This window comes from Thermus tengchongensis (assembly GCF_021462405.1).
Classification (GTDB): Bacteria; Deinococcota; Deinococci; order Deinococcales; family Thermaceae; genus Thermus; species Thermus tengchongensis.
Window position 1 is genome coordinate 1 of the sequence record NZ_JAKEDU010000001.1, and the last position, 108,591, is coordinate 108,591.

Genomic DNA, 108,591 nt, shown 5'->3' on the forward strand with positions numbered 1-108,591 from the left:
CCCGCCGCCACACCGTCTCCACCGACACGTACCGCGTTCGCCCCCATCGGTACCCCAGGGCCAGGAGCCTCCGCCGCACCGTCCCCGGATGGAAGCGGGTGAAGAACCGCCCCTCCAAGGCTTCCGCCAGCAGGGGCGCGGTCCAGGCCCTGTCCCCAGAGAGGAGTTCCTGCAGGTACGCGGTCATGGCCTCCGTCCACCGGGGCTTGGCCCCGGGGGCCTTGCCGTCGGCCAGGCCGTCGAGGCCCTGGCGCAGCCACCGCCTGAGGTCCCGCCGGGCTGTGGCCCGGTCCAGGCCCAGGTGGCGGGCGATGCGGGGGGCGGTCCATCCTTGGGCCGCCAGGCGGACGGCCTGGGCGCGGCGGCGCACCTTGTGAGGCACCACGGGGTTGGTCTCCAGTTCCCGCAGCTGGGCGTTTTCCTCAGGACTCAGGTGGATGCGCAGAGGGGCTGGCATGGGGCAACTGTAACGGAGGGGCACTTAGCCACCTGAGCTCCTACTGCCCCAGGTGGAGCAGGTACCGGAAGCTAAGGGGGGGCACGCTGACCTCCTTCCGGTACGTCCGGCCTTCTATGGGATCCCGCCACCCACCCGGCGGTAAGGGTAAGGAGGCGGCCTCGAGGCCGCTGTTGAACGCCGCCAGCACCTCCCCTTCTCCCGGTTCCCCCCGGAAAAAGGCCAGAAGGTAGCCCTCACCGTAGTAGGTCCGGAACACGGCGCTTCGAAGGGCCGGAAGCTCCCGCCGCCACCTTGCCAGCTCCCGGTAGAAGGCCAGGGTTTCCCCCTGGCACCTCCCCCACTGGAAGGGGTACCGGTTGAGCTCCAGTGGGGGATCCGCCGGCCTTTCCCCGGTGAAGCCGCACTCATCCCCCTGGAAGGTTACGGGGAGGCCTGGAAGGGCATAGAGCATGGCCGCCGCCAAGCGTTGCCGGGCACGGGCCTCCGGGCTGGGGATGTCCTTCAAGCCGTCACCCCCCAGCTCCGTGAGCAGGCGGGCGGTGTCGTGGGAGGTGATCAAGTTGAAACCCATGCCCGCCACAGCTTCGGGGTAGAGGGCATAGACCCGGGCGAGATCAGCCAAGGCCCGGCGGGCGTTATAGAGGGCCAGGTTCCCTCCCCTGGCAAAGCGGAGCAGGATATCCCTGCCGATGGCGTAGTTCATCAGCGAGTCAAACTCGTCCCCTTGAAGCCAGCTCGGATCCCTCTGCCAGATCTCCGCCACCAGGTAGACATCTGGCCTGATGGCCTTCAGCGCGGCCCGCATCTCCTTGAAAAAGGCATGGGGGTTCAGCACATCCCCGGGCACGTCCACCCGCACCCCGTCAAAGCCAAAGCGTACCCAATATTTGGCCACCTCAATCAGATAGCGCTTCACCCCGGGGTTTGCGGTGTTCAGCTTGGGCAGGCTCCCTAACCCCCACCATCCCTCGTAGGCCGATCCGTCACCCGGCACAAAGGGCCACCGCTTGATGAAGTACCAGTTCCAGTAAGGGGAACGGGGACCCCTTTTCACCACATCCTGGAAAGCCCAGAAGCCCAAACCGGTGTGGTTGGGAACGAAGTCGAAAACCACCCGCATGCCCCGGCGGTGGGCCTCGTCCAAAACCCTGCGCAAAAGGGCTTTGTCGCCGAACTTGGGCGAGACCTTGAGGTAGTCATGGGTGTCGTAGCCATGGGCTGAGCCGGAATCAAAGATCGGGTTCAAGTAGATCACGGTCACCCCCAGGGCTTCCAGATAGGGAAGCTTCGCTAGCACGCCGGCAAGATCCCCACCGAAGTATTGGTGGCAACAGTGCAAGGGCGAAGGGGGATCGCCCCAGCGGGAAAGATGGGGCCTGGCCCCAGAGGAGCGCTGCCACACCTGGTTAAAGCGGTACTCGTCGGTTTCCAGGGCCAGGGCGTCGTTGCTGGAATCCCCGTTGTAGAAGCGCTCGGGGAAGACCTGGTACCCCACCCCCTCCCCCACCCAGGCCACCTCGGCAAAGGGGTTGCTGGGAGGGGTAAAGGGGCCGAAGGCCTCCTCTTTCCCGTCCTGAGCGCGCACCCAGATGCGGTAAGCCCCTACGTCCTTAGGCAGGGTGCCACGCCAAACCTCGGTTCCCGGAAAATTCAGCTGAAGGTGCATGGGGAGCCTCTTTCCTTCCACCTCCACCCAGGCGGCCGCCACCGCCCCCTCCCCCGCCCGGAAGCGCACGGAAAGCTGGTTGTCGGCATAGGACACATACTGGGCGTCCAAGGGATCATGGGCGAAGCCCAGGGCCACGGGCTCCACGGGAGGGGTGGGGGCTACCGGGGCCTGGACCACGATGACGGCATTTCGCCCCCCGAAGCCATCGTCCACACACCCTGCCGCCTTCGGGTCCACCATGGGCGTGCCGAAGGTGGGATCGTGGCACATGTCCCTGGGCCACTGGCCGTTGATGAAGAACTTGTACTGGTGCTCCCCTGGATCCAGGTCCACGGTGACCGCCCAGGATCCGTCCTCCTTCTGCATGGGGGTTTCCCCCCAGCCGTTGAAGGAACCCCTTAGGCTTACCGAGTGCACCTCGAGGCCCGAAGGAGGGGTGTAGCGGAAGGCTACCGGGACCGCCAAGGGCAGGCTAAGCCATACCCACACCGCCAGGATCCTCCCCATGCTCCCTCCTTTTCTCACCCCATAGAAGCGCTTCCATCACACTCCCATTACCCTTTTGCGCAACCCCAGAGGGAGCCGGGCCGCAAATCCCTCACCCACCTACGGATTCCGTCCCCCTGAGGAATGCCTCGGCCCTTGGTAAGGATAACGAAGGTACCATGGACGTATGCGCCTTATCGGCGTTGCCACTCAGTATCGCCAGAACGAGGGCCTCATGAACCAGAGGTTCTGGGGCCTCCTGGAGTTCTACCTGGAGGCCCTTGCCTCCCAGGGCCTGGCCCATGTCCTCCTGCCGCCGCAGGCACCGGAGGCTTTGGAGCGCATCCTGCCGCATCTGGACGGGCTTCTCCTCCCCGGAGGCGGGGACGTGGACCCGGCCCGCTACGGGGAGGAGCCTCACCCCCGCCTGGGGGAGGTGAGCCCGGAGAGGGACGCCCACGAGCTCTTCCTGGCCCGCTACGCCGCGGAGAAGGGCCTCCCGGCCCTGGGCGTATGCCGGGGCATCCAGGTGATGAACGTGGCCTTGGGGGGAACGCTCTACCAGGACCTCGAGGCCCAGGGCTTTACCGAGGTGCAGCACCACCAGAAAAGCCCCGCGCCCGCCCTGGGCCACCTCGTCCGCCAGGTGGCGTCAGGCCCGCTCTCCCGGCTCTTCCCCGAAACTTTCCGCGTGAACTCCTACCACCACCAGGGCCTGAAGGCTCTGGGAAGAGGGCTGAAGCCCCTGGCGGTGGCCCCGGACGGGCTGGTGGAAGCCGTGGCCCTGGAGGGGCATCCCCTCTTCCTGGGGGTGCAGTGGCACCCCGAGCTCCTCCAGGAGCACTGGGGCCTTTTTGGCCTCCTGAAGGGGTAGTCGTTCACCACACGTTCACACGGGAGGCCTTCTCCCTTCACCTCCTCCCCCCTACCCTAGGGGCGACCCTGGGAAGGGTCAGAAAGGAGAAGGCCATGAAAGGCAACGCTTGGTTGGTTCTGGCAGGACTGGTGGCGGCGGGGCTGGCGGTGGCGTATGGACCTCGGGCTGGCTTCGGCGTGGGCACGCCCCAAGCAGGGGTGGTAGCGGGCCTGGCGGGCACCCTCCACGACGAAGCGGCTTCCCTCCTGGGCCTCACCCCGGAGGAGCTGGTGGCCCTGCACCAGCAGGGCAAGACCCTGGCGCAGATCGCCCAGGAGCTGGGGATGGACCCCGCCAAGCTGGAGGCAGAGCTGGTGGAAGCCCGCAACTCCGCCATTGACCAGGCGGTGCAGGCGGGCGCCCTGCCTCCTCACCCTGGCGGAAAGCGGGGGCCTGCGGCTTACGCCTGAGCCCCTGGACCCCCAGGATCTGGTGCGCGGGGTCCTGGAGGGCTACGCCGGCCAGGCGGCAGCCAAGGGGGTGGCCCTCCAGGTCCTGGGAAGCGCCCCTCCCCTCCTTGCGGACCGGGAGGCCCTAAAGCGCGTCCTGCACAACCTCCTGGACAACGCCCTCCGCTATACCCCTCCCGGGGGGCGGGTGGAGGTGTCCTTGGAGACGCAGGGAGGCGAGGTACGCCTGGCGGTGCGGGACACGGGGCCCGGCCTGAAACCAGGAGAGGAAGAGCGGGTCTTCCAACGCTTCTACCGGGGCGACCCCGCCCGCAGCCGTGGGGGTAGCGGGCTGGGTCTAGCCATCGCCAAGAGCCTGGTGGAGGCCATGGGCGGCCGCGTGCGGGCGGGCAACCACCCCGAGGGAAGAGCCTGGTTCGCCCTCTGGCTCCCCCAGGCCGGGGGCGTTTACGCTCCGTTTACCACTGAAGCCTAGCCTCGTGGATGGAGGTGGAGGATGAGTAGAAAGCCCGCCATCTTCTGGAGCGGTTTGGTCCTCCTGGCCGCCTGCCAGCTGGCGCCGCAAAGCGGAGAGGGGTTCCAGGCCTTGGGGGTGTTGGGGGGCACGCCGGAGCGGCCAACCCTGATGGGCAAGGTTCTGGACACCGCTGGGGCTAACCTCACTTGGGCTACCTTGACCACCACCCCCAGCACCCAGTTTGAGGCCCGCGACCAGCACCTGACCCGGGAAGACTTCTTTACCCTCCTGCGGGAGGGCGACCGGGTGGAGGTCAAGGGCACCCTCTCCGGAACCACCATCCAGGCCAGCAAGGTGGAGCTGAAAGGGCGCTAGAGGAAACCTTTCGGGGGCGGGGCTACTGGCCCCGCCCTTCGCTTACGGAAGATTTACGGAGACGCTCTAGCCTAAAGGCGAGGAGGTGGATGAAGATGCGCTGGATGACGCTTCTTCTCACACTGGGATGGGCCTTGGCCACCGGGTACCAGGTGCAAGGGGAAGCCGTGTACGAAGCTCGGGCGCCCCTGGGGGCTTTCCAGGGGGTCAACCCTACCCTGAAGGGGCAGGTGGTCTTTGACCTCACCAAGGGCCAGCTCCAAGGAAGGGTGTGCCTGGATCTCGCCGCCTGGGACTCCAAGGAACCCCTTAGGGACCGCCATACCCGCGACATGTTCCAGGTGGACCGCTATCCCCAAGCCTGCCTCACCGTGGCCGGCTACGACGCGCAAAAGGGTCTGGTGCAGGGCACGCTCAGCCTGCACGGGGTAGAGAAAAAGGTGGCCTGGCCCCTTCGCTACACCCTCGCGGAGGGGGGCAAGCGGGTCAGCTTTGAAGGGGAGTTCGAGCTCCTTCTGAGCGACTACGGGCTGAAGGCCCCCACCTTCATGGGGATGCGGGTGCAAGACCGGGTCATGGTGCGGGTCAAGGGGCAGGGGGTGGCCCAGTGAGGCGCCTCGGATGGCTTCTTCTGGTGGGGCTGGCCCTGGCCGGCGAAGGCGAGCGCTACCTCTACGTGCGCTGGGATGCGGAGAAGGGCCAAGCCCTCCTTTCCAACGGCGCGCCGCTGCCGCCAGGGGTGCCCCTCATCCCGGGACAGTACGTGGAGCTGGAAAAGGGGCGGCTTAAACCCAAGCGGCAATGGCAACCCCCGCAGGACCTGGTGCGGGTGTATACCCCCCGGGAGGTCAGCCGGGTGGTCTTTAGCCACGAGCGCCATTTCGCCGCTCTAGGGGCAAAGGGAAGTACTTGCGAGAGCTGCCATACCGCCTTGGACGCAAACAAAGCGTGGAAGAGCCTAGCCCCTACCCCGGCCCTCGAGTCCCACGGGGCCACCTCCCTAGGCCGCTTCTGCGCCACCTGCCACGACGGTAAGACCCGGCCCACCTCCGTGCCAGGAAACCAGAGCCCCCTCAGCACCCCCATCTTCACCGCCTTCGGCCGCAAGGGGGAAGCCTCCTGCGCCCACTGCCATGCCCCCAAAGATCACGGGCAGGACTTCACCTCTGGTCACGGAGAGCTAGCAGAAGACGGGGGATCGAGGCAGTGCGCCACCTGCCACCGGGGAGCTTCGGGCCTCACCGCTCAGGAGCGTACCCTGGTCCAAGCCTTCCAAAGGGCGCAACTGGCCCTGATCCACAACCCCGAGGACGAAAAGGCCTTTAATGCGGTCCTCCCTGCCAACTTCTGCGCCTACTGCCACGGGCTGGACAGGGAGGCCTGGGGCGGGAAAGACTAAAGGCGAAGCCATGGGAGAACTCTTGGAAAAGCGCTTCCCCGACCTGGTGGCCCTCCTGGTAGCCCTGGGCTTCATGACCCTTTTGGCCGAGCTCCTCCCCACCGGGCACACGGAAGGGCTGCAGGTGCTGGCCCCCGTAGCCGCAGGAGTGGGGGCAGGCCTCACGGCCCTAGGGCTTCTGGTACCGCGGCTCCACCTACCCTCCCTAGCCGCCCTCCTTCTCGTGGGCGCCAGCGGCCTGGTAGGCCTGGTGGTGCACCTGGAGGAGTCCTTGGAAGGAGCAGGCATGGGCTGGGTGCAGACGGTGGACGAGGAGGGCTACGCGTACCCCGGGTACCCGCAAGAGGCGGAGGGTGGGCAGGCCGGGGAGGAACCTGAGGGGAACCCTCCGCCCCTGGCCCCCCTCAGCCTCTCGGGCCTGGGGCTCCTTGGGGCTTTGGCCCTGTATGTGAAGCGGCCATGAGGGTCTTGGTGGTGGAGGACGAGGCCGGGATCCGCGAGCCGGTGGTTGCCCTTCTGCGGCGGGAGCGCTACGAGGCCTTGGGCGTCGAAAGCCTGGAGGAAGCTATCCATCTCCTGGCCGAGGGAGAGCCCGACGTCATCGTTTTGGACGTCATGCTTCCCGAAGGAGAGGACGCCGGCTTCCGCTTCGCCGAGGATCTCCGGCAGTCGGGCTACCGGGGGGCCATCCTCTTCCTCACTGCCCGGGATGCCTTGGAAGACCGGGTGCAGGGCTTGGAGCTGGGCGGGGACGACTACTTGGTCAAGCCCTTCCACCTGGAGGAGCTCCTGGCCCGGGTGCGGGCCCTGGCCCGCCGCAGCGCCGACTTCAAGGGGCGCAGGCTGGAGCGGGGCCCCCTGGCCGTGGACCTGGCCGCCCGGCAGGTCTACTGGGAGGGCCGGGAAGTGGCCCTTTCCCCTAAGGCCTTTGCCCTCCTGGAACTCCTGGCTCTGAACCCAGAAAAAAGTCTTTAGCCGGGAAGAGCTCTTGGAAAGGCTTTTTCCTGGGGCAGAGAGCGAGGCAGTGTTGCGGGTGTACGTGTAAAAGCTTCGGCAAAAACTCGCCCCCTGGGTGGTGGAGCGGGTGCCCGGGGGTTACCGCCTGGGGAAGCCATGAGCCTACGCATCCGCCTGGCCTACACCTTCTTCCTCCTCACCTTCGCCAGCGGGCTCCTTTCCCTGGCGGGGGGCTACTTGGTCTTTCGCAACCTGGTGGAGCGGGACATCGCCCAGGACCTGGCGGAGCTTTCCGGGCGTGTGGCCCGCACCCTCGTCCTCACCCAGGAAGGGCCGCGCCTGGCCGAGGGGGACATCTTCCTCGGCACCCATTATGTCTTCGGGTTCCGGCTCCTGCAGGGGGAGAGGCCCGTGCTGGAGGGGGGATTTGCCCCCGAGGCAAGCGGGACCTGGCGGACCCTGTCCACCTCTTGGCAGGGCTACAACCTAGAGGTGAGCCTGCGGGTGGAGGAGTACCAGCGGGCCCTGAGCGCTTTTCTGCGGGCCGGCCTAAGCCTCCTCTTGCCCCTTTTGTTCCTCGCGGCCCTTTTGGGCTACGCCACGGCCGGGTTCATTACCCGGCCCCTGGAGAGGCTTTCGCAAGCGGTGGAGAGCCTCTCGGCCCTACGTTTTCCCGAGCCCCTCCCCTTGGAGCGTGACCGGGAGCTTGCCCGCCTCACCCGGGGTTTCAACCGCCTGGTGGAAGCGGTGCGCAGTGCCCTGGAACGGGAGCGGCTCTTTACCCGCTACGCCTCCCACGAGCTCCGGAGCCCCCTGGCGGTCTTCCGCGCCCAGCTGGATGCAGCCAGGCAGGGCCTGATCCCTTGGGAGGAAGCCCTGCCCCACATGGAGGGGGCTTTGCGCAGGATGGAAGCGGTGCTCCAAGGCCTCCTAGCCCTGGCCCGACCCGAGGAGGGCAACCTGGCCCCCATGGAGCTGGCGGAGTACCTGGAGGCGTCCTTGAAAGATAAGGGGGTCCGCCTGCTTCTGCAGGGCCCGGCCTGGGTTCTGGCCCACCCTTTGCTGGTGGACCGACTCGTGGACAACCTTCTGGCCAACGCCTTCCGCCACGGCGCCCCGCCGGTGGAGGTCCGCCTCTTCCCCAACGGGGACAGTGTGGTGCTGGAGGTGCGGGACCACGGCAAAGGGGTCCGCGAGGAGGACAAGGAGCGCCTCACCCGCCCCTTCTTCCGCGGCCCGGGCGGCCCCGAGGGGCTGGGCCTGGGCCTGGCCCTGGTGGAGCAGGTGGTCCGAAGGCTCGGCGGCACCTTGGAGTTCGCCAACGCCCACCCGGGCCTGCGGGTCCGGGTACGGCTTCCGCGGAGGGAAGATGCGGCGGCGTGAGGTCTTGGGGCTCCTCCTCTCCCTCCTTTCCGGCGCGGCTCTAGCCGACTCCCAGGAAGGAAAGGAGGGGAAGAAGCGGGAAGAAGGGGAGAAGAAACGCAAGGGGGAGGAGAAGACCTCACCAGGGGCTTCCGAGGGGAAGGAGGACCCGGTGTTCTACGGCCAGGTGGAAGCGGTGCAGGGCACCACCCTTTGGGTGGCCGGCCGCGCCCTTAGGGTGGAATCACCGCTTCTGCCCTACCTGGTCCCGGGCATGGTGGTTCAGGTTAAGGGACCGAGCGTGACCGTGGTGAGCCCTGGGAACTGGGCCTACTACCAAGGCCCAGGGGAGGCCCTGGGCCTGGGGCGGGGCCCCGTGAGGGCCTGGTGGAAGGAGGGAGTCCTGTGGCGGGTCTGGCCGGGCGACGGCCAGGAAACCCTGGTGGTGGCCCGCTTTGAGCACGGGGTTTGGCTTGGCGTTCCCAAGGGCCTCCCCCTCGGGAAGCCGCCGATAGAAGGCTGGTGGCTGGTCCGGCTGACGGGTAGCAAGGTGAAGGGCCTTGAGCGCCTGGGCGACTGACCAGAGAGAAACTACTCCCCCTCCCAAAGCCCTTCCAGGGGCTCCCTTTCCCTCAAGACCTCCCACCCCTCCCCCGTCCAGAGGAGCTCCAGGGGCCTCGGGGTGTCCAGGTAGGTGAGGGCCATGCTGGCCCCGTACGCCCCGGCCTCCAGGAAGGCCAAGGCCTCCCCCTCCTCCGGCATGGGCAGGGGCACGTCCCGGGCCAGGACGTCCCCCGCCTCGCAAGCCGGGCCCGCCAGGTCAAACACCCCCGCCTCACGGCCCTCCTGGGGATAAAGGGGCAGGACCGGGTGCCGGGCCCCGTAAAGGGCAGGCCGCAGGAGGCTCGTCATCCCCCCGTCCAGAAGGAGGTAGCGCCGCCTGGTGGCCTTCACCCCCACCACCCGCACCACCAGGACCCCGGCCTCCGCCACCAGGTAGCGCCCGGGCTCCAGCCAGACCTCGGCCCCGTAGAGGCGGGCCAGCGCCTCCATGGGCCCGGCCAAAGCCTTCAGGTCCAGGCGGAGGCCGAACCCACCCCCCAGGTCCAGAACCGCCACCGGCCCCACCTGCGGGTAAAGGGCCTCCAGCACCCGGTAGCCCTGGAGGAAGTCCTCCACCCCCTCGAGGGCCGAGCCCAAGTGGAGGTGGAGGCCGAGAAACCGAAGGCCCTTCTCCCGGGCCAGGCGCACCAGGCGGGGCACCGCCTCGGGAAGCACCCCGAACTGGCTCTCCCCCCTGCCCGTGGCCAGGTGCCCGTGGGTGCGCACGGGCAGGTCCGGGTTCACCCGGAGGAGGACCCTGGCCCCTGGGAGGTGGCGGGCGACCCGCTTTAGATCCCCTTCCGAGTCCAGGACCACCACAGGGGCCTGTTCCCGCACGGCGGCAAGGGCCGCTTCCGTCTTCACCGGGCCGTTCCAGACCACCGTCTCTGGGGAAAACCCCGCCCGGTAGGCCCTGAGCACCTCCCCCAGGGAAACCACCTCCGCCCCCAGGCCCAGGGCCCGAAGCCGTCGGAGAAGCCCCAAGCGGGGGTTGGCCTTGAGGGCGTAGAAGAGCCGGGCGAAGGGGAAGGCTTCCCGCAAGCGGGCCACCTGGACCGCCACCCGGCCCCAATCGTAGGCGTAGAAGGGGGTGGGGTAGCGCCCTAGGGCCTCCTGGAGAGCTTGGCGGAAGAGGGCATCCAGCACGGCCTACCCCTTCAGGCTCCCCAGGGTGAGGCCCTGGATGAAGTAGCGCTGGGCCAGGAGGAAGACCAGGATGGGCGGGATGGTGCCCAGGGTAAGCCCAGCCATGAGCACCGTCCACTCCGTGGAAAACTGCCCCTGGAAGACCGCCAGGCCCACGGTGAGGGTGCGCATCTCCAAGGAGTTGGTGACGATGAGGGGCCAGAGGAAGCTGTTCCAGCCCGCCAAGAAGGTGAAGGTGCCCAAGGTGGCCAGGGCGGGGGCCGCTAGGGGCAGGGCCACCTTCCAGTACACCTGCCAAGGGCTTGCCCCGTCCACGATGGCCGCCTCCTCCAGCTCCTTGGGCAGGTGCAGGAAGTGCTGGCGCATGAGGAAGATGGCGAAGGCGTCGAAGAGCCCGGGCAGGATCAGGGCGTAGTAGGTGTCCACCCAGCCCAGGTTCCGCATGAGGATGAAGAGGGGGATGATGAGGACGTGTACCGGAATCATGAGGGTGGCCAGGAAGAGGAGGAAAAGCGCCCCCTGCCCCCGGAAGCGGAAGCGGGCGAAGGCGTACCCCCCCATGGCCCCGCTGGTCAGGTTCAAGAAGGTGAGGCCCAAGGCCACCACCAGGGAGTTCAGATACCAGCGGCCAAAGGGCACGCTGGTGAGCACCTTTTGGTAGTTCTCCAGGTGGAGCTCCTTGGGCCAGACCTCCACCGGCAGGTCAAAGACCGCCCCCGGGGCCTTGAGGCTGGTGGACACCATCCAGAAGAAGGGGACCAGCATGGTGAGGCCCCCCGCGAGGAGGAGCAGGTAGACCAAAGTGTCCCAGAGCTTACCCAAAAGCTTCATGCTTCCTCCACCACCCAGCGCCGCCTCAGGGTCCACTGCAGGTAGGTGAGGGCAAAGAGGACCAGGAAGAGCACCCAGGCGATGGCCGAGGCGTAGCCCATCTCAAAGGGGAAGGTGCCGAAGGCCTTGCGGTACAGGTAGAGCATGAGGACGTTGGTGGCGTCCACCGGGCCGCCCCCGGTCATGGTGTAGACCAGGCCGAAGACCTGGAAGCCCCCGATCATAGCGAGAAGGGTGTTGAGGAAGACCGTGGGGGTGAGGAGGGGCAGGACCACGTAGAAAAAGCGCTGGAAGGTGTTGGCCCCGTCCAGGCTGGCGGCCTCCAGGTACTCCTTGTTGATGTTCTGAAGCCCCGCGAGGAAGATGAGCATGCGGAGGCCCACCCCCGCCCAGACGGAGGCCAGGATCACCCCCCACATGGCCCAGGCGGGGTCGGAAAGCCACCCCGGCCCCTCCTGGGCCAGCCACACCGCCCAGCCGGGGGCCTCGAGGCCCAAGAGGGTGAAAAGACCAACCAGCCTCTCCCCTACCCAGCGCAGGAAGAGGTTCACCGGCCCCACGGTGGGGTTCAAGACCCAGCGCCAGAGGAGGCCCACCGCCACCACGCTGGTCACCGTGGGCAGGAGGTAGAGGGTGCGCAGGAGGCGCACCCCCGGCCAGGGCCGGTTCAGCCCCAAGGCCAGGAGGAGGGCCAGGACGATCTCCAGGGGCACCGCCACCGCCACGTAGAAGAGGGTGTTGAAGAAGGCCTTGTGGAAGACGGGATCTTCCAGGAGGCGGCGGTAGTTCTCCAGACCCACCCAGTTCTCCTGAAAGGTACGCCAGGTGAGGGGGCGGAGGCCGTCGTACTGGATGAAGGAGAGGAAAAGGCTGGCCAGAATGGGCCCCAGGTTGAAGGCCAGGAAGCCCGCCAATGAGGGCAGGAGGAAGAGGAGGGGAAAGCGGTAGTAGGCGCGCACGGGGGCCTCCTGGCCTTTTGGGCTAGCGCCGCTTCCTTTCCGCCTGGACCTCGTCCAGGATCTTCTGCACCTGGGGCGCCACCCCGTCCAGGGCGGCCTTCAGGTCAGCCTTGCCCTGCCAGACGGGCTCCAACGCCTTGTTGATCAGCTGCAGGGCCTCGTTCCAGCGCTCAAAGGTCTCCGTGGGACGGGCGGTGCGGTTCACCGTGAGGAAGTACTGCTGGTTCTTGGGCGGGGGCGGTACGAAGAAGTCCTTGAGGTTTTGGATGCTCTTTTCCACGTTCTTCACGTCCACGCCCCGGGCCGGGATGATGAGGCCGGTCCTGGTGAAGATGCGGCTGGCCTCCGGGCCCGCCAGGAAGGAGAGGAGCTTCCAAGCGGCCTCGGGGTTCCTGGTGCCCGCGGCCATGACCCAGCCGGAGCCGTCAATATCCACGATGCTCCCCGCCTTGCCCCGGGGGAAGGGCACCACGTCGAAGTCGAACTTGGCCCGGGCCTTCAGGGTGGGCACCCGCCAGCGCCCGTCCACGATCATCCCCGTCTGCCCGTTCAGGAACATGGTGAAGGCCCCCCGGTCCTGGGCCTCCTCCGGGGTGGGGGCCACCCGGTGCCTGTAGCGGAGGTCCAGGTAGAACTGGAGGCCCTCCAGGGAAGCCGGGCTATTCAGGAGGAAGCGGGTGTGGTCGGGGCTGTAGAAGCGGCCGCCCGCGGACCAGACCCAGGGCTGCCAAAAGAGATAGAAGGTCTGGAAGGAAACCCCCCACTGCACCCGCTTGCCGTCCCTCTCCACGGTGAGGGCCTTGGCGTAGCGGAGGAAGTCCTCCCAGGTCCAGTCGGGCTTGGGGTCGGGGAGGCCCGCCTTCTTGAGAAGGTCGCGGTTGTAGAACACCACCAGGTTGGACACGTCCCGGGGCAGGCCGTACTGCTTCCCCTCCCACTGGAAGGCCTTGAGGATGCCGGGGAAGATGTCGGCGGTGGGGTACTTATCCCGCTGGATGAAGGCGTCCAGGGGGGCGAGGACACCCCTCGAGGCCATCCCCGGGAAGTCGATGTTGTTGAGGAAGAAGACGTCCGGGGGCGTGCCCGCGGCCATCATGGCGGTGATCTTGGCCAGGTACTCGGCGGAGGGGATGTTGATGTACTCCACCTGGATGCCGGGGTTTTTCTCCTGGAAGACCTTCAGGACCTCCTGGTAGGCCTTGATCTCCTCCTGGCTCCCCCAGCTGGCCAAGACCAGCTTCTGAGCGGAGGCCAGGCCCAAAAGGAGCGCCAAAACACCAACCAGCCACCTTCTCATGGTTCACCTCCAAAAACCCATTGCCCCGAGGGGGCGTACACCCCCGCGAGGGCCTCCAACGCGGCCCGCACCTGGACCGCGCGGTAGCCGTGGGTGGCGAGGTACCCGGTGGGCCTGGGCAGGAAGCGCAGGTCGTCGGGGTTGCCCAGGGCCACCACGTACAGGGGCTTGCCCAAGGCGAAAAGGGCCTGCACCAAGGCCTTCTGCCCCTCCTTGAGGGGGCCCAGCCAGCGGTGGGTGGAGACCACCACCCGCTCCGCCTTCTTGGCCTCCTCCACCGCCTTGGCCACCTCCTGAGGGGAGGGGTCCTCGGAGAGGTTCAGGCCAAAGCTTCCCGGAAGGTACCGGGGCGCCAGGTCGGCCAGGCTGGGCTCGGCCCCGTAGCGCTCGGAGAGCCTCAGGCCCAGGACCAAGGTGCCCCGGCCGGGGATGGGAAGGGGGCCGAAGCGGTGAACCACCCCCCGGCGGGCGGCCTCGAGGGCCAAAGCCTCCTCCTCCTTGGGGGTGAAGGGGCACTCCCCCTTCCCCGCCCGCAGGAGGGCGGCCCGCCGCCTCGCCTCCTCCACCCGGGCGAGGGGGATCTCCTTCCCCAGGGCCTTCTGCAGGCGGGCGTGGACCTCGCGGATGGTCCCCTCCTCCGGCTCCAGGAGGAGGAGGTCAGCCCCCGCCCGCACCGCCTGCACCGCCGCCTCCCCCGCCCCAAAGTGGCGCTTGATGGCCCCCATGGCCATGTCGTCGGTGAGGAGGGCCCCCTGGAAACCCATCTCCTTCCGGAGGAGGCCGGTGAGGATGGCCGGGGAGAGGGTGGCCGGGTACCTGGGGTCCAGGGCGGAGAACACGATGTGGGCGGTCATGAGGGCGGGCATCCCCGCGGCCACGTAGCGGCGGAAGGGCAGGAGCTCCACCCGCTCCAGGGCTTCTTTAGGCTTGTCCACCCGGGGCAGGTCCAGGTGGGAGTCCACCCCCGTGTCCCCGTGCCCCGGGAAGTGCTTGCCCACAGGTCTAGCCCCCGAGCGCAAGACCCCCTTGGCAAAGGCCAGGCCCATGCGGGCCACCCGCTCGGGGTCGGCGCCGAAGGAGCGCAGGCCGATGATGGGGTTGTCCGGGTTGACGTTCACGTCCAGGACCGGGGCCAGGTTCACGTCCGCCCCCAGGCGGCGCACCTGGCACCCCAGGGCCCAGCCCACCCGCTCCACCAGGCCCTCGTCCCCGCTGGCGGAAAGGGCCATGGCCGAGGGGAAGCGCACCACCCCTTCCCGGTAGGAGGTGAAGGGCCCCCCCTCCTGGTCCACCAGGAGGAGGAGATTTGGGTCCAGGGCCCGAAGCCGCCGCACCACCCCTTGGGGGTCGCGGCGCAGGTTGGAGGGGTAGAGGATGACCCCCGCAGGCCGCACCTCGCGCAGGAGCCTTTCCGGCACCTCCTCCCCCCTAAAGCTCACCACCATGAAGGCCCCCGCCTGGGCCGCCGCCATGCCCATCCCCGCAAGCAGCGCCAAGAGCCTCACCTCCCCACCTCCGCCAAGGCCCCCCGCACGCCCTTCGCCTCCAGGAGGGCCAAGGCCTCCCCTGGTTCCAGGCCCAGGGCCACCAGGGCGGCCAAGGCGGGCTCGGGGTAGACCTCGAGGAGCGCCAAGGCCTCCTCCTGGCTGACCCCCGAAAGCTCCCGCACCAGGGCCGCCCCCCGGGCCCTAAGCTTGGCGTTTTGCGCCCGCATGCGGGCCATGCGGTTGCCGTAGACCCGGCCCAAAAGGACCATCACCAGGGTGGAGAAGAGGTTCAGGGCCACCTTCTGGGCGGTGCCCGCCCCCAGGCGGGTGCTCCCGGCGATGGGCTCGGGGCCCGTGAGGAGGAGGACCGGGTGGTGGGCCTCCGCCAGCAGGGGGGCCCCAGGGTTGTTGGCCAGGGCCACGGTGAGGGCCCCCCGCGCCTTGGCCCCCCTCAAGACCCCCAGGGTGAAGGGGGTGGCGCCGCTGGCCGCCACCGCCAAGAGCACGTCCTTCTCCCCCAGGGTCTGGCCTAAGGCTAAGCCCCCTTCCAGGTCGTCCTCGGCCCCCTCCGCCGCCTCCACCAGGGCCTTTTCCCCGCCGGCCAGGAGGTAGCGCACCCGGCTGAAGCCAAAGGTGGGCCAAAGCTCCACCCCGTCCAGCACCGCCAGCCGGCCGCTGGTGCCCGCCCCGGCGTAGACCAAGTACCCCCCTTGCCGCAGGCGGCTGGCGGCCTCCACCGCCGCCTTCTTCAAGGCCGGCAGGGCAGGCCAGAGGGCGGCCACGGCCCGGAGCTGGGCCTCGAGGAGGGCCATGAGCACCTCCTCCGGGGGCCAAAGGTCCAGGTCCCGGTAGCGCTGGGCCACGTCTTCCGTCATGCCACCTCCGCGGCCAGGGCGTTCCCCACCGCCCGGCGCAAGGGCGCCAGGGAGGGCCGGTGGCGGGTGGGGTGCACGGCGTTGGTGAGAAGGGCCCAGGCGTAGCCCCGCTCGGGGTCCACCCACACCCCCACCCCGGTGAAGCCGGTATGGCCAAAGGCCCTCTCGGAAACCAGACTTCCCCCATGCCACCCCGGGCGCTTCCGCTCCCAGGCAAGGAGCCTTTCCCCGTGGGGCCTTTGCATCTCCTCCAAGGCCGCCCGGGAAAGCCAGGTGCCCTGGAGGATGGCCCCAAGCTCCCCCAAGACCCCTTCCAAGGTGCCGAAGAGCCCCGCGTGCCCCGCCGCTCCCCCCAGGGCAAAGGCGTTCTCGTCGTGGACCTCCCCCCGGAGCACCCGCCCCCGCCAGGGGCAGCGCTCCGTGGCCACGCTCCGCTCCTGGGGAGGGGCGAAGGTTAACCCCGCGGGCAAGGGGAAGTCCCTTAAGGGCCGCCCCCGCACCCGCTCCAGGAGGAGGCCCAGGAGCATGTACCCGATATCCGAGTAAGCGGGCTCGCCCAAAGGCCAGGGGTGCTGCAGGAGGCGGGCCTTGAGGGCCTCCCCCTGCCCCCAGGTGTAGAGGGCCTCCCAGGGGGGCAGGCCCGCGGTGTGGGCCAAAAGGGCGCGCACGCTCACCCCCTTCAGGGGGTGGTCCTTAAGCCAGAGCATCTCCGGAAGGTGCTGGGCCAGCGGGTCGTCCAGGTCCAGAAGCCCTTCCTCCACCGCCTTCAGCACCTCCTTCAGGGTGAACAGGGGCTTGGTGAGGCTCGCCAGGTCAAAGTAGAAGCCCGCCTCGAGGGGCACGGGCTCGGGTTCCCGCTGGGCCAGGCCCAGGTGGAAGGCCTCCCGGCGGCCGTCAGCGAAGACCACGCCGAAGGCCACCCCCGGGACCACGCCCTTCTCCACCGCCTCCTCCAAGAGGGCCTTAACCCGCATGGCCCAGAGTCTACAACGGCCGGGGATTGGCAGGCAAGTGGTATGCTAAGCCCCGTGGTGCGCCCGGCGACCCTAAAGGACCTCCCCTGGATGGTGGCTGTCTTGGACCAACCCTACTTCCGCGCCTACTGCCTCACCCCGGAAAGCGCAAGGCGCCTTCTGGAAAGGGCCCTGAGGGAAGGCGAGGTCTACGGGGCGGGCGAGCCCCTCAAGGCCCTGGCCTGGTACTGCCCCAAGGGGGGCTTTGGCCAGGGCTACCTGCGGCTTCTGGCCGTGGCCGAAGGGGCGCAGGGGCAGGGCTTGGGCACAGCCCTGATGGGTTTCCTCCTCCCGCGGGGCCTGCGCTTTGTCCTGGCGGAAAAGGAAAACACCAAGGCCCTAGCCTTCTACGGGCGCTTCGGCTTCCAAGTGGCGGGGGAGCTTCCCGGCTTCGTCCGCCCGGAAAGGACGGAGGTGATCCTGTGGCGGCCTTAGGTCCCAAGTACCTGGAGGTGGCGAGGAAGCTGAGGGAGGCCATCTTTCACGGGGTGTACGGGGAGGCCCTGCCCCCAGAGCGGGCCTTGGCGGAAACCTTGGGCGTTTCCCGGGACAGCCTGCGCAAGGCCTTGGACCTCCTGGAGGAGGAGGGCTTGGTGGTCCGCAGACAGGGAAGCGGCACCTTCGTGGCCAAGCGGGCCACCTTCCGCACCCGGCTTCTCGGCTTCAGCGAGGAGATGCGGGCCCTGGGGCTCCAGCCGGAAACCCGGGTGTTGCTAGTGGAAAAAGGCCCCCCCACCCCCGAGGAGGCCATGGCCCTGGCGCTTTCCCCAGGGGAGGGCGTCTTGCGCCTCCTCCGCCTCCGGCTGGCGGACGGGGAGCCCATGGCCCTGGAGCGGGCGGCCCTGCCCCTTTGGGCGTTGGCTGAGGCGCCGCAAGGCTCCTTGTACCAGGCCCTCGAGGCCAAGGGCCTCCGCCCGGTGCGGGCCCTGCAGCGCCTCCGGGCTGTGGCCGCCCGGGAGGAGGCCAGGCCCTTAGGGGTGGAGCCCGGAAGCCCCCTCCTCCACCTGGAACGGGTGAGCTATCTCCCTGACGGGAGGCCGGTGGAGTTCGTGAAGAGCTGGTACCGGGCCGACCGGTACGAGCTTCTGGTGGAGCTGGCATGAGGGTCCTGGGCCTCATGTCCGGCACCAGCGCCGACGGGGTGGACCTGGTGCTGGCGGAGTTTAGGGGAAGGCCGCCACGGGTGGTCCACCGGGTGCTGGAGCACCTCGAGGTCCCCTACCCGGAGGGATTGCGGAAACGGGTCCTGGCCGCCATGCGCGGGGCGGACACCCGCGAGATCGCCCTCTTGCACCATGACCTGGGGCGCTTCTACCTGGAAGCCGCCCTGCCCTTCCGGGGCAAGGCGGAGCTGGTGGCCCTTTCCGGGCAGACCGTGTGGCACGAGCCTCCCCGGGCCACCTTCCAGCTGGGGGAGCCCAGCCACCTGGCCCTGGGCCTGGGCGTTCCCGTGGTCCATGGCTTCCGGGCGGTGGACCTGGCGGCCGGGGGCCAGGGGGCTCCTTTGGTGGCTTACCCCGACCTCCTCCTCTTCGGGGAGGCGGGCAAGCGGGTGGCGGTGCACAACCTGGGAGGCATCTCCAACCTCACCTTCTTCCAGGACCAGGACCCCCAAACCCTCCTGGCCTTCGACACCGGCCCTGGGGTCTGCCTCTTTGACGAGGCGGTGGAGGCCCTAGGCCTTTCCCTGGAGGAAGCCGTGGCCCTGGCGGAAGGCGCACTGCCCGAGGAGGAGGCCCTTCGCCTCTGGCTTGCCCACCCCTATTTCCACCTCCCCCCGCCCAAGACCACGGGCCGGGAGATCTGGCGCCTTACCGCCCTTAAGCCCCTCCCCCAGGACCCCGCCACCCTGCTCCGCACCCTCTTGGAGCTCACCGCCAGGAGCGTCCTCCTAGCCTACCGGCGCTTCGTGGGAGACGTGGACCGGGTCCTGCTGGCCGGGGGCGGGGCCCGGAACCGGGTTTTGGTGGGGCTTTTGGCCCAGCACCTGCCCGTGGCGGTCATGGAAAACCCCAAGGTGCGCGAGCCCTTGGCCTTTGCCCTTTTGGGCTACCTCCACCGCATCGGCGAGGTCAACGTCCTGGGCCGGGCCACGGGGGGCCGGGACCTCCGCGCGGGGCAGGTGGTGGAACCTTAGGAGGCGCAGATGCTGGAAGGCACCATCCTTACCCCAAGCGGTTTCGTCCGGGGCAGGCTCCACTTCTCCGAGCAGATTGAGGCCATAGAGGAAGCCCCCGTGGAGGGCCCCTACATCCTCCCCGGCTTCCTGGACCTCCACGTCCACGGCGGCGGCGGCCTGGAAGTGATGGGAGGGAGGGAGGGGGTGGAAGCCACCCTCCGCTTCCACCTCCAGCACGGCACCACCGGCCTTTTGGCCACCACCGTCACCGCCCCACTTCCCCAGCTGGAACGGGCCCTCCTGGGCATCCAGGAGGCCATGGCAGGACCTTTGGGGGAAGCCCTCCTCGGCGTCCACCTGGAGGGCCCCTTCATCAGCCCAAACCGCCTCGGGGCCCAGCCCCCCTTCCCCCTCCTCCCCGACCTGGAAACCGCCCAATGGCTCCTCTCCTTGGCCCCGGTGAAGGTCCTCACCCTGGCCCCCGAGCTCCCCGGGGCCCTGGACTTCCTCCGCTTCCTGGCCGAGCGCAGGGTGCGCGTCCAACTGGGCCACACCGCCGCCTCCTATGCCGAGGCGGAAGCCGCGCTGGAGGCCGGTGCCTCCGGCTTCACCCACCTCTACAACGCCATGACCGGCCTCCACCACCGCGAACCCGGCGTGGTGGGCCTGGCCCTGGAACGGGGCACGTGGGCGGAAATCATCCCCGACGGGCTCCACGTGCACCCCGCCGCCCTCAAGCTGGCCCTGAAGAGCATCCCCGGCCTCTACTTCGTCACCGACGCGGTGGCGGCGGCGGGGATGCCGGACGGGGAGTACCCCTTGGGCGCCCACCGGGTGGAAAAGCGGGGCAACGGGGTCTGGCACAGGGGCTCTTTGGCGGGAAGCACCCTCACCATGGACCAGGCCCTCCGGAACCTGGTGGCCTGGGGCATGCCCCTGGAGGAGGCCGCGAGGCGGCTTTCCACCCTTCCTGCCCGATACCTTGGCCTAGGGGACCGGGGGGAGATCGCCCCAGGCAAGCGGGCCGACCTGGTGGTCCTGGACGGGGAGCTCAGGGTCCAGGCGGTGTTCCTGGGAGGGAAGCGGGTCTAGCGGCCCCTAGGGTCCAGCACGTCCCGGAGCCCATCCCCCAGGAGGTTAAAGGCCAACACCGTGAGCAGGATGCCCACCGCCGGCGCCGTGGCCGCCCAGGGGGCCTCGGCCATGTAGTTGCGGGTCTCCGCCACCATGGCCCCCCACTCCGGGGTGGGGGGCTGAGCGCCAAAGCCGATAAAGGAAAGCCCCGCGGCGGTGAGGATGGCCGCCCCCACCTCGTAGCTGGCCTGCACCAGAACCGGGGTGAGGGCGTTGGGCAGGAGATGGCGGAGGAGGATCCTTCCCTGCCCCGCCCCCAAGGCCCTGGCCGCCTCCACAAACTCCCGCTCCCTCAGGGCCAGCACCTGGGCCCGCACCAACCTGGCGTAGACCGGCCAGGTGACCAGGGCCACCGCCAGCACGGTGTTGGTCAGGTTGGGCCCCAAGGCGGCGGCGATGGCCATGGCCAGGATGAGGGAGGGAAAGGCGAAAAAGACGTCGGTGAGGCGCATGAGGAGGTTGTCCCACGCCCCGCCCAGCCCTCCCGCCAAGAGGCCCACAGCCGTACCCAGGAAGCTGGCCAGGAAAACCACCCCGAAGCCCACCGCAAGGCTGATCCGGGCCCCATGGACCACCCGCGACCAGACGTCCCGCCCCAGCTGGTCCGTGCCCAGGGGGTGCTCAGGGGAAGGAGGCTGCAAGCGCTGGAGCAGGTCTTGTTCCAAAGGGTCCTTGGCAAAAAGCGGTCCCAACAGGGCAAGAAGCCCGAGGGCAAAGAGCAGGACGAGGCCCAGCACGGCCCCGGGGTTGCGCAGGAAACGCCGCACGAGCTTAGGCATAGCGGATCCTCGGGTCCAGAAGGGCATAGAGGAGGTCCACCAAGAGGTTGAGGAGGGAGTACACCAAACCCACCAGCAGGGTAACCCCCATGACCGCAGGGAAGTCCAGGCTGGTGGCGGACTGGGTCACGTAGCGGCCAAGCCCCGGCCAAGAAAAGATGGTTTCCGTCAGCACGGCTCCGGACAAGAGCCCCCCCATCAGGCTCCCCAGAAGGGTGAGGACGGGGAGGGCGGCGTTCTTCAGGGCGTGGCGCAGGACCACCTGGCGCTCGGAAAGCCCCTTGGCCCAGGCGGTGCGCACGTAGTCCTGGGAGAGCACCTCCAGCATGGCCGCCCGGGTCATGCGGGCCAGAAGGGCGGCGGAGGCAGAGCCCAGGACGAAGGCGGGGAGGAGGAGGTGGGCAAGCGCGTCCTGGAAAGCCCCCCAGTCCCGGGCCAGAAGGGCATCTAAGGTGGTGAGGCCGGTGACAGGAGGCGGGGGGATGAGGAAAGGGTCCAGCCGCCCGGGGCCCGGCAGAAGCCCCAAACGACGGTGGAGGAGGTCCAGAAGCAGGATGGCCAGGAAGAAGACGGGGGTGGAGCCCAGGAGGAGGGCCATCAGCCGTACCAGGAGGTCGGGGAGGCGGTTGTGCCTTAGGGCCGCCCACACCCCCGCGGGCAAGCCCAGGAGCACCGCCACGGCAAAGGCGGCCAGGGCCAGCTCGAGGGTGGCGGGGAAAAACTCCTTCAGGTCCTCCGCCACCGGCCTCCCCGTGCGCAGGGAGCGCCCTAAGTCCAGCTGCAAGAGCCTTTGCAGGTAGAGGGCGTACTGCACCAGGATGGGTTTATCCAGACCGTAGCGCTGCCGGAACTCCTGGATCTGCTCCTCCCGGGCGTTTTCCCCGAGGGCGGCCGCCGCCGGGTCTATGGGAATGACCTGGGCGATGAGGAAGGTGATGAAGGTAATCCCCACCCCCACAAAGAGCACCATGAAGAGCCTTCTCAGGATATAGGCGCCCATAAGGGAAACCCGCGGCCTGGGGCCGCGGGCCTCACTATACCCTAAGGGCTAGGGTTGCTTGCTCACCTGCCAAAGGGGCACGGACATCATGGGGTTCTTCAGGAAGCCCTCCACCTTGGCCGAGAGGCCGATGGGCTGGGCGGGCTGGTAGAGGACCACGTAGGGGCCTTCCCGCAGCACCTTCTCCGTGAGGACCTTGTAGAGGGCCTTGCGCTTTTCCGGGTCGGCCTCGAGGGCCGCCTGCCGGGCCAGCTTGGCCGCCACCTCGTCGTTGTAGCTGTTGCGCCAGGCCAAGGAGCGGGCGGCGTAGTCCGCCCAGGGGGTGGCGTTGCCGTCGGGGTCGGGGAAGTCCGGGCTCCAGCCCGCCAGGACCATCTGGTGGTTCTGGGCCCGGTAGGTGGCGAGCACCTCGGCGTTGGCGATGGCCCGGATCTTGGCCTTCAGGCCTGCCCTGGCCATGTCGGCCTGAAGCTTGGCGGCCACATCGGGGCAGGGCACGCCCCCACCGCAGATGCCGGTGCTGGTGAGAAGCTCAAACTCCAGGCCCTGCGGGTATCCGGCCTCGGCCAGGAGCTTTTTGGCCCGGGCGGGGTCGTACTTGTAGGGAGTAGCGGGGTTGTACCCCAAAAGGCCCTTGGGGATAAAGGTCTGGATCTTGGCCGCGTTCCCCTGGAGCAGACCTTGGATGAGCTCGTCCTGGTTCACCGCAAAGCGCACCGCCTCCCGCACCTTGGGGTTGGAGAAGGGGCTTCCCGGCTTCATGTTCATGCCCAGGTACTGCAGGCGCAGGGTTTCCGCCCGCACCACCTTGAACCGGGGGTTGGCGGCGATGGCCCGAAGGCCCTCAGGGGTAAGGCCCTCGGCGATGTCGATCTCCCCAGACTCCAAGGCGGTGCGCAACACCGCGGGCTCCTGGATGTAGCGGAGCACCACCCGCGGCACCTTGGGCTTCACCCGGGCGTAGGGGTTGGCCTCGAGGATCACCTGGTTCCCCCGGTCCCAGCGCACCAGGCGGTAGGGCCCGGACCCGGCGGAGTTGTTGGTGAGGAAGTCCTTGCCGAAGTCGCCCCCCTTGGCGTTCTTCTGGACTTCCTCCGAGTCCACCACCCCGCCGAGGGTAAAGGTGAGGATGGAAAGGAAGGACTGGGGGGAAGCGGTCTTGGGGATGCGCACCTCCACCGTGTAGGGGTCCAGGGCCTTGGTGGCCCCGGGCCTGAGCTGGGCGATCTCGGTGAAGAGAAAGGAGCCGGGGCCCTTCAGGGCCAGGGCCCGCTCAAAGCTAAAGACCACGTCCTTGGCCGTAACCTCCCGTCCGGTGGAAAACCGGCTCCCCTTGCGGAGCTTGAAGGTGAGGATCCAGTCGGTGGTGCCCCTTTCCACCTTCCAGCTCTCCGCCAGCCCCGGGCGCAGGGTGGAGAGGTCGTTGCCCTCAAAGCGCACCAGGGTTTCGTAGAGGTTGTCCGCGATCATCACCCCCGTGAACTCGTAGACCACCTGCGGGTCCAAGGTGATGAGGTCCGTCCAGTCCCCGCCGTAAACCAGGACCTGGGTCCGGTCCTGGGCCCAGGCCAAGCCCAAAAGCATAGCCAATGCCAACAACCCTCGCCTCATAGCGCCTCCTCCGGGCTATAGACCCTTAGGGTCAATCCTAGCGAGCCCCCACCAGCGGGTCAAGCCCCGCCTTAAAGGGGCGGGACGAACCGTCCGTCCACCGCCGTCCAGCCCCCATCCACCAGGAAAAGGGTGCCGGTCACGTAGCTGGAGGCGGGGGAGGCCAGAAAGACCACGGCCATCGCCACCTCCTCGGGCCGACCCCAACGGCCCAGGGCGGTCTTCTCCGCGTAGGCCCGGTACCAGTCCGGATGGGCCTTAATAGGGGCGGTAAGGGGGGTTTCGATGGGCCCGGGGGCGATGGCGTTGGCCCGCACGCCGAAAGGGCCGAGCTCCGCGGCCAGTGTGCGCATGATCTGCAGGATCCCCGCCTTGGTGGCCGCATAGACCCCCTGCCCCGGCTCCACCACCAGGGCGCGAATGGAGGCAAAGGCGATGAGGCTTCCCCCCCTCTGCTCCCGCATCACCCGTCCTCCGGCCCGGAGGAGGCGGAGGGTGCCCTTCAGGTTCAGGTCCACCACCCGGTCCACCTCCTCGTCGGTGTAGTCCAGAAGGGGCTTGCGCAGGTTGATGGCCGGGGTAGAGACCAGGGTGTCCAGCCGGCCATGGTCCTGGTGCACCCTCTCCACCAACGCCTCGGCCTCTCCCCGTGCCGCCAGGTCCAAGGGGTAGGCCTCGGCCTCCCCTCCTTGGGCGCGGACGGCCGCCAAGGCCGCCTCGAGGCCCTCTTGGTCCCGGTCTGCCAGCACCACCTTGGCCCCGAAGGCCGCCAGGGCCTCGGCGGAGGCCCGGCCAATCCCCGAGGCCGCCCCCACCACCAAGGCCACCTGTCCTTCCAGATCCAAAAGCCGCCGGTAGTCCACCGCCCACCTCCTCCCTTATGGGCCAGGATACCGCGGTATAATCGCCCCGGGAATCCCTATGGAAAAGGCCCTCCTGGCGGCGGAAGCGGTGGACGAGAAGGAGGTGGTGGACCTCCTCAAGGCTCTGGTGCGCCTCCCCAGCCACTACCCAGGGCCGGGGGAGGCAGGGGTGGTAGCCTTCCTGGAGGGCTACCTGCGGGAGCGGGGCCTAAGCCCCTTCCGCCAGGAGGCAGCCCCCGGGCGGCCCAACCTGGTGGCGGACCTGGGGGAGGGGGAAGGGGGGCTGATCCTCGAGGGCCACACCGATGTGGTGACCCCAGGGGAGGAGGCTCTCTGGACCCACCCCCCCTACGGGGCCGTGGTGGAGGGGGGACGCCTCTACGGCCGGGGGGCCTGCGACATGAAGGGAGGGCTGGCCGCCCTGATAGGAGCCCTCCTGGCGGTGAAACGGGCTTTCGGTGGGCTCAAGCGCCCCCTGCGCCTTGCCGCTTTGGCGGACGAGGAGGGGATGATGCTGGGGGTGAAGGCCTTTGTGAGGGCGGGCTTAGCCGGGGGCTTCCGGGGCGCCCTGGTGGCCGAGCCCGAGGGGATGGAGGTCTGCCTCTGGCAGAAGGGAGCCCTGAGGCTCCGCCTCCGCTTCCCGGGACGGATGGCCCACGGGGCCATGCCGTACGCGGGGGACAACCCCATCCCCAAAGCGGCCCGGTTCGTGCTGGGGCTCCAGGAGCTGGAGAGGAGGCTACAGGAAGCCTATAACCACCCCTACCTGGGCCTGCCCCACCTCACCCCCACCCGTGTCCTGGCCAGCGCCGGGGAGGACCAGCTGAACGTCATCCCCGCCCAGGCGGAGGTAGCCCTGGACGTGCGCACCGTGCCGGGGGTGGACCACGGGGCCTTGGTGGCCGAGGTCCAGGCCCTGGCCGGGGCAGAGGTGGAGGTCCTCGAGGACCGCCCCCCTGTGGAGACCCCCGGGGACGACCCCCTGGTGCAGGCGGCGGAGGAGGCCCTGAAGCTTTTAGGCCTTCCGGTGCGCCACGGCGGGGTACCGGGGGCCACGGACGGCACCTTCCTCCGGGCCTGGGCCGGGCTCCCCGTGGTGGTCCTGGGCCCTGGGCAGAAGACCCTGCCCCACCAGGTGGACGAGTGGGTGGACCTGGGGGAGGTGGTCCTGGCAGCTCGGGTCTACGCCGCGTTGGCGGTGCTCTTCCTGGAATGAGGTCTACCCGCAAGGGTTGACGACGTTTTGGTATGGTGAAGATCAGGAGGTTCCCATGGGTAAGCGGTGGATTCTAACCCTCCTCTTGGCCTTTGCCCCTGCCCTGGCCCAGACCCGGGGCGGGGAGCTCAGGGTGGCCGTCCTGGCCGAGCCCCCGGTCCTGGACCCCAGCGCCTCCACCAGCCAGGAGATCCCCCGCATGCTCTACGACAACGTCCTCCAGGGGTTGGTGAAGTTCAACGAAAAGGGGGAGATCGTCCCCGCCCTGGCGGAGCGCTGGCAGGGAAGCCCTTCCAGCCTCACCTGGACCTTTTACCTGCGCCGGGGGGTGCGCTTCCACAACGGTGCCCCTTTCACCGCCGAGGACGTGGTCTTTAAGTTCAACCGGGCCCGGGATCCCAAGTCCGGCCACACCCACCCCGAGTACTACCAGGACATCCAAAGCGTGGAGGCCAAGGACCCCTACACCGTGGTCTTCCGCCTGCGCCAGCCCAACCAGGACTTCCTCTTCAACCTGGCCCGCCCCGACTCGGTGATCGGCCCCAAGGGCCGGGTAGAGGAGCAAAAGACCCAACCCATCGGCACCGGGCCCTTCCGCTTCGTGGCCTGGGAACGGGGGGTGGGGGTGCGGCTGGAGCGTTTTGAGGGCTACTACGAGCCCGGCCTCCCCTACCTGGACCGGGTCTTCTTCCGCTTCCTGCCGGATGCAAACGCCCAGCTGGCCGCCTTGCGGGCGGGGGACATCCAGGTGATCGGCCTGGGGGTGAGCCCGGAAAACGCCCTGGTCTTGCAGCGCGACCCCAACTTCAAGGTGGTGACGGGCTTCACCACCACGGAGATCACCGTGGGCATGAACAACAGCCGCCCCCCCTTCAACGACCTCCGGGTGCGGCGGGCCATCCAGCATGCCGTGGACAAAAAGGCCCTGGTGGAAGGGGTGATGCTGGGCTTCGGCACCCCTATCGGCAGCCACCGCTCCCCAGGGGAAAGTTGCTACGAGGATCTCTCCGGCTACTACCCCTACGACCCTGCCCGGGCCCGGGCCCTTTTGCAAGAGGCCGGCTACGGACCCAATAACCCCTTGCGCTTCACCTTCACCCTGGCCGCCCCCTACCCCTACGAGAGGCGGCTTGGCGAGGCCATCGCCGCCCAGCTCGCCCAGATCGGGGTCCAAGCCCGGCTGGAGGTGGTGGAGTGGGCCACCTGGCTCTCTAGGGTCTTCCGGGGGGCGGACTACCAGATGACCATCATCGGCCACTCCGAGCCCAACGACATCGGCATCTACGCCAACCCGGGCTACTACTTCCGCTACGACTCCCCCCGTTTCCGGGCCCTTTACGCCCAGTACCTCCGTACCCCGGACCCCAAGCGGGCCTGCGAGCTCATGAAGGAGATGCAACGCCTCCTGGCCCAGGAGGCGGTGAACGTCTGGGTGATGAACGCCCCCTACATCGCCGCCATGCGCAGGGAGGTCATGGGCTGGTGGCCCAACCAGCCCACCCCCAGCCTCAACGTGACCCGGGTGTACCTGGGCCGCTAGATGCGAGGGTTTCTCCTCAGGCGGCTCTTCCTGGCCCTGGCCACCCTGTGGCTGGCCTCTAGCTTGGTCTTCGCCGCCCTCCTCCTCCTCCCCGGGGACCCGGTGCAGGCCATCCTGGGCCTCGAGGCCTCGCCCGCTGCCCGAGAGGCCCTGGAGCGCGCCCTCGGCCTGGACAAGCCCCCCTGGGAACGCTACGTGGACTGGCTCACCCGCATCCTTCGCTTCGACCTGGGAGAGTCCATCCGCTACGGCAAGCCCGTGGGCGAACTCCTGGGCGAAAGGCTTCCCCTCACCCTAGGCCTCGTCCTCCTGGGGCTCGGCGGCGCCCTTCTTCTCGCCCTACCCTTGGCCCTTCTAGCCCTTAGGTTCCCCCTGTGGGACCTGGCCCTGAGCGGCCTTATGGCCTTCTTGCAATCCGTGCCCACCTTCTTCCTGGGGGTGGTCCTCCTCTACGCCTTGGCGGTGCACCTGCCCCTTCTTCCCGCCAGCGGCTTCCCAGGGTTTGGGGAACCACGGGAGGCCCTCCGCCACCTCCTCCTCCCCGCCCTCACCCTGGCCCTTTCCCGGGCGGCCATCCTCTTCCGCATGGCCCGGGGAAGCCTCCTGGAGGTGATGGGCCAGGACTACATCCGCACCGCCCGGGCCAAGGGGGTCCCCGAGGCTTGGGTGCTGGTCAAGCACGCCCTCAAGCCCGCAAGCCTTCCCCTGATCACCGTGTTGGGCTTGGAGGGAGGGTTCCTCCTCACCGGGGCGGTGGTGGTGGAGGTGGTCTTCGCCCTGCCGGGCATGGGAAGCCTGGCCCTCACGGCCCTCGAGGCCCGCGACTACCCTCTTCTCCAGGGCCTGGTGCTGGTGATGGCCGCCCTCATCGTCCTCTTCAACCTCCTGGTGGACCTCCTCTACGGCCTCCTGGACCCGCGGGTGGCGTATGCGTAGCCCAAGCCTCCTCCTGGGAAGCCTCTTGGTGGGCCTCTTCCTCCTCCTGGCCCTGGCCTCCTTCCTCTATCCCGTGGACCCCAACGCCCCCGACTTCCTCCGCCGCCTCGCCCCCCCTTCCCCCGCCCATCCCTTGGGCACCGATCCCTTGGGCCGGGACCTCCTGGCCCGGCTCCTCCACGGGGCCAGAAACGCCCTTTCGGTAGGGAGCATCGCCGTAGGGGTGGGCTTCTCCCTGGGCGTAACCCTGGGCCTCGTGGCCGGCTACCTGGGGCGGTACTGGGACGGGGCCCTAAGCCTCCTCATGGAAGCCCTCTACGCCCTTCCCGGCCTCCTCCTAGCCCTCCTCTTCGCCGCCCTCATGGGGCCTGGGGTCCTGAGCAGCATGCTGGCCGTGGGGCTTTCCATGGTCCCCGCCTTCTTCCGGGTGGCCCGGGCCGGGGCCATGGCCCTGAAGGCCACCCCCTTTGTGGAAGCGGCCCTGGCCCTGGGGGCCACCCCGGGGTGGGTCATCCGCCGCCACCTCTTCCCTAACCTCCTGGGGCCCCTCCTGGTCCAGGCCAGCCTGGCCTTCGCCGCCGCCCTCCTGGCCGAGGCCGCCCTCTCCTACCTGGGCCTTGGGGTCCAACCCCCGGCGCCCAGCCTCGGCCGGATGCTCCGCGAGGCGCAGAGCTTCCTGCCCCTTTCCCCCTACCCCGCCCTGGTGCCGGGTGCGGCCCTCTCCCTGGCTGTACTGGGCTTCAACCTCCTGGGGGACGGCCTCCGGGACCGCCTGGACCCCCGGCGCTAGGGTCTTGCATACCTTTGCAGGCTCGTGATAACGTGCCCCTACAAGAGGAGGAAACCATGTGCGCCCCTCTGGTGATGGAGGCAGTGGCCAAGCAGATCTCCCGCAGGGCCTTGTTGGGGGCAGGCCTCGGGCTTCTTGCAGGCCGGGCTATGGCCCAGGCCCAGGTGCCGGGCAAGGCCTTCAGCCGGGCGGTGGACCTCACCCACGAGCTCTCCCCCGAGGTCCCCCTCTTCCCCGGGGCGGAGCCCATGCGCATCACCACCCTGGTCACGGTGCGGCAAAACGGCTACTACGGCAACCGCCTGGACCTCTGGGAGCACTCGGGGACCCACATGGACGCCCCCGCCCACTTCGCGGAAGGGGGGCTCACCGCGGAAAAGCTCCCCGTGGAAACCCTCATCGCCCCCTTGGCGGTGATCCACATCCACGAGAAGGCGGCCCGCAACCCCGATGCCCAGGTGACCGTGGATGACCTCCTGGCCTACGAACGTCAGCACGGCCGCCTGCCCAAGGGAGCCCTCGTGGCCATGCACTCCGGCTGGGAGGCCCGCTGGAAGGACCCGAAGGCCTTCTTGAACCAGGACGCCTCGGGTACCCTGCACTTCCCCGGCTTCTCCCCGGAGGCGGCGGAGTTTTTGGTGCGGGAGCGGGAGATCGTGGGAGTGGGGGTGGACACCCTCTCCCTGGACTTTGGCCCCTCCAAGGACTTCAAGGCCCACCTCATCCTGCTGGGGGCGGGCAAGTACGGGCTGGAAAACCTGGCCAACCTGGCCCAGGTGCCTCCTGCTGGGGCCCTCATCTTCGTGGGAGCCCCCAAACACCGGGGGGCCTCCGGGGGGCCTGTGCGGGCGGTGGCGGTATGGTGATCTCCTGGCTGAAGGTGCCTGAGGAAGAGGCGCTCCCCGAAGGGGTGCGGGAGCTTTTCGCCCGCTTCCGGGAGAAAACAGGGTTCGTGCCCAACGTGGCCCGGGCCTTCGCCCTGAGCCCCCGCTTCCTCCTCTGGTTCCGCTACTACGACGCCCTCATGCGGGGGGAGGGCCTCCTCAGCCGGGAGGAGCGGGAGGCCATGGCCGTGGCCATCAGCGGGGAAAACCGCTGCGAGTACTGCGTGGCCAGCCACAAGCGCTACCTTAAGGACCTCACCGGGGATGGGGTGCTTCCAGAGGTTTTGGCCGCCAACCCCCGCCGGGCGGAGATGCCCCAAAGGATGCGGGCCCTGGTGGAGTTTGCCCTCAAGGTCACGCACCAGCACCACGCCATGACCGAGGAGGACCTCGTCCCCCTTAGGGAAGCGGGTCTTTCCGACGAGGCCATCCTCGAGGCGGCGGAGGTGGCAGCCATGTTCAACTTCACCAACCGCCTGCTCAACGCCCTGGGCATCAAGCCCAACCCCGAGTACTACGCATGAGCTTCCTGGAGTTTAAGCAGGTCTCCGTGGCCTTCGGCGCCTACGTGGCCGTGGAGGGGGTAAGCCTCCGCCTGGCCCCAGGGGAGTTCGTGAGCCTGGTGGGCCCCACGGGCTGCGGCAAGAGCACCCTTTTGAACGTGGCAGCGGGCCTCCTTGCACCTAGCCAAGGGGAGGTGCTCCTGGAAGGGCGACCCCTCAAGGGGCTCAACCCCGTGGCGGGCTACCTCTTCCAGCAGGACGCCATCCTGCCCTGGAAGACCGCCTTGGACAACGTGGCCTTGCCCCTGGTCTTCCGCGGCACCCCCTGGAAGGAGGCGCGGGAAAGGGCGCAGGCCTGGCTGGAGAAGGTGGGGCTGGGGCGGTTTCCCCGCCACTATCCCCACCAGCTTTCCGGCGGGATGCGCAAGCGGGTGGGCCTGGCCCAGGTGCTCATCGCCAACCCCAGGCTCCTCCTCATGGACGAACCCTTTTCCGCCCTGGACGTGCAGACGCGGCAGCTCATGGAAAACGAGCTCCTCAGGCTCTGGCAGGAGGACCGGAAAACCGTACTCTTCGTGACCCACGACCTGGAGGAGGCCATCGCCCTGGCCGACCGGGTGGTGGTGATGTCCGCCGGGCCCCAGTCCCGGGTCATCGGGGACTTCCCCATCCCCCTGCCGAGGCCCCGGGATGTGGCTGAGATCCGGCTCACCCCGGAGTTCTTGCGGCTTCACCGGGAAATTTGGGAGCTCTTGCGAGGGGAGGTGATGCGGGCCCATGCGGGGGCTTAGGCTACGGCTTTGGCAACTGGGCCTCCTCCTCTCCTTCCTCGCCTGGTGGGAGTGGGCCTCAAGCACAGGCCGCATCGACCCCTTCTTCTTCTCCAAGCCCTCGGACATCGGCCAGAGGATCTGGCGGTGGTTCAGCACCGGCGAGGTTTACCCCCACCTCTATGTGACCACGCTGGAGATGCTATTGGCCTTCCTCTTCGGCACCCTTCTTGGGGTGGTCCTGGGGCTTTGGCTGGCCCTGGCCCCTACGGTGGCGGCGGTCCTGGACCCCTACATCAAGGCCCTAAACGCCATCCCCCGGGTGGTCCTGGCCCCCATCTTCACCCTTTGGTTCGGCCTCGGTATCCTTTCCAAGGTGGCCCTGGGCATCACCCTGGTCTTCTTCGTGGCCTTCTTCAACACCTACCAGGGGGTGAAGGAGGTGAGCCCCGTGGTGTTGCAAAACGCCAGGCTCCTTGGGGCAAGGCAGGGGCATCTCCTCCGCCACGTCTACCTGCCCGCCGCCGCCAGCTGGATCTTCAGCTCCTTGCGCACCTCCATCGGCTTCGCCGTCATCGGGGCGGTGGTGGGGGAGTACCTGGGGAGCGCCGCGGGCCTGGGCTACCTCATCGCCCAAGCGGAAGGGGTCTTCGACACCACCGGGGTTTTCGCCGGGATGGTGGTCCTCATGGTCTTCGTGCTGGTCTTGGACGCCCTGGTGGGCCAGGTGGAGAGGCGGCTTCTCGTCTGGCGCCCCCGGGCGGAGGGAGGTGAGGCATGAAGCGCATCGGCGTGTGGCTTTTGGTTCTGCTTGTGGCCTTCGGCCTGGCGCAAAAGCGCGTGGTCCTGGGGGTGGGGGGTAAGACCGCGGTGGTCTACCTGCCCCTCACCGTGGTGGAGCGCCTGGGGTACTTCAAGGACGAGGGGCTGGACGTGGTCATCCAGGACCTCCAGGCGGGCTCGAGGGCCCTCCAGGCCCTGGTGGGGGGGAGCGTGGAGGTGGTCATGGGCTTCTACGACCACACCATCCAGATGCAGGCCCAAGGCCGGGACATCGTGGCCTTCGTCCAGGTGGGCCGCTACCCCGCCATCGTCCTGGGGGTACGCTCCGATCTGGCGGACCAGGTGAGGAGCGTGGCGGACCTTAAAGGGCGGAGGGTGGGGGTTACCGCCCCAGGCAGCTCCACCCACTTCTTCCTCAACTACCTGCTGGTGAAAAACGGCCTCAGGCCCACGGATGTCTCCGTGATCGGGGTGTCCGTGGGGGCCCAGGCGGTGGCCGCGGTGCAGAACCGGCAGGTGGACGTCCTTTCCAACGTGGAGCCCGCCATCACCCTCCTGGAGGAAAGGGGCCTCATCAAGGTGCTGGCGGACACCCGCTCCACCAAGGGCACCCGGGAGGTCCTGGGCGGGGAGTACCCGGCGGCGGTCCTCTACACCACCCGGGCCTGGCTGGAGCGGAACCCAGACACCGCCCAGCGCCTGGTGAACGCCATGGTACGCGGCCTCCGCTGGATGCAGGGCAAAAGCCCAGAGGAAATCGCCGCCGTCTTGCCCGAGGAATACTTCCTGGGGGATAGGGCTCTTTACCTGAAAGTCCTCCGCAACTCCCTGGAGTCCTTCTCCCCCACGGGCCGCTTCAGCGACACCGCGCCCTTAAGGCCCCTCACCGTCCTCTCCGCCTTTGACCCCAACGTGGCCAAGGCCCGGATCGACCTGAAGCGCACCTACACCAACGAGTTCGTGGACCGGGTGCCCAAGCGGTAAGATGATGCAGGGAGGTGAATGCTCATGCGGCAAAGCCTTTTAGGGTTCCTCCTTCTCCTATCCGTAGCCCAGGCCCAGACCTGGAACATGGCCACTCCCTACCCGCCGGCCAACTTCCACACGCAAAACATCCTGCAGTTCGCCAAGGAGGTGGAGGAGGCCACAGGGGGCCGGCTCAAGATCACCGTCCACCCCGGGGGCTCCCTCTTCCCCCACCCCCAGATCCTGCCCGCGGTGAGGAACGGCCAGGTCCAAATGGGGGAGGTCCTCATGTCCCTCCTGGCCAACGAGAACCCCCTCTTCAACCTGGACTCCATCCCCTTCGTGGCCACAAGCTATGAGGAGGCCAGGAGGCTCTATCAGGCCCAGCGCCCGGAAGTGGAGAAGTGGCTGGCCCAAAGGGGCGTGGTCTTCCTTTACGCCGTGCCCTGGCCGCCCCAGGGGCTTTACACCAAACGGCCGGTGAACACCGCCCAGGACCTCAAGGGAATGCGCTTTAGGGCCTACAACCCCGCCACCGCCCGCCTGGCGGAACTCCTCGGCATGCAACCCGTGCAGGTGGAGGCGGCGGACATCCCCCAGGCCTTCGCCACCGGCATCGTGGAGGCCATGATCACCTCCCCGGTCACCGGGGTGGACAGCCAAGCCTGGGACTTCGCCCGCTACTTCTACGACCTCAAGGCCTGGATCCCCAAGAACATGGTGGTGATCGGACGCCGGGCCTTTGAAAGCCTCTCGCCCCAGGACCGGGAGGCCCTTCTGCAGGCTGCCCGGCGGGCGGAGGAGCGGGGCTGGCGCCTGAGCCAGGAGCAGGAGGAAAAGGCCATCCAGACCCTCGCTGCTAGGGGCATGCAGGTGGTCAAGCCCTCCTCTGCCCTCATGGCCGACCTGAAGAAGGTGGGCCAGACCATGATCCTGGAGTGGCAGCGGCAGGTGGGGGCCACGGGGGTCAAGGTCTACCGCCAGTACCTGGGGCGATGAGCCTGCTGGAAAGGGTTCTGGGGGCGGCCTTCCGCCTGGCGGAGTTCCTGGCCGCCCTCATGGGCCTCTTCATCCTCCTCGTCATCCTGGCCCAGGTGGTGGGGCGGTACCTGGGCCTCGTGGTGCCCTCCGCCTTGGAGGTGGCGGGGTTTGCCACCGCCGGGCTCATCTTCTTAGGCCTCGCCCCCACCCTGCGGGCCGGGGGGCACATCCGGGTAGGGCTTCTTCTGAAGCGGCTTCCCCCGAAGGCTAGACGCCTGGCCGAAGCCCTTAGCCTGGGCCTAGGCCTCCTGGGGGCCCTCTACGCCTCCTTGCAGATGTGGCTCCGGGTGGGGGAAAGCTACCGCTACGGCGACCTGGCCCCTGGGCTCCTGCCCCTTCCCCTTTGGCTGCCCCAAAGCTTCCTGGCCCTGGGCCTCAGCTTCTTCGCCTTAGCCCTGTTGGAGGCTTGGGTCCGGCTTCTCAAGGGGGTGGAGGGATGAGCCTTCTGGAGGTGGGGCTTTTTCTCGTCCTCTTGCTCTTCTTGCTGTTGGGCCTTGGGGTTTACGTGGGCCTGGCCCTCCTCCTGGTGGGGCTTTTCGCCCTGGCCTTCTTCACCTCCGCCCCCCCTGGCCCCAACCTGGCCAGCGCCCTTTGGACCAGCACCTCGGGCTGGAGCCTGGCGGCCTTGCCCCTCTTCATCTGGATGGGGGAGGTCCTCTACCGCTCCCGGCTCGCCCAGGGGCTTTTCCAGGGGCTTAGCCCCCTCCTCGCCCGGCTTCCTGGGGGGCTTCTCCACGTGAACGTGGTGGCCAGCGCCCTCTTCGCTGCGGTCATCGGCTCCTCCGCCGCCACCACCGCCACCGTGGGCCGCTTCACCCTGCCCGAGCTCCTAAGGCGGGGTTACCCTAAGCCCCTAGCCCTGGGATCCTTGGCGGGGGCGGGTACCCTGGGCTTCCTCATCCCCCCCAGCGTGGTCATGATCGTCTACGGGGTCATGGCCGAGGTTTCGGTGGCCCGGCTCTTCATGGCGGGCGTGGTGCCGGGAGTGGTCCTCACCCTCCTCTTCATGCTCCTCCTGGGCCTTCTGGCCCTGGCGCGGCGAAGGGAACTCCCCCAGGAACCCAAGCGGCCCTTGGGGGAAATCCTGAAGGGGCTTTTCGGCGTCCTGCCCGTTCTCCTTCTCATCCTTTTGGTCCTGGGCTCCATCTACCTGGGGGTGGCCACCCCCACAGAGGCCGCAGCGGTCGGGGTAGTGGGGGCTTTGCTCCTCGCCGCTTTGAACCGGGAGCTTTCCTTCCCCATGTTCCAGGAAAGCCTCCTGGGGGCGGTGCGCACGACCAGCATGATCGGCCTCATCCTGGCGGGGGCGGGGGTGCTCACCCTGGCCATGGGCTTCACCGGCATCCCCCGGGCCCTGGCCGCTTGGGCCGTGGAGGCGGGGATCACCCCGGTGCTCCTCATCGTCTTCTTGAGCCTGGTCTACATCGTGCTGGGCTGGTTTTTGGATGGCATCTCCATCGTGGTCCTCACCATCAGCGTCATCCTGCCGGTGGTGAAGGCCATCGGGGTGGACCCCTTGTGGTTCGGGGTCTACCTGGTGATCATGGTGGAGCTGGCCCAGATCACGCCGCCCGTGGGCTTCAACCTCTTCGTCATCCAGTCCCTCACCGGGGAGGACCTCTTCCAGATCGCCCGCTACACCCTGCCCTTCATGGGAGTGCTCCTCTTTATGGTGGTCCTCCTCCTGGCCTTCCCGGAGCTGGCCACCTGGCTTCCCCGGACCATGACGGGGGGATAAGGTGCGCATCCTTCCCGTCTGGAGCGGGTTCCCCGGGCGAAGCCACCGGGGCTACCTGGGGCTTTCCAGTGCCTACCTCGTCCTGGCTTCCAAAACGATCCTTTACGACACGCTGGGCTTTGGCGAACGGGAGGGGCTAGGGCAACGCCTTTCCGCCTTGGGCGTCCCCCTCGAGGCCGTGGAGGTGGTGGTCTTGAGCCACCTGCACTTCGACCACGCGGCCAACGTGGACCTTTTCCCCCAGGCGGAGGTGGTGGTCCATGAACGGGAGTTGGACCACGCGGAAAGAGTGGCGCAAAACCCCCGCCGTGACCCCGCTTGCCTCTACGTCCTCCTACCCCTTCTGGAACGCCTGCGGCTCAGGGCGGTGCGGGAGGAGGGGGAGCTTCTCCCGGGCCTACGGCTCCTCCACCTTCCAGGGCACACGCCAGGGCTTTTGGGCCTCGAGGTCCAGGGTGCCGGTGCCCTGGTAAGCGATGCGGTCAAAAGCCGCTTCGACCTCGAGGGGCCACCAGCCCTCCCTTGCGTGGACCCCGAGGAAGCCCTGAGGAGCCGCCTGCGGGTCCTAAAGCATCCCCGCATCTTCCCGGGCCACGACGTGCCCCTGGTGCGCATCGGAAACCGCTTTGTTCCCGAGGGCATGGCCGAACTCCACCTGTTCTACGGGGAGCAGGAGGCAAGGTTTATCCTGTGAACCAGGAGGTGCTCCATGCGAATAGACCTCAACGCCGATGCCGGAGAGTCCTACGGGGTCTTTACCTACGGCCATGACCGGGAGATCTTTCCCCTGGTGACCTCGGTCAACCTGGCCTCTGGCTTCCACGGGGGAAGCCCAGGCCGGATGCGGGAGGCGGTGGCCCTGGCCAAGGCCTACGGGGTGGCGGTGGGAGCCCACCCGGGCTTTCCCGACCTGGTGGGCTTTGGCCGCCGGGAGATGGCCCTTGCCCCTGAGGAGGTGTACGCGGACGTGCTTTACCAGATCGGGGCCCTCCACGCCTTCCTCAAGGCGGAGGGCCTAAGGCTCCACCACGTGAAGCCCCACGGGGCGCTTTACCTCAAGGCCTGCCGCGACCGGGAAACGGCGCGGGCCATCGCCGAGGCGGTGAAGGCCTTTGACCCCGAGGTGCCCCTGGTGGTCCTCCCCGGCACGGTGTACGAGGAGGAGGCCAGACGGGCGGGCCTGAGGGTGGTCCTCGAGGCCTTCCCCGAAAGGGCCTACCTGCGAAGCGGCCAGCTCGCCCCCCGCTCCCTGCCAGGAAGCTGGATCACCGATCCCCAAGAGGCCGCCCGCAGGGCCCTGAGGATGGTCCTGGAAGGCCGGGTGGAGGCCCTGGACGGAGGGGAAGTGGAGGTCCGGGCAGAAACCCTCTGCATCCACGGGGATAACCCCCGGGGGCCCGAGGTGGCCCAGGCGGTAAGGAAGGCCCTGGAGGAAGCCGGGGTGGAGATCCGGGCCTTTTAGCGCCACACTCCCCGCTCCCGGAAGTAACGGACCGCCCCCTCGTGGTAGGGCACCTTGCCCCCGCGGGAGCGCACCGCATTTTCCAAGGTGGTGTCCCGGGCCGGGGCCACGGCGGCATACAAGCCCTGCAAGTTTTCAAAGACCGCCTTGACCATGGCGTAGGCCACCTCCTCCGGAAGGCTCGCCGGGCAAACGAAGGCGTTCCAGAAGGTGAGGGTGGGGGTGTCGTACCGGGTGTTGTAGACGCCCTTGGGGATAACCCCGGTGTCCACCACGCCGGGAAAACGCCGCATAAGCACCTGCACCGGGGTGCTCTCCTTCGGCAAGGGCACAAGGAAAAGCCGCTTTCCCTTGCGGGCCAGGCTACCTGCGAGCTCCAGGATGCTCCCCGTGGGCAAACCCCCGGACCAGAAGAAAGCATCCAGATTGCCCTCGGAAAGCATCTGGGCGCTCTCGGCTACCCGTACCCGCTCCCACTTGGCAAAGTGAAGCCTGGGGTCAAACCCGGGGATGGCCGCGGCCATCAGGGTCCGGGCCTCATACTCGATGATGCCCCCCGCCACCTCCGTGGACACCCGTTTGCCCCGCAGGTCCTGAAGGACCCGGATGCCGCTGTCCTCCGTGGTCACCACGTGAAAGTAGTTGGGGTACATGGTAAAGAGGATGCGCAGGGGAGCGGGCCTGCCCTGGAAGCGCTCTTCCCCCTGGTAGGCCATGAGGGCCGCGTCCGGGAGCACGGTGCCGCAGTAGTACACCCCCCTTGCCGGGTCCGTGCGGTCCCGCAGGAGCATGAGGTTCTCGATGGAGCCCCCGGACTGCATGGCCTGGGCCTGGACTACCCCCGCTTTGTTGAGGATCTCCGCCACCGCGGTGCCGTAATAGAAGTAAACGCCGCCTACGCCGCCGGTACCGATGAGCACCTGGGGCTTTTGCGCCAGGGCCATCCCCAGTCCAACGACCACGACCAGCCAACGCATGGTTCACCTCCGGAGTACGCCTAGAGGCTACACGCTGGCAGGTCGCGGCGCAACCCCTCCCCTGGGGCTCGGGGCCCTAGCCCGGAACCGTCCTCGAGGCCCGCATCCCCGCCTGGGCCGCGGCCAGGCGGGCGGTAAGCACCCGGAAGGGGCTTGCCGAGGTGTAGTCCAGGAGGTCGGCCACGAACTGCACGCTCCTGGCCTCCCCTCCATGCTCCCCGCAAAGGCCGAGCTTCAGCCTGGGGTTGGCCCGCCTGCCCTCCTCCACCGCCAGCCGAAGCAGCCTCCCCACCCCCTTTTCGTCCAGACGCTCCGTGGGGTCAAAGGGGAAAAGGCCCTCCTCCACGTAGCGGGGGAGGAACTTCCCGGCGTCGTCCCGGGACAGGCCAAAGGCCATCTGGGTGAGGTCGTTGGTGCCGAAGCTGAAGAAGTCCACCAGGGGGGCGATCTCCGCCGCCAGAAGCGCCGCCCGCGGGGTTTCGATCATGGTGCCGAAGGGGATGGGGCCGTACTCCTGGAAGAGTTCCTCGGCCAGGGCCTTGGCCCGTTCCACCTCCTTGGGGTCGGCCACCAGGGGCACCATCACCTCGGGGCGGGGGTCAAAGCCCTCCTCCTTAAGCTCCTTGGCCGCCTCCAGAAGCGCCCTTAGCTGCATGCGGAAGATGGCCGGGCGCAGGAGGAGGAGCCGCACACCGCGGAAGCCCAGCATGGGGTTCTGCTCGTGGAGGGCTTTGGCCCTCTCCAAAAGGGCTTGGGCCTCCTCGTCCCCGGCGCGGGCCTTCCCCTCGAGGTCCGGCAAGGGGGGCAGGAACTCGTGCAGGGGCGGGTCCAAAAGGCGCACGGTGACGGGCAGGCCGTCCATGGCCTTGAGGATCTCCTTGAAGTCTTGCTTCTGGAAAGCGAAGAGCCTCTCCAAGGCCTCCGCCTCCTCCTCGGGCGTGCGGGCCAGGATCAGGCGGCGCACCCAGGGGATGCGCTCCTCATGGAAGAACATGTGTTCGGTGCGGCAAAGCCCGATGCCCTCCGCGCCGAAGCCCCGGGCCCTCTGGGCGTCCTCGGGGGTGTCGGCGTTGGCCCTCACCCCCAGGCGGCGGTGCGGCTCGGCCCAAGCCAGGAGCTCCTGCAAAAGGGCCTCGCCTGCGGACTCCACCAAGGCCACCGCCCCCAGGTACACCTCCCCGGTGCTGCCGTCGATGGTGAGGACCTCCCCCTCCTTGAACTCCAAGCCCCCCACCTGGGCCCTCCCCTCCTCGGGGTACACCCTAAGGGCCTCGGCCCCCACCACCGCGGGCACCCCCAGGCCCCGGGCCACCACGGCCGCGTGGGAGGTGAGGCCGCCCCTGGCAGTCAGAATGCCCCGGGACAGGTACATGCCGGTGATGTCCTCGGGGGTGGTCTCGGGGCGGACCAGGATGGTGGGCAGGCCTTGGGCGTTGAAGCGCTCCGCGGCCTCGTTGCTGAAGACCGCATGGCCCACGGCGGCCCCCGGGCTGGCGGGAAGCCCCTTAAGGATGGGCTCAGGGGCCCGGTCCCGGTCCACCGCGGGCCGGAGGAGGCCGGGGAGGGCGTTGGCCTCTACCCGCAAGACGGCTTCCTCCCGGGTGATGAGCCCCTCCTTGGCCATCTCCACCGCGATTTTCACCGCCGCCTGGGCGGTGCGCTTGCCCGAGCGGGTTTGGAGCAGGTAAAGCTTCCCCCGCTCCACGGTGAACTCGAAATCCTGCATGTCCCGGAAGTGGCGCTCCAGAAGGGCGGCCACTTCCTGCAGCTCCCGGTAGAGTTCGGGAGCATAGTCCAGAAGGCGCTCCAGGGGCTCTGGGGTGCGGATGCCCGCCACCACGTCCTCCCCTTGGGCGTTCCTCAGGTACTCCCCGTAAAGCCCCCTTTCCCCCGTGGCCGGGTTGCGGGTAAAGCCCACCCCTGTGCCGGAGTCCTCCCCCAGGTTGCCGAAGACCATGGCCTGGACCACCACCGCCGTCCCCAGGTCCTCGGGGATGCCGTAAATGCGGCGGTAGGTCCTGGCCCTGGGGTTTTGCCAGCTGCGGAAGACCGCCAGGATGGCCCCTTGGAGCTGGTCCCAGGGATCCATGGGAAAGGGGGTGCCCCGGGCCTCGAGGTGGCGCAGGTACTGGAAGCTGAGTTCTTCCAGGTCCTCGGGGGAAAGCTCGGCATCGGAGGCCACCCCCCGGCGCTCCTTGAGGGCGGAAAGCTTCTCCTCAAAGACCTCCGCCTTCTCCCCCAAGACCACCTCCCCGTACATGGCGAGGAGGCGGCGGAAGGCGTCCCAGGCAAAGCGGGGGTTGCCCGTGGCCCGGGCGAGGGCCTGGACCCCCTCGAGGTTCAGGCCCAAGTTCAGGATGGTGTCCATCATGCCGGGCATGGACACCGGGGCCCCGCTGCGCACGGAAACAAGGAGGGGAGGGGTAGCCCCCTCCCCGTGGCCGAAGCGCTTGCCCGTTAGGCCCTCGAGGGCCGAAAGCTTGGCCCTGACCTCCTCCCACAGCCCCGGCACCGCCCCCTCCCTGAGGAAGCGGCGGCAGGCTTCCGTGGTGATGATGAGGGCCGGGGGAACAGGGAGCCCGGCTTGGGCCATCTCCGCAAGCCCGTACCCTTTACCGCCCAAAAGGTCCCGGGAAAGCCCCCGGGCCTCCGAGAGAAGGTACACACGCGTGTTCACCCTCTGAGTTTTTCCCAGAGCATGGAAGCATGGAAAGGTGTAGTCTTCCGAAGGCTACACCGCTTTTCTCCCTACACCGCCCGCGGGGTAGGCTGTCCCCGTGGACCCCCGCCTGCTGGCCCTCCTTTCCGGCGTGCTTTTGGGCACGGTGAGCGAAAGCAGCCTGGCCCCTGCCCTCCCCCTCCTGGCCCGCGTCCACCACGTGGGGCCAGAAGCGGCCCAGGGAGCGGTGTCCCTGGGCCTTCTGGGCGCGGCCTTGGCGTACCTGCCCGTGGCCGGGTTGGCGAGCCGCATAGGAGCCCAGCGCCTGTTCCGGCTGGGTTTGGTGCTGCACGGGGCTTTGGCCCTTACGGAAGAAAGACGCTGCTAGGGGTAGCGCATAGCCAAGGAGACAAAGATGCTCGTGATTAGAGGCGCAAGCCAGCGAGCCCCCCTCTTGCTTGGGGAGTTAAGGGATATGTAAGGACGCCCCGGTAGCCTCAAAGATGGGGTAGATACCCCAAAGGAGGTTGGTCATGCAAAGGATGGTGAGGCTTGCGATTTTGGCCGCGCTTCTCGCTGCGTGCAGCATCCCCTTCAACTACACCATCAACGTGGTGCAGTACTTGGAGGCGGAAGGTACCTTCCAGGTGGGCGCGGGTGGCATCAGCCCCAACCCCAAGACGGTGGGCCCAGTGCAGGTAACCTGGGACCCGGACCCACGGGTGACCGTTGCTGGGGCTACCCTGAACTTCAAAGTGTGCTTCACCTCGCTGACACCGGGGGCATCCTTCAGCGGGGATCTTTCCTACGCTGCCTATCTCGGAGGGAATGATGCAACTCTTTTCCAGGAATCCAACAAAGTAGCCCAGGGCACCAGAGACATCGCTGGCCTTAGCAATGGGCAGGTGTGCACTGAAGGACAAGCTTCATTGACGGAAAGCCAGTTGGCGGCCATACGCAGCGGAACCTTTTTCGTCGGGGCCAGAATCTCTGGGACTGCCATAAGCAACCAGGAGGCCACCATTCGCTACCGGGCAGAGGTTTTCGATCTTCGGATTTCTGGTTCGGTGCGGCCCTAAGTGCCCATGCCCGAAGGCTGCCCCATCGGCCCTTGCCGATGGGGCTTGCCCGTGGTCTTTGCCTGGGCCCATCGGGGGCCGAGGGATTTCCGATGGGAGCCGGGGCTGTAGCTTGAGGTAGTGGCCCCTCCTTATGCCGAAGGCTTCCCCGGGTGGGGGGTCAAGATCCAGACTGCGCCCGTGACGAAACCGTCGCCGGAGCAGTAGAGGGTAGAGCAATCGTCTTCCTGGTTAGAGGGGAGATAGAGCCTGAGGAAGGACTCTGAGCAGATCCCCTCCGCCAGCGAGGTATGCCCGTACCTGAGCACCCCGTCGTGGCTTGCGCCACGACGGGGGCCCCAAAGAGGCCATGAGCACGCCGCTTTGGCCTTGGCCAGTGGGGCAACCTTTGCGTGCGGGTACTTAACCCGTCGCTTCTACACGGTACCACCCCTCCCCTGGACCTAGCGGAGTCTAGCCAGGAAGCCTTTCCCATCTAGCTGTCCGCCCACATACAGCTCGTTTCCATGACGCAGGATAAACTCTACATCATCCGCCGAGGTCCCGGTCTGGCCCAGGACCACGGTTCTCCGCCTGCTAAGCCCGTCCTGCCCCCACGACTGCGGGGGGCTTTCCTCAGGAGCGCCCACTTGGAGAAGTAGCCTGCCCCCCTCATTTCGCCAGTCGGCGTTCACCACCCCTCCGTCCACAAAGGCCGCAAAAAAGTAAGTGTTCAGGTTGTTCAAGTGCGCCGAGTTTGGCGGGGGTGCGAGCGGCTGGCCCGTTTCCGTATTCAGGAAGGGGACGGACCACCAATACCACGACTTAAATGCCAGCCGCTGCGCCCCCTCATCCACATCAAAGGCCCTGGCTGCGTAGGCTAGAGCGCGGCAGGGGGTGGTCAAACGGCAGGAGGAGGGACTACCCCAATAGAAATACCAACCGGATGGCGTGTGATCGCCCTTCCAAAACCAGGCGAGGCCCAGGTCAGAACCCCGCAGGCGGAGCACGGTTGCCGCTCCGCTCACGTGGAAAACTTCCGTCGGGCGACCGTCTCTGATCTCGGTCTCAAACCACGCTTTTTGCTGCCTGGAAAGGAGCACGTAGAGGCGGTCTCCCACGAGGCGCATCCCCGCGGGGGCGGAGTTCAGGGCCACATTAGCATCTGAATCCTGGCAAGCGCTGTCCTCCCCTGCTTGCTCGGCGGTGGCCTGGTAGGAAGCCTGGAGGCTCCCCCTCATGTCGTACCGGTCCACGAAGGCCCTAAACCCCTCTTTGCTACCGCCGCAAAGGTCTGTTCGGTAGAGGCCGCCCCCCACGTAGAGGTTCTGGCCGTCCGCGGCCAGGGCCGTGACCAACCCGCGGGCTTGGAGGGAGAATCCCGTGGGGGCCCCGTCCCGGTAGGCCTTAACCTGAGAGGGACCGTAACCCCCTGGGGTGGCTGCCAAGTAGAGGTTCCCTGCGGGGTCTAGGGTGGAAGCGATAAAGCCCCACGCCGCCGTACCCGATTCCCGCACCCACCACAAGGGAGTTCCGTCCTTTCGCAGGCACCAGGCCAGGGGATCGCGATCGGCCCCGTAAGTCCCCCCCACGGCGCACACCATCCCCTGGTTGGCCGCCCCCTCCCAGAAAACGCTGGGCTCGGGGAAGACTTGGAGCCACAAGGGATCCACGCGCCTTATGCTGTAGGGATTGCTATTACCCAAAACGTTCGCCCCCACCCGCGCCCGGAACGTCACATACGCCCTCTGGGAAAGCACGGCAAAGTCCAAACCCCTGGGCCAGAGCCCCGCCACCTCAGCAGAGGCCTGGTACCCGCCTTGGTCCGGGGTCAGCGCAAACGCGCCACCATCCTGCCAGTCCGTGGAGGGCACGAGCCGATTTCCATCCCAGGTGGAAAAGCGATACTCAAGCCGGACCTCCCCGGGGGGAGGACCACCTTCCACCCGGAGGAAGCCGCGAATGGGAACGGCATTGGGCAACGCTGCAAACGCCTGGCTGTTGGCGTTGTTGTCAAAGGCAAAGGTGTACATGGGAGCCCGTAGGTTGGCCTGCAGGGAAACCTCAAGCTCAGGGGAGGAAGTTGCTCCGCCGCACCTCACTCCCACCTTGAGGCTCACGGTCCCTAAGGGAGCATCGGGTGCCACCGATAGGGTAACGACCTTTTCTACGCGACCCCTTGGCGGTATTTGAAGGGTTGTCCTTGTCGGACTCAAGCGCAGCCAGGAGGGAGGCTGCTGTCCCTGGAGCACACTCAACTCCACCTCCCCCTGGAACCCCCTCTCGGAAACCAAAGCCAGGGTAAGAAGGAGCGTTTGGCCCTGGTAAAGATCCGGGTTGCTGGGCTCTACCCCTGCGAGCCGAAGGTCACCGCAAGCCCCAGCGTTCCCTCCACCAGAACCCCCCGAGCCTCCGCATGCCGAAAGGAGGAGGGAAAGGAGAAGGCCTAAGGTCCAAATAGCCCTAAGCATGCCGCAGATCACCTCCCACCTCTCACAGTAGCCCTCCCCCCTTACAAGGGCCTTACAGACCAAACCGGCACCTCTCCCCCAGCCTTGGGAGGTATCCCATTGCAACGACCTCCACGGCCCCTATTGGGATGCGGAAAAACCCTTTGCGACCCCACCCCGAGGCACCGCCCATCCTTGAAGGGCAACGCCCCGCAGGCCCTACTCCCCGGCCCTCCAGCGCTCCCTAAGCCGGGCGAAGATCTCCGCCACCTTGGCCTTGGGCAGGATCACCTGCTCCGTGCGCCCCCGGCCGATCAGGTCCCCCAGCTCGTTGTAGGCCACCATGCTGGCGTGCACCCGGTTTCCCTCGGTGCCCTCGTGCCGGGCCACGATCCGCACCCGCATCCCCGGCAGGGCCGAGGCCAGGTGGCGCACCTCCACGTAGCTGCCGATCCCCTCCTCCCCTTCCTCCAAAAAGGGAAGGATGATCTTGCGCCCGGCCAACTCCATGTGCTTGGCCATCCAGTAGGTGGCGTAGACCGGGTGCACGGGGCCGAGCTCCTCGAAGTCCACGGTCATCGCCTCGGTGACCACGGTTTCGAACGTGGCCTCAAACCCGATGGGGATAGGGCGCATGGTCTACTTCCTCAGGTCCAACACCCGGCGGAGCTTGCCCCCCTCGCTCCTGGGGGCCTCCCCGGGGGCCAGGAGGGTGACCCGCATGCTCACGCCGATGGTGTCCTTGATCTTGTGGGCCACCTTCTCCCGGAGGGCGTGGAGGCGGTGGTCCGCCTCGATGACCTCGTCGGAAAGGGCTTTGCGCCCGATCTCCTGGAAGAAGGCCTCGGAAACCTCCACCTTGAGCTCGGCCTCGTCCAGGGTGCCCTCCCGCCGCACCACGATCTGGTAGTAGGGCTCCACCTCGGGAATGCCCAGGAGGACCGCCTCCACCTGCGTGGGGTAGACGTTCACCCCGCGGATGATGAGCATGTCGTCGGTGCGGCCCAGGATGGGGCCCATGCGCACGTGGGTGCGGCCGCAGGAGCAGGCCTCGTAGGTGAGGAAGGTGAGGTCCCCGGTCCAGTACCGCAAAAGGGGCATGGCCTCCTTGGTGAGGGTGGTGAAGACCAAGACCCCCACCTTGCCCTCCGGGAGGGGCTCCCCCGTGTCCGGGTCCACCACCTCGGGGAGGAAGTGGTCCTCCCAGATGTGGCTTCCCTGGCGCTCCTCCACGCACTCGTTGGCCACCCCGGGACCGATGATCTCCGAGAGGCCGTAGATGTTGGTGCTCCTCACCCCAAGCCCCTCGTCCACCTGCTTCCGGATGGCCTCGGTCCAGGGCTCAGCGCCCAGCACGGCGTATTCCAAGGATAGCTCCTCCGGGGAAACCCCCCGCTTCCGGAACTCCTCCGCCAGGGTCTGGGCGTAGGAAGGGGTGCAGGAGATGACCTCGGGGCGGAAGTCTTGGATGAGCATGAGCTGGCGCTCGGTCATGCCGCCGGAGACCGGCACCACCGTCATCCCCAGGGCCTCGGCCCCTGCGTGCAGGCCCAAGCCCCCGGTGAAGAGGCCGTAGCCGTAGGCGTTGTGGAGCATCATCCCCGGCTTAGCCCCCGCCGCCGCCAGGGAGCGGGCCACCACCTCGGCGAAAATCTGCAGGTCCTTCTTGGTGTAGCCCACCACCGTGGGCTTGCCGGTGGTGCCGCTACTGGCATGGATGCGGGCTACCTCCTCCCGGGGCACGGCGAAGAGGCCGAAGGGATAGTTCTCCCGGAGGTGGTCCTTCCGGGTGAAGGGGAGCCGGGGCAGGTCCTCGAGGGTCCGCACCCCCTTGGGGTCCACCCCCGCTTCGTCCAGAAGCCTGCGGTAAAAGGGCACCCGCTCGTACACATAGGCCACCACGGCCCTAAGCCTTTCCTCCTGCAAACCCCTAAGCCTTTCCCTGGACAGGGTTTCCAATTCCGGTTGGTACATCATCCCTCCTCCTCCCATCCAGAGTTCTGCCCGGAAGGTACCCCTTCCCCTGCACCGGGAAAAGCATCCCCTCCCAGGCGAAACACCGTTCCCGTGAATAAGGCCACCAGTTTCCCCTCGGACACCACCTCCACCCGGTAGGTGGCGGTGCGCCGGGAGAGGTTCACCTCCTTGGCCCTAGCCTCCACCCAGGCCCCGGCGGTCGCGGGACGGAAGTAGTCCATGCGGCAGGAGAGGGCCACCGCCGGCCCCCGGGCGTTGGAGGCCAGGGCGAAGGCGCTGTCCGCCAGGGTGTAGAGGAAGCCCCCGTGGGCGGTGCCGTGGAGGTTCAGGTGGCTCTCCCCCACCACCCCGGCCACCACCGCCTCCCCCGGGGCCAGGTGCCGGACCTCGAGGCCCAAAGCCGCCATGAAGGGATCGGGCCTCATCCCTCCTCCACCTCCCGGGAGAGGCCCAGGTAGGCCTCCACCACCTTGGGGTCCTGGCGCAGGGCCTCCGCCGGGCCCTCCAAGGCCACCTCCCCCGCCTCCAGCACCAGCCCCCAGTCGGCCAGGGCCAGGGCCACCTTGGCGTTTTGCTCCACCAGGAGCAGGGTGGTGCCCTCCCGCTTCAGCTCCCCCAGGATGCGGTAGATCTCCCGCACCATCAGGGGGGCCAGGCCCAAGGAGGGCTCGTCCAGAAGCAGGATCCGGGGCCTGGCCATGAGGGCCCGGCCGATGGCCAGCATCTGCTGCTCCCCCCCCGAAAGGGTGCCCGCGGGCTGCCGCCTGCGCTCCAAAAGCCGGGGGAAAAGGGCATAGACCCGCTCCAGGTCGGGCCGGAGGTGCTGCCGCTTGCGGAAGCGGTGGAACCCCCCCAGGAGGAGGTTGTCCTCCACGGAAAGCCCGGGGAAGAGGGCCCGGCCCTCCGGCACCAGCACCAGACCCCGGGAAAGAAGGGCCTCCGGGCTTCGCCCCCGCACCTCCTCCCCGTCCAGGAAGACCTTCCCCTCCGCCTGGGCCAGGCCCAAGAGCCCCCTCAGCACGCTGGTCTTCCCCGCCCCGTTGGGGCCGATGAGGGTAAGGGCCTCCCCCTCCCTCAGGGAGAAACTGACCTCCCGCACCGCCTCGAGGGGCCCGTAGCGCACGGTGAGACCCTGAACGGAAAGGAGACTCATGCCACCTCCTCCTCTCCCAGGTAGGCCGCCCGGACCAAGGGGTTGCGCTGCACCTCCCGGGGCGTGCCCTCGGCGATCTTCTCGCCGTAGTTCATCACCACCACCCGGTCCGCCAGGCCCATGATCAGGTCCATGTCGTGGTCCACGATGAGCACCGTGTAGCCCTCCCTGGCCAAGGAGCGGAGGAGGGAGGCAAGCTCCCGCTTCTCCTGGGCCCTGAGCCCCGCGGCCGGCTCATCCAGGAGGAGTACCTCGGCCCCTGAGGCCAGGAGCCGGGCGATCTCCAAGAGGCGCTGCTGTCCCACGGAAAGGCGCTCCGCCCGCTCCAGGGCCAAGGACTCCAGGCCCACCCGCCTGAGGGCCCCGTAGGCGGTGGCCAGGGCCCGCTCCTCCTCCTGGCGGTGCAGGCCCAAAAGCACCTGGGGGAAGCCCGCCCGGGTCCGGGCGAAGGTGCCCAAGGCAGCGTTTTCCAGCACGGTGAGCTCCGGAAAGAGGTGGGGGTGCTGGAAGGTGCGGCCCAGGCCCAGAAGGTGCACCCGGTGAGGCGGGAGGCCGGTGACCTCCCGCCCGAAGAGGAAGACCCTCCCTCCATCGGGCACCAAGGTGCCGGTGATCAGGTTGAAGAGGGTGGTCTTGCCCGCCCCGTTGGGGCCGATCAAGGCCAGGATCTCCCCCCGCTTCAGGTCGAAGGAAACCCCTGCCACCGCCATCAGTCCCCCGAAGGACTTCTGCAGGTCCTGGACCTCCAGAACCACCTCACCCCGGGGGCCTTCGGGGCTCTTGAGGGGAAGGGGTTCCGCCTTGGGTAGCCCTGGGTCCCGGCTCGGCAGATACCGCTCCACCATGGGCCAGAGGCCCTTGGGGGCCAGGATGAGGATCAGGGCCAGAATAAGGCCATAGCCGATGGTCTCGTAGTTGCCCTGCCGCCCCAAGAGGAGGGGCAGGAGGTCCTTTAACCAGTCCTCGAGGCCGGTGAAAAAGGCCGCCCCCAGCATCACCCCGGGGATGCTCCCCACGCCCCCGGCCACGGCCATCACCAGGTACTTGATGGAGGCCTCCAGGGAAAAGGGCGTGGGATTGACGAAACGCAGGAAGTGGGCGTACAGGAAACCCGCCAGGCCGGCTATGACCCCTGAGAGCAAAAAGGCTTTGAGCCTGAGGGCTGCCGGGTCCACGCCGAAGCTGGCCGCCGCCAGGGCATCCCCCCTCAGGGCCAGAAGGGCCCGCCCAATACGGCTTTGGCGCAGGTTGTAAAGGGCCAGGACCAGGAAGACCAGGAGGAAAAGGGTGAGGAAGGCGTAGCGGAAGCCGGTGTCCAGGGAAATGCCGAAGAGGTGGATCGGGGGAAGATCCGTAAGCCCCGTATGCCCCCCGGTGAGCCCCACCAGGTTCCCCGCCAGGATGTACAGGGCCACCTGCCAGGCGATGGTGGAAAGAGGGAGAAAGTGCCCCTTTAGCCGTACCGTAAGGGCACCCAGGAGCAAAGCCAACAGAAGGGCGGAAAGGAGCCCAGCCCCAAGCCCAAGCCAAGGGGAAAGCCCAACCTTGACCGTGAGGAGGGCGGTGGCATAGGCCCCCATCCCCATGAAGGCCGCCTGGGCAAAGCTGGTCATGCCCGCCAGGCCGGTGAGCACGTAGAGGGAAAGGGCCACCATGGCGGAAAGGGCGAAGAAGTTCAGGAGGGTGAGGTAGTAGGGGAAGGGAAACAGGGCCAGGGGCAACAGCAGCAACAAAAACCAGAGGTAGCGCATCACTCCTCCACCGCTCGCGCCCGCAGGCTCTGGTAGAAGAGAGCGGGCACCAAGAGCAGGAAGACCAAAGCCTCCTTGTAGGCGCTGGCGTAGAAGCTGGTGAAGCTCTCAAAGAAGCCCACAAGGAGGGCTCCCAAAAAGGCCACCGGGTAGCTGGCAAGCCCTCCCAGGATGGCGGCCACGAACCCTTTAAGCCCCAGCATGAAGCCCATGAAGTAGGCGGCGTTGATGAGGGGGGCCAAGAGAAGCCCGGAAAAAGCCGCCAAGAGGCTAGCGATGCCGAAGGCCACCATCCCCGCTTCCTCCGGGTGTATCCCCAATAGCCTGGCCCCAAGCCGGTTCTCCGCCGCCGCCAACAGCGCCTTGCCGAAAAGGGAGAAGCGGAAGAAGAGGTAAAGGACCATCAGGCTCAAAGCGGCGAAGAGGAGGACCAGAACCCCCTGCCAGGAGAGGCCCACCACCACCTCCCCCGCAAGGAGAGGGGCGGGACGGAACTGCTCGGGGCCAAAGAAGACCAGGCCCAGCCCCTGGTAGGCCACGTGGAGGCCCACGGCCATGATGAGGAGGGAAAGCACCGTGGCCCCCCGCATGGGCTGGAAGAAGACCCGGTAGGTGGCCACCCCCAGGTACACCACGAGGAGCACCGCCGCCAGATAGGCCAAGGGAGGAACCCCTTTAGCTAGAAGAAAGAGGAGGAAAAGCCCCACCCCGCCCGCAAGGGGCAGAAGGACCCCCCGGCCCCGGGCCATGAGGGCCCAAGCCCCTCCCAGGGCCAGGGCCAGCCACAGGGTACCGGGGAGCTTGCCCTCGAGGAGCCACACCAGGGAAAGGGGGGCGAACATCAGAAGCTCCCCGATGGGCACCAGGATCACCCGGGTAACCGCGAAGACCAAGACCAGGGAGAGGGCTAGAAGGCCGTAGATTACCCCGTTTTGCAACCCGTCCAAGAGGAGGAAGCTGAGGATGGTGGCGTCCATGGCTTAGCGGAAGGTGCGTTCCAGCTTCCAGCGGCCTCCCTCGATCCGCACCATCACCGCGGCATCCTCAAAGCGCAGGCCCAGGTGGTCCTCCCGGCTGAAGGTGAAGACCCCGTGGGTGGCCACCAGGTTCCGGGTGGCCTCGATTTCGTCCCGAAGGGCGCTGCGGAAGGCGGCGAGGTCCTTGGACGGGTCAGCCCGCTTCAGGGCCCTCTCCAGGGCGGGCTTGAGGATGAGCCAAGCATCCCAAGCGTGGGCACCGAAGGTGGAGTAGCTACCGATGCCGTACTTGGCCTCGTAGCGCTGGATGTAGTCCAGGGCTACCCGCTTGGTGGGGTAGGCGGAGGGCAACTGCTCCGCCACCAGGATGGGCCCTGCGGGCAGCAAGGTGCCCTCCACGTCCTTGCCCCCCACCCGCAGGAAGTCGGGGTTGGCCACCCCGTGGGTCTGGTAGATGAGCCCGGCGTAGCCTCGCTCCTTCAGGGTGCGCTGGGGAAGAACCGCCGGGGTGCCGCTCGCCCCCACCAAGACGGCGTCGGGCCTGCGGGCGATGATCCTGAGCACCTGGCCCGTCACCGAGGTGTCCGTGCGGGCGTAGCGCTCGCTGGCCACCACCTGCAGGCCCTTGGCCCGGGCCTCCGCCTCAAAGAAGCGGGCCCAGCCCTCCCCGTAGGCGTCGTTAAAGCCGATGTAGGCCACGGTCTTCACGCCCCTGGCCACCATGTCCGCCACGATGGCCCGGGCCATGAGCTCCTCCGTCTGCGGGGTTTTGAAGACCCAGAAGCGCTGGGCGTCCACGGGATGGATGATGTCCTTACTGGCCGCCAGGGAGATCATGGGCACCTTGGCCTCGGCCACCACGGGGATCATGCCCAAGGAGGCCGGGGTGGTGGTGGTGCCCACGATGGCCACCACTCCCTCCTCCACCAGGCGGCGGGTATTCCGCACCGCCTGGGTGGTATCCGAGGCATCGTCCAGGATCACGAACTGCACCTTGCGCCCGGCCACGCCCCCCGTGCGGTCCAGCATCTCCTGGAGCATGAGGAAGGTGTTCCGCTCAGGGATGCCCAAGGAGGCGGCGGGGCCGGTGGCCGAAACCACCACACCCACCTTGAGAGCCTCCTGGGCCAGGGCCGAAAGGCCTAAAAGCAACAGGGCTACCAACCAGCGCTTCATCTTCTTCCCCTCCTTCTCTTCATTCCCACCGGGCGAGACCCGGATTGGGTCTAACTAACGACCGTTTGCCTTCCAGTCTAACCAGGGACTTCTGTCCCGTCAAGCTAGGTCACGTGCTCGGGAATGCCGACAAGGGGCGAAGGCCGCGTGGGCAAGGGCCTCCCCTCGAGGTCCAAGAGGGCGCTTCCCTCCAGGAACCAACTCTTTGGAGTCCTGTGCCCCCAAAGGGTTTGGCGGCGGGGGTCGTTCAGGCTCCAGCGCACCGGGGGCAGGTCGGGGTCCACGGTGAGGTAGTCGGAGGTGTAAAGCTCGAGGCGGTGGCCGTCCGGGTCCTTGAGGTAGAGGAACATGGCGTTGGAGATCCCGTGCCGCCCCGGGCCCCTTTCGATCTGGTCCGTGCGCCTGGCCCCCGCCAGGATGTCCGCCGCCTTGAGGATGGCCATGGGGTCGGGAAGCCAGTAGGCGAAGTGGTGGAGCCTGGGGCCTTCCCCGTTGGTGAAGGCCACGTCGTGGACGTTGCCCTTGCGGTGGAGCCAGCTGGCCCAAAGCCTGCCCCCTTCGTCCTCGGTGTACTCGGTGAGACGAAAGCCCAAGTGCTCCTGGTAGTAGCGGGTGGCCTCGGCCACCTCTGGGCAAAAGAGGTTCAGGTGGTCGATGCGCAACACCCCAGGGCCCCGGTAGAGGTGGTACTCCTGCAGGATGCGGGGAAGCTTCTCCGCCTCGTGGTAGAAGGCCAAGGGGTAGCCGAAGGGGTCCTGCACCCGCAGGACCCTGGGCCTGCCCCAATCGGCTTCCAGCCGGTGGGGAAGCCCCTCCTGCACCGCCCAGGCCTGGGCCTCTTCCATCCCGTTCCCATCCACCTTGAAGCCCAGGCTCCGCACGGCGGGCCGCTCCGCCTGGGTGAGCTTGAGGCTCCACTCCAGCTCCTCGTAGCCCCGGAGGTAGGCGCTTTTTCCCTCCCTATGTTCCAGGCGAAAGCCCAGAAGCCCCTCGTAGAACTCCAAGCTCCTTTCCAGGTCCTGCACCCAAAGCTCGATGAACCCCACCCTTACGATGGCCATACCACCCTCCTGTAGCCGCGGCCGAAGTACACCAAGGGAAGGCCCGGCTCCCCCAGCTCCACCCTCTCCACCCGGCCCACCACCAGGCGGTGGTCCCCCCCGGGGTAGACCGCCTCCAGGCGGCAGCGAAGCACCGCCAAAGCCCCTGGCACCCTCCCCTCCTCCAAGGCCACCCCCTCCTGCGGTCGGCCGGCGAAGTGCTGGGAAACCGCCTCCTGCCCCTCCCGGAGGAGGCTCACGCTAAAGGCGCGGGCGGCCTCGAGGACCGGCCAGAGCTTGGCCTTCTCGTGGATGCCCAGGGCCACCAGGGGAGGCTCCAGGCTCAAGGACATGAAGGCGGTGGCGGTCATGCCCCGCTCCTCCTGCCCCAGCCGGGCGGACACCACGGTCACCCCGGCGGCAAACCGGCTTAGGGCCTCCTTAAAGGCCTCCCTCAAGGCCTCGTCCGGCTTGGGCAAACCCGCGGGCCCCTCGGGAAAGGCACCCGTCACGCCTCCACCTCCGCCACCACGGAAAGCGCCCTCTCCAGGTAGGCGCGAATCCGCTCCTTGTAGGGCTCTTTATCGTAGACGCTAAAGAGGGTCTGGTACATGCGCACCGGATCCCCGAAGAAGAAGCGCTCGTAGAGCTCCTGCCTGGCCCCGAAGCCCGAAAGGGTCATGTCCCAGGCCAGGCGGAAGAGGGCCACCCGCTCCTTGGCCTCCAGGGTGGCCCCCTGCAGGTACTTCTCCAAAAGAGGCGCCAAGGGCCCCCGGAAGTCCCGCTCCGAGGGCAGGGTGATGAGGCCGCTGGCCCCGATCTGCTCCACGATCTCCCGGATCCTGGGGTAGAGCCTCGGGTAGAGGTTCCGGGCCCCGTCCAAGGCGCCCCGGTCGGGCACCAGGAGGCCGTAGGCGTTCTCTTTGGCCTCCTCCTCCGCCCGGGTCCAAAAGGCCCGCATGGCCTCCAGGTAGACGATGATCTCGGCGATCTTCTCCTGCACGTGCCCGTAGGCGTCGGCCCCAATCCCTTCGGCCATGAGGGAGGCCACCCCCAAGAAGGCCTCGGTCTTGGCGGTCTTCAGGACCACCACCTGGTGGGCCATGTGGTGGAGGGCCCCGGTGGCGGCGTAGGCGTTGTTGCAGAGCTCCACGTTCCCCAGGATGAAGACCCGCTCCCAGGGCACCAGGACGTCGTCAAAGACCACCAGGCAGTCCATCTCCTCGAGGCGGCTCGAGAGGGGGTAGTCGAAGGGGCTGTCCCCCCCCACCAGGGCCTCCCGGCAGACGAAGTGGAGTCCTGGGGTGGAGGTGGGGAGGGCAAAGGCGATGGCGTACTTCTCGCTCCCGGGGCCCTCCTTGAGGAGGGTGGAGGGAAAGATGAGGACCTCGTCCGCCAGGGGAAAGGTGGCGGTCATGCGCGCCCCCCGCACCACGATGCCCTTTTCCGTCTGCCGCACCACCCCCACGGGGATGTAGGGGTCGGGCTGAGCCGAGGGGGGCTTGGCCCGGTTCACCTGGGGGTTGGTGAGGGCATGGGTGGTGGCCAGGTCGTGGTCGCGGAGGTAGCGGTAGTAGGCCCGCACGTTGTCGGCAAACTCCCCGAAGTACTCGGCGCTGGCGGCATAGGCCATGACCACGGCGTTCAGGTAGTCCGGGCTACGGCCCATCATCCCCAGGTTCTGGTCGGCCCAGAGCTTGTAGGCCTGGCTCCGGCGCCGCAGGTCCTCCTTGGTCCTGGGGATGAGGAAGCTCATCCCGTGCCGCTTTCCCTCCTCCTCGTAGGTGAGGGCCTCCCGGTACCGGGGGTCGTGCTGCAAGTCGTAAAGGGCCGCCATGGTGCGCACGATCCCCCGGAAGACCGGGTGGGTGGTGGGGTCCTCCACCTTCTCCCCCTTGTACCAGAGGTTAGGGGGCCGCTCCTTCAAGGCTTCCAGGTACTCCGCTCCCGTCCTTGCCATCCTCTCACCTCTTTCCGAACCTGGGCACGTGGGGGGGCCTCAGGGGAAGCCCCACGGCCTTGAGGTCGGTGTAGAACTCCAGGGCGTAGTGGCCGCCTTCCCGCCGATCGCCGCTTTCCTTCACCCCGCCAAAGGGAGTAGGCAGGTGGCGCACGTTGTGGCTGTTGAGGTACACCAGGCCCGCCTCCAGCTCCAAGGCCAGGCGGTGGGCCCTTTCCAGGTCCCGGGTGAACACGTAGGCGGCGAGACCGTACTTGGTGTCGTTGGCCAGCCTTAAGGCCTCCTCCTCATCCCTAAAGGGAATGGCCACCAACACTGGCCCGAAGATCTCTTCCTGGGCGATGCGCATGCGGTTTTCCCCCACGAAGAGGGTGGGCTCCAGGTAGTTCCCCCGGGAGAGGTCCTCCCCGCGGAAGGAGGTGGTGGCCCTCTTCCCGCCCACGAGAAGCCTCGCCCCCTCCTTAAGGCCCGCCTCCACATACCCCAAAACCCGCTCCAGGTGCTCGGGGTGGATGAGGGGGCCCACCTCGGTCTCGGGGTCCAGGGGGTGACCCACCCGGATGGCCCGGGCCCTTTCGGCTACCCTCTCCACAAAGGTCTCAAAGATGGACTCCTCCACCAGAAGGCGGGAGCTGGCGGTACACCTCTCCCCGTTGAAGGAATAGATCTGGAAGACCACCGCGTCTAAAGCCCTTTCCAGGTCGGCGTCGGCAAAGACTAGGGCCGGGCTTTTCCCGCCAAGCTCCAGGGAAAGCCGCTTGAGGTGGCGGGCGGCGTTTTGCATGACGATCTTCCCGGTTTCCGTCTCCCCGGTGAGGGTGAGGAGGGGTACCAAGGGGTGGGCCACCAGGGCGGCCCCCGCCTCCTCCCCGAAGCCCTGGACCAGGTTGAAGACCCCAGGGGGCAGGTCCGCCTCCTGCACGATCTCCGCCAGCTTGCTGGCGGTTAAGGGGCTCCACTCCGCGGGCTTCAAGACCACGGTGTCCCCGAAGGCCAGGGCGGGGGCGATGCGCCAGGTGGAGAGCATCAGGGGGGCGTTCCAGGGGGTGATGATGCCCACCGGCCCAGCCGGGACCCTCAGGCTGTAGTAAAGCCAGTCCCGGTCCACGGGGAAGGTGCGGTCCTCCATGGCGTGCTCCGCGTACTCCGCGTAGAAGGCGAAGTTCTCCGCGGAGCGGGCCACCTGGGCCTTGACGATGCGCAACACCTGCCCCGCGTCCAGGGCCTCCACCACGGCGAGCTCGTCCGCGTGCTTCTCCAGAAGCTCGGCGATCCTGAGGAGGTAGCGCTTCCGCTCCCGGGCTGGGGTGCGGCTCCACCTTTGGAACGCCTCGTGGGCCGCCTTCGCCGCCCGGTCCACTTCCCTTTCCCCGCCCCGGGCCGCATGGGAGAGCACCTCGTTGGTGGAGGGGTCTAGGGTGGGGAAAACCTCTCCGCTTTCCGAAGGGTGGAACTCCCCGCCGATGAAGTGCAGGGCCGTCCACCCCTTTAGGGCGTTTCGAATGGCCTCGATCCTTTCCCAGGGAATCCCGGCCACCTGGTCCTGGTACCTCATGCCTCCTCCTCTATGGGGTTTTCCAAAGCGCCAAGCCCTTGGATCTCCAGCCGCATCACATCCCCGGGAAGCACCCGGCTTATGCCCTTGGGCGTCCCGGTGAGGAGGACGTCGTAGGGCTCCAGGGTCATGAACTCGGATATGTACTGCAAAAGCTCCGCCACGCTGTAGAGCATCCTCGAGGTGTGCCCCTCCTGCCTCAGCTCCCCGTTCACGTAGGCGCGAAGCCAGAGGTTCTGGGGGTCTTCCACCTCGTCCACCACCAGGAAGGGCCCCAAGGGGCCGAAGGTATCCCGCCCCTTGGCCCGGATGGGGGGGCGGAAGGTGTTGGAAACGTGGTCCCGCACCACCAGGTCGTTGGCGATGGTGTAGCCCAGGACGTAGTCCAGGGCGTCCTTGGCCTTCACCCGGCGCATGGGCCGGCCCACCACCACCGCCAACTCCACCTCGTAATGCATGTACTCCGCCCCCTTGGGGTAACGCACCACACCCTTATGGGGAAGAAGGCTATTGTTTGGCTTCCAAAAAAGCGCGGGCTCCTCGGGACGGGAAAGGCCCAGCTCCTCCGCGTGGTCGGCGTAGTTGAGGGCTACCCCGATCACCTTGCCGGGGGTAAAGGGGAGGAGCCAGGTGACCCCCTCGGGGTCGTGGGCCTCCCCGGCTTCGTCCAGGAGGAGGCCGTCCCTGTACACCCCGTGGTGGAGCCTGCCCTTGGCCAGGAAGCGGCAGAGCTTCATGCCTCCTCCCCGATCAGGCGGTAGCGCCGGGCCATGGCCCTAAGCCGCTCCTCCACCTCGGGAGTGGTGGGGCCCAAGGGGAGGCGCCACTCCTTCTCCAAAAGGCCCATCCAGGAAAGCACCGTCTTCAGGGGAATGGGGTTTGTGTCCCAGAAGATGGCCTCGTTGGCCTCGAGGAGGTGGTAGTGAAGCTCCCTGGCCCCAGCGTAGTCCCCCGCCAGGGCGAGCTCGGTGAGCTTCGCTACCTCCTGGGGGAGCCAGTTGGCGGTGGCGGCGATGGTGCCCACCGCTCCCAGGCTCATCATGGGGAGGGTGAGGCTCTCTAGGCCGCAGAACACCAGGAAGTCCTGGCCCACCTCCTGGAAGAGGTGGGAGAGGTACTCCAGGTCCTTGGAGGAGTGCTTGAGGCCCACGATGTGGGGAAAGTCCCGCCTTAAGCGGGCCACGGTCTTGGGGGCGATCTCCACCCCCGCCCGGCCGGGGATGTTGTAGAGGAGGATGGGAAAGTCGGGCACCGCCTTGGCCACCTCGGCGAAGTAGCGGTAGAGGCCCTCCTGGTTGGGCTTCAGGTAGTAGGGCACGATGACCATAGCCCCTTGGGCCCCCGCCTCCTTGGCGAAACGGGTGAGCTCCAAGGTTTCTTCCAGCCTCAGGGACCCGGTGCCGGGGATCACCGGCACCCGGCCCGCCGCCTGCTCCAGGGCCACCTCCATGACCCGCTTTCTTTCTTCCAGGGTCTGGGTGCCGGGCTCCCCGGTGGTGCCCCCCACGCTGATCCCGTGGGAGCCCCCCTGGATGGCCCGCTCCACGAGCCTCCTTAAGGCCTCTTCGTCGATGCGCCCTCGGCGAAAGGGGGTAGGTAAGGGTGGGATGGACCCGCGGAACATGCTGCTCCTTTCGCCCCTTAGGATGGCCGTCCCGGGCTGGGAGGGCAACTGTAAGGAGCACAAGATTACACCGGTATTTGTTCCTTTATACAAAAAGACCCCTCTGGCGCCCTAGTCAAGCGAGGTATATTGTGTAAACCAACAATGCCAACGCCAGAGTTCAGCCAAACCTCCATTACCTTCCTCCATCTGGCCCAGGACCTGGGCCTCGAGGTCCTGGTCCCCTCGGACCGCCCCGTCCTCTACCTCCTGGAGGAGGCCAGGCCCCTCCTCCCCTTGGAAGGGGCCCTCCTCCTTTTCCGCCCCGAGGGAAGCCTCTGGCGCTACCGCACCGCCAGCGGCTTTCTCCTCCCTGCTCCCGACCCGGAGCTTTTGGCCTACGCCAAGCAGGAGGGCTTAGGCGTGGCCCTCTACCCTCCCTGGCTCAAACGGGAGGAGCTGGCCAAAGCCCTGACCCTGCGCCTTTTCCACCTGGGGGCGGGTCTCGGCCTAGCCAGTCTCTTGGACCTCTTGCTCAAGCTCCCAGAAAGGCCCTTTCTGGAGGTTCTCTACCAGGCCACCGGCCTGGCCCTGGCCTGGGTAGCCCCCTGGGGGGAGGTGCTGGGCTTCGCTGGCCCCGTGCCCCCCCAGCACCCTAAGGAGCCGGGGGAAGGGCGGGGATGGCTTTCCTTGGAGGCAGGGGAAGGCGTTCTGGTGGCCTATGGGGAGGAAGAAGGCCTGAAGCGGGCCCGGGGCCTTTTGGAGGTGGCGGCTCGGCTCCTCAAGGTGCGGGCCCTCGAGCGCTCCTTGGAGCGGATGCGGGAGGAGTCCCTGGGCGGGGCTTTGCTGGAGGGCCTCATCCTGGGGGAAGCCGAACCCGAACGCCTCTTCGCCTTCGGCTTCGCCGAGGGCGTGGAATGGGTCTTGGCCCTGGTAGAACCCCCCGCGGTGCCGGGCCGCCACCGCCTGGCGGAGGAAAGGCGGCGGGAGGCCACCTTGGAGCTAAGGCGCCGGGCGGGCACCTACCTGGACCGCCTGGGGGTGCCCTACCTCCTCACGGTGCGGGGCAACCGCCTGGCGGCCATGTGGCAGGTGCACAACCCCAAGAAGGAGGCGCAAAGCCTCCTTTCTGCCCTACCCCCGGGAAGCCGCCTGGGGTACTCTGCGGTCCACGCGGCCGGGGAGGAGGTGCAAAACGCCTACCGAGAGGCCCTCATCGCCCTCAAGGCGGCCCGGCCTGGGGAGGCCCTCTCCTTCAGCGGCCTGGATCCCGTGGCCTTTGTGCTCCTGCAGCAGTCCCCCGAGGACCTAAAGGCCCTGGTGGAGCGCTACCTGCCCCTGCCCCCCAAGCTCCTCAAGACCCTCGAGGTCTACGTCGCCTCAGGAAACGTAGAGGAGGCCGCAGGCGCTCTCCACATCCACCCCAACACCCTGCGCTACCGCCTAAGGCGCATCGAGGCCACCTTGGGTCCCCTTTCCCGGCCCGAGGTCCTGGCCCGGGTGCACCTGGCCCTCCGCGCGCGCGACCTGCTGGTGGGCTAAGATGGCAGGTATGGAAAAGCTAAAGGTCCTTGGCCTGGCTTTCCTCCTCCTTATGGGCGGCGGGCTCGCCCAGACCTTGGTGGAGGCGACGGCGGTGGCGGCCCTGGCCTCGAGCCTGGACCCGGCGGTGCGCCTACCCTCGGGCACCTACAAGGCCAGAAGCCCCGAGCCCCTCCTCCAGCGCTTCCCCGAGGCCAAGGGGTACGCCCTCGAGGCCTTTGTCGCCAAGGGCATCGCCAGCCGCCTGCACGCCGCCTTCGTGCAGCAGGTGCTCACCGCCTTCGCCGCCGCGGGGTACTTCGTGGAAAGCCGGGAGGAAAAGGTGGTGGAGGGTGAGGTGCGCACCAAGTACCTGCTTAAGGACAGCCTGGGCCGGCCAGCCCTGCTTGTGGTGGTGCGTAAGGGGGAGGAGTTGGTGTACGGGTTTGGCAAGCGTAAGTGATGCATGTCACGATATTCCACGCTTGTGCTAAAACTCCCCGCTCCAACTCCCGCCCCAGCGCCATACCGGCCCCGCCTTCCCCACCTCCACCCTGAGCCCCTCCCACCCGAGACCCACCCCCCAGGACCAACCTCCCCCGTAAGCGAGTCGCAAGGAGAGCCCCAAGCCCTCCGCCTGCCCGAACCACCCCAGGCCCGCCCCCAAAGGGTAGGCGGCCTCCAAAACCACCTCTCCCGGGCCCCAGGCCCAGCTCCATCCCAAAAGCCCCCTCGGCCCGGAAGCAAGCCCCATCACCTCCCCGTAAACCACCGCCTCCCCCAGGCGGGCGCTTCCCGCCAGCCCCACCCCTCCGGGGAAGACCAGGAATTTGAGGTCCCCCCAGGCGGCCTCGGCGAACACCCCCGGGCCCCAGGCGTACCCCAGGCGGAGGCGGGCCTCGCCATAGAGGGTGAGGAAGCCGCCCCAAACCCCCTCCACCCCACCCGCCGGGCTGGGGGCGTTCCAGGTGTAGGGAAAAAGCCGCCCCTCGCCGAAGGTATACGGGAAACGCCCCAGGGTGAGGCCCACCTCTCCCACCTCCACCGCCAGGTAAAGGCGCTCCACCGCGAGCCCCCCCTCCCCCAGGCCCGGCTGGAGGTAGGGGGCCAGGGCGTAGAAAAGCCGTCCCCCCTCCACGGGCACCGCCCCGAAAAGGCGGAGGTACGAGGTGGTCTGCCCTCCCAGGCCAAAGGCCCCCACCTCGTACCCCTGGGCCAAGGCCGGGAACAGGACAAGCGCAAAAACCCCCACCAGCCGCCGCATTTTCTGGCCTTAGCGCCGCTCCTCCCCCACGATGCGCCCGTCCTCCAGGCGCACGATGCGCTTCACGTGCTCCAAAAGCCTGGGGTCGTGGGTGGAGAAGAGGAAGGTAACCCCTTTTTCCTCGTTCAGGGCCTTCATGCGCTCGATGAGGGCCAGGCCCGTCTTGGAGTCCAGGTTGGCGGTGGGCTCGTCGGCCAGGACCAAAAGGGGCTCCGCCGCCAGGGCCCGGGCCACGGCCACCCGCTGTTGCTCCCCGCCGGAAAGCTGCCGGGGAAACCGCCCCGCCTTCTCCCTTAGGCCCAGGGCCGCCAGGGCCTCCATGGCCCGCCGCTCCCGCTCCGGCCGGGGAAGGCCCCGCAGTTCCAAGACGAAGGCCGCGTTCTCCAGGGCGGTGAGAACGGGCAGGAGGTTGTAGGCCTGAAACACCAGGCCAATCCTTTCCAGCCGGAAGCGGGCCCGCTCCGAGCGGGAAAGCCGGGAAAGGGCCACCCCGCCCACCCACACCTCTCCCTCCGTGGGCAGGTCCAGCCCCGAAAGAAGGTGCAGGAGGGTGCTCTTCCCGCTCCCCGAGGGCCCCACCAAGGCGGTGAACTCCCCCGGCTCCAGGGCGAGGTCCACCCCCCGCAGGGCCTCCGTTTCCACCCCGTCCCCCCGGTACACCTTGCGCACGCCTTTGGCTTCCAAGATGGGCATCCTCACCTCCTACGGCACGTAGCGCATGGCCTCCACCGGCTCCAGCCTCGAGGCCAGCCACCCCGGCCATAAGGCCGCCAAAAGCCCCGTCCCCACCGCGTACCCCAAGGTAAGGAGGACCTCCTTCAGCGAAAGCCGCCCGTGGAGCACCTCCGGCAGGCCAAACTCCCGGTACTGCTCCAAAATCCACTGGGGAAGGGGCAAGCGGAAGCCGTCCGCCAGCTCCAGGTGCACCAGAAGCCCGGCCCCCAGGCCCACCAAGGCAAAGACCCCCACCAGGAGGAGGCTTTCCCAGAAGACCAGGGCCATGACCCGCCGCCCGGTGAGGCCCAGGGCGGCCAAAAGCCCGAACTCCCGCACCCGTTCCACCAGGGAGAGGTAGAGGGCATTCAAGAGGATGAGCCCCCCGAGGAGGAAGAAGACGCCCACATAAAGGGCCATCACCGTGTCGTAAAGGGGCAGGATGGCGGCGTAGGCGGGGTTGGCCTCCAGCCAGGTTTCGGCCACCAGCCCCTGGAGGTGGGGCATCAGAGCGGCTTTGAGCTCCTCCAGCGGCTTGAGGTCGTAAAGCCCGAGGCCTTCCAGGCGCACCTCCAGCCGGGTCACCCGGCCCGGGGCCAGGAAGGCTTGGGCGTCGGCCAGGGGCACCACCAGGGTGCGGGCCTCGAGGTGGGTCTCCGGCAGGTCCAAAAGCCCCACCACCCGGAAGGCGTACACCCCAAGGCCCAAGCCCCCGGGGGCGTAGGCCACCACCTCGTCCCCCAGGCCCACCCTAAGGGCCTGGGCCAGGGCCTCGCCCAAAAGGGCCTCCCCCGGCGCCTCCGGCAGGCGGCCCGCCTTAAGGAGGTTCTTCTGCCGGGCCAAGCCCGCGGGCTCCAGACCCGTGACCACCGCGTAGCGGCTCCGCTCCCCAGCAAGGACCAGGCACCCCCCCTCCACCACCCCTTCCACCCGCGCCCCGGAAGGGAGCGGCAGGGCGGGCGGGACGAAGGCCAGGCTCTCCAGGTCCTCCCGCTCCCCGTACCCCTCCACCCGGACCACCAGGTGCCCGGTGCGCTCCAAAAGGAGCCGGAAGAAGGCGTCAAGCCCCCCGGCGTACACCGAGAGGAAGACCAGGGAGAGGAAGACCACCAGGGCCACCACGCCCCCGGTGGTGAGGCTTCGGCCCGGGGTGCGCCACAGGTTGCGCCAGGCCAGGCGGAGCACCTAGCACCCCCTTTCCAGGTACAGCGGGCTGAAGCAGCGCTCGGGCACCGGGCCCACCTGGACCTCGGTCACCTCCACCAGGGTGCGGTAGCCCTGCCGGGTGAGGTCCTTTAGCTCTAGGGTCCTGGGCAAGTAGGCTCCGTCTAAGCGCTGGTAGCTCCCCAGCCGGAGCTCCCGCACCGCCTGCCCCCGCTGGTCGTAGTAGAGGACGCGCTCGATGAAACCCTCCTTGAGGTACACCTCCACCCGGCCGTACGGGGTGGGCGCGCCAGGCTTTGGCATAAGGCGCAGGGTGCCTCCTTCCTCGGTCACCTGGAAAAGCTCCTCCAGATCCCGCCCCATGAGGTCCTGGTAGGTGAGGTCCGATCCCAAAAACCGCTCGCTCCTGCCCGAAGGCGGCAGGCGCAGGGTGCGGCCCAGGCGGGGGTCATAGAGGTAGAGGTCCTGGCCCAGGGAGAGGAAGGCCATCCCCGCCTCCGCCTTGGGCTCCAGGACCCGGAGGTGGGCCCGCTCGCCATCGGTGTAGACCCTAAGGCGGTAGGTGCGGCTGGACCCAGGCCGCTCCACCGTGAGCGCGTAGACCGCCTGGTGGGCAGGCCCCCGCAGGCGGTCCAAAGCGGACTTGAGCTTCTCCAGGGGGCTTTGCCCCAGGGCGAAGGCCGCAAGGGCCAAAAGAAGGATGCCAAACCGCTTCATCTCACTCCCCCTTCAGGTAGCGGGTGGGCTCCAGGGCAAGAACCAGCCGGCCCGGGAAGAGGAGGGCCAAGAGAGCGGAAAGGCCCACCACCATGGCGGCGTAGAGGGCGTAGACCGGGCGCAGGGCGGTATAAAGGTGCTCGGAAAGCCCCGACTCCGGCAAAAGCTCCACGGAAAGGCGCATGAGGGGACCGAAGACGTCGTGGGTGGAGGTGTACCAGAGGAGGGCGTAGCCTAGGAGGAGGCCCAGGAGGAGGCCCAGGCCGCTGGCCAGGGCGGCCTCGAGGGCCACCTGAGCCGCCAGGCGGAAGGGGGAAAGCCCCAGGCTCTCCGCCACCGCGAACTCCCTAAGCCTTTCCCGCACGCTCACGTAGGTGGTGCTCACCACGGCGATGGCCGCCAGAAGCATGAAAAGGCTCAGGAGGGGCACGTAGAAGAGGCGGCTAGCCTCGTAGTCCGCACGGATGGGACCCATGAGCTCCCACACTCCTCGAGCACGAAGCCCCTCCGGCAAAGCCTGGTTCAGGGCCTTGGCCACCCCCTCCTCCTTCCCCCGGGGCACCTTCAGGGCCAGGTGGGTGGCCACAATCTCTCTCCCGGAAAGCCTCTGGGCATCCTCCAGGTGCAGGTAAACCCCGCCGAAATCCACATTCCCCACCCCAGCCCGCACCAGGCCCACCACCAAAAGGCCCAGGGCCTCCTTCCCCGTCTCCACCACCAACCTCTCCCCCACCCGCACATCCAGCCGCTCCGCCAGGCGGTGGCCCAGGACCACCTCCCCCGGCCCCTGAAGCCACCGCCCCTCCCCCACCCTGAAGGGCACGCGGGAAAGGACCTTTTCCCCTTGGGGGTCCACCCCCAGGACCACGCCCCCCTGCATCCGGTAGGGGGAGCGGAGGAGGGCGTAAAGGGAAAGCCTGGGCGTGGCCGCCTGCACCAGAGGGTGGGCCACCGCCGGCAGCTCTCGGAAGCCGTTTTCCGGGTCTGGGTCCTGCCACCAAACCTCCCGGGCCACCACCACCGGGGCCTCCACGTACTCGGCGTAGGCCTCCACCAGGCTCTCCCCGTAACCATCCAGGAAGCCAAACAGGAAGAGCACGGCCACGGTCACGTAGATCACCACCAGGGAAAGCAGGGTGGTGCGCCGCCTCTGCCGGAGCACGTTGCGCCAGGCTAGCCTGAGTAGGCTCATCCCCCCTCCGAAAACCTCTCCAGGAGCTTGGGAAGTTCCCGCTCAAAAAAGGCGTAAAGCTCCCGCATCTCCCGAAGCCTCTCCCCCTTGGCTTCCCCCACCAGGGCCAGGCCCTTTTCCGCCTGCTCCCGGTAAAGGGAAAGGGCCCTGACCTTTTCCAAAAGGAGCCGCCGCCAGGCCCCCGGGCGCACGGCGTACCGGTCCGCCCGCTCCCCCGGGCGGCGCAGGCGCTCCACCAGCTGCAACCGGGTGAGGAGGTTCAGGGCGCCGCTCAAGGCCCCCTTGCTGGCGGATAGGGCCTCCCCCATCTCCTTGGCGCTCTGTTCCGCCGGCTCGGCCACCAGGAGAAAGGCCAGAACCCGGCCCGCCATCCGGGGAAGGCCCGCCGCCTCAAAGAGGAGGGCGGTCTCCTCCACCCACCGCTTCAGGGCAGGGTCCATGGCTCCAGCGTAAAGAGATCAGTAAGTTTTGTCAATAGTGAACTTTTGAAATCCAAAGCGGGTGCAAGGGGGTGGCCCCCGGGGCGGGCGCCGCCTGGGCCCGCCGGGAGGGGCAAGCCGGGGCCGGGTGCTTCACCGACCGGCTCTGTGCCCTTTGGCTCCCAATCCGATCCCGTGCCCCGCGCCTAGAGCTCCGCCAGGTCCACCCGCTCCAAGACCGGCAGGGCCCTCAGGGCCTCCAGCACCTCTGGGCTGGGCTTCTGGTCCACGGTGAGCACAAAGAGGGCCCGCCCCCCGGGCATGTCCCGGCCCAGCTGCATCCCGGCGATGTTCACCCCTGCCTCCCCCAGAAGGGTCCCCACCTGGCCCACCACCCCGGGGCGGTCGTAGTTCACGCAGACCAGCATGTACCCCTCGGGCACCACCTCGAGGGCGTAGTCGTCGATGCCCACCAGGCGGGGCTTACCCCCCATCACCACCCCCCGGGCCCGGCGCTCCTCCTGGTCGGTGGCTAGGCGCACCTCCAGAAGCCTGGTGTACTCCCCCGCCTGCTCCTCCTTGCGGGTGACGAGGCGGATGCCCCGGTCCTTCAGGAGGGGCCGGGCGGACACCAGGTTCACCGCCTCCCCCCCCAGCACCCGGGAGAGAAATCCCTTGGCCACGGCGCTGGCCACGGGCTCGGGGTCCTTTTCAAACTGGCCCAGGAAGCTCACCTCCAAGACCTGTGGCCGCCCGCGGGTGATCTGGGCCAGGAGCTTGCCTAAAGCCTCCCCTAGGGGCAGAAACCCCTTAAGGGCCTCGAGGGCCTCGGGGTCAAAGCCGGTGTTGAGGGCGTAGGAAAGGTCCCCCTCCAAGGTGCGCACCACCCGCTCGAGGACGGCCTCCCCCACCCGCTCCTGGGCCTCCACCGTGTTGGCCCCCAGGTGGGCGGTGAGGACCACCTTCGGGTGGTTAAGAAGCGGGTGGTCCTTGGGGGGAGGCTCCTGGGTAAACACGTCCAGGCCAGCGGCGAACAGGTGGCCTTCCTCCAAAACCTCCAACAGGGCCTTTTCGTCCACAATCCCCCCCCTGGCGGCGTTCACCACCACCGCCCCCCGGGGCAGGAGGTAGAGTTCCCGCCTGCCGATCATCCCTCGCGTTTCCTCGGTGAGGGGGGTGTGGACGGTGAGGAAATGGCTCTGCCGGAGCATGTCGGAAAGGTCCTCCAAAAGCTCCACCCCCAGGCTTTCCGCCCGGGTGCGGGGGATGTAGGGGTCGTAGGCCAAGACCCGCATCTCAAACCCCTTGGCGAAGCGGGCCACCTGGCTTCCGATCCTCCCCAAACCGACAATGCCCAGGGTTTTCCCCTTAAGCTCCAAGCCCAGGAACTTCCGGTCCCACTCCCCGGCGCGGATCTTGCGGTCGGAAAGGGCAATCCCCCGGGCCGCTGCCAGAAGGAGGCCAAAGGCCAGCTCCGCCGCGGAGCGAGTGTTGGCCTCGGGCACGTTCACCACCAGGATGCCCAGGCGGCTTGCCGCCTCGAGGTCCACATTGTCCACGCCCACCCCACCCCGGCCCACCACCTTGAGCCGCTTGCCCCGCTGGAGCAGTTCCGCATCCACCTGGGTTCGGCTCCGGGTGATGAGGGCATCGTAGGCGGGGATGATCTCTAAAAGCTCCTCCCGCCCTATGCCCGGCCGGTAGTCCAAGAGTACCCCGGGGTACCTCACGTCCCCCAACCGCATATCATCGGACACCAGGACCCGCCACATATACCCTTGACCCTAACAAAAACCGACCCCCGGGGCAACCGGGCCGCTACACTACACCGGGCCCCTATGGTATCCTGGGCCGGACCACAAGGAGGCCTGATGAAGGTAGCCTTGGTAACCGACTCCACCTCTGACCTACCGAAGCCCCTGCGGGAGCGCCTGGGGATCCGGGCGGTGCCCCTTTACGTGAACCTGGGGGGCAGGGTGTACCGAGACTGGGAGGAGATCACTCCTGAGGAGATCTTCCGCAAGGTGCGCCAGGGGGAGGCTTTCCCCACCACCAGCCAACCCTCCCCCGAGGACTTCCTCAAGGCCTACCAGGACGCTTTAGCGGAAGCGGACCACGTCCTTTCCCTCCACATCTCCGCCAAACTCTCGGGCACGGTGCAGTCGGCGGAGCTGGCGGCGCAAAGCTTCCCCGGCCGCATCACCGTGTTGGACAGCCAGGCGGCTTCCTTGGGCATCGGCATGATGGTGCTCCGGGCCCATGAACTCCTCGCCGAAGGGCAATCCCTAAAGGAGGTGCTCCAGGAGCTTGAGCGCATCCGCCGGGACCACTTCGTCCGCTTCAGCGTGGCCACCTTGGAATTTTTGAAGCGTGGCGGGCGCATCGGCGGGGCCCAAGCTCTTTTGGGCACCCTCCTGGGCATCAAACCCATCCTCACCCTCAAGGACGGCCGCGTGGAAGCTGCGGGCCGCGCCCGTGGGGAAAGGAAGGCCAAAGAGGAGATCCTAAAGGACTTCAAGGCTTGGGCGGCGGGGCGCAGGCACATCCGGGCCTTCTTCTTGTACAGCGCAGAAGACCAGGCGGTCAAAGAGCTTAAGGAGCTGGTGCTCTCCTCCGGGCTTCCGGTGGAGGAAGCTTTGGTGAGCGAGCTGGGGGCGGTGATCGCCAGCCACACCGGACCCGGAACCTACGGCTTTTATGCGTACAGCCTCTAGCGTGGCCTTCGTGGCCGACTCCACCCTGGGGCTCTCCCCGGAAGAGGGCCTGAGGTATGGCATCCACGTGGTGCCCCAGCAGGTGGTCTGGAAGGACAAGGCCTACCGCGACCTGGTGGAGATCGGCCCAGAAGAGGTTTTGGCCCTCCTGGAAAAGGGGGAGCGCCTTTCCACCAGCCAGGTGGCCCCAGAGGACCTGCGCGCCACCTACGAAGCCCTCCTCCGCACCCACGAGCGCGTGCTCTCGGTGCACGTATCCGGCCACCTCTCGGGGACGGTGGCCACCGCTAGTGCCGTGGCCCGGGACTATGGGGAAAGGGTGAAGGTGCTGGACTCCTGGTCCTTGAACGGGGGGCTTTGGCTGGTTTTGGAGGAAGCCAGGCGGCTCCTTTGGCAAGGGGTGGTCTGGGAGCGCCTGGAAGAGGCTGTGGCCCCCTACAGGGAGCGGGTGCGGGGTTACGTCCTCCCCACAACCCTCACCTACCTGCACCGCTCCGGGCGCATCTCCAGCCTGCAGAGCCTGGTGGGGAGCGTCCTGCGCATCCTCCCCGTCTTGGAGGTGAAGGGGGGCAGGGTCCTCCCCGGGCCCCGGGTCCGGGGCTTCACCGAGGGCCTGCGCAAGGTGGCCGAGCTCTTCCGCCGGGACTTCCCCGGCGGAGCCCTGGTTCACCTGGCCCATGCGGGGAACCTGGAGGGAGTCTCGGCCTTGGGGAAACAGGTGCGGGAGGAGGGGGTGGAACTCCTCGCCACCCTGCCCGCGGGGGCAGCGGTGAGCGTCCACGCCGGCCCCGGCACCGTGGCCCTCTTCGCTGGGCCCAGGAGGTGAGGGATGCGGGCGGTGGTGCAACGGGTTTCCGAGGCCTTTGTGGAGGTGAATGGCGAGGAGGTGGGAAGGATTGGCCTGGGGCTTCTGGTCCTCCTGGGGGTGGGGCATGGGGACACGGTGGAGGACGCCCTTTACCTGGCGCGCAAGATCGTGGCCCTACGCATCTTTCCCGACGAGGCGGGCAAGATGAACCTCTCACTCAAGGAGGTGGGTGGAGAGGTGCTCCTCGTGAGTCAGTTCACCCTTTACGCGGAGACCCGCAAGGGAAACCGACCCTCCTTTGTCCGGGCTGCCCCGCCCGACCTGGGCAAGCGCCTCTACGAAGCGGCCATAGAGGCCTTCTTGCAACAGGGCGTGCACGTGGAAACCGGGGTGTACGGGGCCCACATGCGGGTGCACCTGGTGAACGATGGCCCCGTGACCCTCCTCCTGGACTCCGAGGAGCGGCTTAAGCCCCGCTGAGGCAACCGAAAGGACGCGGCCTTGCCTCGGTCCTCCGGGGACGAGGGCCCCAGGAGGTAGGCCCTGGCCCTCATGGTCCTCATGGTCCAAAGGGCTAGCATGAACCACTCCCCAGAAGAGGAGTGCTTATGCCGAACGCCAAACCTCAGCGAGTCGAACCCAAAGACTGGATCCCCCTCATCAAACCCTACGCCAAGCCCAACACCCTAAGAAGCCTACGCCAGGTGGCGGACACCCTTCTTCCCCTTCTCCTCCTCTTTTACCTGGCCCACAAGGCCCTTTCCGTTTCCCTGGCCCTGACCTTCGTACTGGACTTCGCCGCGGCGTTGTTCCTGGTGCGCCTCTTCATCCTCCAGCACGACGCCGGGCATGGCTCCTTCTTCCCCAAGAAGTGGGCCAACGACCTTCTGGGCTTCTTCACTGGGGTTTTGACTCTGGTTCCCTACCACCACTGGCAACTATCCCACGCCCGCCACCACGCCACCAGCGGCAACCTGGACAAGCGGGGGGTGGGGGACATCTACACCATGACCCTCGAGGAGTACCTGCAGGCCACCCCTTGGCAGCGGCTCGCCTACCGCCTATACCGCAACCCCTTCGTCATGTTCCTCCTGGGGCCCATCTACGTCTTCATGCTCTCCTACCGCCTGCCCTTGGGCTATGGGTCGGACAAGCCCTCGGTGCGCAACTCCGTGGCCCTCACCAACCTCTTCCTAGCCCTTTTGCTGGCAGGGATCGTGGTTTTCTTCGGGGTGAAGACCCTCCTTTTCGTCTACCTCCCCATCCAGTACTTGGCGGGGATGATGGGGATCTTCCTCTTCTACGTGCAACACCAGTTTGAGGACGTCTACTGGGAGCACGACCCCCGCTGGGAGTACCTCAAAGCGGCCATGGAGGGAAGCACCTACCTGAAGCTTCCCAAGGTCCTGCAGTGGCTCACGGGGAACATCGGCTTCCACCACATCCACCACCTGGCCCCCAAGATCCCCAACTACCTGCTGCCCAAGGTGCAGGAGGAGGTGGACCTGGTGAAGGTGGCCCCCACCGTCACCCTGAAGGATGCCTTCAAGATCGCCTTCGCCGACATGCACCTCTACGACGAGGAAAGCCGCGAGCTGGTGGGCTTTAGGGAGGCCCACCGGCGCCTAAGGGAAACCCAAGGCAAAAGGGCCTACTAAGCAGCCCTTAGTGCCGGAAGTGCCGCACCCCGGTGAAGACCATGGCCAGGCCCAGCTCGTCCGCCGCCCGGATGGAGTCCTCGTCCCGCACGCTTCCCCCGGGCTGGATGATGGCGGCGATGCCGAACTCTCCCGCCAGGCGCACCACGTCGTCGAAGGGGAAGAAGGCGTCTGAGGCCAGAACCGCCCCCTGGGCCTTCTCCTTGGCGGTCTTGAGGGCGTGCTTGGCGGCGGCGTAGCGGTTAGTCTGCCCCACCCCGATGCCCAGGGTCTGCCCCCCCTTGGCCACCACGATGGCATTGGAGCGCACGTGCTTCACCACCTTCCAGGCGAAGAGGAGGTCGGCCCACTCCTCCTCGCTGGGGGCCTTCCGGGTGACCACCTTGGACTCGATGGGGTCTTCGGTGTCGGCGTCTTGGAGGAGCACCCCGCCCCGGAGGCGGCGGAGGTCCAGGTAGGGGCCTTGGGCAGGAAAGGGCACCTTGAGGAGGCGCAGGTTCTTCTTCCGGGAAAGGACCTCCAGGGCCTCCTCCGTATACCCCGGGGCCAGGACCACCTCCAAGAAGACCTCCCGCATGGCCTCCGCCGTGGCCCCGTCCACCTCCCGGTTGAAGGCCACAATGCCGCCGAAGATGGAAACCGGGTCGGCCTCGTAGGCCTTGCGGTAGGCCTCCAAGGGGTCCTGCCCCAGGGCCACCCCGCAGGGGTTTTGGTGCTTGATGGCCACGCAGGCGGGCTCGCCAAACTCGGAGACCAGGTTCCAGGCGGCCTCGGCGTCCAGATAGTTGTTGAAGCTCATGGCCTTGCCCTGGAGGACCTCCGCCTGCAAAAGGGGCCCCTCCTCCCCTAAAACCCGGTAAAGCGCCGCCTCCTGGTGGGGGTTTTCCCCGTAGCGCAAGGGGCTTTCCCGCCTGAGGACCAAGAACTTCTCAGGCGGGAACTTCTCCCCGGCAAGCCACTCGGCGATGGCGGCGTCGTAGGCCGCGGTGTGGGCGAAGGCCTTGCGGGCAAGCTCTTTGCGGAACTCCGGCGTCGGGCCCTCTTTCAGGGCCTCGAGGACCCGCGGATAGTCCTCGGGGTCGCAGACGGGAAGCACCGCCAGGTGGTTCTTGGCCGCCGCCCGGAGCATGGCCGGCCCCCCGATGTCGATCTGCTCCAGGGCCTCGGCGAAGGGGGCCCCGCGGGCCACGGTTTCCCGGAAGGGGTAGAGGTTCACCGCCAGCACCCCGATGCGCTCCAAGCCCAAGGCCCTAAGCTCCTCCTCCTGGTCGGGGCGGGCCAGAAGCCCGGCATGCACCTTGGGGTGCAGGGTCTTCACCCGGCCCTCGAGGACCTCGGGAAAGCCGGTGAAATCCGAGATATAGGTCACGGGAAGCCCCGCCTCCACCAAGGTCTTATAGGTTCCCCCGGTGGCGAGAAGCCGAAAGCCAAGGCCTAAGAGCCCCTCGGCAAAGGGCACCAGCCCCCGCTTATCGGAAACGGAAAGAAGCGCCCACATAAGGCGCATTCTACCGGCTACACTAAGGAGGATGAGCATCTACGAGGCCATCAAGGCGACCATCAAGGAGGCCATGAAGGCCCGGGACCAAAAGACCCTGGACTTCGCCCGGGTGGTGAAGGCGGAGCTGGACCGGAAGGGGGACGGCAAGCCCCTGCCCGACGCCGAGGCGGTGAAGGTGCTGAAGGCGCTGAGGGAGATCGCCCTGGAGCAGGGGAACCAGTTTGAGGTGGAGTTTTTGGACCGCTTCCTGCCAAAGGAGATGAGCGAGGAGGAGATCGAAGCCTGGATCCGAGAAAACATCGACTTTTCCCAGTTCAAAACCCCCCTGGCGGCCATCGGCGCGGTCACCAAGGCCTTGGGCCCCAGGGCCCCCGGGGAGAAGGTGCGCCGGGTCATCGAGCGCTTAACGCGATGAGCCCCTGGGAGCGCATCCTCATCGAGGAGATCCTCTCTGAGCCCGTGCGCCTGGTGCGCGAGCGGGTGCGCACCCACACCGGCAGGGAGCTCACCTACATCTACCGCCCTGGGCCGGTGGCGGCAAGCTTTGTCCTGCCTGTAACCGAAAGGGCCACCGCCCTCCTCATCCGCCAGTACCGCCACCCCACGGGCAAGTTCCTCCTGGAGATCCCCGCGGGCAAGGTGGATCCTGGGGAAACCCCCTTGGAGGCCGCCCAAAGGGAGCTTTTGGAGGAGGTGGGTGCTGAGGCCAAGCGGTTCTTCCCCCTTCCCCCCTTCCACCCCCAGCCCTCCTTCACCGCGGTGGTCTTCCACCCCTTCCTGGCCCTTCAGGCGCAGGTAGTGGCCAGGCCAGCCCTCGAGGACGGGGAGCTTTTGGAAACCGTGGAACTCCCCCTTCCCGAGGTTTACCGCCTCCTGGAGACAGGGGAAATCCAGGACGCCTCCACCGCCCTCACCCTTTTCTACGCCCGCCCCCACCTGGAAGCCGAAGGCCTCCTGTAATACCCCCCACTCTGCCCTCGCCTGGACGATCCCCTTGAACCCCTATGGGGCACGATGGAGGGGGAAGGGGCATAAAAAGCCCTGTTCGGATGCATAAAACGCGCCTGGGAAAGAGGCCGGGGGCTTGATAGACTGGCCCCGTATGAAGCCCAGCATCCACACTCCGCTTCCCGGTCCCAAGGCCAAGGCCCTCCTGGAAAGGGGGCAGGCAATCCTCTCCCCCTCTTATATCCGCCCCTACCCCTTCGTCCCCGCCCGGGGGCAAGGGGTGTTCCTGGAGGACGTGGACGGCAACGTCTTCCTGGACTTCATGGCGGGGATCGCCGTGAACACCACCGGCTATGCCCACCCCAAGGTGTTGGAGGCGGTAAGGGCCCAGGCGGAGCGCTTCGCCCACGTTTGTTTCTCCGACTTCACCCATGAGCCCACCCTCTCCCTGGCAGAGCGGCTGGCCGAGAAGCTGGGCGGCGGCTACCGGGTCTTCTTCGGCAACTCCGGCACCGAGGGCATCGAGGCGGCCATCAAGCTGGTGCGCCACCACACGGGCAGGCCCTACCTCCTGGCCTTCACCGGGGCCTTCCACGGCAGGAGCCTGGGTGCCCTCTCCCTCACCGCCAGCAAAAGCGCCTACCGCAAGGGTTTCTCCCCTCTCCTTCCCGGGGTGGTGCACGTGCCCTTCCCCAACCCCTTCCGCCCGCCCCTGGGGGCAAGGCCGGAAGAGGTGGGCGAGGCGGTCCTGGCGCACCTGGAGCACCTCTTCCGCACGGTCTTGCCCCCGGAGGAGGTGGCCGCCTTCTTCCTGGAACCCATCCAGGGGGAAGGGGGCTACCTGGTGCCGCCCCCGGGCTTCATCCCCAAGCTCAAGGCCCTCCTGGAGCGGCACGGCATCCTCCTGGTGGCCGACGAGGTCCAGACGGGGGCCGGGCGCACGGGCCTTTTCTTCGCCTTGGAACACGAAGGGGTGCAGGCGGACGTGTACGTTCTGGCCAAGGGCCTGGCCTCCGGCTACCCCTTGAGCGCCCTCCTCTTCCGGGAGGAGCTCGCAAGCTGGCGCCCCGGAGCCCACGGCACCACCTTCGGCGGCCAGGCGGTCTCCGCGGCCGCGGCCCACGCCACCTTGGACCTGCTGGAAGGGGGCCTGATGGAAAACGCCGCCCAGGTGGGGGCCTTTTTGCTTCAGGAGCTCCGGGGAATGCAGGCCCGCTACCCCTTCCTGGGGGACGTGCGGGGCCGGGGCCTGATGATCGGCCTGGACTTCGGCACCCCCGAGGAGGAGCGGCCCGACCTCAGGGATAAGGCGGTGGAGCTGGCCTTCCAGAAGGGGCTCCTCCTCCTCCCCGCGGGGCCTTCCGCCCTCCGCATCGCCCCACCCCTCGTCCTCACCCGGGAGGAGGCGGCCATGGGCCTGGAGATCCTCGAGGCCGTGTTCCGTAGCCTCTAGGGAAGGAAGTGGCCCAAAGAAGCGAGGGCCGGGCCACCCCCGGCCCTCCCTGCCTTCCCTTTTACTTCGGCTCGCCCGGCCAGTCCCCCACCACGCCCGGGGCTGCCCATTCCATGCTGAGAAGCTCCTGCAAGGTGGCCTTTTTCCCCGCCGGGATGCGCACCACCCCCTTGCGGTCCTGGATGGGCCCGGTGAAGGGGTCAAAGGTGGGCTTGGGGCTCTGCATGTCCTTCATAAGGGCCATGATGCGGTCGTACACGCTGACCTTCTTGCCACCAACCGTCATCTGGGCCTTCTGCAACAGGGGCACGTGCTTGGGGTTGATGGGCACCCCGTAGTCCGCCCCCATCTCCACCGCCTTGTGCTGCAGGAGCCAGAAGTAGTCCACGTTCTCCAGGTTCTTGGCGGTGTAGACCCCCTCCTTTACCCTCTTGAGGAAGTCAATGTAGATGACATCCCAGTGGACGATCTGGCCGGAAACCACGTGGTTGGGGGCAAACTTCAGCATGGGGGTGTAGTGGCCGAAAGAGTAGGCCCCCTTCTTGGCCGCCGTCTGGATCACCGTGGGGGTGTCCTCGGTGAAGGCGAAGACGTCCGCCCCCTGAGAAAGCAGGGCCTCCGTGGCCTCCCGGGCCTTGGCCGGGTCGTACCAGGCGTTGATCCAGCGCACCAGGACCTGGGCCTTGGGGTTCACCGCCCGCACCCCCAGGGTGAAGGCGTTGATGTGGCGCTTCACCTCGGGGATGGGGAAGGCGGCCACGTAGCCCACCTTGCCCGTCTTGGAAAGGGCCCCGGCCGCCAGGCCGTTCAGGTAGTAGACCTGGTAGAAGTCCGCCATGTAGGTGGCCACGTTGGGAGCCCGCTTGATCCCGGTGGCGTGGGCAAAGATGACGTTGGGGTACTTTTTGGCCGCCTCGAGGACCGCCTCCATGTACCCGAAGCTGGTGGCGAAGATCACCTGGCACCCTTCCTTCACGAAGCGGTCGATGACCGGAAGGGCCTGGGCCTCGGGCACGCTTTCCACATACCGGGTTTCCAGCCAGGGAAGAGCGGCCTCCGCCTTTTTCCGCCCTTGATCGTGGGCATAGGTCCAGCCCGCATCCCCGATGGGCCCCACGTAGATAAAGCAGGCCTTGAGCTTATCCCCTTGGGCCCATGCCAACCCCAACGCCAACAAGACCAAACCTAAGATCCTCCGCATCCTTTACCTCCCCCGGTCAAAGGGCTGGCCCAGGGCCTTGGGGGCCCGGGCGCGGCCCGAGAGGGCCAGGACCAGGATAACCAAAAGGTAGGGCATGGCAGCAAAGGCCTCAGACGGTATAGGTACACTGCCTTGCAGGCGGAACTGCAGGAAGAACAGGAGGCCAAAAAAGTAAGCCCCCAGCACAGCTCGTAGAGGCTGCCAGCCCGCCAGGATCACCAGGGCGATGGCCACCCAGCCCAGCCCCGAGGTCATGCCGTCCGTCCAGGAAGGGCGGTAGGCCAGGGAAAGGTAGGCCCCAGCCAGGCCGATCATCCCGCCCCCCAGGGCCAAGGCCAGGTACCGCACCCCATCCACGCTCACCCCGAAGAGGTCCGCCGCCTTGGGGTTCTCCCCCACGCTGCGCAGGTACAGGCCGAAGCGGCTACCCAGCAAAAGGTAATGCAGGGCTAAAGCCAGGCCCAAGGCCAAGAGGGCAAAGCCCTCCTCAGGCAGGGGGTGCGCCAGGGGCACCCCCTCGTACCGCTTCCCCAACAACCCCGAGGCTCCAAGCCCCAAGGCGGCCAGCGCCAGCCCCGCCACAAACTGGTTGGCCCGGAGGGAAACCGCAAAAACTCCCAGGAAGAGCCCCAGGAACACCCCCACCCCTACCCCGGCCAAGGCCCCCAAAGCGGGACCGGCTTCCTGAGCCACCGCAAAGGCTGCCAGGGCAGAAAGGGCCATCATCCCCTCCACCCCCAGGTTCACGACCCCAGTCCGTTCGGAAAGGAGAGCCCCTAGGGAGGCCAAGAGGATAGGGGTACCAAAGAGTACCGCACGCAACAGCGCCTCTTCCATCAGCGCCTCCAGACCAGGCGGTGGCGGCTTGCGGCCTCCGCCCCGATGAGGGCGAGGAGCAGAAGCCCAGCCACCACATCCACCACGCGAAAGGGCATGGACAGGGAAAGCTTCAGGGCATCCCCTCCGGCCAAAATCAGGCCCAGCAGAGGAGCGGTGAGGAGGACCAAGAGGGGCCTTCCCCGGGCCAGCCAGGCCACCAGGATGGCGGTGAAGCCGTACCCCAGGGAGATCTGGGCAGGCTCCAAAAGCCTTAGGTGGATGCCCGCCACCTCCCCCACCCCCGCCAAGCCCGCAAGGAAACCGGAAAGAAGCGCCGCCAAGAGGATCAGCCTGCCTCCCTTAAGGCCCAGGTACCGGGCAGCCTCCGGGTTTTCCCCTAGGATGCGCCATTCAAAGCCCAAGGGGGTACGGAAGAGCAGAAGCTGAAGCCCCAAGGCCGCCGCGATCCCAAGAAGCAGGGTGGGCCAGTGCACCAGGGTATCCCCCAGGCGGGGAAGCTGGGCCTCCGGGGGAAACCGGTCCGTGTAAAGGAAGCCAAAGACCGTCTGCCCCTTCCAGGGTCCCGCCACCAGGTAGACCACCAAGTAGTAGACCAGGTAGTTCTGCATGAGGGTGGTCAGGATCTCGTTGGCCCCAAAGCGCACCCGAAGCCAGGCGGCAAACCCACCCCACACTGCCCCCAGGCCTCCTCCCAGCACGAACATAAGAGGTAGGGTCCAGGGTCCAGGGGGGAGGAAAAGGGCCACGTAGGCCCCTCCCACCGCTCCCATGAGAAGCTGCCCCTCCGCCCCGATGTTGAAAAACCCCACCCTAAAGGCCAGGGCCAAGCCCGCCCCGATAAGGAGAAGGGGGATGGTGCGCCGTCCCACCTCAGCCAGGCCCAAGGAATCCCCCAGGGGGGAGAGGAGAAGCCCGTAGGCCTTTAGCGGGGATACCCCATAGAGGAGGAAAAGAAGGCCTAAAAGCAAGAAGGCCAGGACCACGAACAGGCTATAGGCCAAGAATACCTTCCAGGGGCTTGGGCTCGGATCCAGCTCCCACCTCATACCCGCCCCTCCGTCATCATCCGCCCCAGCCGCTCCCGGTCCGCCTCCTCCCGGGGAACGGGCCCCACGAAGCGCCCGTGGTACAGGGCCGCCACCCTATGGGAGAGGGCCAGGATCTCGTCCAGGTCCTCGCTGACCAAAAGCACGGCCGCACCGCCTTGCACAAGCTCCAGGATACGTCCGTGAACCTCCTCGGCGGCCCCCACATCCAGCCCGTAGGTGGGGTGCATGGCCAAGAGAAGGCGAGGCCCCCCCTGGAGCTCCCGGGCCAGGATCACCTTCTGCACGTTTCCTCCCGAGAGGAATCGCACCGGGGTGCGGGGGGAGGGGGTGCGGATGCCGTAGCGCTGGATCAAGCCCTCCGCCTCCACTTCCATGGCCCGGTAATCCAGCAAGCCCCTGCGAACCAAACGAGGGTAGGTTCTAAGGGCCAGGTTTTCGGCTACGCTCATACCCCCCACCACCCCCATGCTCCGCTCCTCAGGAATATGGGCCACCCCCTGGCGGAAGAGGCCCATGGGGTCCCTGGGCCAGGGCTTGCCAAGGAACCGCACCCGGCCCTGGTGGGGCCTGAGACCCGCCAAGGCCTGCACGAGCTCCGCCTGCCCGCTTCCCGCTACCCCCGCAATCCCCAGCACCTCTCCTGCCCGCAAGGCGAAGGAAACCCCTTGGACGGGAAAACCGTGCCGGGGCACCAGAAGGTCCTCCACCTCGAGGACCACTTCCTCCCGGGGCGGGGGCACCTTGGGGGGTGGAGCCAGGCTCCGGCCCACCATGAGGCGCACCAGGAGATCTTTGTCCGCCTCTTCCCGGCGCACCTCCCCCACCTTTTCCCCACCCCGCAAGACCGCGATGCGGTCGGCGATGGCCAGGACCTCCTCCAGCTTGTGGCTGATGAAGATCACCGCCAGGCCCAAGGCCTTGAGGCGCCGGATCTCCTGGAAGAGCCCCTCCGCCTCCTTGGGGGTCAAGACGCTGGTGGGCTCATCCAAGATGAGGACCTTGGGGCGGTTGAGCAAGGCGCGAAGGAGCTCCACCCTCTGCTTCTCCCCTACGGAAAGACGGGCCACGGGCGCCTCGAGGTCCACCCCCAAAGGATGCCCCTCCAAAAGCGCCGCAAGCCGCCTCACCAGAGCCCGGCGGGAAAACGCCAGGGGCAGGTCCAGGCCCAGAGCCAAGTTCTCGGCCACGGTGTGGGCTTCGATGAGCTCCGGGTGCTGGGGCACCAAGGCGATGCCCAAGCGCTGGGCAACCATGGGCGAGGAGATGCGCACCTCCCGGCCCTCCAGGATTATCCGCCCCTCGTCCGGGGCGTATAGGCCGTAGAGGATGCTCACCAAGGTGGTCTTCCCCGCCCCGTTTTCCCCCAGAAGGGCCAGGACCTCCCCCCGGGCCACCTCGAGGCTTACCCGATGGTTCGCCACCACTGGACCAAAGCGCTTGGTGATGTTCTCCAGTTTCAGCATGGACCGGGCCACAAGGGCCGGCCCTGAGGATACCACGCCTGAGACCCCTTCCCAGCCCCCTCAGCAAGGGAAACCGGCGGCAAAAGCAGTACCCCAACCGCACCAAAGATCCCCCGGCCACGCTACCGGGGGTAAAGCATCGCGTCCTGGTCATGGCGGGCCCGGAGGGATTCGAACCCCCGACCTACCGCTTAGAAGGCGGCTGCTCTGTCCCCTGAGCTACGGGCCCATAAGTGAAACCGGGGTGAAACTTCACCCCGGCCATCTGGAGCGGGAGACGGGACTCGAACCCGCGACCCTCGGCTTGGAAGGCCGATGCTCTACCAACTGAGCTACTCCCGCGTGGTCGGGGCGGCCCGATTTGAACGGGCGACCCCCTGCTCCCAAAGCAGGTGCGCTACCGGCCTGCGCTACGCCCCGGGGCCTTAGGCCACCCCAGAGGCCACGATAACACTTGACCTCAAGAGGGTCAAGGCGTGCTACAATGGGCCCATGCGTTTAGGTCCAGTAGAAATCCTCCTCATCCTTCTCGTCATCCTCCTCCTCTTCGGTGCCAAGAAGCTTCCCGAGCTGGCCCGGGGCATTGGCCAATCGGCCAAGGAGTTCAAAAAGGGCCTCCAGGAAGGCGAGGAGAAGAAGGAAGAGCCTAAGGCCTGAGAACCCCTTCGGGCACCGGCATACCGCCTGGGGCGTAGAGGCGGTAGCCTTTTGGACGTACGTAGGCCGCCAGGGCCAGGCCGTAGCGCTGGGCCAGGCTCACCGCAGGGGCAGTTGCCCCCGTGCGGCTTGCCAGGAGCACCGCTCCCATGCCAATGGCCTTACCCGCCATCTCCTGGCTTACCCTGCCGGTTACCGCCAAGAGCACGGGAGGACGCGCGCCCTCCAGGAGCATGTACCCTGCCAGGCGGTCCACGGCGTTGTGGCGGCCGATATCCTCGTTGAGGTAGAGAAGCCGTCCGGAAAGGTCAAAGAGGGCCGCTCCATGTATGCCCCGGGTACGGGCGTAGCGCACCGCATGCTGGCGCAGTTGGGCCATGAGCTCCAGGGGCAGTTCGGGATCCAGGGGTATCTTCGGCAAGGGGGAAAGCCTGGGTTCACCATAGCGTAGCCCCGCAGCGCAACCGCTATCCCGCACCCCCACCCCCCTCTCGGGATCCCCCGGTAGGTCCACGGCCACCACTCCCTCGCCCACCAGCCACCGCACCCCCTCGAGGCCTGACAGCACGCCACTCAGGAAGAGATGGCCTAGGGCGAGGTAGACCTCATCCCCAGGGGTATAGCTGAAGGAAGCCCAGGGCTTGCCGTTCACCACCAGGAGCAAGCGCTCCTCCTCGGGGAGGGGGAAGTCCGCCTCGAGGAAGCGCCCGCCCTCAAACCTCCACATCCTCTTCCTCCACCCGCCCGCACGGAGCTACCTGCACCCGCAAGGCACACGGGAGCAGGACGGGCTTCTTGAAGGCCCAGCACCCCAATCCCGCCCCATATCCTCCCCCACGGGTGAGCTGGGCCCCAAATGACCTTCCCCTAAGCCTTCAAACACAGCCGCTCCCCTAGAGTAAGGCTACTCCAACAATCCGGGAAACTTGGGGTTGATCGCCACACTTGCCCCCTTGAGCGCCAGGGTCGGGGCGAAACCCCTGGCAAGCCAAAACTACCGGGCCATTAAAGACGCTTGAGAACCTCTTCAGCCTCCTTGTACCCCGGCCTGAGCTTCAAGGCCTCCTGGCATTGGTAGCGAGCCCCTTCCTTGTCCCCCAGCCTTTCGTTGGCCAGGCAGAGCTGGTAGCGGTAGTCTGCCTTTTTGGGCTCGAGGCGCACCGCCACCGTGAGGCGGCTCTTGGCCTTCTGCCAATCCCCCAGGGCCATGTAGATCTGGCCCAGGTAGAAGTAGGCCGCGGGAAAGCGAAGGGGAGCCAGGGCCACCGCATTCTCCAGGGCCACCCCTGCCTCCTTATGGCGGCCCAGGACGAAATAGGCCTGGCCCAGGGTGTACCAGCCCTCGGCGTCCAGGGGCTTAAGGCGGTGGCCCTCCTCCAAAACCCTCGCCGCCTCCTCCGCCCGGCCCTTCAGCAGGAGGGCCGAGGCATAGCGAACCCTTAGATTCCCATCCTGGGGTGAAAGCTGGACCGCTTTGCCGTACTGCTCCAAGGCCTCATCCAAGCGGCCTGCTGCCAGATAAAGCTCAGCCAAAGCTGCCCTCACCTCCGCGGAATCCTGCAGGCTAAGGGCCTTCTTAAAGGCCTCCTCCGCCTTGTCCGCCTGGCCCAGGAAGGCGTAGACCAAACCCCTTTGGGCGTAAATGGGAGCATAACGGGGGTTCACCCGCTCAGCATCGCGGAGTACAGTCAGCGCCTGATCCAGATAACCCTTCCCCTTCTCCCGATCCTCCGAGGCGCGAAAGAGGGCCACGTAGGCCTCGGAGAGGACCATGTACCCCCCGATGTACCGGGGGTTCCTGGCCACCAGCCCCTTGGCGTTCTCCAAGGCGGGGTTAAGGAGCCCCACCTTGAGCTGGGCCCGGGCCAGCCAGTAGAGGACATCCGGGTCCTGGGGTTTCTCCTTCAAGGCCCGCTCAAAGAGCTCCAAGGCCGCCTCGTACCGGCCCAGGGAGTAAAGCTGCACCCCAAGCCGGAAGGCATCCTGCTTCTCCACCTGGTTGGACGGAGGGGGGGTCTGGGCTAAGCTGGACACGGCCAGTAAACCCAAAGCCAAAAGGATCCAGCGCATCATCATCCTCCTACAGCACAAACCGCGTCAGGTCAGGTGAGGCAAACACCGCCTCGAGCCTCTGCTCCACGTAGGCCCGGGTGATCTCCACCCGGCCCAGGTCCGTTTGGAAGCTCACCTCCTCCAGCACCCGCTCCAGCACCGTGGCCAACCTCCTGGCCCCGATGTCCTCCAGCTCCTGGTTGGCCCGGTAGGCCGCCTCAGCAATGGCCCTTAGGGCATCCTCGTGAAAGACGAGTTCCGTGCCGTCTGCCCTCAAAAGCTCCGTGTACTGGCGAATTAGGGAGTTTTCCGGCTCCTTCAGGATACGGTAGAACTCCTCGGGGCCCAAGGGGGAAAGCTCCACCCGGATGGGGAACCGCCCTTGAAGCTCCGGGATGAGGTCCGAGGGCTTGGCCACATGGAAGGCTCCCGCAGCGATGAAAAGCACATGCTCCGTGGAAACCGGCCCGATACGGGTGGAAACCACCGTGCCCTCCACGATGGGCAGGAGGTCCCGTTGAACCCCCTCGCCAGACACATCCGGCCCCACCGTACCCTCCCGGCGGGCCACCTTGTCGATCTCGTCGATGAAGACGATGCCGTCCTCCTGGGCCCGCCTCCTGGCCTCCTCCTTCAACTCCTCCTTGTCGATGAGGCGCTCGGCGTGCTGGTTTTTGAGGACCTCCCGGGCCTCCTTCACCGTCATGCGCTTGCGCACCGGCCGCTTGGGAAGAAGCCCCTTGAGCATCTCCCCCATGCCGCCAAAGCCCTCACCCCCGAGGACGCCCATGAAGGGGAGGCTCATCTCCTCCTCCACCTGCACCTCCACCGAGAGGCTGTCCAGCCGCCCCGCGCGCACCTCGGCCACGGAGGTGCGCAGGAGGGTGGCCAGCTCCTCCTCGGCCAAGGCCAGGGCCTTTTCCTCCACCTTCTTCTTCATCTCCTCCATCACCAGCTGGTAGCTGGCCTCCGCCAGGTCCCGCACGATGGCGTCCACATCCCGGCCCACATAGCCCACCTCGGTGAACTTGGTGGCCTCCACCTTGACAAAAGGAGCCCCCGCCAGACGGGCCAGGCGCCGGGCGATCTCCGTCTTGCCCACCCCCGTGGGCCCGATCATGAGGATGTTCTTGGGGGTCACCTCCCGGGCCACCTCGGGCGGAAGTTTCTTCCGGCGGTACCGGTTTCTTAAGGCCACGGCCACCGCCCGCTTGGCCGCCTCCTGTCCCACAATGTGCTTGGAAAGCTCCCGGACGATCTCCGCAGGCGTGAGGTTCATGCTTCCCCCAGGGTGAGGACCGTTACCTGTCCCGAGGTGTAAAGGTCCACTTCGGCAGCAATTTTAAGCGATTCCTCGGCGATCTCCCGAGCGGAAAGGCTGGAGTGCCGGTAGAGGGCCTTGGCCGCCGCCAAGGCGTAGGGACCCCCAGACCCCACCGCCAAAAGGGGTTCTTCCGGGGTGATGACCTCGCCGCTTCCGGAAAGGAGCACCATCCCCTCCCGGTCGGCGGCGATGATCATGGCCTGGAGGTGGCGCAACACCCGGTCGGTGCGCCAGAGCTTGGCGGTTTCCACCGCTCCTTTAAGGAGGTTCCCCTTGGCCTCCTTGAGCTTCTCCTCAAAGCGCTCCAGGAGGGCCATGGCGTCCGCCACCCCACCGGCAAAACCCACCAGGATGCCTTCCCCCACCTCGAGGCGCCGCACCTTCACCGCCCCCCGCTTCAGGACCGTCTGCCCGAAGGTCACCTGGCCGTCCCCCGCCAGGGCTGTGACCCCGTCCTTGCGAACGGCCAGGATGGTGGTGCCATGGATCTCCACGAGAAGCACCTTACCGCTACGGGATGAGAGGGGCGTTAAGCGAGCCTTTCCGATGAGGTAGATGGACTCCTGGGTATAAGCCTTGCCCGGTCCCGCACCCAACGCACGCCCGTGCCAGCCCCTATGCCCTCCTCCACCACAAACTCCTAACCCTCTTGGGCCCTAAACTGAAAGGGTGAAGGCCAAGACCTTAGGGGAACTCAGACGCACCTATCCCCTGGAAAAGCTTAAGCGCACCGTCAAGGACGAGGCCCGGGACAATCTTAAGGCAAAGCTCCGCAAAGGGGAACGGCTTTTCCCGGGCATCCACGGGTACGAGGACACCGTCATTCCCGCCTTGGTCCAGGCCATCCTGGCCAAGCAAAACTTCATCCTCCTGGGCACCCGGGGCCAGGCCAAAAGCCGCATCCTGCGTTCCTTGGTAAACCTTCTCGACGAGGAGATCCCCGCCCTGGCCACCGAACTTAGGGACAACCCCCTAAGGCCCATCTCGCCGGAAGGAAAACGGCTTCTTGAGGAGGCCGGAGACGAGGCCCCCATCGTCTGGATAACCCGGGAGGAGCGCTATGTGGAGAAACTGGCCACCCCCGACACCACCGTGGCCGACCTCCTGGGGGACATGGACCCCATCAAGGCAGCCCGCAAGGGAACGGGGATGGCGGACCTGGAAAGCATCCACTTTGGCCTTCTGCCCCGGGCCAATCGGGGGATCTTCGCGGTGAACGAGCTGGCGGACCTAGCCCCCAAGGTGCAGGTGGCCCTCTTCAACATCCTCGAGGAGGGGGACGTGCAGATAAGGGGCTACCCCATAAGGCTCCCCCTGGATGTCTGGCTGGTCTTCACCGCCAACCCCCAGGACTACACCGCCCGGGGGCGCATCGTCACCCCCCTCAAGGACCGGATCGGGAGCGAGATCCGCACCCATTACCCCAAAACCCTCGAGGAGGGCCTTAGGATCAGCGCCCAGGAGGCCTATGTGCCGGAAGAGGTGGTACTCCCCGAGTGGATCCGCCTTTCCGTGGAAGCGGTGGCCTTCGCCGCCCGGGAGGACCGGCGGGTGGACCAAACGGCCGGGGTCTCCCAACGCCTTTCCATAAGCCTTCTGGAAGTGGTGGCCGCCAGCGCCGAAAGGCGGGCTCTTCTTCAGGGCACCAGGCCTGTGGCCCGTCCCCTGGATCTCTATGCGGGGCTTCCCGCCATCACCGGGAAGCTGGAACTGGAGTACGAGGGGGAGCTCCAGGGAGCGGAAAAGGTGGCCCGAGACCTGGTGCAAAGGGCTTTCGGCATGGTCCTCCCCCGGTACCGCCTGAACACCGAACCCATCGTGGCCCATTTCGAGGCGGGGAACCTCCTCACCCTGCCGGAAGGGGGCGTGGAGGAGGCCCTCAAGGCCATGGAAGAGGTGCCGGGCCTGCTCCAGGCAGCCCAGGCCCTGGCGGCGGGCCGGGAACCCGAGGTGCTCCTTTCGGCAGGGGAGTTCATCCTGGAGGGGCTCGTGGGGAGGAGGAAGCTGGCCCGGGGGGAGACGAGCTACCAGGCGGCGGAGAGGACGAGAAGCTATGGCAACTAGCCTGGAGCAGGAGAAGGAGGCGGTTCTCACCGCCCTGGCACCCTACCTCCAGGGCAGGGGGGTAAAGCTCATCCTCTACGGCTCCCACGCCCGGGGTGAAGCCGGTCGCGGCTCGGACCTGGACCTGGCCCTGCTGAGCCCCACCCCCTTGGGGGAACTCCTCCCCCTCCTCAGGGATGTCCTGGAGGAGGCACCCGTGCTCCACCGGGTAGACCTGGTGGACCTGGGGGAGGTGGACCCCGCCTTCCGGGAAAGGGTTCTAAGGGAGGGGATCGTATGGGCCGAGTTCTAGAACGCCCGGCGGTGGCCAAGCAGGCCCTTGGGACCTTGGAGGAGCTGGCGTACAAGGAGGCCCCAAGCCCCGTGGAGCGGGATGCCGCCATACAACGTTTTGAGTACACCTTTAAGGCCTTTTGGAAAGCCCTCCAAGCCTTCCTCAGGGAGAGGGAGGGTCTGGAGGCCGCAAGCCCCAAACGGGCCTTTCGCTTGGCCCACGAGGTGGGTCTGATGGGGGAAGAGGAAACCCGCTTGGCCCTCACCATGGCCGACGACCGCAACCTCACGGTCCACACCTACAACGAGGCTTTGGCTCAGGCCATCTTCGCACGGCTTAGCGGCTATGCTGAGCTCATGGGCAAGGTTCTCGGGAGGATGGTGGATGAAGGCCATCCGCTATAGCCGCTACGAAGGAACCTTGGAAGACCTCTCCCCCGAGGAGATCCTCTCCCTCCTGGAGGACTTCCTCCTGGACTCTGGGTTTTCCGACCCCTTCCAGCGCTACGACCCCGACCCAGAGCGCCGCCCCACCCTGGAGGACCTCTACGACGCCCTCCTCCAGGCCCTCCTTCAAAACGAACTGGTCCCTGAGGACTGGATGCGGGAAGCCCGCTTCGCGGAGCGCAAGGAGGAAACCCGGCTCTACCAGGCCATCCAGGGGATGATCCGGAAACTCCAGGAGGCGGGCTACCTGCGCCTGCCCGGGGAGGATCCCCTGGACCCCGTCCAAGGGGGGTACCGGGGCGAGGCAGGCGAGGCCCGCTTCGAGCTCACGGAAAAGGCCTCGGACTTCTTGGGGCTGAAAAGCCTACGGGAACTCCTGGGAGCCCTAGGCCGCAACGCCCCCGGCCTCCACCCAACCCCCCACCACGCCCCTGGCGTGGAGAAGACGGGGGAAACCAAGGCCTGGGAGTGGGGCGATCCCCTGGAGCTCAACGCGCCCGAAACCCTGAAGCGGGCCGCGGCCAAGGGCTTGGTGAACCTCACCCCTGAAGATCTCGTCATCGACCTGGCCGAGTACACCGCCAGCATGAGCACCGTGGTCCTCCTGGACTGCTCCCACTCCATGATCCTCTACGGGGAGGACCGCTTCACCCCAGCCAAGAAGGTGGCCTTGGCCTTGGCCCATCTGATCCGCACCCAGTACCCCGGGGACCGGGTACGCTTCGTCCTCTTCCACGACACTGCCGAGGAGATCCCCCTGGCCAAGCTTCCCCTGGCCCAGGTGGGCCCTTACCACACCAACACCAAGGCAGGCTTGGAGCTGGCCCGCACCCTCTTGAAAAAGATGGGGGGCGAGATGAAGCAGATCATCCTCATCACCGACGGCAAGCCTTCGGCCATCACCCTTCCCAGCGGGGAGATCTACAAAAACGCCTGGGGCCTGGACCCGCTGATCCTAGCGGAAACCTTGAAAGAGGCCACCCTAGCCCGCAAGGAGGGCATCCCCATCCACACCTTCATGCTGGCCCGGGAACCCGAGCTCCTGGCCTTCGTGAAGAAGCTTTCCCAAATCACCCGGGGCAAGGCCTACCTCACCCACCCCGGCAACATCGGCAGGTATCTGCTCCTGGACTTCCTCAACAAGAAGGTCCAAAGGAACTGAGCCATGAAGCCCCTCAAGCACCAGGGAGCCTCTTACCAGAAGGGGAGCGGAAACACCCTCTGGGTTTTCCGCTTAACCCTTCTTCTGGAAAGGCTCCGTCCTCGTGTTTACCTAAAACCCCCTCCCGCCCTGGTGCAGGCGCTTAAGCGGGTGCACCAACCCCTCCGCCTGGACCTCCCCTACTACGCCGCCCATTCGGGCCAGGAGTACGTGTTAATTCCCTGGGATACCTACATGGAGGAGGGGGAGGAAATCCTAAGAAACCTCTGAAGGGCTGTGGGCATCCCAAGGCTCAGGCCCATTCCTCAGATGCCCTTTGCCCCTGTTATGGCACCCTAAAGACATGGGCGCGCAGATGTCCAGGTGGCTAGCCCTCCTGGCCCTCCTAGCCCTACCTGGGGCCCTGGCCCAAGACTGGCGGCTTACCCGGAGCCAAACCCTGACCCAGGTGGGGGCGCGGGAGTGGCGGTATACCCTAAGCCCCTCCGGCAAGGAAGCCCAGGAGCTTTGGCAGAAGCTTTCTGAGCAGTACCGGGACCATCTGCGGGCTGGGTACCGGGTGGACCTGGGGGCTTGGCGGCTCTACTTCCTAGGGGGAAGGCTAAGGGTGGAACCCCACTGCCCGGCGGTGAACCCCGCCTGCTTCACCTTCGGGGCCCTTCCCGTGAGCAAGGAGCGGCAAGACCGGTTCCTCCTGGAGCTTTCCCAACTCCTGCACCAGGCCCTTACCCAGGCCCAAACCACGGGGGGCGTGGTCCTCCTAGCGCGGCTATTCCGCCTCGAGGTCCCCCGGGGGGCCAACCCTCCATATTCCGCAAGCCCCTCAGGCTGGCGGCCCTGAGCGCTCCTCGCCCCCTACGGTAAACTGGGGGCATGACCTCCTTTGGCCAACCAATCGGGGAACATCCTAAAGGTGCGTCTCCCATGGGCAAGGGTCCGGGAGCATGGGTTCTCTCCCCTCCCCTTTTGCGGGTTTGGGCGTGAGGGTGCTGAGGCTAGGCCTGGTGGCCTACCCCGGCCTCGGGGGTAGCGGCATCGTGGCCACGGAGCTGGCCCACCGCCTGGCCCAGATGGGCCACCGGGTTTACCTGTTCGCCACGGAAAGGCCCTTTCGGCTGCCCAAGAATAGCCCTGTGGTCTACATCCCCGTGGACCTGCCCTTTTACCCCGTCTTCCCCGGCCCCCTCTACACCCTCTCCCTGGCCGGGGTGCTGGAGCGGGAGGCCAGACGGCTCGGCCTGGAGCTGGTCCACACCCACTACGCCATCCCCCACGCCGCCGCCGCCTACCTGGGGCTTGGCGAGGAACTACCCCTGGTGCATACCCTCCACGGCACCGATGTCTCGGTGCTGGGCATGGACCCGGCCTTCCACGGACCCACCCGGAAGGCCCTCCAAAGGGCTAAGGCCACCACCGCGGTGAGCCGGGCCCTGGCCCAGGAGGCGCAAAAGGCCTTCGGGGTCAGCCCCGCGGTCATCCATAACGCTGTGGACCCGGACCGCTTCTACCCCAGGCCGGAGCGCAAGAAGCTCTACGCGGAGGAAGGGGAATGGCTTTTGGTGCACGCCTCCAACTTCCGCCCCATCAAAAGGGTGCCGGATATCGTGCGGGTCTTCGCCAAGGTGCGGAGGAAGGTGCAGGCCAGGCTCCTTCTTCTGGGGAAGGGGCCAGAGGAAGGGGAGGCGAAGCGGGTTGCGGAGGAACTGGGGGTGGAACGCTGGGTCAGCTTTCACCCCCCCACGCCCCACCCCGAGGAGGTCCTGGGAGCCGCCGATCTTTTTCTCTTGGCCTCGGAGGAGGAATCCTTCGGGCAGGCGGCCCTCGAGGCCCTGGCCAGCGGGGTGCCCGTGGTGGCCACCGCCGTGGGAGGGGTTCCCGAGCTGGTACGGCCCGAGGTGGGCCGGCTGGTGGAGCTTGGGGACCTGGAAGGCTTCGCCCAAGCGGTGCTGGACCTCCTCGCTCATCCCAAGCTCCCCAGCATGCGCAAGGCTGCCCGGGAGTACGCCATCGCCCGCTTTCACCCCGAAAGGATCACCCAGGCCTACCTGGGGGTATACCAAAAGGCACTGGAATCCTAAGCACCCGCACGCGAAGGTTGCCCCATCGGCCAAAGCCAAAGCGGCGTGCTTATGGCCTCTTTGGGGCCCCCGTCGTGGCGCAAGCCACGAGACGGGGTACTTAGAAACAAAGCCCCGCCGGGCAAGCCACCCGGCGGGGAGAAAGGACACCCCTTTACCCGCTAGAGACCACCCCTAGGCATGGGCCACCACTTCCTTTCTGGACCGGGCCCTGGACCCCTTGGCCCTGGCCTCCCGGGCCCTATGCTCCAAGACCTCGAGCCCGCCCACTAGGGCCAGGTCCAGGACCTGGTCCAGATGCTCCACGAAGTGGAAGGTCATGTTCTGGCGCAGGGGCTTAGGGATGTCGCTGAGGTCGGCTTCGTTTTGCTTGGGAAGGATCACCTCCCTAATCCCCGCCCGCCTGGCCCCCAGCACCTTCTCCTTCACCCCGCCGATGGGAAGCACCCTACCCGTGAGGGTGATTTCCCCGGTCATGGCGATGTCGTGGCGGACGGGCACCTCCGTGAGGGCGCTGACCAAGGCGCTCACCATGGCCACCCCTGCCGAAGGCCCTTCCTTCGGGATGGCCCCCGCCGGCACGTGGATGTGGATGTCGGACTCCTCAAAGCGCTTCAAGGGGATGCCGAAGCGATCGGCGTTCCGCTTGGCATAGGAAAGCGCCGCCCGGGCGGATTCCTTCATCACATCCCCAAGCTGCCCGGTGAGGATCAGGTTGCCCTTTCCGGGCATCACGGACACCTCCACGAACATGATGTCCCCGCCCACCGGGGTGTAGTACATGCCCGTGGCCACCCCCACCTGGGGCTCGCGGGCCTCGGTTTCCGGCAGGTGGCGGGGTGGGCCCAGGTACTTTTCCAGGTCCCTCTCCGTGATACGCACCCGTTTCTTGCCCTCTTCCAGGATCTGCCGGGCCGCCTTGCGCAAGAGGGAGCCGATCTCCCGCTCCAGCTGGCGCACCCCAGCCTCCCGGGTGTAGTGGGTGATGAGGCGCATGAGGGCGGCCTCCGTGATCACCACCTGGCCCTCCAGGAGGCCGGTCTCCCGCATCTGCCGGGGCAGGAGGTAGCGCTTGGCGATCTCCAGCTTCTCTTGCTCGATGTAGCTGGTGAACTCGATGGCCTCCATCCGGTCCCAGAGGGGTGCGGGGATGTTCTGGGGGAAGTTGGCGGTGCAGATGAACATCACCTCGGAGAGGTCAAAGGGCACCCCCAGGTAGTGGTCCACAAACTCCTTGTTCTGGGCGGGGTCCAGAACCTCTAGAAGGGCCGCCGCTGGATCCCCCTGGTAGGAGATCCCCAGCTTGTCCACCTCGTCCAGGAGGAAGACGGGGTTCTTGGTACCCGCCTGGCGCAAACCCTGGATGATGCGGCCCGGCATGGCCCCGATGTAGGTGCGGCGGTGGCCCCGGATGTCGGATTCATCCCGCACCCCGCCCAGGGAGATGCGCACGTACTTGCGGCCCAGGGCCTCGGCGATGCTCTTGGCGATGGAGGTCTTGCCCACCCCGGGAGGCCCCACGAAGAGGAGGATGGGGCCCTTGTTCACCTCTTCCTCGGGGATCTCCCCCCGCTTGGCCCGCTCCGCTTTTAGCTTCCGCACCGCCAAAAACTCCAGCACCCGGTCCTTCACCTTCTCCAGGCCGTAGTGGTCCCTTTCCAGGATCTCCTTGGCCCGGGAGAGGTCCAGGTTGTCCTCGGTGCGGGTGTTCCATGGGAGGTTCACAATCCAGTCCAGGTAGGTGCGGATGACGCTGGCCTCGGCGGAATCGGGGTGCATGCGGGCGAAGCGGTTCAGTTCCCGCTCCACCTCCTGGCGCACCACGGGAGGCAGGTTGAGTTCCTCCACCTTTCTGCGGAACTCCTCCACCTCCTCAGCGCCCTCCTCCCCGTGGAGCTCCCGCTGGATGGCCTTCATCTGCTCCCGCAGGAAGTACTCCCGCTGGTTGCGGTCGATCTCCTCCTTGACCTGTTGCTGGATACGTCTTTGCGTTTCGATGAGGTCTAGCTCCGCCTCGAGGAGCACCAAAACCCGCTTTAGGCGCTCCGCCACGTTGGGGGTTTCCAAAACCCTCTGCTTGTCCTCCAGGCGGAAGTCCATGTGGAAGGCGATGTAATCGGCAAGCTGGGAGGGGTCCTCCAGGTTGAGGACGAACTGGGCCACCTCGGGGGCTAGGTACTTGCCCTCCTTCAGAAGGGCCTGGAACTTGTCCTTCACCTCCCGCACCAGGGCCTTGACCAAGGTGGGGTCAGCGGGTTCATCGGAGAGGACTTCCCCTTTGGCCTCGAGGTGGTCCTTGAGGTCCAGCCACTCTTTGACCCGTACCCGGGCGAAGGCCTGCACCAGCACCTGAACAGAGCCGTCCGGGTTCTTGCGCATTTTGAGGATGTTGCAGGCGGTGCCCACCTCATAGAGGTCCGAGGGCTTGGGGTTTTCCACCTCCTTGTCCTTCTGGCTCACGATGAGTAGCACCCGCTCCCGGGTCAAGGCCTGGTCGATGGCCCGGATGGAAACGGGCCTCCCCGCATCGATGGGCATGACCATGGTGGGGTAGATGACCGACCCCCTCACCGGGCAGACGGGCAAGGTCTCTGGCAGCATGGTTTCCCTCCTTTCTCCCTTCTCGTCCATAGCCTAAGCCTACCTATATCAAGTTTACTGCATCGTTGGTTTTAGCACAAAGCCTCCCGGCCCCGGGGTATGCTGAAGGCCATGCGCCGCCTCGTTTGGCTCCTACTCCTGACGCTCTCCCTGGCCCTGGCCCAGAAGAGCGGGGGCGGCGCGGGTGGGCGTCCCTACAACCCCACCCCACCTCCCATGAGCCCGGGGCCAGCCCCGGTCTTCCCAATCCCGGCCCCCTCCTATCCCCCGTATCCTGGTCCGGTGGTGGTCTACCCGGGGGGAGGGGGGAGCCTAGGTATTGTACCCGTCCTGGTGGTCTTGGGCTTGGTCTTGGTGACCGCCTACATGGTGCGGGGGCTTCGCCAAGCGGGGGAAGGGCCCACCGCCAGCGTGGCCAGGTTGCGCTTGGCCCTCTTGGCCCGCCCCCAGGTGCAAAAGGCGCTAAGGCAGCTGGCCGAGGAAGCGGACACCACCTCGGCCAAGGGCCTCGCCGACCTGCTGGACGAGGCGGCCCTCTTGCTCCTCAGGGAGGAGCCAGCCTGGCGCTTTGGGGATTACCAGGTGGTAAGAGGTTCCGAGGATGAGGTTCTGGCCCGGTTCGACGCCTGGATGCTGGAGGAAAGGAGCAAGTACCAGGAAACCTTCCGCCACTTTGAGGGCAAGAAACATGCGCTGGAGGCATACCAGGCTCAGGTGGAGCCCGGAGGGCGCTATCTGGTGGTAAGCCTCCACCTCGCCGACCGCAGGCTCCTCCCTCCCCGATCCCCCTTGACCCGGTCCCTGGCCAGGGAGGCCCTCATGGACCTAGCGGGATCCAGTGCCTTCACCCTCCTGGCGGCTTACCTCTCCTGGACCCCCGAAAGGGAAGGCGAGGCCCTGACGGAGGAAGAGCTCCTCCTTTACCCGGAGCTGGAGAAGCTTTAGGTCCGGCCCAGGCCCGGGTAGAGTATTCCCGTGGTACGGGTTTCTAAGCGCACCGTCACCTTCTTTCCCCCTCCCCAGGCCAGGGCCCTGATAGGGGATTTCACCGACTGGGAAAGGAGCCCCATCCCCCTCCAAGGCCCCGTCACCCTGGAGTTCCCAGAGGGGGCTTACGTGGAATACGCCTTCCTAGACGAGCAGGGTAGACCCTTTCCCGACCCCGAAAACCCCGAGCGGGCGGACAATCCCTGGTGGACCTATCCCCGGGCCGTCCGGCTTCCCGGGCACCGCTTCGAAGCGCCTCCCGAGCCCCGGGAAGAACCCAAAGTGGAGCGCCACCGCCTGGGGGAAAGGCGCGTCTACGTGGCGGAAGCCGGGGCAAACCCCAAGGCCACCGTGGTGGCCCAGGACGGGGTGGCCTTCTACCGCACCGCGGGCCTGCACAAGGTGGCCCAAGCCCTGGTGGAAGCAGGCGAAATCCTCCCAGTGCGCTTGGTCTTTGTGGAACCCATAGACCGAAACCAGGAGTACCGGTTTTCGGAAGCCTATGAGGAGGAGTTCCACCACCTCTTAGGGGAGGTGGAAAGGGCCTATGGCCCCCTAGGGGAGGTGGTCCTGGTGGGGGCTTCTTTGGGGGGGCTCTTCTCCTTGTGGCAAGCCTGGCGGCATCCGAGGCGCTTCGCCAAGGTCCTTGCCCTCTCCCCCGCCCTCAAGGCCCACCCCGGAGGACAGGACGCCTACCGGGACCGGGAGTGGCTCCTGGAGCGCTACGCCGAGGCGGAGGCCCTGCCCCGGGTGTACCTGGAGGTGGGCCTATTGGAGTGGCTCCTAGGCCCCAACCGCCGCTTCGCCGCCCTGCTGGCGGACCGCAAGGCCCCCCACGCCTACCGGGAACGCCCTTCTGGGCACAACTGGGTCACCTGGAAGCAGGCCCTGGCCCCGGGGCTTCGCTATCTTCTGGGGGAGCCGTGAGCGGGGAGGCCCTGCTGGTCCTCCTCTCCGTGGCGGCCCTCGAGGCCCTCCTCTCCGGGGACAACGCCCTGGTCCTGGCGGTGATGGTCAGACCCCTGCCCACCCACCTCCGCCGCAAGGCCCTCTTCTACGGGGTTCTGGGGGCCTACTTGCTAAGGGGCCTGGCCCTTCTTTTCGCCGTGTACGTGATCCGGCTATGGTGGGTCCAGGTGCTGGGAGGGCTTTACCTCCTCTTTCTCATGCTCCAGCACTTCCGCAACCATCCGGAGGCCAAGCCCTTGCCCGAGGCCACCGCCCGGGAGGTCTGGCGGGTGGTCCTCCTCATCAACCTGGTGGACTTGGCCTTCGCCGTGGACTCCATCCTGGCGGTGGTGGCCTTCTCCCAGGACCTCCTTCTGGTCTTCCTGGGGGTGGCCCTGGGCATCCTCTTCATCCGTCTGGCCGCGAGCTATGTGGTGGCGGTGATGGAACGCTATCCCAGCCTGGAGAAGGTGGCCTACGCTCTGGTGGGCTGGGCTGGGCTCAAGCTCCTCTTGGAAGGAAGCGCCACCCTGGCGGAACTCCTGCACCGCCCGGAGCTGGCCTGGCACCTGCCAAAACCCGCTTTCTGGGGCGTAACCTTCCTCATCCTCTTGGGGGGAAGCCTTCTGGCTTTGCGCAAGCATGCCTAGGGACTGGGATGCGTTTTACCGCCAAGCCGCCCCGGAGCGGGCCCCCGCCCAGGTGGTGCGGGCCTACGGGCCCTTCGCCCCCAAGGGCCCGGTCCTGGACCTGGCGGGAGGCTTGGGCAGGAACGCCCTTTACTTCCTGGACAGGGGTCATCCCGTGGTCCTGGTGGAAAGGAGCCGCGAGGCCCTAAAAAAGCTTAGGGGCATCCGCGGCCTGGCCCTGGTGGAGCTGGACCTCGAGGCCCCCAACGCCCTTACGCACCTTCCCAAAGGCCCCTTCGCCGCCATCCTTATGAGCTATTACGTAAACCGCCCTCTTCTTAAGGCCCTTCCTCCCCTCTTGGCCCCAGGGGGGCTTCTCCTGGTGGAAGGCTTCAGCCGCCGGGAAGCCGTGCGGCGCCACAGGCCGGAAAGCCCTTTCTACTGGGAGCCCTACGAACTCCTCACCCCTCCCCCAGGCCTCGCGCTGCGGGCCTTCGGAGAGGGATGGATGGAGGGCTACCGGGTCTTCGCCGCCTATCAAAACCTTAGGCCTTAAGGCCCCGGGCCACCAGCTCGGCGATGTCCAACACCTCCGGGGGCTTCTCGTCCTGGGCCACCTCCACGTTCATCATGGCCATGCAGAAGGGGCACCCCGTGGCGATGACCTCTGCCCCCGTGCCCTTAAGCTCCCGGTAGCGGTTTTCCGAAACCTGCATGGCCCCGGGTTCCTCCTCCTTCCAGAACTGGGCCCCGCCCGCCCCGCAGCAGAAGCTCCCTTCCCGGTTCCTGGGCGGTTCCACCAGCCGGAAGCCAACCCCCTTGAGCACGTCCCTGGGAGGGTCGTACACCCCGTTGTGGCGGCCCAGGTAGCAGGGGTCGTGGAAGACCACCCTCTTGGTCTCCTCGGACACCTGGAGCCTGCCGCTTTGCAGAAGCTCGGCGATGAACTCCGAATGGTGAACCACCCGGTACTCCCCACCAAAGGCCTTGTACTCGTTGCCCAAGGTATGGAAGCAGTGGGGGCAGGTGGTGACGATGGTTTTAGGAGCCACCTGGTTTAGGGTTTCCACGTTCTCTGTGGCCAGCTGGAAGAAGAGGTACTCGTTCCCCGCCCGCCTGGCGGAATCCCCGGTGCACTTTTCCCTCTTGCCCAAAACCGCCCAATCCACCCCGGAGGCGTTTAGGATCTCCACCATGCTCCGGGCGATCTTCTGCGCCCGGGGGTCATAGCTGGCCGCACACCCCACCCAGTAGAGGACCTCGGGGTGGGGCTTTTCCTCCACCGTGGGCACGCTAAGCCCCTCGGCCCAGTCCAGGCGCTTGTCCTGGCCGATGCCCCAGGGGTTGCCCGCGCGCTCCATGCCCCGGAAGGCGTTGTTGAGCTCCTGGGGGAACTCCCCCTCCATGAGCACCTTGGCCCGGCGCACATCCAGGATGTGAAGCATGGGCTCGTTGCCCACCGGGCAGACCTCCACGCAGGCCATGCAGGTGGTGCAGGCCCAAAGGGCCTCCTCGTTCAGGGCGAAGTCCATGAGGGGCCTCGGGCTTTCCTGCCCGCTGGCAAAGGCCGGGAGGATCTCATTCAGTTCGTACCGCTCGGAGATGACGATGGCCGCCGGGGAGAGGGCCTTTCCCGTGGTGTAAGCAGGGCAGGCCTCCTGACAGCGGTTGCACATGATGCAGGCGTAGGCGTCCAGAAGCCGCTTCCAAGAGAGGTCTTCCAGCTTCTCCGCCCCGAACTTCTCATCTTCCTTCTCGAAGTCCAGGGGCAAGAGGGCCCCGGGCTTCTCCTGGCGGAAGGCCAGGTTGATGGGGCCCATCATCAGGTGGATGTGCTTGGAGCGGGGGAAGTAAGGGAGGAAGAGAAGGATGGAGCCCAAGGCACCCCACCAGAAGAAATGTTCCAACACCACCAGGCTGGAGGGCGAAAGGCCCGCAAGCAGGGTGGCCAGAAAGCTGGCCACGGGCTGGAAGGGGTCGGGCTCCCCTTGGGCTAGGCCCGCTGCTTTGGAGAGGAGGCGGCTTCCCACGTGGAAGGTGATGAAGGCCCCCACGATGGCCGAATCCCGGGGGATTCCCTGGCGTACCCGTTCGTGGAGAGGCACCTTGGGATTCCAGGTGAAATCCTGGGGTGCGAGAAGGTAGCGGCGAAGCATGAGCCCCAGGATGCCCACTAGGATGGCGGCGGTGAGGAGATCGGCCACGAGGTTATAGGCGTTCCAAAGCCCTCCTTGGGTGTGCAGGGGAAAATACCCCTCCAGAAGGTCCACCAGGTTGACCAGGAGGTAGTAGATGAAGCCGTAGAAGACGAAGGCGTGGAGGAGGGAAACCAGAGGCCGCCTCTTGAAAACGGTCTGCTGCGTAAGGGTAAGCCAAAGGGCCCGGCCAATGCGCTCGGGCAGGCGGTCAAAGCGTTCCTCCGGCCGTCCCCTTCGGATGGCCAGATACACGCGGCGAAAGCCCGTGTAGGCGTAGTAAAGGCTTGCCAAAAGGAGCAGGATAAAGAGGATTTTCTCCGGTAGCGTCAGCATGGGTGCAACCTCCTTATACTCGGTAAAAGTTTACCCCATCCCGCCAAGCTGGCAAGGGCGTACAATAAAGCCCCGTGGAAACGGTTGCCTTCGGCGTCCTCCTCTTCTTCGGCCTTTTGAACCTGTGGGTCTTCCACCGCTTCAAGAAGCCCCTCCTGCCCCTGGCGCTGGCCTTGTTCGCAGGCTTCTTCACCTTCTTTCTCTCCCCCGTGCTAGGGCTCCTGGTCTTCCTCTTGGGGCAGACCCTGGCTTTTTACGCCGCCGGGAAGAGGTGAAAGCTAAGGAAGGCCACCAGGCCGCCCAGCAACGCTCCCACCAGGACCTCGAGGTAAGTGTGGCCCAAAAGTTCCTTAAGGGGCTCAGGGGCAGGGCCTTTCTGGAGTACCTGTTGCAGTTCCTGAACCAACTGGTTTAGGAGCTGGGCATGCAGGCCAGCCGCCCGACGGATTCCCGTGGCGTCGTACATGACGATGAGGGCGAAGATGGCGGCCACAGCAAACAGGGTGCTGCCAAAACCCTCCTGGAAGCCCACGCCCATGGCCAAGGCACTGACGGTGGCGGAGTGGGAGCTGGGCATCCCCCCGGTTTCCAGGAAACGTTCCCATTGGAACCGGCCCTCCAGCAGGTAATAGAGGAAAAGCTTCAGGGTCTGGGCCAGGAGGTTGGCCAGGATGGCGGTCCAGAAAACCTGGTTAGCGAGAAGCTCCATTCCGCCTGATGAGGGCCGCCTTCACGGTGTTGGCCATGAGCATGGCCACGGTCATGGGCCCCACGCCCCCAGGCACAGGGGTGAGGGCGGAGGCCACCTCGGCCACCTCGGGGTGCACATCGCCCACAAGCTTCCCCTCCACCCGGTTCACCCCCACGTCCACCACGATGGCCCCGGGCCGCACCCACTCCTTCCGTACCAGGTGGGGCTTCCCCACCGCCACCACCAGCACCTCGGCCCGCCGGGTTACCTCCGGAAGGTTCCGGGTACGGGAATGGGCCACGGTCACGGTGGCATCCTCCCGCAGGAGGAGGCCGGCCAGGGGCTTGCCCACAATGTTGGACCGGCCCAGGACCACCACCTCCTTGCCCCTTAGCTCCACCCCGTAATGCTTGAGCAAGCGGACGACACCCAGGGGCGTGCAGGGGAAAAGCCCCTCTCCCCCGCTCCAGAGCTTCCCCACGTTGAAGGGGTGGAAGCCATCCACATCCTTAAGGGGGGAAATGGCCTCCAAAACCCGCTCCGTGCGGATGTGGGCAGGTAAGGGAAGCTGAACCAGGATACCGTCCACCTCGGGATCCTGGTTCAGGGTCTCGATCCGCTCTAAAAGGACCCCCTCGGGGGTATCCGCCGGGTACACCTCCACCTGGCTCAAAAGGCCCAGCTCCCTGGCCCTTTTGTCCTTAAGGCGCACGTAGGACACCGAGGCGGGGTCCTCCCCCAAGCGGATCACCCTGAGGGAGGGTACAAAAGGCAGGGAACTCAGGGTTTCCCTCAGCTCCCGATACACGGTCTCCGCCACCTCATGGCCGGAAAGGGTACGGGCAAGGGTCATCTCAGTCCTCCTTGGGCACCGCCTTCAGCTCGCCCCCCTGGATCCGCCGATACAAGCGGCCAAGGACCCCATTGACAAAAGCCCCGGAGTGCTCCCCCCCGTAGCGGTTGGCGATCTTCACCGCCACCTCGATCAAGGGAGCAAAAGGGGTGGGCTCATAGAGCATCTCGTAGGTGGCCAAACGCAAGACCGTAAGGTCGGTTTTGGACATCTGGGCGAAGTCCCATCCCTCCACGGTTTCCCGTAGCACCCGGTCCACCTCCTCCGCATGGGCCTTGTACCCCTCCAGCAAGCGCCGGGCAAAGGCCACCCCTTCCTGGTCCAGGGGATCGCCGTAGGCGTCCTCCTCGCCCCCCATCTCCGCCAAGGCGTGGCGGAAGGCCTCTTCCAGATCCATCCCCCCCTGGGTATGGGCGAACAAGGCCCGCATGGCCAGCTCTCGGGCCCGCCTAAGCATGGGCCTCCTTCCGGTATTCCACCTGGGCCACGGTGAGGTTCACCGCCCGCACCTTCTCGCCGGTGGCCACGAAGAGGGCCTCGGCCACCGCCTTCTGCACCGCCTGGGCTGCCTCGGGAATGGAAACCCCATAGTCCACGGAAAGGACCAGGTCCACGGTGAGCCCCTCGGGGGCGCGCTCCACCTTGATGGGCTTCATGCGGCGGAAAACCTCCCCCAGGGAGCGGGGAGCGGTTTCCAAGAGCCGCACCCCCTGAAGCTCGGAAAGGGTATGGGCCACCAGCCCCTCGAGGGCATGGTCGCTGATCTCGTATTCCACCATCACACGCCCAGTCTACACCTCCATCCGCCGGGCCACGAAGTTGGTGTAGACGGCACCCCGGCGGAAGAAGGCGTTTTGCAACACCTTTTGGTGGAAGGGAATGGTGGTCTTGAGGCCAGGGCCCTCAATCACCGTCTCGGAAAGAGCCCTTTCCATGCGCCTTATAGCCTCCTCCCGGGTGGGGGCCCAGGCGATGATCTTGGCGATCAAGCTGTCGTAGTGGGGCGGGATCTGATAGCCCGCATAGAGGTGGCTGTCCACCCGGATGCCGGGTCCGCCCGGGAACAAAAGGGTCTCCACCTTGCCGATGGAAGGCCTAAAGCCCTTCTCCGGGTCCTCAGCGTTGATGCGCACCTCTATAGCATGCCCCCGCACCTCCACCTCCTCCTGCCTGAGCCAAAGCTTCTCCCCCATGGCGATCCGGAACTGGGCCTGCACCAGGTCAATGCCGGTGATCATCTCGGTCACGGGGTGCTCCACCTGGATGCGGGTGTTCATCTCTATGAAGTAGAAGTTCCCCTCCTTATCCACCAGAAACTCCAGGGTACCCGCGGACACATAACCCACGTGCCGGGCCAGCCGGGCCGCGGCCTCGGCGATGGCCTTGCGGGTTTCCAAAGGCAAAGTGCTGGGGGCTTCCTCCAAGAGCTTCTGGTGCCGGCGTTGGATGGAGCAGTCCCGTTCCCAAAGGTGGATGACGTTCTCCCCATCCCCCAGGACCTGGATCTCTATGTGCTTCGGCTCTTCGATGTACTTCTCCAGGTAGATGGCGGGGTTTCCGAAGGCCGCCCGCGCCTCCTCCTGGGCCTGTTGGACCGCCCTTTCCAACTCCTCCTCCGTGTGCACCACCCGCATCCCCCGGCCTCCACCCCCGGCGGAGGCCTTGAGGATCACCGGGTAGCCGATCTCCTGAGCAGCCCGCTTGGCCTCCTCCACGCTCTCAAGCTCATCCGTTCCCGGAACCGTGGGCACCCCGGCCTCCCGCGCCACCTTCCTGGCAGTGGCCTTATCCCCCAGGGCCCGCATGTTCTCCGGGGTGGGACCGATGAAGGTGAGGCCATGCTCCCGACACATCTCCGCGAAGGTGGCGTTCTCCGCCAGAAAGCCGTAGCCGGGGTGGATGGCGTCCGCCCCGGTGACGATGGCCGCGGAGAGCAGGTTGGGGATGTTCAGGTAGCTCTGCCCCGAGGGCGGGGGTCCGATGCAGATGGCCTCGTCCGCCAGGAGCACGGGAAGGCTCCTCTCGTCGGCGGTGGAGTGGGCCACCACGGTCTTGATCCCTAACTCCTTGGCGGCCCGGATAATCCTCAAGGCGATCTCGCCCCGGTTGGCGATCAAGACCTTCTTCATAGCGGCTGGATCAGGAAGAGGGGTTGCCCGTACTCCACGGGTTCCCCGTTTTTCACCAGGATCTTTTTAACGATGCCCGAAACCTCCGACTCAATCTCGTTCATGAGCTTCATCGCCTCGATGATGCAGAGCACCTGTCCCTTTTCCACCCGGTCCCCTTCCTCCACGTAAGGGGGGGCATCCGGGGCCGGTGCCCGGTAGAAGGTACCCACAATGGGGGCCTTGATCTCCACGCACCCCGCGCACTCCTCCGCCTTGTCCACGCCCTTGGTCCCCTCAGGGGCAGGCGACGGGGGAGGCGTTGCCTCCGCCGCTAGTGCGGGAGCCAAAGCCGCGGGGGGCTGGGGCGCCGGGACCGGGGCGGCCACCGCCTGGGGCACCGCCACCACCTGCACCTCGCCCCCGCGGCGGACGGTGAGCTTGTAGTCCGGGGTTTCCAGGGTGAGCTCGTTCACCCCGTGCTCCACCAGGGCCTGCAGGATCTGCTTGAGCTCCTTGGGCGTCATAGGCCTACCTCGTGGCATAAAGCTTACCCTATGGACGGGAAAGACGTCCTTTGTACCCAGTCAACATCAAAGCGCGCGGGGGGCCTGGCAGCCTGGCCAGGCCCGCAGGGCATGGGTTCTAGGCCCGGCCCACGTACTGGCCCGTACGGGTATCCACCTTGATGACCTCGCCGGGCTCCACGAACAGGGGCACCTGGACCACCGCTCCCGTTTCCAGGGTAGCGGGCTTGCTGCCGCCCGAGACCGTATCCCCCCGTACCCCAGGAGGCGTGTCCACCACCTTGAGCTCCACCACGGTGGGCGGGGTAATCTTCAGGGGGCGCCCCTCGTACATGTCCCCCAGAACGGTCATGCCCTCCTTGAGAAACCGGGCCGCCTCCACCTGATCCTTGGACAGGTGGAACTGCTCGTAGGTCTCCAAGTCCATGAAAACCAGGTCGTCCCCCTCCTGGTACAGGTACTGGAGCTCCCGGGTTTCCACGTAGATGTCCTCCAGCTTCTCCCCGGAGTTGAAGGTGCGCTCAATGGTGGCCCCGGTTTCCAGGTTCTTGAACTTGGCCACCACCTTGGCCCCACCACGGCCAATCTTTTGGTGCTGGTACTCCACGCACTCCCAAAGGCCGCCCTCCATCTTCACCTTGGTTCCGGGTCTAAGGTCGGTCACGCTGATCATGCTTCCTCCTGTAGGTCCAGGACCTGGGGCCTAAGCCCTAAGAGGTCAATATACCGGAGGTACTCCTCCTCCCCAAGCTCCCGCCCGGCCAGGGCCACCAAAAGGGCCTCCATGACGTTGGTGCCAAAGCTTCGCCCGTTCAAACGGGGGGTGGTGGTGATGAGGCGCCTTACCCCCCTCTCCCGCAAAAAGGCCACGTCCTCCTCCGTGGTGGTGTTGGTGAGCACCATCTTCCCCCACATCTCGTCGGGCATGTGACGCTTGAGGTAATGCCAGTCCCCCGCCACCACATCCGCCCAGAGGTAGTAGCGGCTTCGCCAGTCCACCGCCCGCTTGTCCTGCTTTTCCCCCGTGGGGTAAAGGAGCTGGAAGGGAAGCTGGGTCAGGACAGGCAGGAGGACGTAGGCCAGCTTCTGCAGGAAGGAGAGGGAGTAGAGGGGAATGGGGAGGCCCAAAGCGAAGATGAAGTCCCCGTAGAGCACCCTGGCTCCAGCCTCGGCCAAGGCCTCGGCCAGGCCGAAGCGGTCCACCGCGGAGGGCAAGAGCACCTTCGTGCTCTTCCAGTCTATGATGCGGGAAAGGTCGGCCACCGCCCGCCGCTCCAGGGTGTGCTTGAGACCCGAGCCATCCACCACAGGGGTTTTACGGGCCGCCGCCTTAAGCCTTTTGGCATCCCGGATGGTGTAGCGCCGCCCCCCTGCCCAAAGGTAGAGGTCGATACCCCCGAGGCCGATGGCGTCCACCTTTCCATCCAGCTCAGCAATGAGGCGCGCGGCTTTCTGGAAGTCGCCATCCGTACCCCGCCTTTCCAACACCACTTCCTCCCCCAGGAGCTCCACCTGGACCACGGAGTCCCGGCGGCTAGCCCCCAGGGACACGGAAACCACGCGCTTGGCCACGAAGGGCTATTCTAACCGAAGGAGTAGGCCAAGGACCAGCCAAAGGGCAGCCAGCAGGAAGAAGGGCCAGGTGCGCCGCACCCCCAGCAGGCGGGCTAGAAGGCCAAAGACCACGCTCCCGAAGGCAAGGGCAAAGAAGAGGGCCTCGAGGTTCTCAAAGAAGGCCTGCATGGCCCCAGGTTACTGCAAGACCCGTCCGAAAAAGGCCAGGACCCTTTGGCGGAACGCCTGGTCCACCGTACCGCGGAAAAGGTGGCCCGCCGGATAGCTGAAGCACTCCACCGGCTTTCCCAAGGACTTAAGCCTGCGGCAAAGCTCCCATGACCACTCCGGGGGCACCTGGGCGTCCTGGGTGCCGTGGTGGATGCTGAAGGGGACGGCAACCCTCTCCAGGTAGGTCCAGGCGGAAGCCTCCACCAGGGTTTTGGGAGGAAGGGTTAGAAGCTCCCGGCCTCGAGTACCCCCCGACCAGTAGAGGATCCGCTCCAGATTCCGCCTCTCGTCCCCGCTCATGCTCCCGTAAAGCACCACGCCCTTCAGGCGGGGATCCACCAGGGCCACCACCTGGGCAATCCCCCCACCCATGGAGTGGCCGAAGAGGCCGATGCGCCGCCCATCCGCCTGGGGAAGAACGCCCTTGCGCACCTCGGCCAGCAGATTCAGCACGTCCACTGCGTAGACGTGACGCAAACCCATGGCAGGCCGCCCCTCCGAGGGAGGATGGCCCCGGTAGTTGGGGTGAAGGACCAGGTATCCTGCCTCCGCCAAAAAGTCGGCGTAGGGGGTGGTGTAGGCCAGGGTCCGGTAGCGGCTCGGCTCCACATACCCGTGAAGCACCACCACCACGGGAAAGGGACCCTGCCCCAAAGGCAGGTTGGCAAATCCGTACACCCGAAGCCCATCGGAAAGATGGGAGAAAAGCACTCGGGTGAAACGGGGGGTCCTCTCCAAGACCCGTTCCACCCGAAACCCCCCTTCCCCGTAAACCCTCTCCCAGAGGTCGGGCAGGGTGAGGGGCTGGGCCAGACCCACCCCCAAGAGGAGCACGCCCAGGAGCCAGGGCATCCTGTTCCCAAGCTACGGGCAAGCGAGCGAAGGAAATGTAGCCTACAGGCCCCTGGCCACGAGCCACCCTGCCTGGAGGCCCTTCAGGCCGATGGCGTGGTAGACCAGCTGGGCCGCGGTCATCTCCGCATGGAACTGCCCGTTGGGGGAAAGCTCCACGAAGTCCATCCCCACCACCTCCTTCTCCCGGAACACCGCCTCCAGGAGGTCCACCGCCTGGCGGTAGGTGAGGCCCCCGGGGAGGGGCGTGCCCACGCTGGGCATCGCCGAGGGGTCCAGGGCGTCAAAGTCAAAGCTGATGTAGACCCGCTCCCCTAGGGCCTCGAGGATCTCCCTCAAAGGTAGCCCCTCCCGGTGAAGCCGGTGGGCGGGAAAAAGGCCCACCCCCCGCTCCCGCGCCAGCTCCAAGGACTCCCGGTCCATGGCCCGGATGCCCACCTGCACCAGGGGAAAGCCCTCCTGCAAGAGCCGATAGAAGGGGGAGGCGTGGGAGTACACCGAGCCCTGCCACTCCGGATAGAGGTCGGCGTGGGCGTCGATATGCAGGAGGGAGAACTCCCCCAGGGCCTCCCGGTGGGCCTGGACCAGGGGGTGGGTGATGGAATGGTCCCCCCCCAGAGCCACCAGGAACTTGCCCGCCCGAAGATGGGTGAGGGCGGCTTCCCGGATCAAAGCGTGGCTTTCCTCGGCGCTTCCCGCCACCCAGGGCACCGGCTCCGCCGCGTGGATGCCCACCTCCTCCGGAGCCACCCCAAGCTCCAGGAGAAAAGGCTCCAGCTCCCGGCTGGCCAGAAGGATGGCCTCAGGGCCCCGCCGGGCCCCCGGCAAGAAGGAAAGGGATAGGTCGTAGGGCACGGGCAGGACCACCACCCGGGCCTCTTGGTAAGGGGTATCGCGCTCACCAAAGACTAGGCGCATACCCCAAAAGCCTAGCAGATGCCGGGTCTAGCGGCCCAGGAAGTAGAGCTCCAAGAGCCTGAGGAGGGCCAGGGTGCCCCGTTCAAAGTCCTGGATGCGGATGTGCTCGTTGGGGCTGTGCACCCGGCTCCCCGGGTACCCCACCCCCAGGCCCACCGCCGGGGCCTTCAGGTGGTGGAGGAAGGGGTGCATGGGGCCGGAGCCCGCCATGTTGGGGTACACCACCGCCTTCTGGCCGAAGGCCTCCTCCAAGGCCCGCCTCGCCAGACCCACGAAGGGGTGGGTGAGGTCCGAGCGGGCGGGGTGTTCCCCCTTTTCCAAGACCACCACTTCCACGTCGTGGAAGCCCTGGGCCTCGAGGTGCCGCTTAAGAAGCCCTGGGATCTCCTCCGGGTCCTGGTCCGGCACCAAGCGAAAGTCCAGCTTGGCGAAAGCTTCCGCTGGGAGTACCGTCTTGGAGCCTGGGCCCCCATAACCGGAGTGAAAGCCGTTGATGTTGACGCAGGGCTCCGCATAAAGGCGCTGGTTGAACTCCAGGTTCCTGGCCCCGCCCAGGAAGTCCCGCACGCCGAAAGCCTCCCTTAGCGCTTCCGATTCATCGGGAATCTCCGCCAGCACCTCCATCTCCGTGGGCGAGAGGGGCCGGACCCGGTCGTAAAACCCCGGGATGAGGACCCTTCCCTCCTCATCCCGCAGGCTGGAGATGGCCCGGCTCAAGCGGTAAATGGGGTTTTCCACCACCGCCCCGTAGGAGGAGTGCAGGTCAAAGGCAGCGGTGCGCACCCTAAGCTCCAGGGCCACGATGCCCTTGAGCCCCGCATAAAGGTAAGGCCGCCCCTGAGCGTCCACGCCTCCCGCCTCCCAAACCACCGCCTCCGCCCGGAGGCGTTCCCGCTGGTCCCGCACGTAGTCCGCCAGGTGCGGGCTTCCCACCTCCTCCTCCCCCTCCACCACGAACTTCACCCAGGGAAGGAAGCCATGCCGTTCCCGGAAAAGCCTGAGGGCCACGAGCCGGGCCACCAACTCCCCCTTGTCGTCGTGGGTGCCCCGCCCGTACCAGGCCCCATCCCGCTCGGTGAGGGTAAAGGGGTCGCTCTCCCATAGCGCCAAAGGGTCTGGGGGCTGGACATCGTAGTGGTTGTAAAAGAGAAGGGCTTTCTCCCCCTCGCCCCCTTCCGCGTACACCACCTTGGGGCCGTAGCCCCCGTGGAGCTCGGCCCTGAGCCCCAAGCCCTCCAAGAGCTCGGCCACCTTGGCCGCACCCTCCTCGAGGGCCTTCCCCTCAGCGCTCACCGTGGGCAAGGCCACCAGTTCCGCCAAAAGCGCCCTGGCCTCTTCCAGAAACGACCTCATGGTAGACTGAGCATACTATGGTGGAACCTTCCCTGGTCCTTTACGGGACCCTGTACCAGCGGGCCATGGACGTGCTGCAGGAAACCCTGCAGGAAACCCGGGCCCGCTACGCCCTCCTCATCGACCGCAAGGGATTCGTCCTGGCTCATAAAGAGGCCCTATGGGCCCCCAAGCCCCCGCCCCTGGACTCCCTGGCCACCTTGGTGGCGGGCAACGCCGCCGCCACCCAAGCCTTGGCCAAGCTGCTGGGAGAAGCTCGCTTCCAGGAAGTGGTGCATCAAGGGGAACACGTGGGGCTTTATCTAGACGAAGCCGGTGAAGCGGCCCTCCTGGTCCTGGTCTTTGACGAGAACGCTCCCCTGGGCAAGGTCAAGCTCCACGGAAAGCGGGCCGCAGAAGCCCTAGCCCGCATTGCCGAAGAAGCCCTCGCCAACCCGCCCAAGCTGAACCTGGACACCCAGTACCGCGAGGAAGCCAAAACCCGTTTGGACGAACTTTTTGGCAACTAGCATGAGCACCATCAACTTCGCTAACCGCGAGATCAACTTCAAAATCGTCTACTACGGTCCGGGACTTTCCGGGAAAACCACCAACTTGAAATGGATATACAGCAAGATCCCCGAGGGCCGTAAGGGGGAAATGGTTTCCCTGGCCACCGAGGACGAGCGCACCCTGTTCTTTGACTTCCTTCCCTTAGACTTGGGCGAAGTCAAGGGTTTCAAAACCCGCTTCCATCTCTACACCGTGCCGGGGCAGGTCTTCTACAACGCCAGCCGCAAGCTGATCCTGAGGGGTGTGGATGGCATCGTTTTCGTGGCGGATTCCGCCCCTAACCGTCTCCGGGCCAACGCGGAGAGCATGCGCAACATGCGGGAGAACCTGGCGGAATACGGGCTCAAGGTGGAGGACATCCCCGTGGTGCTCCAGGTGAACAAACGGGACCTGCCCGACGCTCTACCGGTGGAGATGGTCCAGGCGGTGGTGGACCCAGAGGGCCGTTTTCCCGTCTTCGAAGCCGTGGCCACGGAGGGCAAAGGGGTTTTCGAAACCCTAAAGGAGGTAAGCCGCCAAGTGTTGGCCCGAGTGGGGAGTACCTAGGATCCCGCTTCACGAAGGGGCAAGGCATCAGGCCTCGCCCCTATTTTCTTGAACAGGAACTTCAATTTCCTAAGTCCCCTCTCATGTAGGGACAAATGTACTTCACCTATTTCTCAGGTTTCCGCTACCATGGGCACCGTATACGGCCACTTGCCGTAAAGGGAGGACGGGTATGGAGGAAAAACCGGTGGGCGCCATAGGAGTGATAGTGGTTCTTACCCTCACCATCCTAATCTTCTGGCTAGGGGTATACGCTGTCTTTTTCGCTAGGGGGTAGGGTATGGTGGACGAGCACAAGGCCCACAAGGCGATCCTGGCTTACGAGAAGGGCTGGCTGGCGTTTTCCTTGGTAATGCTCTTGGTCTTCATCGCCCTGATCGCCTACACCTTGGCCACCCATAGTGCCGGGGTGATCCCCGCGGGGCAGCTGGAGCGCGTGGACCCCACCAAGGTGCGCTCCGAGGGCCCCTGGGCTGATCCAACGCAGGCTGTGGTGCAGACCGGGCCCAACCAGTACACGGCGCATGTCTTGGCCTTTGCCTTCGGGTATCAGCCTAACCCCATCGAGGTGCCCAAGGGAGCGGAAATCATCTTCAAGATCACCAGCCCCGACGTGATCCACGGCTTCCACGTGGAGGGCACCAACATCAACGTGGAAGTCCTCCCCGGTGAGGTTTCCACCGTGCGCTATACCTTCAATAAGGCGGGCGAGTACCGGATCATCTGCAACCAGTACTGCGGCATCGGCCACCAGAACATGTTCGGCAAGATCGTAGTAAAGGAGTGAGCCATGGCGGTGCGGGCAACGGATATCACCCGTGTCTACGAAGCCTACCCGGAGAAGAAGGCCACCCTCTACTTCCTGGTCCTGGGCTTCATCGCCGTGATCATCGGGAGCCTCTTTGGCCCCTTCCAGGCCCTGAACTACGGCAACGTGGACGCTTATCCCCTGCTTAAGCGCCTTTTGCCCTTCGTCCAGTCCTATTACCAGGGCCTGACCCTCCACGGCGTTCTGAACGCCATCGTCTTCACCCAGCTCTTCGCCCAGGCCATCATGGTGTACCTTCCCGCCCGGGAGCTCAACCTACGGCCCAACATGGGCCTCATGTGGCTCTCCTGGTGGATGGCCTTCATCGGCTTGGTGATGGCTGCCTTGCCCCTTCTCGCCAACGAGGCTACAGTCCTTTACACCTTCTACCCCCCTCTTCAGGGGCACTGGGCCTTCTACCTGGGGGCCAGCATCTTCGTCTTGTCCACTTGGGTGAGCATTTACATCGTGCTGGACCTCTGGCGGCGTTGGAAGGCCCAGAACCCGGGTAAGGTGACCCCCTTGGTCACCTACATGGCCGTGGTCTTCTGGCTCATGTGGTTCATCGCCTCCATCGGGCTGGTGCTGGAGGCGGTGCTCTTCCTCCTGCCTTGGTCCTTCGGACTCATCAAAGGGGTAGACCCCCTCATCGCCCGCACCCTCTTCTGGTGGACGGGTCACCCCATCGTCTACTTCTGGCTCCTGCCCGCCTACACCATCATCTATACGGTGTTGCCCAAGCAAGCCGGTGGGAAGCTGGTCTCCGATCCCATGGCCCGCCTAGCTTTCCTCCTCTTCCTGCTCCTTTCCACCCCAGTGGGCTTCCACCACCAGTTCGCCGACCCCGGCATCGACCCCACCTGGAAAATGATCCACTCCATCCTCACCATGTTCGTGGCGGTCCCCAGCCTTATGACCGCCTTCACCGTTGCCGCCAGCCTGGAGTTTGCCGGGCGCCTGCGGGGCGGGAAGGGGCTTTTGGGCTGGATCAAGGCCTTGCCTTGGGATAACCCCGCCTTCGTAGCCCCGGTCCTGGGGTTGATCGGCTTCATCCCTGGGGGGGCCGGGGGCCTGGTGAACGCCAGCTTCACCCTGGACTACGTGGTGCACAACACCACCTGGATCCCCGGCCACTTCCACCTCCAGGTGGCGAGCCTAATTACCCTTACCGGTATGGGCTCCTTGTGGTGGCTCATCCCTAACCTCACGGGCAAGCCCATCTCCGACGCCCAGCGGCGGCTTGGGCTGGCGGTGGTCTGGCTCTGGTTCATAGGCATGCTGGTCATGGCCATCGGCCTCCACTGGCAGGGCCTTCTCAACGTGCCCAGGCGGGCCTACATCGCTCAGGTGCCTGACGCCTACACCCATAGCGCCATCCCCATGGTCCTGAACATCATTGCGGGGGTCATCTTGCTCGTGGCGCTGCTCCTCTTCATCTGCGGCCTCTTCAGCGTCCTCCTGGGACGGGAGCGCAAGCCCGAGCTGGCCGAGGCCCCCGTGCCCTTTGCCGAGGTCATCTCCGGCCCTGAGGACCGGCCCTTGGTTCAGGCCATGGACCGGATCGGCTTCTGGTTCCTGGTGGCGGTGATCCTGGTGGTGCTGGCCTACGGGCCCACCCTGGTGCAGCTTTTCAGCAACCTGAACCCCGTGCCGGGCATGCGGCTCTGGTAGGCCCTCAAGCGGTCAAGGGCCAGGGTCTCCTGGCCCTTGATCTTTTTTGCTGGAGGCGCAAGGCTATGCCCGTGGGCTTCGTGACCTCCCCCGCCTTAAGCTGGATAGTGGGCCTCACCCTTCTCCCCTTTTTTCTCCAGTTCCTGGGGCTGGGCCTGGGCCAGGTGCTGGGGCAAGGGCTTTGCGGAAGCGCCCTGGGGGTTTCCGAGGCGGAGGCTGTCCGCTACGGTCTGGTGAACGAGTACTACCTTTACGGCCAGCTCTTCCTCCTTTTACTGGCCCTAAAGGTCACCTACGCCCTTGTCCTGATCACCCTGCGCTTTATGTACCCCAAGGGGGAACCCCCCTTCGCCCCCTTGGTGTGGCGCCTTGGGG

At 66.7% G+C, this 108,591-nt stretch carries 115 protein-coding genes, 3 tRNA genes and 2 pseudogenes (1 of these 120 only partly in view); 58 read left to right on the plus strand and 62 right to left on the minus strand.

Going from position 1 to position 108,591, the window contains the following annotated elements:
- Together L1087_RS00005 and L1087_RS00010 are read right to left on the minus strand one after the other, a co-directional pair.
- The coding region (locus L1087_RS00005; RefSeq protein ID WP_234557045.1) for a helix-turn-helix domain-containing protein at positions 1-457 on the minus strand (457 nt) is incomplete at its 3' end.
- Positions 458-497: 40 nt separating this feature from the next.
- A complete protein-coding gene (locus tag L1087_RS00010) occupies positions 498-2,636 on the minus strand; it encodes an alpha-amylase family glycosyl hydrolase (protein ID WP_234557046.1) in 2,139 nt (712 codons plus the stop codon).
- Between the two features lie 166 nt (positions 2,637-2,802).
- Here L1087_RS00010 and L1087_RS00015 point away from each other — a divergent pair, with 166 nt between their 5' ends.
- The 10 genes and pseudogenes from L1087_RS00015 to L1087_RS00060 all read left to right on the plus strand — a co-directional run bounded on the left by L1087_RS00015 (position 2,803) and on the right by L1087_RS00060 (position 9,071).
- Complete coding sequence (locus L1087_RS00015; protein WP_234557047.1) at positions 2,803-3,489, plus strand: gamma-glutamyl-gamma-aminobutyrate hydrolase family protein; 687 nt, start codon at positions 2,803-2,805, stop codon at positions 3,487-3,489.
- Positions 3,490-3,584: 95 nt separating this feature from the next.
- On the plus strand, positions 3,585-3,941 hold the full coding sequence (locus L1087_RS00020) for a helix-turn-helix domain-containing protein (protein WP_234557048.1): 357 nt from the start codon (positions 3,585-3,587) through the stop codon (positions 3,939-3,941).
- 22 nt (positions 3,942-3,963) lie between these two features.
- A complete protein-coding gene (locus L1087_RS00025) occupies positions 3,964-4,416 on the plus strand; it encodes a sensor histidine kinase (protein ID WP_234557049.1) in 453 nt (150 codons plus the stop codon).
- A gap of 21 nt (positions 4,417-4,437) precedes the next feature.
- Positions 4,438-4,773: a DUF5666 domain-containing protein gene (locus L1087_RS00030; protein WP_234557051.1), complete on the plus strand. Its 336-nt coding sequence runs from the start codon at positions 4,438-4,440 to the stop codon at positions 4,771-4,773.
- Between the two features lie 89 nt (positions 4,774-4,862).
- Positions 4,863-5,384: a YceI family protein gene (locus L1087_RS00035; protein WP_234557054.1), complete on the plus strand. Its 522-nt coding sequence runs from the start codon at positions 4,863-4,865 to the stop codon at positions 5,382-5,384.
- The gene (locus tag L1087_RS00040; protein WP_234557055.1) at positions 5,381-6,172 is read left to right on the plus strand and encodes a cytochrome c3 family protein; all 792 of its coding nucleotides are present in this window, start codon (positions 5,381-5,383) and stop codon (positions 6,170-6,172) included. Before L1087_RS00035 ends, L1087_RS00040 begins: the two co-directional genes overlap by 4 nt.
- Before the next feature lie 10 nt (positions 6,173-6,182).
- A complete protein-coding gene (locus L1087_RS00045) occupies positions 6,183-6,635 on the plus strand; it encodes a hypothetical protein (protein WP_234557057.1) in 453 nt (150 codons plus the stop codon).
- Positions 6,632-7,289 (plus strand): annotated as a pseudogene (locus L1087_RS00050) (response regulator transcription factor). The gene L1087_RS00045 and the pseudogene L1087_RS00050 overlap by 4 nt, the downstream one beginning before the upstream one ends.
- The gene (locus L1087_RS00055; RefSeq protein ID WP_267964598.1) at positions 7,286-8,512 is read left to right on the plus strand and encodes a sensor histidine kinase; all 1,227 of its coding nucleotides are present in this window, start codon (positions 7,286-7,288) and stop codon (positions 8,510-8,512) included. Before L1087_RS00050 ends, L1087_RS00055 begins: the two are co-directional and overlap by 4 nt.
- Entirely contained in the window at positions 8,499-9,071 is a 573-nt protein-coding gene (locus L1087_RS00060; protein ID WP_234557059.1) for a hypothetical protein, read from the plus strand. Before L1087_RS00055 ends, L1087_RS00060 begins: the two co-directional genes overlap by 14 nt.
- Positions 9,072-9,082: 11 nt before the next feature.
- Here the strand turns inward: L1087_RS00060 and lysA are convergent, their stop codons facing one another.
- The 7 genes from lysA to L1087_RS00095 are packed head-to-tail and all read right to left on the minus strand — an operon-like array spanning position 9,083 to position 16,663.
- Complete coding sequence (gene lysA, locus L1087_RS00065; protein ID WP_234557061.1) at positions 9,083-10,240, minus strand: diaminopimelate decarboxylase; 1,158 nt, start codon at positions 10,238-10,240, stop codon at positions 9,083-9,085.
- A 3-nt stretch (positions 10,241-10,243) separates the two neighbouring features.
- Positions 10,244-11,071: a carbohydrate ABC transporter permease gene (locus L1087_RS00070; RefSeq protein WP_234557063.1), complete on the minus strand. Its 828-nt coding sequence runs from the start codon at positions 11,069-11,071 to the stop codon at positions 10,244-10,246.
- Complete coding sequence (locus L1087_RS00075; protein ID WP_234557064.1) at positions 11,068-12,030, minus strand: carbohydrate ABC transporter permease; 963 nt, start codon at positions 12,028-12,030, stop codon at positions 11,068-11,070. The genes L1087_RS00070 and L1087_RS00075 overlap by 4 nt, the downstream gene beginning before the upstream one ends.
- Positions 12,031-12,052: 22 nt before the next feature.
- A complete protein-coding gene (locus L1087_RS00080; protein WP_234557067.1) occupies positions 12,053-13,327 on the minus strand; it encodes an ABC transporter substrate-binding protein in 1,275 nt (424 codons plus the stop codon).
- On the minus strand, positions 13,324-14,832 hold the full coding sequence (locus L1087_RS00085) for a glycoside hydrolase family 3 N-terminal domain-containing protein (protein WP_234557069.1): 1,509 nt from the start codon (positions 14,830-14,832) through the stop codon (positions 13,324-13,326). The genes L1087_RS00080 and L1087_RS00085 overlap by 4 nt, the downstream gene beginning before the upstream one ends.
- Positions 14,829-15,689, minus strand: a complete 861-nt coding sequence (locus tag L1087_RS00090) for an N-acetylmuramic acid 6-phosphate etherase (RefSeq protein ID WP_234557071.1) — start codon at positions 15,687-15,689, stop codon at positions 14,829-14,831. The genes L1087_RS00085 and L1087_RS00090 overlap by 4 nt, the downstream gene beginning before the upstream one ends.
- Positions 15,686-16,663 (minus strand): serine hydrolase domain-containing protein, encoded by a 978-nt coding sequence (locus L1087_RS00095; RefSeq protein ID WP_234557073.1) that lies wholly within the window; start codon positions 16,661-16,663, stop codon positions 15,686-15,688. Before L1087_RS00095 ends, L1087_RS00090 begins: the two co-directional genes overlap by 4 nt.
- Positions 16,664-16,717: 54 nt before the next feature.
- On the opposite strand from L1087_RS00095, the gene L1087_RS00100 reads away from it, so the two are divergent.
- Genes L1087_RS00100 through nagA form a run of 4 tightly spaced genes read left to right on the plus strand, consistent with a single transcriptional unit; the run spans position 16,718 to position 19,913 of the window.
- Positions 16,718-17,137: a GNAT family N-acetyltransferase gene (locus L1087_RS00100; protein WP_234557075.1), complete on the plus strand. Its 420-nt coding sequence runs from the start codon at positions 16,718-16,720 to the stop codon at positions 17,135-17,137.
- Positions 17,125-17,805: a GntR family transcriptional regulator gene (locus L1087_RS00105; RefSeq protein WP_135260514.1), complete on the plus strand. Its 681-nt coding sequence runs from the start codon at positions 17,125-17,127 to the stop codon at positions 17,803-17,805. The genes L1087_RS00100 and L1087_RS00105 overlap by 13 nt, the downstream gene beginning before the upstream one ends.
- Entirely contained in the window at positions 17,802-18,839 is a 1,038-nt protein-coding gene (locus L1087_RS00110; protein ID WP_234557077.1) for an anhydro-N-acetylmuramic acid kinase, read from the plus strand. The genes L1087_RS00105 and L1087_RS00110 overlap by 4 nt, the downstream gene beginning before the upstream one ends.
- A gap of 9 nt (positions 18,840-18,848) precedes the next feature.
- Positions 18,849-19,913, plus strand: a complete 1,065-nt coding sequence (gene nagA / locus L1087_RS00115) for an N-acetylglucosamine-6-phosphate deacetylase (protein WP_234557080.1) — start codon at positions 18,849-18,851, stop codon at positions 19,911-19,913.
- On the opposite strand, the gene nikC is transcribed toward nagA, so the two are convergent.
- The 4 genes from nikC to L1087_RS00135 all read right to left on the minus strand — a co-directional run bounded on the left by nikC (position 19,910) and on the right by L1087_RS00135 (position 24,208).
- Positions 19,910-20,734, minus strand: a complete 825-nt coding sequence (gene nikC / locus L1087_RS00120; RefSeq protein ID WP_135260511.1) for a nickel transporter permease — start codon at positions 20,732-20,734, stop codon at positions 19,910-19,912. The two genes, nagA and nikC, sit on opposite strands and share 4 nt — an antisense overlap.
- A complete protein-coding gene (locus tag L1087_RS00125; RefSeq protein ID WP_234557082.1) occupies positions 20,727-21,734 on the minus strand; it encodes an ABC transporter permease in 1,008 nt (335 codons plus the stop codon). Before L1087_RS00125 ends, nikC begins: the two co-directional genes overlap by 8 nt.
- A 48-nt stretch (positions 21,735-21,782) precedes the next feature.
- Entirely contained in the window at positions 21,783-23,345 is a 1,563-nt protein-coding gene (locus L1087_RS00130; RefSeq protein ID WP_135260509.1) for an ABC transporter substrate-binding protein, read from the minus strand.
- Positions 23,346-23,416: 71 nt separating this feature from the next.
- Entirely contained in the window at positions 23,417-24,208 is a 792-nt protein-coding gene (locus L1087_RS00135) for an SDR family NAD(P)-dependent oxidoreductase (RefSeq protein ID WP_234557084.1), read from the minus strand.
- A gap of 58 nt (positions 24,209-24,266) precedes the next feature.
- Between L1087_RS00135 and L1087_RS00140 the strand changes: the two genes are divergently transcribed.
- The 14 genes from L1087_RS00140 to L1087_RS00205 are packed head-to-tail and all read left to right on the plus strand — an operon-like array spanning position 24,267 to position 36,837.
- Positions 24,267-25,424, plus strand: a complete 1,158-nt coding sequence (locus L1087_RS00140) for a M20 family metallopeptidase (RefSeq protein ID WP_234557087.1) — start codon at positions 24,267-24,269, stop codon at positions 25,422-25,424.
- Positions 25,425-25,479: 55 nt separating this feature from the next.
- Positions 25,480-26,964, plus strand: a complete 1,485-nt coding sequence (locus L1087_RS00145; RefSeq protein WP_234557088.1) for an ABC transporter substrate-binding protein — start codon at positions 25,480-25,482, stop codon at positions 26,962-26,964.
- Positions 26,965-27,900 carry an ABC transporter permease gene (locus L1087_RS00150; protein ID WP_234557089.1) on the plus strand — a complete coding sequence of 312 codons (936 nt, stop codon included), beginning with the start codon at positions 26,965-26,967 and terminating at the stop codon, positions 27,898-27,900.
- Positions 27,893-28,690, plus strand: a complete 798-nt coding sequence (locus L1087_RS00155; protein ID WP_135260505.1) for an ABC transporter permease — start codon at positions 27,893-27,895, stop codon at positions 28,688-28,690. Before L1087_RS00150 ends, L1087_RS00155 begins: the two co-directional genes overlap by 8 nt.
- Before the next feature lie 56 nt (positions 28,691-28,746).
- Positions 28,747-29,556: a cyclase family protein gene (locus L1087_RS00160; protein ID WP_135260504.1), complete on the plus strand. Its 810-nt coding sequence runs from the start codon at positions 28,747-28,749 to the stop codon at positions 29,554-29,556.
- Positions 29,550-30,098: a peroxidase-related enzyme gene (locus tag L1087_RS00165; protein ID WP_135260503.1), complete on the plus strand. Its 549-nt coding sequence runs from the start codon at positions 29,550-29,552 to the stop codon at positions 30,096-30,098. The genes L1087_RS00160 and L1087_RS00165 overlap by 7 nt, the downstream gene beginning before the upstream one ends.
- On the plus strand, positions 30,095-30,868 hold the full coding sequence (locus tag L1087_RS00170; RefSeq protein WP_234557090.1) for an ABC transporter ATP-binding protein: 774 nt from the start codon (positions 30,095-30,097) through the stop codon (positions 30,866-30,868). The genes L1087_RS00165 and L1087_RS00170 overlap by 4 nt, the downstream gene beginning before the upstream one ends.
- The gene (locus tag L1087_RS00175; protein WP_234557091.1) at positions 30,855-31,628 is read left to right on the plus strand and encodes an ABC transporter permease; all 774 of its coding nucleotides are present in this window, start codon (positions 30,855-30,857) and stop codon (positions 31,626-31,628) included. Before L1087_RS00170 ends, L1087_RS00175 begins: the two co-directional genes overlap by 14 nt.
- Positions 31,625-32,614: an ABC transporter substrate-binding protein gene (locus L1087_RS00180; protein WP_234557092.1), complete on the plus strand. Its 990-nt coding sequence runs from the start codon at positions 31,625-31,627 to the stop codon at positions 32,612-32,614. The genes L1087_RS00175 and L1087_RS00180 overlap by 4 nt, the downstream gene beginning before the upstream one ends.
- 24 nt (positions 32,615-32,638) lie before the next feature.
- Positions 32,639-33,595: a TRAP transporter substrate-binding protein gene (locus L1087_RS00185; protein ID WP_135260526.1), complete on the plus strand. Its 957-nt coding sequence runs from the start codon at positions 32,639-32,641 to the stop codon at positions 33,593-33,595.
- Positions 33,592-34,077 (plus strand): TRAP transporter small permease, encoded by a 486-nt coding sequence (locus L1087_RS00190; protein ID WP_038042614.1) that lies wholly within the window; start codon positions 33,592-33,594, stop codon positions 34,075-34,077. The genes L1087_RS00185 and L1087_RS00190 overlap by 4 nt, the downstream gene beginning before the upstream one ends.
- On the plus strand, positions 34,074-35,375 hold the full coding sequence (locus L1087_RS00195) for a TRAP transporter large permease (RefSeq protein WP_234557094.1): 1,302 nt from the start codon (positions 34,074-34,076) through the stop codon (positions 35,373-35,375). Before L1087_RS00190 ends, L1087_RS00195 begins: the two co-directional genes overlap by 4 nt.
- A gap of 1 nt (position 35,376) precedes the next feature.
- Positions 35,377-36,069 carry an MBL fold metallo-hydrolase gene (locus L1087_RS00200; RefSeq protein ID WP_130842651.1) on the plus strand — a complete coding sequence of 231 codons (693 nt, stop codon included), beginning with the start codon at positions 35,377-35,379 and terminating at the stop codon, positions 36,067-36,069.
- 15 nt (positions 36,070-36,084) lie between these two features.
- Positions 36,085-36,837: a LamB/YcsF family protein gene (locus L1087_RS00205; protein WP_234557095.1), complete on the plus strand. Its 753-nt coding sequence runs from the start codon at positions 36,085-36,087 to the stop codon at positions 36,835-36,837.
- On the opposite strand, the gene L1087_RS00210 is transcribed toward L1087_RS00205, so the two are convergent.
- On the minus strand, positions 36,834-37,814 hold the full coding sequence (locus L1087_RS00210; RefSeq protein WP_234557097.1) for a TAXI family TRAP transporter solute-binding subunit: 981 nt from the start codon (positions 37,812-37,814) through the stop codon (positions 36,834-36,836). The two genes, L1087_RS00205 and L1087_RS00210, sit on opposite strands and share 4 nt — an antisense overlap.
- Positions 37,815-37,890: 76 nt before the next feature.
- Entirely contained in the window at positions 37,891-40,491 is a 2,601-nt protein-coding gene (gene ppdK / locus L1087_RS00215) for a pyruvate, phosphate dikinase (RefSeq protein ID WP_234557099.1), read from the minus strand.
- A gap of 100 nt (positions 40,492-40,591) precedes the next feature.
- Between ppdK and L1087_RS00220 the strand changes: the two are divergent.
- Together L1087_RS00220 and L1087_RS00225 are read left to right on the plus strand one after the other, a co-directional pair.
- Positions 40,592-40,840, plus strand: a pseudogene (locus tag L1087_RS00220) (MFS transporter); the annotation flags it as partial.
- 166 nt (positions 40,841-41,006) lie between these two features.
- Complete coding sequence (locus L1087_RS00225) at positions 41,007-41,552, plus strand: hypothetical protein (RefSeq protein WP_234557101.1); 546 nt, start codon at positions 41,007-41,009, stop codon at positions 41,550-41,552.
- Positions 41,553-41,995: 443 nt separating this feature from the next.
- Here the strand turns inward: L1087_RS00225 and L1087_RS00230 are convergent, their stop codons facing one another.
- The 14 genes from L1087_RS00230 to hpaI form a co-directional block, all read right to left on the minus strand.
- Complete coding sequence (locus L1087_RS00230) at positions 41,996-43,564, minus strand: hypothetical protein (protein WP_234557103.1); 1,569 nt, start codon at positions 43,562-43,564, stop codon at positions 41,996-41,998.
- A gap of 636 nt (positions 43,565-44,200) precedes the next feature.
- The gene (locus L1087_RS00235; RefSeq protein WP_038042628.1) at positions 44,201-44,617 is read right to left on the minus strand and encodes a thioesterase family protein; all 417 of its coding nucleotides are present in this window, start codon (positions 44,615-44,617) and stop codon (positions 44,201-44,203) included.
- 3 nt (positions 44,618-44,620) lie between these two features.
- Positions 44,621-45,955: a phenylacetate--CoA ligase family protein gene (locus L1087_RS00240; RefSeq protein WP_234557105.1), complete on the minus strand. Its 1,335-nt coding sequence runs from the start codon at positions 45,953-45,955 to the stop codon at positions 44,621-44,623.
- Positions 45,955-46,383, minus strand: a complete 429-nt coding sequence (gene paaI / locus L1087_RS00245) for a hydroxyphenylacetyl-CoA thioesterase PaaI (RefSeq protein WP_267964600.1) — start codon at positions 46,381-46,383, stop codon at positions 45,955-45,957. The genes L1087_RS00240 and paaI overlap by 1 nt, the downstream gene beginning before the upstream one ends.
- Positions 46,380-47,111, minus strand: a complete 732-nt coding sequence (locus L1087_RS00250) for an ABC transporter ATP-binding protein (RefSeq protein WP_234557107.1) — start codon at positions 47,109-47,111, stop codon at positions 46,380-46,382. The genes paaI and L1087_RS00250 overlap by 4 nt, the downstream gene beginning before the upstream one ends.
- Positions 47,108-48,862 (minus strand): branched-chain amino acid ABC transporter ATP-binding protein/permease, encoded by a 1,755-nt coding sequence (locus L1087_RS00255; protein WP_234557108.1) that lies wholly within the window; start codon positions 48,860-48,862, stop codon positions 47,108-47,110. Before L1087_RS00255 ends, L1087_RS00250 begins: the two co-directional genes overlap by 4 nt.
- Positions 48,862-49,839 carry a branched-chain amino acid ABC transporter permease gene (locus tag L1087_RS00260; protein ID WP_038042634.1) on the minus strand — a complete coding sequence of 326 codons (978 nt, stop codon included), beginning with the start codon at positions 49,837-49,839 and terminating at the stop codon, positions 48,862-48,864. The genes L1087_RS00255 and L1087_RS00260 overlap by 1 nt, the downstream gene beginning before the upstream one ends.
- A 3-nt stretch (positions 49,840-49,842) precedes the next feature.
- Entirely contained in the window at positions 49,843-51,015 is a 1,173-nt protein-coding gene (locus tag L1087_RS00265) for an ABC transporter substrate-binding protein (RefSeq protein ID WP_135260488.1), read from the minus strand.
- A gap of 104 nt (positions 51,016-51,119) precedes the next feature.
- Positions 51,120-52,076, minus strand: coding sequence for a 3,4-dihydroxyphenylacetate 2,3-dioxygenase (gene hpaD / locus L1087_RS00270; protein ID WP_038042636.1), 957 nt, complete (start codon positions 52,074-52,076; stop codon positions 51,120-51,122).
- On the minus strand, positions 52,064-52,513 hold the full coding sequence (gene hpaC, locus L1087_RS00275) for a 4-hydroxyphenylacetate 3-monooxygenase reductase subunit (protein WP_038043601.1): 450 nt from the start codon (positions 52,511-52,513) through the stop codon (positions 52,064-52,066). Before hpaC ends, hpaD begins: the two co-directional genes overlap by 13 nt.
- A 50-nt stretch (positions 52,514-52,563) precedes the next feature.
- Positions 52,564-54,015: a 4-hydroxyphenylacetate 3-monooxygenase, oxygenase component gene (gene hpaB, locus L1087_RS00280; RefSeq protein ID WP_234557109.1), complete on the minus strand. Its 1,452-nt coding sequence runs from the start codon at positions 54,013-54,015 to the stop codon at positions 52,564-52,566.
- 4 nt (positions 54,016-54,019) lie between these two features.
- Positions 54,020-55,570 carry a 5-carboxymethyl-2-hydroxymuconate semialdehyde dehydrogenase gene (gene hpaE / locus L1087_RS00285; protein ID WP_234557110.1) on the minus strand — a complete coding sequence of 517 codons (1,551 nt, stop codon included), beginning with the start codon at positions 55,568-55,570 and terminating at the stop codon, positions 54,020-54,022.
- Positions 55,567-56,307, minus strand: coding sequence for a fumarylacetoacetate hydrolase family protein (locus L1087_RS00290; RefSeq protein ID WP_234557111.1), 741 nt, complete (start codon positions 56,305-56,307; stop codon positions 55,567-55,569). Before L1087_RS00290 ends, hpaE begins: the two co-directional genes overlap by 4 nt.
- Positions 56,304-57,194 (minus strand): 2,4-dihydroxyhept-2-ene-1,7-dioic acid aldolase, encoded by an 891-nt coding sequence (gene hpaI, locus L1087_RS00295; RefSeq protein ID WP_234557112.1) that lies wholly within the window; start codon positions 57,192-57,194, stop codon positions 56,304-56,306. Before hpaI ends, L1087_RS00290 begins: the two co-directional genes overlap by 4 nt.
- Before the next feature lie 144 nt (positions 57,195-57,338).
- On the opposite strand from hpaI, the gene L1087_RS00300 reads away from it, so the two are divergent.
- Positions 57,339-58,715, plus strand: a complete 1,377-nt coding sequence (locus tag L1087_RS00300) for a PucR family transcriptional regulator (protein WP_234557113.1) — start codon at positions 57,339-57,341, stop codon at positions 58,713-58,715.
- Positions 58,716-58,725: 10 nt separating this feature from the next.
- Positions 58,726-59,157: a hypothetical protein gene (locus L1087_RS00305; protein ID WP_234557114.1), complete on the plus strand. Its 432-nt coding sequence runs from the start codon at positions 58,726-58,728 to the stop codon at positions 59,155-59,157.
- A 27-nt stretch (positions 59,158-59,184) separates the two neighbouring features.
- Here the strand turns inward: L1087_RS00305 and L1087_RS00310 are convergent, their stop codons facing one another.
- The 7 genes from L1087_RS00310 to serA form a co-directional block, all read right to left on the minus strand.
- On the minus strand, positions 59,185-59,958 hold the full coding sequence (locus tag L1087_RS00310; protein WP_234557116.1) for a hypothetical protein: 774 nt from the start codon (positions 59,956-59,958) through the stop codon (positions 59,185-59,187).
- Positions 59,959-59,967: 9 nt separating this feature from the next.
- Positions 59,968-60,651, minus strand: a complete 684-nt coding sequence (locus L1087_RS00315; protein WP_234557117.1) for an ABC transporter ATP-binding protein — start codon at positions 60,649-60,651, stop codon at positions 59,968-59,970.
- A gap of 9 nt (positions 60,652-60,660) precedes the next feature.
- On the minus strand, positions 60,661-61,857 hold the full coding sequence (locus L1087_RS00320; protein ID WP_234557118.1) for an ABC transporter permease: 1,197 nt from the start codon (positions 61,855-61,857) through the stop codon (positions 60,661-60,663).
- On the minus strand, positions 61,858-62,553 hold the full coding sequence (locus L1087_RS00325) for an outer membrane lipoprotein-sorting protein (RefSeq protein WP_234557119.1): 696 nt from the start codon (positions 62,551-62,553) through the stop codon (positions 61,858-61,860).
- A 1-nt stretch (position 62,554) separates the two neighbouring features.
- The gene (locus L1087_RS00330) at positions 62,555-63,745 is read right to left on the minus strand and encodes an ABC transporter permease (protein WP_234557120.1); all 1,191 of its coding nucleotides are present in this window, start codon (positions 63,743-63,745) and stop codon (positions 62,555-62,557) included.
- On the minus strand, positions 63,742-64,185 hold the full coding sequence (locus L1087_RS00335; protein ID WP_234557121.1) for a GbsR/MarR family transcriptional regulator: 444 nt from the start codon (positions 64,183-64,185) through the stop codon (positions 63,742-63,744). Before L1087_RS00335 ends, L1087_RS00330 begins: the two co-directional genes overlap by 4 nt.
- Before the next feature lie 185 nt (positions 64,186-64,370).
- Entirely contained in the window at positions 64,371-65,936 is a 1,566-nt protein-coding gene (serA, locus tag L1087_RS00340; RefSeq protein ID WP_135260475.1) for a phosphoglycerate dehydrogenase, read from the minus strand.
- A gap of 99 nt (positions 65,937-66,035) precedes the next feature.
- Here serA and L1087_RS00345 point away from each other — a divergent pair, with 99 nt between their 5' ends.
- The 4 genes from L1087_RS00345 (at position 66,036) to L1087_RS00360 (ending at position 69,344) form a co-directional block, all read left to right on the plus strand.
- Positions 66,036-66,878 carry a DegV family protein gene (locus L1087_RS00345; RefSeq protein WP_038042654.1) on the plus strand — a complete coding sequence of 281 codons (843 nt, stop codon included), beginning with the start codon at positions 66,036-66,038 and terminating at the stop codon, positions 66,876-66,878.
- On the plus strand, positions 66,862-67,704 hold the full coding sequence (locus tag L1087_RS00350; protein ID WP_234557122.1) for a DegV family protein: 843 nt from the start codon (positions 66,862-66,864) through the stop codon (positions 67,702-67,704). The genes L1087_RS00345 and L1087_RS00350 overlap by 17 nt, the downstream gene beginning before the upstream one ends.
- Before the next feature lie 3 nt (positions 67,705-67,707).
- The gene (gene dtd / locus L1087_RS00355) at positions 67,708-68,166 is read left to right on the plus strand and encodes a D-aminoacyl-tRNA deacylase (protein WP_038046311.1); all 459 of its coding nucleotides are present in this window, start codon (positions 67,708-67,710) and stop codon (positions 68,164-68,166) included.
- 128 nt (positions 68,167-68,294) lie between these two features.
- The gene (locus tag L1087_RS00360; RefSeq protein WP_234557123.1) at positions 68,295-69,344 is read left to right on the plus strand and encodes a fatty acid desaturase; all 1,050 of its coding nucleotides are present in this window, start codon (positions 68,295-68,297) and stop codon (positions 69,342-69,344) included.
- Positions 69,345-69,351: 7 nt separating this feature from the next.
- Here the strand turns inward: L1087_RS00360 and purH are convergent, their stop codons facing one another.
- Positions 69,352-70,842: a bifunctional phosphoribosylaminoimidazolecarboxamide formyltransferase/IMP cyclohydrolase gene (gene purH / locus L1087_RS00365; protein WP_234557124.1), complete on the minus strand. Its 1,491-nt coding sequence runs from the start codon at positions 70,840-70,842 to the stop codon at positions 69,352-69,354.
- 31 nt (positions 70,843-70,873) lie between these two features.
- On the opposite strand from purH, the gene L1087_RS00370 reads away from it, so the two are divergent.
- The 3 genes from L1087_RS00370 to L1087_RS00380 all read left to right on the plus strand — a co-directional run bounded on the left by L1087_RS00370 (position 70,874) and on the right by L1087_RS00380 (position 73,246).
- A complete protein-coding gene (locus L1087_RS00370; RefSeq protein ID WP_038042662.1) occupies positions 70,874-71,260 on the plus strand; it encodes a GatB/YqeY domain-containing protein in 387 nt (128 codons plus the stop codon).
- The gene (locus L1087_RS00375) at positions 71,257-71,805 is read left to right on the plus strand and encodes an NUDIX domain-containing protein (protein WP_038042664.1); all 549 of its coding nucleotides are present in this window, start codon (positions 71,257-71,259) and stop codon (positions 71,803-71,805) included. Before L1087_RS00370 ends, L1087_RS00375 begins: the two co-directional genes overlap by 4 nt.
- Positions 71,806-71,947: 142 nt before the next feature.
- Positions 71,948-73,246, plus strand: coding sequence for an acetyl ornithine aminotransferase family protein (locus L1087_RS00380; RefSeq protein ID WP_135260468.1), 1,299 nt, complete (start codon positions 71,948-71,950; stop codon positions 73,244-73,246).
- 61 nt (positions 73,247-73,307) lie between these two features.
- On the opposite strand, the gene L1087_RS00385 is transcribed toward L1087_RS00380, so the two are convergent.
- The 7 genes from L1087_RS00385 to L1087_RS00415 all read right to left on the minus strand — a co-directional run bounded on the left by L1087_RS00385 (position 73,308) and on the right by L1087_RS00415 (position 78,219).
- Positions 73,308-74,447 carry a BMP family ABC transporter substrate-binding protein gene (locus L1087_RS00385; protein ID WP_234557125.1) on the minus strand — a complete coding sequence of 380 codons (1,140 nt, stop codon included), beginning with the start codon at positions 74,445-74,447 and terminating at the stop codon, positions 73,308-73,310.
- 3 nt (positions 74,448-74,450) lie between these two features.
- On the minus strand, positions 74,451-75,284 hold the full coding sequence (locus tag L1087_RS00390) for an ABC transporter permease (RefSeq protein WP_234557127.1): 834 nt from the start codon (positions 75,282-75,284) through the stop codon (positions 74,451-74,453).
- Positions 75,284-76,333 (minus strand): ABC transporter permease, encoded by a 1,050-nt coding sequence (locus L1087_RS00395; RefSeq protein WP_135260466.1) that lies wholly within the window; start codon positions 76,331-76,333, stop codon positions 75,284-75,286. The genes L1087_RS00390 and L1087_RS00395 overlap by 1 nt, the downstream gene beginning before the upstream one ends.
- On the minus strand, positions 76,330-77,799 hold the full coding sequence (locus tag L1087_RS00400; protein WP_234557453.1) for an ABC transporter ATP-binding protein: 1,470 nt from the start codon (positions 77,797-77,799) through the stop codon (positions 76,330-76,332). The genes L1087_RS00395 and L1087_RS00400 overlap by 4 nt, the downstream gene beginning before the upstream one ends.
- 153 nt (positions 77,800-77,952) lie before the next feature.
- Positions 77,953-78,028 (minus strand) — tRNA-Arg (locus L1087_RS00405).
- A 37-nt stretch (positions 78,029-78,065) separates the two neighbouring features.
- Positions 78,066-78,141, minus strand: a tRNA-Gly gene (locus L1087_RS00410).
- 1 nt (position 78,142) lies between these two features.
- Positions 78,143-78,219: transfer RNA gene (locus L1087_RS00415), tRNA-Pro, on the minus strand.
- A gap of 72 nt (positions 78,220-78,291) precedes the next feature.
- Here L1087_RS00415 and tatA point away from each other — a divergent pair.
- Complete coding sequence (gene tatA, locus L1087_RS00420) at positions 78,292-78,456, plus strand: twin-arginine translocase TatA/TatE family subunit (RefSeq protein ID WP_038030191.1); 165 nt, start codon at positions 78,292-78,294, stop codon at positions 78,454-78,456.
- Here tatA and L1087_RS00425 read toward each other — a convergent pair.
- From L1087_RS00425 to hslV, 4 genes are all read right to left on the minus strand, one after another.
- Complete coding sequence (locus L1087_RS00425) at positions 78,446-79,183, minus strand: formate dehydrogenase accessory sulfurtransferase FdhD (protein ID WP_038042671.1); 738 nt, start codon at positions 79,181-79,183, stop codon at positions 78,446-78,448. The genes tatA and L1087_RS00425 overlap by 11 nt on opposite strands.
- A gap of 278 nt (positions 79,184-79,461) precedes the next feature.
- Complete coding sequence (locus L1087_RS00430; RefSeq protein WP_234557128.1) at positions 79,462-80,526, minus strand: tetratricopeptide repeat protein; 1,065 nt, start codon at positions 80,524-80,526, stop codon at positions 79,462-79,464.
- 10 nt (positions 80,527-80,536) lie between these two features.
- A complete protein-coding gene (hslU, locus tag L1087_RS00435) occupies positions 80,537-81,787 on the minus strand; it encodes an ATP-dependent protease ATPase subunit HslU (protein WP_038042673.1) in 1,251 nt (416 codons plus the stop codon).
- Positions 81,784-82,326 (minus strand): ATP-dependent protease subunit HslV, encoded by a 543-nt coding sequence (hslV, locus tag L1087_RS00440; RefSeq protein WP_038043604.1) that lies wholly within the window; start codon positions 82,324-82,326, stop codon positions 81,784-81,786. The genes hslU and hslV overlap by 4 nt, the downstream gene beginning before the upstream one ends.
- A gap of 175 nt (positions 82,327-82,501) precedes the next feature.
- Between hslV and L1087_RS00445 the strand changes: the two genes are divergently transcribed.
- The 7 genes from L1087_RS00445 to bshA all read left to right on the plus strand — a co-directional run bounded on the left by L1087_RS00445 (position 82,502) and on the right by bshA (position 87,856).
- The gene (locus L1087_RS00445) at positions 82,502-83,896 is read left to right on the plus strand and encodes a sigma 54-interacting transcriptional regulator (protein ID WP_038042674.1); all 1,395 of its coding nucleotides are present in this window, start codon (positions 82,502-82,504) and stop codon (positions 83,894-83,896) included.
- Positions 83,886-84,188, plus strand: a complete 303-nt coding sequence (locus L1087_RS00450; protein WP_038042676.1) for a nucleotidyltransferase family protein — start codon at positions 83,886-83,888, stop codon at positions 84,186-84,188. Before L1087_RS00445 ends, L1087_RS00450 begins: the two co-directional genes overlap by 11 nt.
- Positions 84,173-84,574: an HI0074 family nucleotidyltransferase substrate-binding subunit gene (locus L1087_RS00455; protein WP_234557129.1), complete on the plus strand. Its 402-nt coding sequence runs from the start codon at positions 84,173-84,175 to the stop codon at positions 84,572-84,574. The genes L1087_RS00450 and L1087_RS00455 overlap by 16 nt, the downstream gene beginning before the upstream one ends.
- Entirely contained in the window at positions 84,555-85,778 is a 1,224-nt protein-coding gene (locus tag L1087_RS00460; RefSeq protein WP_234557130.1) for a vWA domain-containing protein, read from the plus strand. Before L1087_RS00455 ends, L1087_RS00460 begins: the two co-directional genes overlap by 20 nt.
- A 3-nt stretch (positions 85,779-85,781) precedes the next feature.
- Positions 85,782-86,048, plus strand: coding sequence for a hypothetical protein (locus L1087_RS00465; protein ID WP_135342714.1), 267 nt, complete (start codon positions 85,782-85,784; stop codon positions 86,046-86,048).
- A gap of 73 nt (positions 86,049-86,121) precedes the next feature.
- Positions 86,122-86,619: a hypothetical protein gene (locus tag L1087_RS00470; protein WP_135259528.1), complete on the plus strand. Its 498-nt coding sequence runs from the start codon at positions 86,122-86,124 to the stop codon at positions 86,617-86,619.
- A 103-nt stretch (positions 86,620-86,722) separates the two neighbouring features.
- Positions 86,723-87,856 carry an N-acetyl-alpha-D-glucosaminyl L-malate synthase BshA gene (gene bshA / locus L1087_RS00475; RefSeq protein ID WP_234557131.1) on the plus strand — a complete coding sequence of 378 codons (1,134 nt, stop codon included), beginning with the start codon at positions 86,723-86,725 and terminating at the stop codon, positions 87,854-87,856.
- Positions 87,857-88,030: 174 nt separating this feature from the next.
- On the opposite strand, the gene lon is transcribed toward bshA, so the two are convergent.
- Positions 88,031-90,457, minus strand: a complete 2,427-nt coding sequence (gene lon / locus L1087_RS00480) for an endopeptidase La (RefSeq protein WP_234557455.1) — start codon at positions 90,455-90,457, stop codon at positions 88,031-88,033.
- 111 nt (positions 90,458-90,568) lie between these two features.
- On the opposite strand from lon, the gene L1087_RS00485 reads away from it, so the two are divergent.
- The 4 genes from L1087_RS00485 to L1087_RS00500 are packed head-to-tail and all read left to right on the plus strand — an operon-like array spanning position 90,569 to position 93,577.
- On the plus strand, positions 90,569-91,402 hold the full coding sequence (locus tag L1087_RS00485) for a DUF1517 domain-containing protein (protein ID WP_386083049.1): 834 nt from the start codon (positions 90,569-90,571) through the stop codon (positions 91,400-91,402).
- 30 nt (positions 91,403-91,432) lie between these two features.
- Positions 91,433-92,371: an alpha/beta hydrolase gene (locus tag L1087_RS00490; protein WP_234557133.1), complete on the plus strand. Its 939-nt coding sequence runs from the start codon at positions 91,433-91,435 to the stop codon at positions 92,369-92,371.
- Positions 92,368-93,042, plus strand: coding sequence for a TerC family protein (locus tag L1087_RS00495; protein ID WP_234557134.1), 675 nt, complete (start codon positions 92,368-92,370; stop codon positions 93,040-93,042). Before L1087_RS00490 ends, L1087_RS00495 begins: the two co-directional genes overlap by 4 nt.
- Positions 93,035-93,577, plus strand: coding sequence for a methyltransferase domain-containing protein (locus tag L1087_RS00500; RefSeq protein ID WP_234557136.1), 543 nt, complete (start codon positions 93,035-93,037; stop codon positions 93,575-93,577). The genes L1087_RS00495 and L1087_RS00500 overlap by 8 nt, the downstream gene beginning before the upstream one ends.
- On the opposite strand, the gene L1087_RS00505 is transcribed toward L1087_RS00500, so the two are convergent.
- Positions 93,567-95,552 (minus strand): (Fe-S)-binding protein, encoded by a 1,986-nt coding sequence (locus L1087_RS00505; RefSeq protein ID WP_234557137.1) that lies wholly within the window; start codon positions 95,550-95,552, stop codon positions 93,567-93,569. The genes L1087_RS00500 and L1087_RS00505 overlap by 11 nt on opposite strands.
- A gap of 74 nt (positions 95,553-95,626) precedes the next feature.
- Between L1087_RS00505 and L1087_RS00510 the strand changes: the two genes are divergently transcribed.
- Positions 95,627-95,827, plus strand: a complete 201-nt coding sequence (locus L1087_RS00510; protein ID WP_038042686.1) for a hypothetical protein — start codon at positions 95,627-95,629, stop codon at positions 95,825-95,827.
- Here L1087_RS00510 and L1087_RS00515 read toward each other — a convergent pair.
- The 12 genes from L1087_RS00515 to L1087_RS00570 all read right to left on the minus strand — a co-directional run bounded on the left by L1087_RS00515 (position 95,806) and on the right by L1087_RS00570 (position 104,639).
- Complete coding sequence (locus L1087_RS00515; RefSeq protein ID WP_038042688.1) at positions 95,806-96,261, minus strand: divergent PAP2 family protein; 456 nt, start codon at positions 96,259-96,261, stop codon at positions 95,806-95,808. The two genes, L1087_RS00510 and L1087_RS00515, sit on opposite strands and share 22 nt — an antisense overlap.
- Positions 96,245-97,096, minus strand: coding sequence for a bifunctional 5,10-methylenetetrahydrofolate dehydrogenase/5,10-methenyltetrahydrofolate cyclohydrolase (locus L1087_RS00520; RefSeq protein WP_234557139.1), 852 nt, complete (start codon positions 97,094-97,096; stop codon positions 96,245-96,247). The genes L1087_RS00515 and L1087_RS00520 overlap by 17 nt, the downstream gene beginning before the upstream one ends.
- Position 97,097: 1 nt before the next feature.
- A complete protein-coding gene (gene nusB, locus L1087_RS00525) occupies positions 97,098-97,553 on the minus strand; it encodes a transcription antitermination factor NusB (RefSeq protein WP_135259521.1) in 456 nt (151 codons plus the stop codon).
- Entirely contained in the window at positions 97,546-97,875 is a 330-nt protein-coding gene (locus L1087_RS00530) for an Asp23/Gls24 family envelope stress response protein (protein WP_038042693.1), read from the minus strand. Before L1087_RS00530 ends, nusB begins: the two co-directional genes overlap by 8 nt.
- Before the next feature lie 12 nt (positions 97,876-97,887).
- Positions 97,888-99,225 (minus strand): acetyl-CoA carboxylase biotin carboxylase subunit, encoded by a 1,338-nt coding sequence (gene accC / locus L1087_RS00535; RefSeq protein ID WP_234557141.1) that lies wholly within the window; start codon positions 99,223-99,225, stop codon positions 97,888-97,890.
- Entirely contained in the window at positions 99,222-99,731 is a 510-nt protein-coding gene (accB, locus tag L1087_RS00540; RefSeq protein WP_135259520.1) for an acetyl-CoA carboxylase biotin carboxyl carrier protein, read from the minus strand. The genes accC and accB overlap by 4 nt, the downstream gene beginning before the upstream one ends.
- 118 nt (positions 99,732-99,849) lie before the next feature.
- Positions 99,850-100,404: an elongation factor P gene (gene efp, locus L1087_RS00545; RefSeq protein WP_038042696.1), complete on the minus strand. Its 555-nt coding sequence runs from the start codon at positions 100,402-100,404 to the stop codon at positions 99,850-99,852.
- Positions 100,401-101,303, minus strand: a complete 903-nt coding sequence (locus tag L1087_RS00550; protein ID WP_234557142.1) for an RNase P subunit p30 family protein — start codon at positions 101,301-101,303, stop codon at positions 100,401-100,403. The genes efp and L1087_RS00550 overlap by 4 nt, the downstream gene beginning before the upstream one ends.
- 6 nt (positions 101,304-101,309) lie before the next feature.
- A complete protein-coding gene (locus L1087_RS00555; protein WP_172640108.1) occupies positions 101,310-101,474 on the minus strand; it encodes a hypothetical protein in 165 nt (54 codons plus the stop codon).
- A 9-nt stretch (positions 101,475-101,483) separates the two neighbouring features.
- Positions 101,484-102,368 (minus strand): alpha/beta hydrolase family protein, encoded by an 885-nt coding sequence (locus L1087_RS00560; protein ID WP_234557144.1) that lies wholly within the window; start codon positions 102,366-102,368, stop codon positions 101,484-101,486.
- 42 nt (positions 102,369-102,410) lie between these two features.
- Positions 102,411-103,286, minus strand: a complete 876-nt coding sequence (gene speB, locus L1087_RS00565; RefSeq protein ID WP_234557145.1) for an agmatinase — start codon at positions 103,284-103,286, stop codon at positions 102,411-102,413.
- Between the two features lie 27 nt (positions 103,287-103,313).
- Complete coding sequence (locus tag L1087_RS00570) at positions 103,314-104,639, minus strand: M20/M25/M40 family metallo-hydrolase (protein WP_234557148.1); 1,326 nt, start codon at positions 104,637-104,639, stop codon at positions 103,314-103,316.
- A 17-nt stretch (positions 104,640-104,656) separates the two neighbouring features.
- On the opposite strand from L1087_RS00570, the gene mglB reads away from it, so the two are divergent.
- The 6 genes from mglB to L1087_RS00600 form a co-directional block, all read left to right on the plus strand.
- Entirely contained in the window at positions 104,657-105,148 is a 492-nt protein-coding gene (gene mglB / locus L1087_RS00575; RefSeq protein ID WP_038042701.1) for a GTPase-activating protein MglB, read from the plus strand.
- A 1-nt stretch (position 105,149) separates the two neighbouring features.
- On the plus strand, positions 105,150-105,737 hold the full coding sequence (gene mglA, locus L1087_RS00580; protein WP_038042702.1) for a GTPase MglA: 588 nt from the start codon (positions 105,150-105,152) through the stop codon (positions 105,735-105,737).
- 172 nt (positions 105,738-105,909) lie between these two features.
- Complete coding sequence (locus tag L1087_RS00585) at positions 105,910-106,014, plus strand: cytochrome c oxidase subunit 2A (protein WP_038042704.1); 105 nt, start codon at positions 105,910-105,912, stop codon at positions 106,012-106,014.
- 3 nt (positions 106,015-106,017) lie between these two features.
- Positions 106,018-106,524, plus strand: coding sequence for a cupredoxin domain-containing protein (locus tag L1087_RS00590; RefSeq protein WP_234557151.1), 507 nt, complete (start codon positions 106,018-106,020; stop codon positions 106,522-106,524).
- 3 nt (positions 106,525-106,527) lie between these two features.
- A complete protein-coding gene (locus tag L1087_RS00595) occupies positions 106,528-108,216 on the plus strand; it encodes a b(o/a)3-type cytochrome-c oxidase subunit 1 (protein ID WP_234557152.1) in 1,689 nt (562 codons plus the stop codon).
- Between the two features lie 65 nt (positions 108,217-108,281).
- Positions 108,282-108,591, plus strand: the 5' portion of a protein-coding gene (locus tag L1087_RS00600; protein ID WP_135259513.1) for a hypothetical protein. It continues 176 nt past the right edge of the window; the window shows 310 of its 486 coding nt (coding positions 1-310); it begins with the start codon at positions 108,282-108,284; the stop codon falls past the right edge of the window.

Bases quoted from the DNA above. Each gene is read 5' to 3' on its own strand.
- L1087_RS00010 (WP_234557046.1), bottom strand. From the start codon at position 2,636: ATGGGGAGGATCCTGGCGGTGTGGGTATGGCTTAGCCTGCCCTTGGCG.
- L1087_RS00015 (WP_234557047.1), top strand. From the start codon at position 2,803: ATGCGCCTTATCGGCGTTGCCACTCAGTATCGCCAGAACGAGGGCCTC.
- L1087_RS00020 (WP_234557048.1), top strand. From the start codon at position 3,585: ATGAAAGGCAACGCTTGGTTGGTTCTGGCAGGACTGGTGGCGGCGGGG.
- L1087_RS00030 (WP_234557051.1), top strand. From the start codon at position 4,438: ATGAGTAGAAAGCCCGCCATCTTCTGGAGCGGTTTGGTCCTCCTGGCC.
- L1087_RS00035 (WP_234557054.1), top strand. From the start codon at position 4,863: ATGAAGATGCGCTGGATGACGCTTCTTCTCACACTGGGATGGGCCTTG.
- L1087_RS00045 (WP_234557057.1), top strand. From the start codon at position 6,183: ATGGGAGAACTCTTGGAAAAGCGCTTCCCCGACCTGGTGGCCCTCCTG.
- L1087_RS00055 (WP_267964598.1), top strand. From the start codon at position 7,286: ATGAGCCTACGCATCCGCCTGGCCTACACCTTCTTCCTCCTCACCTTC.
- L1087_RS00060 (WP_234557059.1), top strand. From the start codon at position 8,499: ATGCGGCGGCGTGAGGTCTTGGGGCTCCTCCTCTCCCTCCTTTCCGGC.
- L1087_RS00070 (WP_234557063.1), bottom strand. From the start codon at position 11,071: ATGAAGCTTTTGGGTAAGCTCTGGGACACTTTGGTCTACCTGCTCCTC.
- L1087_RS00080 (WP_234557067.1), bottom strand. From the start codon at position 13,327: ATGAGAAGGTGGCTGGTTGGTGTTTTGGCGCTCCTTTTGGGCCTGGCC.
- L1087_RS00090 (WP_234557071.1), bottom strand. From the start codon at position 15,689: ATGACGGAAGACGTGGCCCAGCGCTACCGGGACCTGGACCTTTGGCCC.
- L1087_RS00095 (WP_234557073.1), bottom strand. From the start codon at position 16,663: ATGCGGGTTAAGGCCCTCTTGGAGGAGGCGGTGGAGAAGGGCGTGGTC.
- L1087_RS00110 (WP_234557077.1), top strand. From the start codon at position 17,802: ATGAGGGTCCTGGGCCTCATGTCCGGCACCAGCGCCGACGGGGTGGAC.
- nagA (WP_234557080.1), top strand. From the start codon at position 18,849: ATGCTGGAAGGCACCATCCTTACCCCAAGCGGTTTCGTCCGGGGCAGG.
- nikC (WP_135260511.1), bottom strand. From the start codon at position 20,734: ATGCCTAAGCTCGTGCGGCGTTTCCTGCGCAACCCCGGGGCCGTGCTG.
- L1087_RS00125 (WP_234557082.1), bottom strand. From the start codon at position 21,734: ATGGGCGCCTATATCCTGAGAAGGCTCTTCATGGTGCTCTTTGTGGGG.
- L1087_RS00130 (WP_135260509.1), bottom strand. From the start codon at position 23,345: ATGAGGCGAGGGTTGTTGGCATTGGCTATGCTTTTGGGCTTGGCCTGG.
- L1087_RS00140 (WP_234557087.1), top strand. From the start codon at position 24,267: ATGGAAAAGGCCCTCCTGGCGGCGGAAGCGGTGGACGAGAAGGAGGTG.
- L1087_RS00145 (WP_234557088.1), top strand. From the start codon at position 25,480: ATGGGTAAGCGGTGGATTCTAACCCTCCTCTTGGCCTTTGCCCCTGCC.
- L1087_RS00150 (WP_234557089.1), top strand. From the start codon at position 26,965: ATGCGAGGGTTTCTCCTCAGGCGGCTCTTCCTGGCCCTGGCCACCCTG.
- L1087_RS00155 (WP_135260505.1), top strand. From the start codon at position 27,893: ATGCGTAGCCCAAGCCTCCTCCTGGGAAGCCTCTTGGTGGGCCTCTTC.
- L1087_RS00160 (WP_135260504.1), top strand. From the start codon at position 28,747: ATGTGCGCCCCTCTGGTGATGGAGGCAGTGGCCAAGCAGATCTCCCGC.
- L1087_RS00165 (WP_135260503.1), top strand. From the start codon at position 29,550: ATGGTGATCTCCTGGCTGAAGGTGCCTGAGGAAGAGGCGCTCCCCGAA.
- L1087_RS00170 (WP_234557090.1), top strand. From the start codon at position 30,095: ATGAGCTTCCTGGAGTTTAAGCAGGTCTCCGTGGCCTTCGGCGCCTAC.
- L1087_RS00175 (WP_234557091.1), top strand. From the start codon at position 30,855: ATGCGGGGGCTTAGGCTACGGCTTTGGCAACTGGGCCTCCTCCTCTCC.
- L1087_RS00180 (WP_234557092.1), top strand. From the start codon at position 31,625: ATGAAGCGCATCGGCGTGTGGCTTTTGGTTCTGCTTGTGGCCTTCGGC.
- L1087_RS00185 (WP_135260526.1), top strand. From the start codon at position 32,639: ATGCGGCAAAGCCTTTTAGGGTTCCTCCTTCTCCTATCCGTAGCCCAG.
- L1087_RS00190 (WP_038042614.1), top strand. From the start codon at position 33,592: ATGAGCCTGCTGGAAAGGGTTCTGGGGGCGGCCTTCCGCCTGGCGGAG.
- L1087_RS00195 (WP_234557094.1), top strand. From the start codon at position 34,074: ATGAGCCTTCTGGAGGTGGGGCTTTTTCTCGTCCTCTTGCTCTTCTTG.
- L1087_RS00205 (WP_234557095.1), top strand. From the start codon at position 36,085: ATGCGAATAGACCTCAACGCCGATGCCGGAGAGTCCTACGGGGTCTTT.
- L1087_RS00210 (WP_234557097.1), bottom strand. From the start codon at position 37,814: ATGCGTTGGCTGGTCGTGGTCGTTGGACTGGGGATGGCCCTGGCGCAA.
- L1087_RS00225 (WP_234557101.1), top strand. From the start codon at position 41,007: ATGCAAAGGATGGTGAGGCTTGCGATTTTGGCCGCGCTTCTCGCTGCG.
- L1087_RS00230 (WP_234557103.1), bottom strand. From the start codon at position 43,564: ATGTACACCTTTGCCTTTGACAACAACGCCAACAGCCAGGCGTTTGCA.
- L1087_RS00235 (WP_038042628.1), bottom strand. From the start codon at position 44,617: ATGCGCCCTATCCCCATCGGGTTTGAGGCCACGTTCGAAACCGTGGTC.
- L1087_RS00240 (WP_234557105.1), bottom strand. From the start codon at position 45,955: ATGTACCAACCGGAATTGGAAACCCTGTCCAGGGAAAGGCTTAGGGGT.
- paaI (WP_267964600.1), bottom strand. From the start codon at position 46,383: ATGAGGCCCGATCCCTTCATGGCGGCTTTGGGCCTCGAGGTCCGGCAC.
- L1087_RS00250 (WP_234557107.1), bottom strand. From the start codon at position 47,111: ATGAGTCTCCTTTCCGTTCAGGGTCTCACCGTGCGCTACGGGCCCCTC.
- L1087_RS00255 (WP_234557108.1), bottom strand. From the start codon at position 48,862: ATGCGCTACCTCTGGTTTTTGTTGCTGCTGTTGCCCCTGGCCCTGTTT.
- L1087_RS00260 (WP_038042634.1), bottom strand. From the start codon at position 49,839: ATGGACGCCACCATCCTCAGCTTCCTCCTCTTGGACGGGTTGCAAAAC.
- L1087_RS00265 (WP_135260488.1), bottom strand. From the start codon at position 51,015: ATGAAGCGCTGGTTGGTAGCCCTGTTGCTTTTAGGCCTTTCGGCCCTG.
- hpaD (WP_038042636.1), bottom strand. From the start codon at position 52,076: ATGGCCATCGTAAGGGTGGGGTTCATCGAGCTTTGGGTGCAGGACCTG.
- hpaB (WP_234557109.1), bottom strand. From the start codon at position 54,015: ATGGCAAGGACGGGAGCGGAGTACCTGGAAGCCTTGAAGGAGCGGCCC.
- hpaE (WP_234557110.1), bottom strand. From the start codon at position 55,570: ATGAGGTACCAGGACCAGGTGGCCGGGATTCCCTGGGAAAGGATCGAG.
- L1087_RS00290 (WP_234557111.1), bottom strand. From the start codon at position 56,307: ATGAAGCTCTGCCGCTTCCTGGCCAAGGGCAGGCTCCACCACGGGGTG.
- hpaI (WP_234557112.1), bottom strand. From the start codon at position 57,194: ATGTTCCGCGGGTCCATCCCACCCTTACCTACCCCCTTTCGCCGAGGG.
- L1087_RS00300 (WP_234557113.1), top strand. From the start codon at position 57,339: ATGCCAACGCCAGAGTTCAGCCAAACCTCCATTACCTTCCTCCATCTG.
- L1087_RS00305 (WP_234557114.1), top strand. From the start codon at position 58,726: ATGGAAAAGCTAAAGGTCCTTGGCCTGGCTTTCCTCCTCCTTATGGGC.
- L1087_RS00310 (WP_234557116.1), bottom strand. From the start codon at position 59,958: ATGCGGCGGCTGGTGGGGGTTTTTGCGCTTGTCCTGTTCCCGGCCTTG.
- L1087_RS00315 (WP_234557117.1), bottom strand. From the start codon at position 60,651: ATGCCCATCTTGGAAGCCAAAGGCGTGCGCAAGGTGTACCGGGGGGAC.
- L1087_RS00325 (WP_234557119.1), bottom strand. From the start codon at position 62,553: ATGAAGCGGTTTGGCATCCTTCTTTTGGCCCTTGCGGCCTTCGCCCTG.
- L1087_RS00330 (WP_234557120.1), bottom strand. From the start codon at position 63,745: ATGAGCCTACTCAGGCTAGCCTGGCGCAACGTGCTCCGGCAGAGGCGG.
- L1087_RS00335 (WP_234557121.1), bottom strand. From the start codon at position 64,185: ATGGACCCTGCCCTGAAGCGGTGGGTGGAGGAGACCGCCCTCCTCTTT.
- serA (WP_135260475.1), bottom strand. From the start codon at position 65,936: ATGTGGCGGGTCCTGGTGTCCGATGATATGCGGTTGGGGGACGTGAGG.
- L1087_RS00345 (WP_038042654.1), top strand. From the start codon at position 66,036: ATGAAGGTAGCCTTGGTAACCGACTCCACCTCTGACCTACCGAAGCCC.
- L1087_RS00350 (WP_234557122.1), top strand. From the start codon at position 66,862: ATGCGTACAGCCTCTAGCGTGGCCTTCGTGGCCGACTCCACCCTGGGG.
- dtd (WP_038046311.1), top strand. From the start codon at position 67,708: ATGCGGGCGGTGGTGCAACGGGTTTCCGAGGCCTTTGTGGAGGTGAAT.
- L1087_RS00360 (WP_234557123.1), top strand. From the start codon at position 68,295: ATGCCGAACGCCAAACCTCAGCGAGTCGAACCCAAAGACTGGATCCCC.
- purH (WP_234557124.1), bottom strand. From the start codon at position 70,842: ATGTGGGCGCTTCTTTCCGTTTCCGATAAGCGGGGGCTGGTGCCCTTT.
- L1087_RS00370 (WP_038042662.1), top strand. From the start codon at position 70,874: ATGAGCATCTACGAGGCCATCAAGGCGACCATCAAGGAGGCCATGAAG.
- L1087_RS00375 (WP_038042664.1), top strand. From the start codon at position 71,257: ATGAGCCCCTGGGAGCGCATCCTCATCGAGGAGATCCTCTCTGAGCCC.
- L1087_RS00380 (WP_135260468.1), top strand. From the start codon at position 71,948: ATGAAGCCCAGCATCCACACTCCGCTTCCCGGTCCCAAGGCCAAGGCC.
- L1087_RS00385 (WP_234557125.1), bottom strand. From the start codon at position 74,447: ATGCGGAGGATCTTAGGTTTGGTCTTGTTGGCGTTGGGGTTGGCATGG.
- L1087_RS00390 (WP_234557127.1), bottom strand. From the start codon at position 75,284: ATGGAAGAGGCGCTGTTGCGTGCGGTACTCTTTGGTACCCCTATCCTC.
- L1087_RS00395 (WP_135260466.1), bottom strand. From the start codon at position 76,333: ATGAGGTGGGAGCTGGATCCGAGCCCAAGCCCCTGGAAGGTATTCTTG.
- L1087_RS00400 (WP_234557453.1), bottom strand. From the start codon at position 77,799: ATGCTGAAACTGGAGAACATCACCAAGCGCTTTGGTCCAGTGGTGGCG.
- tatA (WP_038030191.1), top strand. From the start codon at position 78,292: ATGCGTTTAGGTCCAGTAGAAATCCTCCTCATCCTTCTCGTCATCCTC.
- L1087_RS00425 (WP_038042671.1), bottom strand. From the start codon at position 79,183: ATGTGGAGGTTTGAGGGCGGGCGCTTCCTCGAGGCGGACTTCCCCCTC.
- L1087_RS00430 (WP_234557128.1), bottom strand. From the start codon at position 80,526: ATGCGCTGGATCCTTTTGGCTTTGGGTTTACTGGCCGTGTCCAGCTTA.
- hslU (WP_038042673.1), bottom strand. From the start codon at position 81,787: ATGAACCTCACGCCTGCGGAGATCGTCCGGGAGCTTTCCAAGCACATT.
- L1087_RS00450 (WP_038042676.1), top strand. From the start codon at position 83,886: ATGGCAACTAGCCTGGAGCAGGAGAAGGAGGCGGTTCTCACCGCCCTG.
- L1087_RS00455 (WP_234557129.1), top strand. From the start codon at position 84,173: ATGGGCCGAGTTCTAGAACGCCCGGCGGTGGCCAAGCAGGCCCTTGGG.
- L1087_RS00460 (WP_234557130.1), top strand. From the start codon at position 84,555: ATGAAGGCCATCCGCTATAGCCGCTACGAAGGAACCTTGGAAGACCTC.
- L1087_RS00465 (WP_135342714.1), top strand. From the start codon at position 85,782: ATGAAGCCCCTCAAGCACCAGGGAGCCTCTTACCAGAAGGGGAGCGGA.
- L1087_RS00470 (WP_135259528.1), top strand. From the start codon at position 86,122: ATGGGCGCGCAGATGTCCAGGTGGCTAGCCCTCCTGGCCCTCCTAGCC.
- bshA (WP_234557131.1), top strand. From the start codon at position 86,723: ATGGGTTCTCTCCCCTCCCCTTTTGCGGGTTTGGGCGTGAGGGTGCTG.
- lon (WP_234557455.1), bottom strand. From the start codon at position 90,457: ATGCTGCCAGAGACCTTGCCCGTCTGCCCGGTGAGGGGGTCGGTCATC.
- L1087_RS00485 (WP_386083049.1), top strand. From the start codon at position 90,569: ATGCGCCGCCTCGTTTGGCTCCTACTCCTGACGCTCTCCCTGGCCCTG.
- L1087_RS00500 (WP_234557136.1), top strand. From the start codon at position 93,035: ATGCCTAGGGACTGGGATGCGTTTTACCGCCAAGCCGCCCCGGAGCGG.
- L1087_RS00505 (WP_234557137.1), bottom strand. From the start codon at position 95,552: ATGCTGACGCTACCGGAGAAAATCCTCTTTATCCTGCTCCTTTTGGCA.
- L1087_RS00515 (WP_038042688.1), bottom strand. From the start codon at position 96,261: ATGGAGCTTCTCGCTAACCAGGTTTTCTGGACCGCCATCCTGGCCAAC.
- L1087_RS00520 (WP_234557139.1), bottom strand. From the start codon at position 97,096: ATGACCCTTGCCCGTACCCTTTCCGGCCATGAGGTGGCGGAGACCGTG.
- nusB (WP_135259521.1), bottom strand. From the start codon at position 97,553: ATGCTTAGGCGGGCCCGAGAGCTGGCCATGCGGGCCTTGTTCGCCCAT.
- L1087_RS00530 (WP_038042693.1), bottom strand. From the start codon at position 97,875: ATGGTGGAATACGAGATCAGCGACCATGCCCTCGAGGGGCTGGTGGCC.
- accC (WP_234557141.1), bottom strand. From the start codon at position 99,225: ATGAAGAAGGTCTTGATCGCCAACCGGGGCGAGATCGCCTTGAGGATT.
- accB (WP_135259520.1), bottom strand. From the start codon at position 99,731: ATGACGCCCAAGGAGCTCAAGCAGATCCTGCAGGCCCTGGTGGAGCAC.
- efp (WP_038042696.1), bottom strand. From the start codon at position 100,404: ATGATCAGCGTGACCGACCTTAGACCCGGAACCAAGGTGAAGATGGAG.
- L1087_RS00555 (WP_172640108.1), bottom strand. From the start codon at position 101,474: ATGCAGGCCTTCTTTGAGAACCTCGAGGCCCTCTTCTTTGCCCTTGCC.
- L1087_RS00560 (WP_234557144.1), bottom strand. From the start codon at position 102,368: ATGCCCTGGCTCCTGGGCGTGCTCCTCTTGGGGGTGGGTCTGGCCCAG.
- speB (WP_234557145.1), bottom strand. From the start codon at position 103,286: ATGCGCCTAGTCTTTGGTGAGCGCGATACCCCTTACCAAGAGGCCCGG.
- L1087_RS00570 (WP_234557148.1), bottom strand. From the start codon at position 104,639: ATGAGGTCGTTTCTGGAAGAGGCCAGGGCGCTTTTGGCGGAACTGGTG.
- mglB (WP_038042701.1), top strand. From the start codon at position 104,657: ATGGTGGAACCTTCCCTGGTCCTTTACGGGACCCTGTACCAGCGGGCC.
- mglA (WP_038042702.1), top strand. From the start codon at position 105,150: ATGAGCACCATCAACTTCGCTAACCGCGAGATCAACTTCAAAATCGTC.
- L1087_RS00585 (WP_038042704.1), top strand. From the start codon at position 105,910: ATGGAGGAAAAACCGGTGGGCGCCATAGGAGTGATAGTGGTTCTTACC.
- L1087_RS00590 (WP_234557151.1), top strand. From the start codon at position 106,018: ATGGTGGACGAGCACAAGGCCCACAAGGCGATCCTGGCTTACGAGAAG.
- L1087_RS00595 (WP_234557152.1), top strand. From the start codon at position 106,528: ATGGCGGTGCGGGCAACGGATATCACCCGTGTCTACGAAGCCTACCCG.